Annotated in this window: 105 protein-coding genes and 1 pseudogene (2 of these 106 only partly in view); 53 read left to right on the top strand and 53 right to left on the bottom strand. The window is 51.1% G+C overall.

From position 1 onward, the window contains the following. The 10 genes from EL633_RS25655 to EL633_RS25610 all read right to left on the bottom strand — a co-directional run. Positions 1-709, bottom strand: partial view of an alpha-amylase family glycosyl hydrolase gene (locus EL633_RS25655; protein ID WP_126630125.1) — the 5' portion only. 1,613 nt of this gene lie to the left of the window's left edge; the window shows 709 of its 2,322 coding nt (coding positions 1-709); the start codon lies at positions 707-709; the stop codon falls past the left edge of the window. A 43-nt stretch (positions 710-752) separates the two neighbouring features. Next, positions 753-2,495 (bottom strand): class I mannose-6-phosphate isomerase, encoded by a 1,743-nt coding sequence (locus tag EL633_RS25650; RefSeq protein ID WP_126630124.1) that lies wholly within the window; start codon positions 2,493-2,495, stop codon positions 753-755. 30 nt (positions 2,496-2,525) lie between these two features. Further along, complete coding sequence (locus EL633_RS25645; RefSeq protein ID WP_126630123.1) at positions 2,526-3,299, bottom strand: glucose-6-phosphate isomerase family protein; 774 nt, start codon at positions 3,297-3,299, stop codon at positions 2,526-2,528. A 64-nt stretch (positions 3,300-3,363) separates the two neighbouring features. Continuing rightward, complete coding sequence (locus tag EL633_RS25640) at positions 3,364-4,332, bottom strand: ROK family protein (protein WP_126630122.1); 969 nt, start codon at positions 4,330-4,332, stop codon at positions 3,364-3,366. Between the two features lie 45 nt (positions 4,333-4,377). Continuing rightward, positions 4,378-5,148 carry a GntR family transcriptional regulator gene (locus tag EL633_RS37915; RefSeq protein ID WP_161982436.1) on the bottom strand — a complete coding sequence of 257 codons (771 nt, stop codon included), beginning with the start codon at positions 5,146-5,148 and terminating at the stop codon, positions 4,378-4,380. Positions 5,149-5,325: 177 nt separating this feature from the next. Then, positions 5,326-5,742, bottom strand: coding sequence for a cupin domain-containing protein (locus EL633_RS25630; RefSeq protein WP_126630120.1), 417 nt, complete (start codon positions 5,740-5,742; stop codon positions 5,326-5,328). Between the two features lie 263 nt (positions 5,743-6,005). Then, the gene (locus tag EL633_RS25625; RefSeq protein WP_126630119.1) at positions 6,006-6,920 is read right to left on the bottom strand and encodes a hypothetical protein; all 915 of its coding nucleotides are present in this window, start codon (positions 6,918-6,920) and stop codon (positions 6,006-6,008) included. Positions 6,921-6,949: 29 nt separating this feature from the next. After that, positions 6,950-7,276, bottom strand: coding sequence for a PadR family transcriptional regulator (locus EL633_RS25620; protein ID WP_126630118.1), 327 nt, complete (start codon positions 7,274-7,276; stop codon positions 6,950-6,952). 183 nt (positions 7,277-7,459) lie between these two features. Further along, complete coding sequence (locus tag EL633_RS25615; RefSeq protein ID WP_126630117.1) at positions 7,460-7,747, bottom strand: winged helix-turn-helix domain-containing protein; 288 nt, start codon at positions 7,745-7,747, stop codon at positions 7,460-7,462. A gap of 49 nt (positions 7,748-7,796) precedes the next feature. Beyond that, positions 7,797-8,480 carry a hypothetical protein gene (locus tag EL633_RS25610; protein ID WP_126630116.1) on the bottom strand — a complete coding sequence of 228 codons (684 nt, stop codon included), beginning with the start codon at positions 8,478-8,480 and terminating at the stop codon, positions 7,797-7,799. A 584-nt stretch (positions 8,481-9,064) separates the two neighbouring features. On the opposite strand from EL633_RS25610, the gene EL633_RS25605 reads away from it, so the two are divergent. Next, positions 9,065-9,754, top strand: coding sequence for an ABC transporter ATP-binding protein (locus EL633_RS25605; RefSeq protein ID WP_371865600.1), 690 nt, complete (start codon positions 9,065-9,067; stop codon positions 9,752-9,754). Continuing rightward, complete coding sequence (locus EL633_RS25600) at positions 9,751-12,501, top strand: ABC transporter permease (RefSeq protein WP_126630114.1); 2,751 nt, start codon at positions 9,751-9,753, stop codon at positions 12,499-12,501. The genes EL633_RS25605 and EL633_RS25600 overlap by 4 nt, the downstream gene beginning before the upstream one ends. Before the next feature lie 159 nt (positions 12,502-12,660). Here EL633_RS25600 and EL633_RS25595 read toward each other — a convergent pair whose 3' ends face one another. Then, positions 12,661-13,434, bottom strand: coding sequence for a GNAT family N-acetyltransferase (locus EL633_RS25595; protein ID WP_126630113.1), 774 nt, complete (start codon positions 13,432-13,434; stop codon positions 12,661-12,663). A 317-nt stretch (positions 13,435-13,751) separates the two neighbouring features. Then, positions 13,752-14,606 carry an alpha/beta hydrolase gene (locus tag EL633_RS25590; protein ID WP_126630112.1) on the bottom strand — a complete coding sequence of 285 codons (855 nt, stop codon included), beginning with the start codon at positions 14,604-14,606 and terminating at the stop codon, positions 13,752-13,754. Positions 14,607-15,112: 506 nt separating this feature from the next. Here EL633_RS25590 and EL633_RS25585 point away from each other — a divergent pair. After that, positions 15,113-16,678: a helix-turn-helix domain-containing protein gene (locus tag EL633_RS25585; protein ID WP_126630111.1), complete on the top strand. Its 1,566-nt coding sequence runs from the start codon at positions 15,113-15,115 to the stop codon at positions 16,676-16,678. A gap of 61 nt (positions 16,679-16,739) precedes the next feature. Here the strand turns inward: EL633_RS25585 and EL633_RS25580 are convergent, their stop codons facing one another. From EL633_RS25580 to EL633_RS25565, 4 genes are all read right to left on the bottom strand, one after another. Beyond that, the gene (locus tag EL633_RS25580) at positions 16,740-17,432 is read right to left on the bottom strand and encodes an alpha/beta fold hydrolase (RefSeq protein WP_126630110.1); all 693 of its coding nucleotides are present in this window, start codon (positions 17,430-17,432) and stop codon (positions 16,740-16,742) included. Positions 17,433-17,712: 280 nt separating this feature from the next. Continuing rightward, positions 17,713-20,406 carry a helix-turn-helix domain-containing protein gene (locus EL633_RS25575; RefSeq protein WP_126630109.1) on the bottom strand — a complete coding sequence of 898 codons (2,694 nt, stop codon included), beginning with the start codon at positions 20,404-20,406 and terminating at the stop codon, positions 17,713-17,715. Between the two features lie 453 nt (positions 20,407-20,859). Further along, positions 20,860-22,335 carry a winged helix-turn-helix domain-containing protein gene (locus tag EL633_RS25570; protein WP_161982435.1) on the bottom strand — a complete coding sequence of 492 codons (1,476 nt, stop codon included), beginning with the start codon at positions 22,333-22,335 and terminating at the stop codon, positions 20,860-20,862. A gap of 413 nt (positions 22,336-22,748) precedes the next feature. Further along, entirely contained in the window at positions 22,749-25,442 is a 2,694-nt protein-coding gene (locus EL633_RS25565; protein ID WP_126630107.1) for a helix-turn-helix domain-containing protein, read from the bottom strand. A 558-nt stretch (positions 25,443-26,000) separates the two neighbouring features. Here EL633_RS25565 and EL633_RS25560 point away from each other — a divergent pair. The 4 genes from EL633_RS25560 to EL633_RS37680 all read left to right on the top strand — a co-directional run bounded on the left by EL633_RS25560 (position 26,001) and on the right by EL633_RS37680 (position 31,647). After that, positions 26,001-26,936: an NADP-dependent oxidoreductase gene (locus EL633_RS25560; RefSeq protein ID WP_126630106.1), complete on the top strand. Its 936-nt coding sequence runs from the start codon at positions 26,001-26,003 to the stop codon at positions 26,934-26,936. A gap of 21 nt (positions 26,937-26,957) precedes the next feature. Continuing rightward, positions 26,958-27,716 carry an SDR family oxidoreductase gene (locus EL633_RS25555; RefSeq protein ID WP_126630105.1) on the top strand — a complete coding sequence of 253 codons (759 nt, stop codon included), beginning with the start codon at positions 26,958-26,960 and terminating at the stop codon, positions 27,714-27,716. 287 nt (positions 27,717-28,003) lie between these two features. After that, positions 28,004-31,366 (top strand): WD40 domain-containing protein, encoded by a 3,363-nt coding sequence (locus EL633_RS25550; RefSeq protein ID WP_246039254.1) that lies wholly within the window; start codon positions 28,004-28,006, stop codon positions 31,364-31,366. Then, positions 31,252-31,647 (top strand): WD40 repeat domain-containing protein, encoded by a 396-nt coding sequence (locus EL633_RS37680; protein ID WP_246039253.1) that lies wholly within the window; start codon positions 31,252-31,254, stop codon positions 31,645-31,647. The genes EL633_RS25550 and EL633_RS37680 overlap by 115 nt, the downstream gene beginning before the upstream one ends. A gap of 55 nt (positions 31,648-31,702) precedes the next feature. Here the strand turns inward: EL633_RS37680 and EL633_RS25545 are convergent, their stop codons facing one another. Further along, a complete protein-coding gene (locus EL633_RS25545; RefSeq protein ID WP_218027583.1) occupies positions 31,703-32,617 on the bottom strand; it encodes an alpha/beta fold hydrolase in 915 nt (304 codons plus the stop codon). 309 nt (positions 32,618-32,926) lie between these two features. Further along, complete coding sequence (locus EL633_RS25540) at positions 32,927-33,232, bottom strand: putative quinol monooxygenase (RefSeq protein WP_161982434.1); 306 nt, start codon at positions 33,230-33,232, stop codon at positions 32,927-32,929. A 393-nt stretch (positions 33,233-33,625) separates the two neighbouring features. On the opposite strand from EL633_RS25540, the gene EL633_RS25535 reads away from it, so the two are divergent. The 3 genes from EL633_RS25535 to EL633_RS25525 all read left to right on the top strand — a co-directional run bounded on the left by EL633_RS25535 (position 33,626) and on the right by EL633_RS25525 (position 38,398). Further along, the gene (locus tag EL633_RS25535; RefSeq protein ID WP_126630103.1) at positions 33,626-37,267 is read left to right on the top strand and encodes a WD40 domain-containing protein; all 3,642 of its coding nucleotides are present in this window, start codon (positions 33,626-33,628) and stop codon (positions 37,265-37,267) included. 5 nt (positions 37,268-37,272) lie between these two features. Continuing rightward, positions 37,273-37,968 carry a helix-turn-helix domain-containing protein gene (locus tag EL633_RS37910; protein ID WP_126630102.1) on the top strand — a complete coding sequence of 232 codons (696 nt, stop codon included), beginning with the start codon at positions 37,273-37,275 and terminating at the stop codon, positions 37,966-37,968. A gap of 202 nt (positions 37,969-38,170) precedes the next feature. Then, on the top strand, positions 38,171-38,398 hold the full coding sequence (locus EL633_RS25525; RefSeq protein WP_126630101.1) for a DUF8691 family protein: 228 nt from the start codon (positions 38,171-38,173) through the stop codon (positions 38,396-38,398). Between the two features lie 178 nt (positions 38,399-38,576). Here the strand turns inward: EL633_RS25525 and EL633_RS25520 are convergent, their stop codons facing one another. Beyond that, positions 38,577-39,653, bottom strand: coding sequence for a quinone oxidoreductase family protein (locus EL633_RS25520; RefSeq protein WP_126630100.1), 1,077 nt, complete (start codon positions 39,651-39,653; stop codon positions 38,577-38,579). A gap of 116 nt (positions 39,654-39,769) precedes the next feature. Here EL633_RS25520 and EL633_RS25515 point away from each other — a divergent pair, with 116 nt between their 5' ends. The 3 genes from EL633_RS25515 (at position 39,770) to EL633_RS25505 (ending at position 41,843) form a co-directional block, all read left to right on the top strand. Next, positions 39,770-40,618 carry a helix-turn-helix transcriptional regulator gene (locus tag EL633_RS25515; RefSeq protein ID WP_126630099.1) on the top strand — a complete coding sequence of 283 codons (849 nt, stop codon included), beginning with the start codon at positions 39,770-39,772 and terminating at the stop codon, positions 40,616-40,618. A 566-nt stretch (positions 40,619-41,184) separates the two neighbouring features. After that, positions 41,185-41,433 (top strand): DUF2249 domain-containing protein, encoded by a 249-nt coding sequence (locus EL633_RS25510; RefSeq protein WP_126630098.1) that lies wholly within the window; start codon positions 41,185-41,187, stop codon positions 41,431-41,433. Continuing rightward, positions 41,394-41,843, top strand: coding sequence for a cupin domain-containing protein (locus EL633_RS25505; protein WP_161982433.1), 450 nt, complete (start codon positions 41,394-41,396; stop codon positions 41,841-41,843). The genes EL633_RS25510 and EL633_RS25505 overlap by 40 nt, the downstream gene beginning before the upstream one ends. Before the next feature lie 80 nt (positions 41,844-41,923). On the opposite strand, the gene EL633_RS25500 is transcribed toward EL633_RS25505, so the two are convergent. The 4 genes from EL633_RS25500 to EL633_RS25485 all read right to left on the bottom strand — a co-directional run bounded on the left by EL633_RS25500 (position 41,924) and on the right by EL633_RS25485 (position 45,859). Next, entirely contained in the window at positions 41,924-42,181 is a 258-nt protein-coding gene (locus tag EL633_RS25500; RefSeq protein WP_126630096.1) for a 4Fe-4S dicluster domain-containing protein, read from the bottom strand. 85 nt (positions 42,182-42,266) lie between these two features. Next, a complete protein-coding gene (locus EL633_RS25495) occupies positions 42,267-43,808 on the bottom strand; it encodes a multicopper oxidase family protein (RefSeq protein ID WP_126630095.1) in 1,542 nt (513 codons plus the stop codon). A gap of 163 nt (positions 43,809-43,971) precedes the next feature. Continuing rightward, entirely contained in the window at positions 43,972-44,976 is a 1,005-nt protein-coding gene (locus EL633_RS25490) for a multicopper oxidase domain-containing protein (RefSeq protein WP_161982432.1), read from the bottom strand. A gap of 202 nt (positions 44,977-45,178) precedes the next feature. Further along, on the bottom strand, positions 45,179-45,859 hold the full coding sequence (locus EL633_RS25485; RefSeq protein ID WP_161982431.1) for a Crp/Fnr family transcriptional regulator: 681 nt from the start codon (positions 45,857-45,859) through the stop codon (positions 45,179-45,181). A gap of 229 nt (positions 45,860-46,088) precedes the next feature. On the opposite strand from EL633_RS25485, the gene EL633_RS25480 reads away from it, so the two are divergent. The 4 genes from EL633_RS25480 to EL633_RS25465 all read left to right on the top strand — a co-directional run bounded on the left by EL633_RS25480 (position 46,089) and on the right by EL633_RS25465 (position 48,935). Continuing rightward, positions 46,089-46,538: a group III truncated hemoglobin gene (locus EL633_RS25480; protein ID WP_126630092.1), complete on the top strand. Its 450-nt coding sequence runs from the start codon at positions 46,089-46,091 to the stop codon at positions 46,536-46,538. Next, on the top strand, positions 46,535-47,014 hold the full coding sequence (locus tag EL633_RS25475; protein WP_126630091.1) for a hypothetical protein: 480 nt from the start codon (positions 46,535-46,537) through the stop codon (positions 47,012-47,014). The genes EL633_RS25480 and EL633_RS25475 overlap by 4 nt, the downstream gene beginning before the upstream one ends. Before the next feature lie 40 nt (positions 47,015-47,054). Further along, positions 47,055-47,387 (top strand): metal-sulfur cluster assembly factor, encoded by a 333-nt coding sequence (locus tag EL633_RS25470; protein ID WP_126630090.1) that lies wholly within the window; start codon positions 47,055-47,057, stop codon positions 47,385-47,387. A gap of 132 nt (positions 47,388-47,519) precedes the next feature. Next, positions 47,520-48,935, top strand: a complete 1,416-nt coding sequence (locus EL633_RS25465; protein ID WP_126630089.1) for a hypothetical protein — start codon at positions 47,520-47,522, stop codon at positions 48,933-48,935. Positions 48,936-48,955: 20 nt separating this feature from the next. On the opposite strand, the gene EL633_RS25460 is transcribed toward EL633_RS25465, so the two are convergent. Continuing rightward, on the bottom strand, positions 48,956-50,347 hold the full coding sequence (locus EL633_RS25460; RefSeq protein WP_126630088.1) for a hypothetical protein: 1,392 nt from the start codon (positions 50,345-50,347) through the stop codon (positions 48,956-48,958). Positions 50,348-50,383: 36 nt separating this feature from the next. Continuing rightward, on the bottom strand, positions 50,384-50,641 hold the full coding sequence (locus EL633_RS36770; RefSeq protein WP_161982430.1) for a DUF2249 domain-containing protein: 258 nt from the start codon (positions 50,639-50,641) through the stop codon (positions 50,384-50,386). Positions 50,642-51,023: 382 nt separating this feature from the next. Between EL633_RS36770 and EL633_RS25450 the strand changes: the two genes are divergently transcribed. From EL633_RS25450 to cydB, 6 genes are all read left to right on the top strand, one after another. Then, the gene (locus EL633_RS25450; RefSeq protein ID WP_126630086.1) at positions 51,024-51,398 is read left to right on the top strand and encodes a plastocyanin/azurin family copper-binding protein; all 375 of its coding nucleotides are present in this window, start codon (positions 51,024-51,026) and stop codon (positions 51,396-51,398) included. 331 nt (positions 51,399-51,729) lie between these two features. Next, entirely contained in the window at positions 51,730-52,695 is a 966-nt protein-coding gene (locus tag EL633_RS25445) for a DUF4331 family protein (RefSeq protein WP_126630085.1), read from the top strand. A gap of 122 nt (positions 52,696-52,817) precedes the next feature. Continuing rightward, entirely contained in the window at positions 52,818-54,572 is a 1,755-nt protein-coding gene (gene cydD / locus EL633_RS25440; RefSeq protein ID WP_161982429.1) for a thiol reductant ABC exporter subunit CydD, read from the top strand. Further along, positions 54,569-56,305, top strand: coding sequence for a thiol reductant ABC exporter subunit CydC (gene cydC / locus EL633_RS25435; RefSeq protein ID WP_126630083.1), 1,737 nt, complete (start codon positions 54,569-54,571; stop codon positions 56,303-56,305). The genes cydD and cydC overlap by 4 nt, the downstream gene beginning before the upstream one ends. Positions 56,306-56,339: 34 nt before the next feature. Next, the gene (locus EL633_RS25430) at positions 56,340-57,737 is read left to right on the top strand and encodes a cytochrome ubiquinol oxidase subunit I (protein WP_126630082.1); all 1,398 of its coding nucleotides are present in this window, start codon (positions 56,340-56,342) and stop codon (positions 57,735-57,737) included. Further along, positions 57,737-58,780: a cytochrome d ubiquinol oxidase subunit II gene (cydB, locus tag EL633_RS25425; protein ID WP_126630081.1), complete on the top strand. Its 1,044-nt coding sequence runs from the start codon at positions 57,737-57,739 to the stop codon at positions 58,778-58,780. The genes EL633_RS25430 and cydB overlap by 1 nt, the downstream gene beginning before the upstream one ends. 122 nt (positions 58,781-58,902) lie before the next feature. Here cydB and EL633_RS25420 read toward each other — a convergent pair whose 3' ends face one another. Continuing rightward, positions 58,903-59,658 (bottom strand): SAM-dependent methyltransferase, encoded by a 756-nt coding sequence (locus EL633_RS25420; protein WP_126630080.1) that lies wholly within the window; start codon positions 59,656-59,658, stop codon positions 58,903-58,905. Positions 59,659-60,099: 441 nt separating this feature from the next. Here EL633_RS25420 and EL633_RS25415 point away from each other — a divergent pair, with 441 nt between their 5' ends. After that, complete coding sequence (locus EL633_RS25415) at positions 60,100-60,540, top strand: rhodanese-like domain-containing protein (protein WP_126630079.1); 441 nt, start codon at positions 60,100-60,102, stop codon at positions 60,538-60,540. 234 nt (positions 60,541-60,774) lie between these two features. On the opposite strand, the gene EL633_RS37670 is transcribed toward EL633_RS25415, so the two are convergent. Next, positions 60,775-61,422, bottom strand: a complete 648-nt coding sequence (locus tag EL633_RS37670) for a CGNR zinc finger domain-containing protein (RefSeq protein WP_126630078.1) — start codon at positions 61,420-61,422, stop codon at positions 60,775-60,777. 174 nt (positions 61,423-61,596) lie between these two features. On the opposite strand from EL633_RS37670, the gene EL633_RS25405 reads away from it, so the two are divergent. Beyond that, positions 61,597-62,556, top strand: coding sequence for a DMT family transporter (locus tag EL633_RS25405; RefSeq protein WP_161982428.1), 960 nt, complete (start codon positions 61,597-61,599; stop codon positions 62,554-62,556). 3 nt (positions 62,557-62,559) lie between these two features. On the opposite strand, the gene EL633_RS25400 is transcribed toward EL633_RS25405, so the two are convergent. The 3 genes from EL633_RS25400 to EL633_RS25390 form a co-directional block, all read right to left on the bottom strand. After that, positions 62,560-63,498 carry a CPBP family intramembrane glutamic endopeptidase gene (locus EL633_RS25400; protein WP_126630076.1) on the bottom strand — a complete coding sequence of 313 codons (939 nt, stop codon included), beginning with the start codon at positions 63,496-63,498 and terminating at the stop codon, positions 62,560-62,562. 112 nt (positions 63,499-63,610) lie between these two features. After that, entirely contained in the window at positions 63,611-63,874 is a 264-nt protein-coding gene (locus EL633_RS25395; RefSeq protein WP_126630075.1) for a hypothetical protein, read from the bottom strand. A 271-nt stretch (positions 63,875-64,145) separates the two neighbouring features. Continuing rightward, the gene (locus EL633_RS25390) at positions 64,146-65,834 is read right to left on the bottom strand and encodes a hypothetical protein (RefSeq protein WP_126630074.1); all 1,689 of its coding nucleotides are present in this window, start codon (positions 65,832-65,834) and stop codon (positions 64,146-64,148) included. Positions 65,835-66,548: 714 nt separating this feature from the next. Between EL633_RS25390 and EL633_RS25385 the strand changes: the two genes are divergently transcribed. The 9 genes from EL633_RS25385 (at position 66,549) to EL633_RS36765 (ending at position 73,096) form a co-directional block, all read left to right on the top strand. Then, positions 66,549-66,986, top strand: coding sequence for a MarR family winged helix-turn-helix transcriptional regulator (locus EL633_RS25385; protein WP_126630073.1), 438 nt, complete (start codon positions 66,549-66,551; stop codon positions 66,984-66,986). Positions 66,987-67,134: 148 nt separating this feature from the next. Continuing rightward, the gene (locus tag EL633_RS25380) at positions 67,135-67,770 is read left to right on the top strand and encodes an LUD domain-containing protein (protein WP_126630072.1); all 636 of its coding nucleotides are present in this window, start codon (positions 67,135-67,137) and stop codon (positions 67,768-67,770) included. A gap of 83 nt (positions 67,771-67,853) precedes the next feature. After that, complete coding sequence (locus EL633_RS25375) at positions 67,854-68,519, top strand: NADPH-dependent F420 reductase (RefSeq protein ID WP_126630071.1); 666 nt, start codon at positions 67,854-67,856, stop codon at positions 68,517-68,519. Positions 68,520-68,574: 55 nt separating this feature from the next. Then, positions 68,575-69,663 carry an LLM class flavin-dependent oxidoreductase gene (locus tag EL633_RS25370; RefSeq protein WP_126630070.1) on the top strand — a complete coding sequence of 363 codons (1,089 nt, stop codon included), beginning with the start codon at positions 68,575-68,577 and terminating at the stop codon, positions 69,661-69,663. Positions 69,664-70,075: 412 nt separating this feature from the next. Further along, positions 70,076-70,510: an arsenate reductase ArsC gene (locus EL633_RS25365; RefSeq protein WP_126630069.1), complete on the top strand. Its 435-nt coding sequence runs from the start codon at positions 70,076-70,078 to the stop codon at positions 70,508-70,510. After that, positions 70,510-71,274, top strand: a complete 765-nt coding sequence (locus EL633_RS25360; protein WP_126630068.1) for an MIP/aquaporin family protein — start codon at positions 70,510-70,512, stop codon at positions 71,272-71,274. Before EL633_RS25365 ends, EL633_RS25360 begins: the two co-directional genes overlap by 1 nt. Before the next feature lie 17 nt (positions 71,275-71,291). After that, positions 71,292-72,083, top strand: coding sequence for an arsenate reductase/protein-tyrosine-phosphatase family protein (locus EL633_RS25355; RefSeq protein ID WP_126630067.1), 792 nt, complete (start codon positions 71,292-71,294; stop codon positions 72,081-72,083). A gap of 211 nt (positions 72,084-72,294) precedes the next feature. Beyond that, positions 72,295-72,888: a cation efflux transmembrane domain-containing protein gene (locus EL633_RS25350; RefSeq protein WP_218027582.1), complete on the top strand. Its 594-nt coding sequence runs from the start codon at positions 72,295-72,297 to the stop codon at positions 72,886-72,888. A gap of 55 nt (positions 72,889-72,943) precedes the next feature. Further along, positions 72,944-73,096, top strand: coding sequence for a hypothetical protein (locus EL633_RS36765; RefSeq protein ID WP_161982427.1), 153 nt, complete (start codon positions 72,944-72,946; stop codon positions 73,094-73,096). Positions 73,097-73,125: 29 nt separating this feature from the next. On the opposite strand, the gene EL633_RS25345 is transcribed toward EL633_RS36765, so the two are convergent. Then, positions 73,126-73,611 carry a GNAT family N-acetyltransferase gene (locus EL633_RS25345; RefSeq protein WP_126630065.1) on the bottom strand — a complete coding sequence of 162 codons (486 nt, stop codon included), beginning with the start codon at positions 73,609-73,611 and terminating at the stop codon, positions 73,126-73,128. A 312-nt stretch (positions 73,612-73,923) separates the two neighbouring features. Between EL633_RS25345 and EL633_RS25340 the strand changes: the two genes are divergently transcribed. Both EL633_RS25340 and EL633_RS25335 read left to right on the top strand, forming a co-directional pair. Beyond that, positions 73,924-74,811, top strand: coding sequence for a LysR family transcriptional regulator (locus tag EL633_RS25340; RefSeq protein WP_126630064.1), 888 nt, complete (start codon positions 73,924-73,926; stop codon positions 74,809-74,811). A 99-nt stretch (positions 74,812-74,910) separates the two neighbouring features. After that, positions 74,911-75,351, top strand: coding sequence for a nuclear transport factor 2 family protein (locus tag EL633_RS25335; RefSeq protein WP_161982426.1), 441 nt, complete (start codon positions 74,911-74,913; stop codon positions 75,349-75,351). Positions 75,352-76,136: 785 nt separating this feature from the next. On the opposite strand, the gene EL633_RS25330 is transcribed toward EL633_RS25335, so the two are convergent. From EL633_RS25330 to EL633_RS25290, 9 genes are all read right to left on the bottom strand, one after another. Continuing rightward, positions 76,137-76,892 carry an SDR family NAD(P)-dependent oxidoreductase gene (locus EL633_RS25330; RefSeq protein ID WP_126630063.1) on the bottom strand — a complete coding sequence of 252 codons (756 nt, stop codon included), beginning with the start codon at positions 76,890-76,892 and terminating at the stop codon, positions 76,137-76,139. 32 nt (positions 76,893-76,924) lie between these two features. Further along, positions 76,925-77,785, bottom strand: a complete 861-nt coding sequence (locus EL633_RS25325) for an alpha/beta fold hydrolase (RefSeq protein ID WP_126630062.1) — start codon at positions 77,783-77,785, stop codon at positions 76,925-76,927. Positions 77,786-77,835: 50 nt separating this feature from the next. After that, positions 77,836-79,383, bottom strand: a complete 1,548-nt coding sequence (locus EL633_RS25320; RefSeq protein ID WP_126630061.1) for an MFS transporter — start codon at positions 79,381-79,383, stop codon at positions 77,836-77,838. 135 nt (positions 79,384-79,518) lie between these two features. Further along, complete coding sequence (locus tag EL633_RS25315; protein ID WP_126630060.1) at positions 79,519-80,400, bottom strand: AraC family transcriptional regulator; 882 nt, start codon at positions 80,398-80,400, stop codon at positions 79,519-79,521. 158 nt (positions 80,401-80,558) lie between these two features. Beyond that, positions 80,559-81,053, bottom strand: coding sequence for a RidA family protein (locus tag EL633_RS25310; RefSeq protein WP_126630059.1), 495 nt, complete (start codon positions 81,051-81,053; stop codon positions 80,559-80,561). Next, on the bottom strand, positions 81,037-81,759 hold the full coding sequence (locus tag EL633_RS25305; protein WP_126630058.1) for an SDR family NAD(P)-dependent oxidoreductase: 723 nt from the start codon (positions 81,757-81,759) through the stop codon (positions 81,037-81,039). Before EL633_RS25305 ends, EL633_RS25310 begins: the two co-directional genes overlap by 17 nt. A 406-nt stretch (positions 81,760-82,165) precedes the next feature. Next, positions 82,166-83,530, bottom strand: a complete 1,365-nt coding sequence (locus EL633_RS25300; protein ID WP_126630057.1) for a GNAT family N-acetyltransferase — start codon at positions 83,528-83,530, stop codon at positions 82,166-82,168. Between the two features lie 171 nt (positions 83,531-83,701). After that, positions 83,702-84,628: a YobF C-terminal domain-containing protein gene (locus tag EL633_RS25295; RefSeq protein WP_161982425.1), complete on the bottom strand. Its 927-nt coding sequence runs from the start codon at positions 84,626-84,628 to the stop codon at positions 83,702-83,704. Positions 84,629-84,665: 37 nt separating this feature from the next. Next, positions 84,666-85,475: a MerR family transcriptional regulator gene (locus EL633_RS25290; protein WP_126630055.1), complete on the bottom strand. Its 810-nt coding sequence runs from the start codon at positions 85,473-85,475 to the stop codon at positions 84,666-84,668. Between the two features lie 155 nt (positions 85,476-85,630). On the opposite strand from EL633_RS25290, the gene EL633_RS25285 reads away from it, so the two are divergent. Beyond that, a complete protein-coding gene (locus EL633_RS25285; RefSeq protein WP_126630054.1) occupies positions 85,631-86,041 on the top strand; it encodes a DUF4386 domain-containing protein in 411 nt (136 codons plus the stop codon). Positions 86,042-86,097: 56 nt separating this feature from the next. On the opposite strand, the gene EL633_RS25280 is transcribed toward EL633_RS25285, so the two are convergent. Further along, on the bottom strand, positions 86,098-87,141 hold the full coding sequence (locus tag EL633_RS25280) for an alpha/beta fold hydrolase (protein WP_126630053.1): 1,044 nt from the start codon (positions 87,139-87,141) through the stop codon (positions 86,098-86,100). Between the two features lie 314 nt (positions 87,142-87,455). Continuing rightward, on the bottom strand, positions 87,456-88,247 hold the full coding sequence (locus EL633_RS25275; RefSeq protein ID WP_126630052.1) for a response regulator transcription factor: 792 nt from the start codon (positions 88,245-88,247) through the stop codon (positions 87,456-87,458). Between EL633_RS25275 and lgt the strand changes: the two genes are divergently transcribed. Next, complete coding sequence (lgt, locus tag EL633_RS25270; RefSeq protein ID WP_126630051.1) at positions 88,242-89,216, top strand: prolipoprotein diacylglyceryl transferase; 975 nt, start codon at positions 88,242-88,244, stop codon at positions 89,214-89,216. The genes EL633_RS25275 and lgt overlap by 6 nt on opposite strands. On the opposite strand, the gene EL633_RS25265 is transcribed toward lgt, so the two are convergent. Beyond that, the gene (locus EL633_RS25265; RefSeq protein ID WP_218027581.1) at positions 89,175-89,459 is read right to left on the bottom strand and encodes a DUF1294 domain-containing protein; all 285 of its coding nucleotides are present in this window, start codon (positions 89,457-89,459) and stop codon (positions 89,175-89,177) included. The two genes, lgt and EL633_RS25265, sit on opposite strands and share 42 nt — an antisense overlap. 452 nt (positions 89,460-89,911) lie before the next feature. Between EL633_RS25265 and EL633_RS25260 the strand changes: the two genes are divergently transcribed. The 3 genes and pseudogenes from EL633_RS25260 to EL633_RS37905 all read left to right on the top strand — a co-directional run. Then, on the top strand, positions 89,912-90,640 hold the full coding sequence (locus tag EL633_RS25260; protein WP_218027580.1) for a TetR/AcrR family transcriptional regulator: 729 nt from the start codon (positions 89,912-89,914) through the stop codon (positions 90,638-90,640). Between the two features lie 41 nt (positions 90,641-90,681). Next, positions 90,682-90,900: an FAD-dependent oxidoreductase gene (locus EL633_RS25255; protein WP_371865599.1), complete on the top strand. Its 219-nt coding sequence runs from the start codon at positions 90,682-90,684 to the stop codon at positions 90,898-90,900. Then, positions 90,885-91,229 (top strand): annotated as a pseudogene (locus EL633_RS37905) (FAD-dependent oxidoreductase); the annotation flags it as partial. The gene EL633_RS25255 and the pseudogene EL633_RS37905, both read left to right, overlap by 16 nt. 160 nt (positions 91,230-91,389) lie before the next feature. Here EL633_RS37905 and EL633_RS25245 read toward each other — a convergent pair. Continuing rightward, the gene (locus EL633_RS25245; RefSeq protein WP_126630048.1) at positions 91,390-92,148 is read right to left on the bottom strand and encodes a helix-turn-helix domain-containing protein; all 759 of its coding nucleotides are present in this window, start codon (positions 92,146-92,148) and stop codon (positions 91,390-91,392) included. 205 nt (positions 92,149-92,353) lie between these two features. Between EL633_RS25245 and EL633_RS25240 the strand changes: the two genes are divergently transcribed. Further along, positions 92,354-93,136 (top strand): phytanoyl-CoA dioxygenase family protein, encoded by a 783-nt coding sequence (locus tag EL633_RS25240; RefSeq protein WP_218027579.1) that lies wholly within the window; start codon positions 92,354-92,356, stop codon positions 93,134-93,136. 29 nt (positions 93,137-93,165) lie between these two features. Here EL633_RS25240 and EL633_RS25235 read toward each other — a convergent pair whose 3' ends face one another. Together EL633_RS25235 and EL633_RS25230 are read right to left on the bottom strand one after the other, a co-directional pair. After that, entirely contained in the window at positions 93,166-93,960 is a 795-nt protein-coding gene (locus EL633_RS25235; RefSeq protein WP_126630047.1) for an ABC transporter substrate-binding protein, read from the bottom strand. A gap of 155 nt (positions 93,961-94,115) precedes the next feature. Further along, positions 94,116-96,494, bottom strand: coding sequence for a discoidin domain-containing protein (locus tag EL633_RS25230; protein ID WP_126630046.1), 2,379 nt, complete (start codon positions 96,492-96,494; stop codon positions 94,116-94,118). 665 nt (positions 96,495-97,159) lie between these two features. Between EL633_RS25230 and EL633_RS25225 the strand changes: the two genes are divergently transcribed. From EL633_RS25225 to EL633_RS36760, 3 genes are all read left to right on the top strand, one after another. Then, a complete protein-coding gene (locus tag EL633_RS25225) occupies positions 97,160-98,749 on the top strand; it encodes an alpha/beta fold hydrolase (RefSeq protein ID WP_126630045.1) in 1,590 nt (529 codons plus the stop codon). 246 nt (positions 98,750-98,995) lie between these two features. After that, the gene (locus EL633_RS25220) at positions 98,996-99,556 is read left to right on the top strand and encodes a zinc-binding dehydrogenase (RefSeq protein WP_126630044.1); all 561 of its coding nucleotides are present in this window, start codon (positions 98,996-98,998) and stop codon (positions 99,554-99,556) included. Positions 99,557-99,691: 135 nt separating this feature from the next. After that, entirely contained in the window at positions 99,692-99,844 is a 153-nt protein-coding gene (locus EL633_RS36760) for a hypothetical protein (RefSeq protein WP_161982424.1), read from the top strand. A 161-nt stretch (positions 99,845-100,005) separates the two neighbouring features. Here the strand turns inward: EL633_RS36760 and EL633_RS25215 are convergent, their stop codons facing one another. Together EL633_RS25215 and EL633_RS25210 are read right to left on the bottom strand one after the other, a co-directional pair. Continuing rightward, on the bottom strand, positions 100,006-101,316 hold the full coding sequence (locus EL633_RS25215) for a hypothetical protein (protein WP_218027578.1): 1,311 nt from the start codon (positions 101,314-101,316) through the stop codon (positions 100,006-100,008). Between the two features lie 14 nt (positions 101,317-101,330). Then, the gene (locus EL633_RS25210) at positions 101,331-102,257 is read right to left on the bottom strand and encodes an alpha/beta fold hydrolase (RefSeq protein WP_126630043.1); all 927 of its coding nucleotides are present in this window, start codon (positions 102,255-102,257) and stop codon (positions 101,331-101,333) included. A 494-nt stretch (positions 102,258-102,751) separates the two neighbouring features. Here EL633_RS25210 and EL633_RS25205 point away from each other — a divergent pair, with 494 nt between their 5' ends. The 7 genes from EL633_RS25205 to EL633_RS25175 all read left to right on the top strand — a co-directional run bounded on the left by EL633_RS25205 (position 102,752) and on the right by EL633_RS25175 (position 108,965). Then, positions 102,752-103,357, top strand: coding sequence for an ECF transporter S component (locus EL633_RS25205; RefSeq protein ID WP_218027577.1), 606 nt, complete (start codon positions 102,752-102,754; stop codon positions 103,355-103,357). A 3-nt stretch (positions 103,358-103,360) separates the two neighbouring features. Then, positions 103,361-105,151 (top strand): ABC transporter ATP-binding protein, encoded by a 1,791-nt coding sequence (locus EL633_RS37660; RefSeq protein WP_126630041.1) that lies wholly within the window; start codon positions 103,361-103,363, stop codon positions 105,149-105,151. 46 nt (positions 105,152-105,197) lie between these two features. Beyond that, the gene (locus EL633_RS25195; protein ID WP_126630040.1) at positions 105,198-106,031 is read left to right on the top strand and encodes an energy-coupling factor transporter transmembrane component T family protein; all 834 of its coding nucleotides are present in this window, start codon (positions 105,198-105,200) and stop codon (positions 106,029-106,031) included. 78 nt (positions 106,032-106,109) lie between these two features. Next, the gene (locus tag EL633_RS25190; protein ID WP_126630039.1) at positions 106,110-107,411 is read left to right on the top strand and encodes an ArgE/DapE family deacylase; all 1,302 of its coding nucleotides are present in this window, start codon (positions 106,110-106,112) and stop codon (positions 107,409-107,411) included. Next, complete coding sequence (locus tag EL633_RS25185; RefSeq protein ID WP_126630038.1) at positions 107,412-107,756, top strand: alcohol dehydrogenase catalytic domain-containing protein; 345 nt, start codon at positions 107,412-107,414, stop codon at positions 107,754-107,756. Positions 107,757-108,066: 310 nt separating this feature from the next. Next, positions 108,067-108,771 (top strand): N-acyl homoserine lactonase family protein, encoded by a 705-nt coding sequence (locus tag EL633_RS25180; RefSeq protein ID WP_126630037.1) that lies wholly within the window; start codon positions 108,067-108,069, stop codon positions 108,769-108,771. 2 nt (positions 108,772-108,773) lie between these two features. Then, positions 108,774-108,965 (top strand): hypothetical protein, encoded by a 192-nt coding sequence (locus EL633_RS25175; RefSeq protein ID WP_126630036.1) that lies wholly within the window; start codon positions 108,774-108,776, stop codon positions 108,963-108,965. A 200-nt stretch (positions 108,966-109,165) separates the two neighbouring features. Here the strand turns inward: EL633_RS25175 and EL633_RS25170 are convergent, their stop codons facing one another. From EL633_RS25170 to EL633_RS25160, 3 genes are all read right to left on the bottom strand, one after another. Continuing rightward, positions 109,166-109,420, bottom strand: coding sequence for an HsmA family protein (locus EL633_RS25170; protein ID WP_246039252.1), 255 nt, complete (start codon positions 109,418-109,420; stop codon positions 109,166-109,168). Positions 109,421-109,833: 413 nt separating this feature from the next. Continuing rightward, positions 109,834-110,844, bottom strand: a complete 1,011-nt coding sequence (locus EL633_RS25165; protein ID WP_126630034.1) for a nucleotidyltransferase domain-containing protein — start codon at positions 110,842-110,844, stop codon at positions 109,834-109,836. Positions 110,845-111,335: 491 nt separating this feature from the next. Then, positions 111,336-111,932 (bottom strand): TetR/AcrR family transcriptional regulator, encoded by a 597-nt coding sequence (locus EL633_RS25160; RefSeq protein ID WP_126630033.1) that lies wholly within the window; start codon positions 111,930-111,932, stop codon positions 111,336-111,338. A gap of 161 nt (positions 111,933-112,093) precedes the next feature. Here EL633_RS25160 and EL633_RS38305 point away from each other — a divergent pair, with 161 nt between their 5' ends. Continuing rightward, the gene (locus tag EL633_RS38305) at positions 112,094-112,357 is read left to right on the top strand and encodes a transporter suffix domain-containing protein (protein WP_126630032.1); all 264 of its coding nucleotides are present in this window, start codon (positions 112,094-112,096) and stop codon (positions 112,355-112,357) included. Positions 112,358-112,510: 153 nt separating this feature from the next. Here the strand turns inward: EL633_RS38305 and EL633_RS25150 are convergent, their stop codons facing one another. Both EL633_RS25150 and EL633_RS25145 read right to left on the bottom strand, forming a co-directional pair. Next, positions 112,511-113,041 (bottom strand): hypothetical protein, encoded by a 531-nt coding sequence (locus tag EL633_RS25150; RefSeq protein ID WP_126630031.1) that lies wholly within the window; start codon positions 113,039-113,041, stop codon positions 112,511-112,513. A gap of 77 nt (positions 113,042-113,118) precedes the next feature. After that, positions 113,119-115,343, bottom strand: partial view of a DUF2309 domain-containing protein gene (locus tag EL633_RS25145; RefSeq protein ID WP_161982422.1) — the 3' portion only. The gene runs 532 nt beyond the window's last position; 2,225 of the gene's 2,757 nt are visible here — the last part of the coding sequence; its start codon lies off the right edge, out of view — the gene reads right to left on this strand; its stop codon occupies positions 113,119-113,121.

The following is a 115,343-nucleotide window of genomic DNA, read 5'->3' as shown; positions in this document are numbered from 1 at the left end:
TAGCCGTCAGGCGACCGGCCAGCGTTGTATTGAGTATGATCTGGAATGTATCGTCTTGCGCCTGGACGCTAATCGCGCCGATTTCACTACGACAGAATGGCCAGACCACCAATACCTGTTGCTCTTCAGCTTGATGGAGCGCGATCAATCCAGTGGAGCCATCTACGCCTCCAATGGGTGTAACCCTATTGGCTTTTTCAAGCGCCGTTGCTGAAATGCCTGGCCGAATCGCGTTGCCAGGAGCCTCAAACTGCCAATTCTGCAGATCATCGGGTTGGAACGAGAGGGAAAGATGGACGTTGCGGAGCGTGGCCGGCTCGGCTTCGGTGGCCTGCAGAGGACGGATCTCAAACCAGAGTTCCAGACGTGGATGTCGTGGGCGGAAGGTATAGTGCCAGTGCAGTTGCCAGTTTTCAGCCTCCGTCACCACCGTGTACGTCTCCTGATCACCATCCAGACGATAGAGTGGGGCAGCCTCAGTGCGACGCACGGCGGTAATCTGATGCGTATCCTGATACGTGAGACCAAAAGGAAAGCTGCGCGTCTCATTGCCATCCGTACTGATCTCAACCGACAGGCGTAGCGGAAGGGTCTTTCCGGCTTGCAGTAAACCCTGGATCAAGCCCGTCTGTGGATCTAGTTGCAAGCCAAGCTGGTGATAACGATCATAAAGCACCAGTGCCGTATCAGTTCCTTGCTGTATAGACATAACATTTTGCTCCAATCAAGATAGTGTTTATCGCTTGTATCGCTTATTTGACAAAGGCCTTTACCACTTTGCAGGGTCTGGCTGGTGATAGATTACGCAGGGTATAGTTGCCAACACTGGCCGGAATAATGATGCTCTCGGCGAAGTGCAATTCAACTGCGGTATTGCCCTCGCTCAGGATCTCACAGCGCTCTCCTTCCACCAGATTAAGCGCGACAAACTTGCCAGCGGTCTGATCATCGATCTGCGTATGAAACTCCAGCCGATGGATAGCGAAGAAGAGCTGCTCAATAGTGCCAATACTATATTCCGCCCAGCCGTCGCCCGCGCGTACCTGTGTGGGAGTGGGACACAGATGGTCGCGTACCCAGTCCGTGCGGCGCGTAGGTTCAAGATTGGCAAAGGCATGGTCCAGATGGACATGGCGGAGATTGCCTGACAGATCACTACGTAGATAATCGTAGATCTTAAAGGTAAAGATATACGGGGTGGCGCTAATCTCCAGGACCAGATTATTGGCACCGCTACAATGGACCGTGCCGCTGGGAATGAGAAACAGGTCGTGAGGATGGCTGGGCTGGCTGTTGACATAGGTATCAATCTCAAACGGCTCTTTCTGATCGCGTGCTGCGTAGGCCGCAGCCTTAAAGCTTTCCAGGTCTGTCTCCTCGCGCAGTCCCAGATAGACGCGTGCCTTGGGATCGCAGGTCACAATATAATAGGTCTCGTCCTGGGTGAAAGGTTCACCAAACTCATTGCGAATATAATCAACGCGTGGATGTACCTGACAAGAAAGATTTGTGCCCCCCATCGTATCCAGATAATCGAAGCGGATCGGAAAGTAGCTGCCGTAGCGAGCGGCGACCGGAACTCCCAGCACGGCATCGGTTTCCTGCCAGAGCAGGTAGTCAAACGCGCATTCGATAGCATGCTCACCATTGCCCAGGAGCAAGCCATTCTCTGGCGCGATCAGTTCAAAGGACCAGGCATAATTGGGCTGTTCAGGAGGCAGACCAAACTGCTCCTTCATCCACTGGCCACCCCAGGGTCCGGGCGCGAACCAGGGCTTCACACGGAATGGCTGCTGCGCCAGCGCATGCAGCGCATGACGGAACTCATCGCCCCCGACCATCCGTGGCTCATCACAGGACGTTCCATCCACATAGAGATCCATCCGAGCAAGCTCCTGGCGTTTAATACGATTGAGCATTGGCCAGTCCACAAAGTAGAAACGCTTATACGTCTGCGCAAAGGGATGTTGCCGTTGGGAGCCGACATTATAAACCTCTCCCTGGCTGGCCAATGCCTGACCACGATCCTTTGGCACATCAACATAGACATGTAGTCCCTCAGGAACGAAGAGGGACGCGCCATAGCCATAGACAATGCGAATACCGCTTGCTTTTTCCAGCGCCGTACGCAACTGTGTTACCGCCGACTCATCCCAAAGCTCAGCCAGCGTACCATGGTACAACCTGCCGAAGACAGGATCAGCGGTCAGATAGCTCTCCAACACCTGATCCAGCCGCTCCTCGGGTAGCAAACAGCTATCGGTCGAGAACCACTTTACCTCCACCTCCAGCAGCTCAAGGGCCGTACGTAGCCGGGTGATAAAGGGCGTCCAGGGCAGACCAACAAAGCCATCAATGCTCACGACCAGGGTCGCATAATTGTCCTGTAGCCGTGTGAAAATCTGACGTGCCAGATGAGCATACCCCGACTGTATCTGGAGTTCCGGAAACACATGAATCGGCTCAGTACGATAAACAGATGTATTGACAGACATAAAACCAACCTTCTTGCATCGCGGATACAGCTAAAAATCGCGCCAGATATCACCAACCAGTTCAGGATTCGCCATAAACGTGTACAGTTCAGGATTTTCCTGCCAGGACGTATACATTGGCCGGTCGGTGGGAATGCCGAGTAGTGGGAAGTCCGCAGGCGTGGCGTGGCGCACCTCTGGGACCGTTGTATAGCGTGGATTACGCGCCAGTGTGCCATCGGCGAGAAAGAAGTAGGCTGGTCCACCAAGGGAGCGTAAGTGTGCATATTCCAATTGATTTTCGCGCGCGCACCAGGCGCCAAAGGAGACCGGCTCCTCACCCTCCGTCACCACCAGGTGGACCCAGCCGAAAGGGATCACCAGTTTATCGCCCGGCCCAAACGGAACCAGGTAAGCACGCGTCACATCTGGCGCACACTCCTTTTGGAGATACACCTGGCCATGGCCGGTCCAAAACTCATAGACCTCTGAATACCGCAAACCCGTCCCTGATTTCTCCGAATGGATATGTCCCTGGCTGCGCAAGCGCTCATTTCCCAGCGTTCCATGATTATAGACAACCGAGCCATAGAGGAGTCCTTGCTCTTCAATGGCGGGAAAATCCTCCTTACGACCAATATCCATATAAATCGTGTAGAGATGATCAGGTCCCTGAGCCTGCGTGTCCGCCAGCATCGGCCGTGCCTGCTGGAGCGTTCGCACCTCACCATCGGGATAGAACATATCCGCACCAAAATTCAGGCGCAACTGCTCCTCATTGAGGCGTAGATCCATGCCACTCAGAGAACGCAAATCCTTCATCATTGAAATACCTCCATAATCGACCGCAAGGGTCGAACTTTAGCGTGTAAATTTGTTGTGCATCATGTTAAAGATACATATCTGGATGAAATATTGCCTGGGCAACGCCATACAGGGCCGCTGTATCTCCCAGTGTGGCGGGTGTTACGACCACGCGGCCACGTGGAATCGTCCAGGCATGGGCATCGACATACGCCTGTACTGCTGACAGGAACAGGTGATGAGAATGCATAAAGCCACCACCCAGCACCACCACATCTGGATCATAGGCGTGAATCAAGGAGACGATGCCGCAGCCGAGGTGACGCGCAAACCGATCGACAATCGAGAGCGCGAGCCGATCGTGTTGGGCCGCCGCCGCAAAGAGATGACGTGGCGTGTGTTCGGTTTTATGCAGAATAGAAGCAGCGTCACTGGTCAGTCCCTCCTCGATCTGGCGGCTTAAAGCGGCTGTGCCTATGAGCGCTTCCAGACACCCTATATTGCCACAACTACACCGTGGTCCATCGGCCTGAATCGTAATATGTCCACCGAGGATCCCGCGCATACTGCGTTGACCGCGCAGCACGCGACCATTGATCACCACACTACTCCCAACACCAGTACCCAGCGTCAGACACACGATATTCGCATAGCCGCGACCCGCTCCATGGGTAAACTCACCCAGGGCATACATACGCGCATCATTTTCAACCAGGGCTGGCCGCCCTAGCTCCCGAGACAACTGCTCACCCAGCGGAACATGGATCAACTCGCGTAGCGTCTCATTTACATCGAGGATCATACCGGACTGTGGATCGACGATGCCACGGATGGAGAGACCGATCGCGGAAATGTTATGTTGCGCCAGGAGCGACTGGCCCATGTGGATAATCCTGCTTCGCACATCATCAGTGTGAGCCCCGGCAGTATGATTGAGCGCTGCAACCTCTCCCTTGATGAGCGTATCGCCCTGGATAATTCCCGTCTTGATGCGCGTTCCTCCCACATCAAAGGCCAGGATTGCACCTTGCGCTGAGCATCCCTCGTCAGCCATAATCTACTCCTTTATAGATAAAAAACTGGATCATGAACGGGAGCGTTATTCGCTGGCGGGCAGAAATTCAACTTCGATGCGTGCGCGATCGCCACGTTGTAAGGCCTGCGAATACTCAAATGCTCGTCCATTGGCCAGATAGGCGGTACTATCCAGGCGCAGTAAGGGACTACTGAGTGCGATATCAAGCAAACGTGCTTCCCATTGCCCGGCTGCCACCGCCTCCAGGCTACGTTTGCCATGCGCGATATGTAACTGGTAACGCTGGTGCAGATGTTGATAGAGAGAGCCAGTGGAAATATCATCATGTTCCAGTCCTGGACAGAGATATTCAGGAATATAGGTTGTCGAGACCAGAATCTTCTCACCTGCTACTGAACGTATGCGTACGATGATATGCACCGGTTCGCGTGGAGGGATCCCCAGCTGTAACGCAACTTCCACTGGAGCCGGAATAACCTCCTGCCGCAACACCTCGGTTGTCAGTACCAGGCCACGCCGCTGCATATCTTCAAAAAAGCCGAAGGCGCGCTGGACAAAATGCTCCTGGAGCTTGGGCGACGCCACGAACGTCCCCTTCCCCTGCACGGCACGCAACTTCCCATCCTGCACCAGTTCAGCGATCGCGCGGCGCACCGTAATGCGGCTCACGCCAAACTCGCGACACAGCTCCGGTTCCGAAGGGATCAGCGAATCGACCGCCCATTTCCCATCCGCAATCTGCCCCAGCATAATCTCCTTGATAATGTGATACTTAGGCAATGGCGTCCTGGAACGCTGGTCCGCCTCCAGAAGTGCGTGATCTATAGAATCCATACGCTTAACCAACCAATTCATACTAACATAATAACGTCATCATCAAGTCGTTATAACGACTTGATGATGACGTTATTATAAGCCAGCCATCGCAGGCTGTCAAGGGATAAAAGTAGTCCGTCATAGTTCCCGTTGTGATCACGTCGTCTTGTGTGTAAAAAGAAGAATGAAGGGATGTTAGCGCGAAGCTGTGCTTTGGAAGGCATTGATGACAATGGCATGGAGTTCCTTGTCCGTGGTCCAGACCATGTGGTCGATATGAGCAGGCCAGAGAACAGCGTCGCCAGCCTGTACCTTGCGCGTTTCTCCGGCGGGACCGCCAATACGCATTGTGCCCTGACCTTTGATGACCAGAAAAAGGATTGGATGATCTGCCGCATGTTCCTCAATCGAGGCATGTAGATCAAAGTACATTGCCTCCACCTGGAGTTCCGCATCCAACAGCAGGGGCATGCCATGGACACGGCTGGCAAATTCCTCATGTTTTTCAGGAGGGATCTTCCCCCATGGGAACTGGATAGGCACACCATAGAGACCAGGATGATTGCCAGGAATTTTGCTTTTAAGATCAGGGCTGAAACGTCGAATTTGCATGCGTTTGCCTCCTTGTAGCAGGGTCTTGTTCTCCTCGGAGCCACAGAAAATCCTGCAGGTCTGCGTAAATTGAGGACTATGACTGCCCGGAGTATACGGCATAAAGCGAAAAAACACACCGGCCGTTTGGACGATGTGTTTTTGGGCATGGTAAGGATATAATAGAAAAAGAAGAGCGTTGAACCTTCTCTGTGGTGCGAAAGTGGGCGGACTTTTTCTTCGTATTGCATATAGTTACGTGAGAGACAGCCAACTTTCTCTTCTTACTGGCTATTTTGCATGGCTTGTCCGGCCTGCAAGTCTTTTTCAGCGAGAGCAGCGAGAGTAGATCTGGCCTGGAAGCCTTTTTTCAACGCAAGCAGTGAGAGTAGAAGTGTGCCGATCATGATGAAGACTAAGAGATCGTCGCGGATAATGTACAAGAGCGAATCGCCGGCCATAAGTAGGGTGGCGAGCGTTGGAAATATCCTGAGCAGCAGAGCTACGAGTCCGATCACCATGACCAAGGGATTCAATGTGGCCAGTAAAAGCGCATACTGTGTGACGCGGCGACTGGGAGTGAGCTTCTGAACAGCATAGGTGATAAAAGCCAGACTGATAACCAGTCCAAGCAAGATGCCGAAGGGGGTAAAAAACCAGGTATAGGGCCGCGACAGGGCTATGACCAGTACGGCGATCGGGCTGATGAGGCTCAGGAGGCAGAAAAGCAAGCTGAGAAATTCGCGTTTTCTTAAAGCCTGCCAGCAGGCCGCGAGCAGAATGGGCAATCCTCCAAGCAGAATAAGAAGCGGCAAAAGGCATGAGACGGCACTGACGATATTGGTAAACAGAGAGGAGTTGTGTGAGAAACTGTGAAACAGGACTCTGCTTCCAGTATCGACAAAGTGAAGTTGGACCAGGAACCAGGCAACGAAGAAGATCAGAGTCGAACCATAAATGGTAAGTTCATTGGAGCGCATTCTTTGCAACATATGAGGTGTCCTTCCTGTTATCAGATTTTGATGAAAATAAGCATCGCCAAGATTGAGTAGGAGATTGAGTAGCGTTTTCAATGTGGGCTGTGCATCCTCCAGTATCATCAGCATCTCTTCGCCGTAGCGTTCACGCCAATCTGTAGGATAGAAGCTGATCAGATATCTTGCCCAGTGCTGATAGAGCATATATTTATTTTTATGCATAGAATATACATCCCTGTCTTTCATCAATTTCAAGCATTTGCAAGCCGTTGTGAACCGGTGGCAACGACCTTGCTCATCGTCGCCAGTTGTTTATGCAACACCGCTTTGCCTTCTCCTGTCAGGCGATATGGACGGCGGCGCTCAACCAGTTCCAGAGCTTCAATCCAGCCCTGTTTCTCCAGGCGAGCAATGGCTCCATAAAGTGTACCCACTTCAAGATGAGTGCCACAGAACTGCTCAATATCCTGGATCATGGCGTAGCCATGCTTTGGCCCACTGGCCAGGCTCGATAGGATAAGGAGCGAGGGATCCGAGAAACGTCCCAGATCCGAGAGCGAGTTGGATGTGATGCGCATCGTGGTCTCCTGACTATTACTTCGCATTACTTACTACGTATAAATATATAGTAATGCGAAGTAGTAATCCTGTCAAGGAAGCAGGACATAAGGAGAAGAAAAGGTGTATGGTTGCTCCTTTGGAACCGGTAAAACGCGACAGCATGGTCCCTGAAGGTTAGAGTCAGCTGGGTAGATTTGTCATCAAAACGTGTCGGGGCGCAACTTATCCAGTAGTTGCCAGTGGCGTTCAATTGCCTCTTGTCCCTGTGGGGTCAGGCTGATCAGGGTATTGGGTGTTTTGCCGATGAAGCGTTTCTCGATCTGTACCAGCCCTGCCTGTTCCAGCTTTGACAGGTGACTGGAAAGATTGCCCTTGCTTAGCCCTGTCAGCTGGAGCAGGAAGGTAAAATCGGCGCTGCTACATGTTGCCAGCGCGGTCATAATCGCCAGGCGCGCTGGCTCGTGAATAAGTTTGTCGAGGCTTGCCATCTCCTCAAAGGGTTTGTTTTCTCTAGACGGTTGTATCCCGGACATGGTGTTATCCCATAGCTTTCGTTGTCTGTATCGTATGTTGTATCGCGCGCCGTACCCGCGCCATCCGGCGCATCAACAAGATGTGATCTATGAATCCAGCGACGAGTAACAAGCAACCCGCTATAAGACTTATGTTATTACTATACCAATCGGGGGCCTTTTTGAGAAAGAGCCAGTGGTAGAGTGTGGGACTGAATAGCGGTGTTATGCTGAGCGCGATCGTGAGCAGCGCTAGCAGCACATAATGATACTGCTGGCGCGCCAGTATGTACCAGTGTACACCAAAGAACGCTGCCAGGACCAGCAGTGGCAGACTGATTGCCAGATGGTAGCTTGTGTTCATGATCATCAATATTAAGAAGAGCACGATAGTGATAGCTACCTCCAGACCGAACATGCGTTGATCTGGTGCGCTGGCCTGTACCTGTCCTACATGATGGTTGTAATAACGTCTCACTGCATAGATACAGAGCAGGTAAATGCCATAGGGCGCAAGTAGACCGATAAGAGCCAGTGTATTTGCCAGTGAGGGTGAGCGTTGCTCGATAATGAAGTAAAGCCAGTTCGTCCAGTACAGGTTGATCAATCCATTCAGTATAAGCAAGACACCAAAGGTTGCCAGGACCAGTCCCGGTAGCATTGTATAGCTGCGAATGAGACTGTTGATCTGCTGTCGTTGTTGCTGCATGATCTCTTTTCCTTTTCTTATCATGAGGAATCCGCAAACGAGTTTGTATTGCAAACCTTAATTTGAAGCATACCTGAAAATAGTTGGCTTTGTCAATAGCAGAACAGACAAGTTTGTATTACAAACTTGAGCACGTTCGTTTTAAAATCTCGCGTTCCTGCGTCTATAGAGATTGAGGGCATGAAATGTAATGTGAGCAACAGCAGATACTCTCTATGTTCGCTGCATGATCGTGTATTCTTCATACATCCTGGGGTTACCAATGGAAAAAGTATCTTGCTATAGGGTCAATACTCTGCGGATCATTTTCGCGTACTTCTCTGTTCTCACCGCAAATTTTTTTTAACACTGCTATACCCTTGACAAGGGAATTAGCAATATGTTATTAATTGTATAGCTAATAGCTATATTGAGCACGACATATATAAGCGAACGTGTTTCAGTATTCCACCCTGACCATACAATTTTTTTCTTATAGCTTAAAAAAGAGGATATGCTTTACCATGGATGACACAGCAATACAGGGACAGGACCAACCGGAAGGAGTCGATGAGACGGCTCAGCAGACGCAAAAGCAGGTGGTGATGGATATTCGTGATATTACTAAAAATTTGCCACTTGGGCGTACACAGATCATAATCTTGAAGGGAATCAGTTTTCAGATCGTGGCTGGCGAGTTTATCTCGATCGTTGGGCCATCGGGTTCTGGTAAGAGTACACTACTGGGGATTATCGCGGGCCTGGATAATCCTACGACGGGCCAGGTGCTCATTGATGGAGTGGATATTACACGCATGGGTGAGGGGAAACTGGCACAGGTGCGCAATAACAAAATTGGCATGGTGTTCCAGGCCTTTAACCTCATTCCCACGCTGACGGCGCAAGAGAATGTTGAGGTGCCGCTCTATGTGGGCAAGCATAAAGGTTCACCCTCGACACGAGCAAAAGCATTACTGGATCTGGTTGGACTCTCCCATCGTCTGACACATCGTCCCAATCAGCTTTCAGGTGGGGAGCAGCAGCGCGTCGCGATCGCCCGTGCTCTGGCGACCGATCCGGCGGTAGTGATTGCCGATGAGCCAACCGGTAATCTGGATGCCAAAAATGGCGAGAATGTCTTGAAGTTGATCTCCGATCTACGCGCACAGACTGGCAAGACCTTTATTATTGCCACGCATGATCCAAATATTGCTTCGCATGCTGACCGCGCCATTCGCATTCTGGATGGAGAAATTGCCGCCATCGATTACAGTGGGGGGAGGATCACGCAATGAGGGCCTCCATTTACCTTAACTACACGACACGTTCACTGGTGCGGGGAGGTCAGCGTACGATTCTGGCGCTCTTTTGTATCGCGGTTGGTGTGATGTCGATTGTGGCTTTGCAACTGGTGGGGCAGATGATTGCGAATTCCTACACCAGCAATATACGCGAGGTCAGTGGCGGCGACATTACTGCCAGTTCGTATACAGGAGGCGTCAACCAGAAGGATCTGGCATTTTTTGATACGCTCAAGTCACAGGGCAAGATCAGCAACTATACTGCGACGATGAGTGGATCTGGCAGCTTTGGCAATGCGGCTGCATCGCTCAATAACTTTCAGATTACCATTGTTGATCCGACGCGTTATCCGCTGGTGGGGTCACTTTCCTTTAATAACGCGCCCACCGATGCCACGTTGTCGGGCCTGCTCACCTCGCACCAGGTCGTGATGGATCAGCAACTGGCCGACCAGTCGGGTAAGAAGGTTGGGGAGAGCTTTGATATCACGGTTGGTGGTTCCAGTACCGAGAAGGCGCATCTCAAGCTGGTTGGAATCGTTGCCAACCGTGGACCATTGCAGGCCCGGCACTCACTGATGTTGATGTCGCAGCAGGACTACCAGGATCTTTTCAAGCCCAAGCGCCTGGTGTATTCGACGATTTATGTAACGGTTCCGGATCAGACGCATATGAACGCGGCCAATAGCGCCATCCAGGATACCTTTCCCTTGTTGAATACGACGACGACCAATGATGTACTCAAGCAGCAGCAGAGCATGGTGGACCTGATCAAAAAGTTCCTCTCGATTGCTGGCCTGCTGGCCTTGTTGATTGGTGGTATTGGTATTATCAATACGATGCAGGTCCTGCTCTCACGGCGCAGGATTGAGATCGCTATGCTCAAAACGACCGGCTACCGACGCTTCGATCTCTATATGCTCTTTGGACTGGAATCCGGCTTGCTGGGACTGCTGGGTGGCGTGATCGGTGCGCTGGCCGCCTGTGTGACGAGTTACCTGGTGCTACAAATCATGCAGAACGTTATGGGTACAACAATTCCCTTCCAGCTTGATCCCATGATTATTGGTGGGGGAGTCCTGATCGGGCTCTGTACGGCCCTGATCTTTGGTCTGATGCCGATTGTGCAGGCGGCCAATATTCGACCCCTGAATGTCATTCGCGAGATTCAGAGTGGCAATCGTGTGGGCAATATCGCGCTTTCCATTGGACTGATATTCCTGCTCTCGGTGCTCTTTTGTATCATGGCAGCGCTTATTCTTAACAGCACCCTGTGGGCGATCAGTTCGGTCTATGGCACTTTCGTGTTCCTGGTCATATTGAGCCTGTTCTTTTCCGTTGTGGTGCTGGTGATTGAGCGCCTGCCGGTGCCTGAACGTTTCAGCATCAAATATGGTTTGTTGGTTGGCATTCCACTGCTGATCGCTATTGGACTGACCTTCTTACTGCCCGCCTTTGGAGGCATTCTGGCCTTTATTGCCCTGATGGGTATTCTGGTTGTGCTCTTTCCACGTTCCTGGAAGGCCAGCGTCAAGATGGCCTTGCGCAATATCGGACGTACCCGTGGCCGGACCACCACGACGTTACTGGCCCTGTTTGTTGGCGTCTTTACAATTGGCTTGATTATAACATTGGGCCAGAATCTACGCGACCAGTTTGATAAACAACTGGCGGCAACGGTAAATTTCAATGTGGCGGCGATTGCGCAAAACAATGAGATACAGACCCTGAATACGCACAGCTCCTCGATTCCAGGTTTACAGCATTTAGAGCAGCGTACCTATGCGTCTGTTAACCCGATCAGCGTGAATGAGCAGCCGCTGACCCAACTCTTTAAAAACAGTCGGCAGCAGACAAGCTCGAATACTGGTTTCTCCGGTGGTGCCGTTGCGGCCGTCTATCTGGGCAGTCTTGAAGGTTATGATCTTGCGCATAATCAGGTGCCTGACGAGAAGTCAATTTCACTGAGTGCCGGCGGACGTTTTCTGCAGGCCAGCGACGCTGGAACGGACAACGTGATGGTCAGCTCGTTTTTGACCAGCGTTCCTGCGCTCAAGGACCAGTTGAAGGTTGGCAGTACTATTACGCTGACCAGCGCGGACGGTAGCAAGACACGTACTGTTCATATTGTTGGTTTTTATACATCCTTTGGGGGTTCCGTAGGTGAAATTTTCAGTCCGCGCGAGACTGTTGCGGCTCTGAGTCTGCCCAAAACCAGCATATCAACTTTCTACCTCAAGGTAGATCCCAATCAGATCGGTAAAGCGATCAATCGGGTCAATGTGCTGGCTCCTCATGCCGGCGTTGAGAATCTAGCTGATATTGGGGGCTACTTTGATCAGTACATCAACAATACTATCCTGATGTTGATCGCCCTGGCCTCACTCTCACTCCTGGCGGCCGTGATCATCATTGCTAATGCCGTCGCCCTGGCGATGCTGGAACGCAGGCGTGAGCTGGGCATCCTCAAATCAGTAGGATACACCAGTCGTAGTATCCTGGGTGAGGTGCTGGTTGAGAACGGTGTTGTCGGTGGCACCGGAGCCTTGCTGGCCATGTTGCTGGTCACGCTGGTCACCAGCTTGCTGGGCAAATACCTCTTCCAGAGCAACTTTGGGGTGAACTGGTATGTCGCCATCGGCCTGATCATCGGGGTTGCGGCCCTGGCCATCCTGACCGCCCTGCTGGTCGCCTGGAATGCTGTACGCGTGCGGCCACTTGAAGTCCTGCGCTATGAATGATCCACGTCACAATCAAGCGCAATGACAAGTTTCTTGAAGAGAGGTCTGGGAACACAATTTCCAGACCTCTCTTTTTTGTTACTATTGTAAAACTGGAAAGACAAAAGAACGCATAAATGATAAGAAACATCGTGCGAACGAAGAGCGCCATCTGTGATTTCAAGCACGCTCAAAGGTAAAGACCTCACCAGTAATGGTGAAGCCAGACCTTAAATAGATTCCGAGCCCATCTGGAGAAGCTTGTAGTACGCTGAAACGATGTTTTTCTTTACGTGCTTCGTTTAACAAATGTTGGAACATGGCGCTTCCAATGCCTCTCTTACGATAGTGATTATGGGTAACAATATCGTAGATCCCAATAGTCTCACTACCAATAAAGAGTGTTCCAATAGCGACAACCTGCTCATCACATATGCCAAGATAATAACGCATGTTGGGAAACATCGTAAGTGGATAGCTAGATAGGGTCTGAAAATAGGTAAAGACTTGACGTCCCTCAGGTGAATTACCAAAGAGCGCAGCTATGAGCTCTCCAAACTGAAGCAGCTCGCTTGTGGTGGTGACGTGTTTGATCTCTAAGCCCTCAACATGAAAAGAGAGGGGGGGAAGCTGAGAAAGATCTGCATACATGGCTTTGTGGGTTTCAGTATGGACCAGACCATGCTGCGTGATTTCTGGCACATTGGCTTTATCAACAGCATCATCCCAGTACCATACTGCAAATGGTAGCTTGCGGGAAATAAATCGATCAACGCCTGTCTGAAGTTGAGCCACTTCAGATACATCTCTCACGACAATGACGTTAAACGTATCGCTTGGCAAGCCGCAATCAACAGCCAGGAAACTGGCTTGATCATAGACCGCCATGCTAGAAAGGCTGCGGGCAACATACGAAACTTTTTCTTCAAAGTTTTTGCGCACATCCAGATGCATACATCGCTCCTTTTATCTCAATATGCATGAGCCTTCGTCTTTGGGTTCGCGTAGCTTGAAGAGTAATAACTGGCAATAGCTGCACTGAGTTAGAAATCTTTGAGGTGAACCGAGATTATGCATGCGCAGAGCAAACCAGTTACTGAAAATAGTATCATATTTGCCGTAAACAAGTAGCCATCCATTAACACGCCCACTGATGCATCGCCTGAGTATTTCAAGGCTGCGTCAGTGGGCGTGTTCTATGAAGCAATTAAAGGCTCGCGTGTTGTGTTATTGAGCTTCTTCCAGAGAATGCATATGGTAAAAAGTCATAGCTATAGCGTAATTTGTTTGTGTTGCCTGACAAACGCGAGAGCGATTTCAGCGACTTCGGGCCATCCGTGATCAATGATGAGTGAATGTCCACGGCCAGGGATTTCGCGAAACTCAGTGACGGCGGGACTGGCTTGTTGCAGTTTGTATGCGGCTTTGACAACAACCGCCGGGACCGTATGGTCTTTCTCGCCTGCAATGAGCAAAAGGGGTCCACGTTCCGGATTCTTTGTATTCACCTTATCCTCTGTCCATGGGTTGAGGTTGGCTGCCGCAGCCTGGAAGAGGGGTGTACCTGGGCCGGGAACCGCGAATTTTTCATAGAGCTGGCGGGCTTCCGTTTCGTCTAGCTCGTTGGTAAAACCATAGTGAAACTGCTCGAACGTCAGTGCGACTGACCGATGGTAGTTGACTGGATTACTCAGAACTGGTGAGCCTGATTTGAGCTCAGTGAGAGGCAGTGGCAACACACCGCGGAATCCTGCGGGATCAATGGCTACCGTCGCAGCGGATAATTCTCTGTCGGCCAGTTGCTGAGCGAAAAGGCCGCCGAAAGAATGCCCAATGATCATTGGTTTCTGCTTAAGTTGGCTGATCACATGACTGAAATGATCTACAACCTGTTTAATCCGTTTGTTCGCGAAGGCCTCTGGATCGTCTTTTGCGTTTACAACTGTCTCAGGATCATCAGGCCAGCCAGGCGCGAGGGTGATATAGCCCCGCTCTTCAAAGAATGCGCGCCAGGGATCCCAACTGGATGCGAGAAGCCAGAGTCCGTGTACGAACACGATTGGCTGCAATCCAGAGGCGTTGGCGCGTTCGATCTCTTGCTGTTCGCGAGTCGTAATGGTTTCCATATCAATACTCCTTTAGAGTGGTAAACGGGCCAACTTTACCTATCTATTGGCCTTTGAGCATATGTAGCTTTGAGTAGAATAGTGGTAATGCACGATTTGATTGAAACGGATTGATCTTTTCTGCTTTGCACATTCTGAGTATGACAGAAAAGGAGGAGAAAGACATGTCCCCAATGGTATATTCCTGGCACCGCGATACCTATGGGCCAAAAGATGTAGTGGCACCGCTTTATCAGCCCTTTCGATATTGTTAATGATGTTGGGAGACCATGTTGTTCCTATCTCTAGCTTGCTTGATTTTGGCATACGTTATGGTAGAATGTGAAACATAAGTTTATAGAAGACGAATTAATCTGGAAAAACGTATCTATCAAGTCGCAATGTGTATGCCTACTACATCTTGTCTTCATCCTGGTACATCTTCGGTCAGTGGGTTGGTGTCAAGCGGCCTCTTGTCTCACCCCTGTGTGGGTTAGGGACAAGCCCCTGCCATTAAGGAGATTTCCATGCCGATAAATGAATTCTTACAACGGGAGCGTATTCGGCGTAACTGGCGCCAGCGCGATGTGGCCGATACGTTAGGTGTCTCCATCCTCACCATCCATCGCTGGGAACGGGGCTTTCAAAGTCCAAGTGCCTATTACCGTGGGAAGTTGTGTGCGCTTTTTGAGCTAGGTCCTCAGGAACTGGGTTTTGCTCCTACTCTTTCTCAAGCCCTGGAAGAGGAAACATCTGTAGCGCTACAAGCAGAGGCTGTGTTTCCATCAGCGACATTTCCTCCAGAAGAGATCGCTATTTGGATGATTCCCTATGCACGCAATCCTCATTTCACCGGGCGTGAACGTTTCTTTGAGCAGCTGGAACGACAATTCTCGAGCCAAATACCAGACCTTCAATCTGGCGGCCAGCAGGTGGTGCTGACCCGGGTGCAGGTTCTGAAAGGCTTGGGAGGGAGCGGCAAAACACAGATCGCTATTGAATATGCCTATCGAGCGCGTGAGCAGGGATGCTATGCTCATACCTTCTGGATCAATGCGGTCAGTGAAGAAACCATTGTGGCTGGCTTTCTCGTATTGGCGGAGCTTTTATCCATCGAATGTATGCAGCAGGACGCCGATCACCATGAAATTGTGGCGACGGTTCTCCGCGGGCTAGAACGTTGCGAACAGCCCTGGCTGCTGATTTTTGACAACGCTGATGATCTCTCTCTTGTCAACGCCTTTATTCCTCTGCGGGGCAAAGGCTGTATTTTGCTGACTACACGCTCGAATGCGACGGGCTCACTGACCTCTTCAATGGAGGTGAGTACTATGGATGTCATGGAGGGCGTACAGTTTTTGTTACGGCGAACTCAACATACGCTACCAGCCGAGGCCAGTGAGATTGAAGAAGCTACCAATATTGTAGTGGCCCTGGCGCAGTTTCCTCTGGCTATCGATCAGGCTGGTGCCTATATTGAAGAAACGGCCTGTAGTCTGCAAGATTATTTTCAGATCTATCACCAGCACCGCTACGCATTACTTGCGCGGCGGGGCAAGCACATGGGCTATCCTGAATCGGTGGCAACTATCTGGTCCCTCTCGTTTCAACGTGTGGAAGCGGCCCATCCCGCGGCCGCCGAATTCTTGCGGTTGTGCGCATTGCTGGCCCCTGATCAGATTCCAGAAGAACTCCTCATGGATGGAAGTGCCTACTGGCCGCCGACCTTACAGCAAACCGTAGTTGATCGCTGGCAGTTCAATCAACTGTTGGAAGTTTTGCTGGCCTTCTCTCTGATCAAACGGATTGGTAGAACGCGTCAGTTGAGCCTGCATCGCCTGGTGCAGGTGGTGCAACTGGATCGTATGTCTCCTGAGGAACAGAGGCAGTGGGCGGAACGCGTGGTACGAGCGGTGCATGCTCTCTCCCCGTGTGATCCGCACAATGCGGCCATCTGGCCGACGTGTCTGCGCTACCGGGCTCAGGTGGAGGCATGTGAAACACTGATCCAGCACTACCAGTTGCACTTTCCTGAGAGTACCGAGTTGCTTGAACGCGCCGGCCGTTATCACATAGAGCAATACAAGCGCTGAAATAATGCTTGCCCGGCATAGCATGCTATGCCAGGCGGCTAGTGAAATGAAATAAAGAGAACTATATGGCCTTTGCCACCGTGATGATGAGATTTTCTACTTCATCGGGATGGGTAATCATCACCGCGTGGTTGGCAGCAATTGAGGAAATTGTAGCTCCTGCTCGTTGCGCCATTGAGCGTTGCGCAGCGGGTGCCAGCATTTGATCCCGTTCAGTGACCAGGTACCAGCATGGAAGCAATTTCCATGCTGGTTCTCCAAACGGTTCACCCCCTAAAAAGTTGCTGACCGCGATAGGCTTCTGTACAGCAGCCAGGCTGCGAGCCTGCAGCGGATCGACGTCGGGAGCAAAATAGCGCGCAAAGCCGTCGCGATCGAGCCAGATAAATCCCTGGGTATCAGGGCGGATCGCCGCCGTTCCTGCTGGCTGAGGTCCGCTGGTGACCAGGTCCTTCATGGTTTCTCCCGCCACCGGCACGAATGCCGCAATATAGATCAGGGCGAACACGTTGGGAGCGTTTTGACCCAGCTCAGTAATTACCGCGCCGCCAAAGGCATGGGCGACAAGAATGGTTGGAGCAGTCTGAATGTTTAAAACTCTCCGCACCGTGTTCGTATCATCCGCCAGTGAGGTCAAAGGGATCTGTGCAGCGGTGACCGTATAGCCCGCACTCTGAAGACGTTCAATAACCTTGCTCCAGCAAGAGCCATCTGACCAGGCACCGTGCACCAGAACCACATGAGGAGTACGCATCTGTTTCCTTCTTTCTTCATCAAAAAAACGAGTTCATCCGCAAAAATACGCATATCTTTGAAGAGGAGAGACCTTCCGCAGTCTCTAGTGAAATCATATCCTGTCGCTTATTCTTCATAAAGATCGTTGTGTATCGTTTTGCGGTCGTTGCGTATGACTCGTTGCTATTTGAGTTGGATCAGGCAGATAGGTGTTTACGGGTTCGTCCTGCTGGCTATGCCTCTTTGGCGGGCATAAAGGTTCGCCAGCCCGTGGAGCGACGATTATTCAGGCTGCTGAATTACTTTGCTGCCTGCAAAGCCTCTTGCAGGCTCTGCAGAGTAGCAATTGTCATGGGGTTATCAGGCCCCAATACCTGTTGTTGGATCTGCAAGGTGCGTTGGTAGAGCTCAATCGCTTCCTGGCTGCGGTCCTGGGCTTGCCGAAAGCGCGCCAGATGGTAGAGTGCCGCCGCCAGTCTCTCATCATCTAATTGTAATACCTGCTCACGCAAATACAGGACTTGCTGAAAATGATGTTCAGCCTCTTCGTCCTTTCGCTGGTTAGAGTAAAGGGTAGCCAGTGAAAGGATGACATCACTCACCAGAAAATGATCAGGCTTTTGTAATTGCTCATGAATCCTAAGTGCACGTTGTAAACATTCTTCTGCTTGCGCATATCTTTTCAGTTCACAGTACAGGGTTCCCAATCCATTCAAAGAATCAGCAACATGCCTATGTCCAGGACCCAATTGTTCTTCACGGATCTTTAACGCTCGCTGATAGCCATCTTCAGCTTCCTGGTATTTTCCTTGTTTCTGATAGAGTTTGGCCAACTCATGCCAGACAAAACCTATGAGAAAATGCTCAGTGCCCAGATGCTTTTCACGAATGCTCAGCACACGCTGATAGATATGCTCAGCCTCTTCATACCGTTCTTGATGCCCGTAGACTATAGCTAATCCTAACAGCTGAGAAGAGATGCGAAGCTGGTCAAGATCTGGCTGCTTTTCAAGTAGGGAAACTGCGCGTGAGTAGAGCGCTTCTGCCTGAGCATACTTGCTTTGCTTCACATACACATACGCTAATCCGCCCAATGAAAAGTTGATTTCCAAATAATCAGGACCAAAGCGTTGTTCATAAAAGTCGATGGCACGCAGGTACAGAGCTTCGGCCTGCGCATTCTTCCACTGGTTATTATACAGGGTAGCTAGGCCGCGCATCGCCTCTCCTACCCCGATATTGTCCTGTGCCGCGGGTCGTTTATAGAGAGATAACGCTTGCTGATAAAACTGCTCGGCCTGTCCATATTTTCCCCAATCATGATAGAGGGTTGCTAGCTGCGCCAGTTGTTTTGCGACGGGCAAGGGATCGGTCTCCTGAGAGCGCTGCCAGATGGCTAGTGCTCGCTGATGCAATGGCTCAGCCAGGAAATACACCGCGCGTCCCGCGAGATACATACCTGCTCTGCTTAACAGGCTCGCTGCTTCGGGAGACAGAAGCTGGTAATTCTGGATCAATGTGTCACAGGCCTGCACTTGATCCAGATAATGCTGGCAGAGTGACCAACTCTCAGTTTGAGCCGGGTTCTCAGGAAAAAGGGCATTCATGGCCAGCACCACGCGTTGCGCCCACTGGCGTTGTTTCTCAGCAGACATGCGATCCAGTTGCACCACCTGCACCAGGCGATGCAGGCTCAACTGGCGTGTTTTACCCACCCGTTTGACCAGGGAAAAAGCCAGTAAGGCTTCCAGCAGCTGGTTGAATTGGAAACGATCAGTCACAGCCTGTTGTAAGGTCGGCGGCCAGTAGGCGGCTCCTTTGATCAGCAGTTCTTCGGGAATCTGGTCAGGGGCCAGAAACGCGCACAGCCGCAAGAATTCGGCTGCCGCCGGGTTGGACGCTTCTACACGCTGGAACGAGAGGTTCCAGGTGGTCGCCACTGAATCGGGATACCCACTTGCCTGCTTCCCACGGCGCACCAGCAGCTCATAACGATGCTGATGAAAAATAGTCAGGTAATCCTGGAGATTGCAGCCAGTTTCTTCCAGATACGCACCTGCCTGATCGATGGCCAGGGGAAACAAGCCCAGCGCCATCGCAATCGTACTGGCATCCTCTCTTTCTTGTGGCGTTACCTCCGCTTTAAATTGTGCCCGGTGCAGTAAGAGCCGGGTGGCTTCCTCGATACTCAAGGGTTCTATCTCCAAAGAGGAAGCTATGACACTGGCGCTGTTTGCCCGGGTCGTAAGCAAGATGCTGCCATTGCCAGCGACAGGAAGATATGTAGGCAGGAAAGAAAGATCGTCAGCATTGTCGTAGATGAGGAGCCAGGGATCCTGGCAGTGTTCCAACCAGTGCAACACCTCGCTCGCCAGGGCACGTTGATCATTCTCGTTGTGGACCGAGATGGTTGGTATCACCTCTTTGAGTGCGGCAAGGTTGCTCAGAAGGGTTTCTTCGCTGGCCGCATTGATCCAGAGGGTATGGGTATAGCGTTGCTGTTCACGAGCATGGTAGGCATATTCAATGGCGATTTGTGTTTTGCCAATGCCCCCCAACCCTTTGATCGCCTGGGATTGGGTTAATGCGGCTCGCCTGATGCCGGTGGAGGTAACCAGGGGAGCGGGGGCGAACTGCTGATCCAGGGTAGCCAGCAGCTCCTGACGCCCGGTGAAGTGAGGATTGCGTGGATAGGGGATCGTCCAGAGCGTGCTACCCTCAGCCGGCTCAGGGTATGCAGGCTCGGGCGCTTCCTCGTCAGGTTCAACTTCTGCGGCGAGTGCTTGCTGATCATCATCATCAGACAACCCGAGCTCCTGAGGTGGCAGACCAAAGAGATCGCAGAGCTTGACCCGATAGTAGGTTCGGGGTTCTTGAATGCCGCGTTCCCAGCGCTGAATGGTGGTCAGCGTGACATCCAACTGGTCGGCCAGGTCTTGCTGACGCCAGTTGCGTAACGCCCGCTGTAGCCGTAACTTCTCATTTCTCGGCATATATTTTTCCTTGCATCCCTTTTTCTGTCCGAAAACGTTTCATCCGTGTCCCGTGTTGCTGATAGATGGTGGTGTTTCTGTACCTGTAGAGACGTGAGGCAAAAAGATGTCCAGAACTATCTTTGATCTGCTTGACATGTTCTGTCATACATAGTTTGATGCTCATAGAATAGCATGGGCACCCCCGGCATCGCCAGTGCCTGGAACGTCCCATGTTATGTCCCATGCTGTCACAGGTCACAGCGTGAAGAGAAGTGAAGCAGAAGTGTTTCAGTGCCAATGAACAGGCATGACATTGTACACTGGCTGAATGTGTGGAGTGAGAAGAAGCGGTGGAAGCGGTAGCGATTGCGCACTATAATGGCACACGTTGCATGTGATCCTGGGAGTGCAGATCGTATGCAACTGCACTGGTGCATACGACCTGCCTGTGATAGTGGAGATATAGCAGGGTTAGATCAGGCCAAGATTTCTGGCCTGTGCTACAGCCTGCAGACGATTTGCCGCTCCAAGCTTTGAAAAGATATTGCTCAGATGGCGTTTGACCGTTCCAGAAGCAATCACCAGCTCCTGGGCAATGGTTGCATTCGTTGCACCTACTGCCAATGCTTGTAGTACTTCTAATTCTCGTTCGCTCAATGGATCGAGCAATGGTTGTTGTCTTTCCCTGGAGGGAAAAGAAGGCCTGGTTGCTTGATGGGAAGAAGCGCCGGCAAGCAACCCTGCCAACACCGTCGCGCGGCTCTGATCCTTGCTGGCCAGGGCATGCTCGATAGCTTCGCTCAAAAGACCCTGGTGTTCATACCACATGCTGGCCCTTGCATGTAATCTTTCGATCAACTCGGCGTGTGAATGCGTCAGGTGGGCCAGAAGCGCCTCGGCAAACAGATGGTGATAGCGATACCAATGCCGCTCCTGGTCAAGCGGAACAAGGAATACGTTGGTGCGTTCCAGATAGGCAAGCATTTCCTGGTAATGGCGGCTACGTGTATGAAATTGGACCACATCTGGTGGGACTACGTCCTCCCGGTCCATCGCATCATCCAGGATACTGGCACAAAGTGGTGCGCATAGTCGTTTCAGGATAGAGGTAGACAATAAAAACGTTTGCATATCTGCAGGTAAGTGTTCAATCACCTCTTGCAGCAAATAGTCTACGATATAGCGATTGCTTCCAGTAAAGGAGGTGATAAACTCTTCGATGTCGGGATGCTTGTGCATTGCGATCGCTGCCAGTTGGAGTCCTGCTGCCCATCCTTCTGTCCGTGCAACCAGAGCCTGAATATGTGCTGGTGTAAACGAATGTTCGACCATAGCAACGAAAAAACGCATCCCCTCATCAAAGGTAAATTGTAGATCCACCTGGCTAAGATCCATCACTTGTCCAAGTATGCGCATGCGAGCGAAATGCAGTGGTAAGTCAAAGCGCGTGAGCATCACAATATGCATCTGTTCAGGCATATGTTGCAACAGAAAGGCGAGCATTTGATGAATGCGCTCATCAGTGATATGGTGGCAATCGTCCAGCACAAGTACCACAGGGGTATCCGTTTCCGTCAGGAGATTTATCAAGGGAATTAACAGCGCTTCATCTGAATATGCCAGAGATTGTAGCAACGCAGGCACGTGTTCCTTGATCGTGGGGTCAATATGTGCCAGTGCGGCACATACGTAGTGCCAGAAACGCGCCAGATCATTGTCCCCCTCGTCCAGAGCAATCCACGCAGTACCCATGAACGTCCTCTTCTTCTCCTGGAGCCACTGTGCAAGGAGGGTCGTTTTTCCCGAACCTGCGGGTGCGCTGACAAGCGTCAGTCTTCTTTCCAACCCCTGATCGATTTTTTCAAGTAAGCGCTGCCGCGTGATCAGGCGCTGGCCAGGAGAAGGAGGGCACAGTTTCGCCTGTAACAAAATATCTTGATGTGTCATCAACTGCTTATCCTCCTTCATGTATAGAAACATTGGGATCCAATGTTCTGTCTATTTTCTCTGTTTTTATAGTACCTGGAAAAGCGCCATTTTCAGCGGGCGTTAATTATCGTTCGCAAGGCGTTTGTCCGAATGAGTGTGTCGGACCCAACGATAACTAACGCCCGCTTTATATCTTACTTTCTATTGGGTTTCATGATGTGCCGAACTTCTCTGTACACAACAAGGAATTTACCATATATGTACGCCTGATGATCAATGAGCGGTGTCCTGTAATGCGTGTGTTTTGGTATGAGAGGTATGAGCAAGCTGGCGCCCCTGGCTTTTTGCTGGGAGCTGGCTGGATAATCTGCGCGTGGTGCGTTGGAGGTAAGTGAGACGGAGATTATCCAGGTTACCGAATTGTTTCGCTATTACTTCGCTGTCCGCAAAGCCTCTTGCATGCTCTGCAGAGTAGCAATTGTTATGGGGTTATCCGCTCCTAAAACCTGTTGTTGGATCTGTAAGGCGCGTTGGTAGAGCTCAATCGCTTCCTGGGTGCGGTCCTGGGCTTGCCGAAAGCGCGCTAGATGGTAGAGTGCCTCCGCTAATCTTTCATCATCCAATTGCAATATCTGCTCAAACAGATACAGGGCGTGCTGAAAATGACGTTCAGCCGCTTCATCTTTTCGCTGCTCAGAATACATGATGGCCAGCTCGAGGGTGACATCGCTCGTCCGAAGCGGATCGGGAGTCTGTAATTGTTCATTAATCCTGAGAACATGTCGGAAACATTCTTCCGCCTGTGCATATCTTTTTTGTTCGTGGTATAGGTTGCCCAATCTATTCAGAGAATCTACTACGTTAGAATGTCTAGGGCCCAATTGTTCTTCACGGATCTTTAATGCACGCCGATAGCAATTTTCGGCTTCCTGGTATTTTCCTTGTTTCTGATAGAGTTTGGCCAACTCATGCCAGACAAAACCTACGAGAAAATGCTCAGGGCCCAGATGTTTTTCACGAATTCTCAACACACGTCGATAGATATGCTCAGCTTCTTCATATCGTTCCTGATGCCCGTAGACTATAGCCAATCCTAACAATGAATAAGCTACATCCAGATGGTCAGGATCCAGCTGCTTTTCGATCAGGTGCATTGATCGGGAGTAAAGCGCCTCTGCCTGGGTATAATTTTTTTGCTTCACATACACATATCCCAATCCACTCAATGAAAGGCTGATTTCCAAATAATCGGGACCAAAGCGTTGTTCTTGAAAGTCAATGGCGCGCAGGTATAGAGCTTCTGCCTGCGCATTCTTCTCCTGGTTATTATACAGGTTGGCCAGGCCGCGCATCGCCGTTCCTACTCCTCTATCCTCTTGCGTCTCAGGTCGTTTGTAGAGAGAAAATGCTTGCTGATAAAACTGTTCGGCCTGTTTATATTTTCCCCAACCATAATAGAGGGTTGCCAGCCGAACCAGTTGTTTTGCGACGGGCAAGGGATCGGTCTCCTGAGAGCGCTGCCAGATGGTTAGTGCTTGCTGATGCAATGGCTCAGCCAGGGAATACACCGCGCGCCCTGCGAGATACGTACCTGCTCTGCTTAACAGGCTCGCTGCTTCGGGAGACAGAAGCTGGTAATTCTGGATCAATGTGTCACAGGCCTGCACTTGATCCAGATACCGTTGGCAGAGCGACCAGCTTTCAGTTTGAGCCGGGTTTTCAGGAAAAAGGGCATTCATGGCCAGCACCACGCGTTGCGCCCACTGGCGTTGTTTCTCAGCAGACATGCGATCCAGTTGCACCACCTGCACCAGGCGATGCAGGCTCAACTGGCGTGTTTTACCCACGCGTTTGACCAGGGAAAAAGCCAGCAAAGCTTCCAGCATCTGGTTGAATTGGAAACGATCAGTCACGGCTTGTTGTAAGGTCGGCGGCCAGTAGGCGGCTCCTTTGATCAGCAGTTCTTCGGGAATCTGGTCCGGGGCCAGAAACGCGCACAGCTGTAAGAATTCGGCGGCGGCCGGGTTGGTCGCTTCTACACGCTGGAACGAGAGGTTCCAGGTGGTCGCTACTGAATCGGGATACCCACTTGCCTGCTTCCCACGGCGCACCAGCAGCTCATAACGGTGCTGATGAAAAATAGTCAGGTAATCCTGGAGATTGCAGCCAGTTTCTTCCAGATACGCACCCGCCTGATCGATAGCCAGAGGAAACAGGCCCAGCGCCATCGCAATCGTACTGGCGTCCACTCTTTCTTGCGGAGTTACCTCCTCTTCAAATTGTGCCCGGTGCAGTAAGAGCCGGGTGGCTTCCTCAATACTCAAGGGTTCTATTTCTAAAGAGGAAGTCATGAGGCTGGTGCTGTTTGCCCGGGTCGTAAGCAAGATACTTCCATTCCCAGTGGCAGGAAGATACGCAGGCAGGAAAGAAAGATCGTCAGCATTGTCGTAGATGAGGAGCCAGGGATCCTGGCACTGCTCCAGCCAGCGTAACGCCTCGCTCGCTAGGGCGCGTTGATCGTTTTCGTTGTGGACCGAGATAGCTGGTACCACCTCTTTGAGTGCGGCAAGGCCGCTCAGAAGGGTTTCTTCGCTTGCTGCATTGATCCAGAGGGTATGGGTATAGCGTTGCTGTTCACGAGCATGGTAGGCATATTCAATGGCGATTTGTGTTTTGCCAATGCCCCCCAACCCTTTGATCGCCTGGGATTGGGTTAATGCGGCTCGCCTGATGCCGGTGGATGCGACCAGTGGAGCGGGTGCGAACTGCTGATCCAGGGCTGCCAGCAGCTCCTGACGCCCGGTAAAGTGCGGATTGCGTGGATAGGGGATTGTCCACAGAGCGTCGCCCACTGAAAACTTAGAGAGTGCAGGCTCGGCAGCTCCAGTATCGGGCTCGGATTCCACTGAGAGTGGTGGCTGATCATCATCATCAGACAACCCGAGCTCCTGAGGTGGCAGACCAAAGAGATCGCAAAGCTTGACCCGATAATAGGTTCGGGGCTCTTGAATGCCACGTTCCCAGCGCTGAATGGTGGTCAGCGTGACATCCAACTGGTCTGCCAGGTCTTGCTGACGCCAGTTGCGTAACGCACGCTGCAAACGTAACTTCTCATTTCTCGGCATATATTTTTCCTTGCATCCCTTTTTCTGTCCGAAAACGTTTCATCCGTGTCCCGTGTTGCCGATAGATGGTGGTGTTTCTGTATCTGTAGAGACGTGAGGTAAAAAGATGTCCAGAACATTCTGATCTGTTTGACATGATAGAACATGTATAGTTTGACGCTCATAGCATAGCATGGGCTCCCCGGCACTGTCAGTGTCTCTAGCGTCCCATGTCATGTCTCATGATGTCTCAGGTTACAGAGTGAAGCAGAAGTGTTTCATTGCCAAGGAGCATGTATGACGTTGTGTGCTGGTTGAATGCATAGAGCCGTTTCAGGATAGATGTAGCCAGTGCTGTTACAAAGAACCACTGCTTTGTCCCAAAGGCGGTAGCGTCATGGAGAAATGTTTGGACGAACGATGTTTCCTTTGGCCCATGACAGCGCGTGTACCTGAGACTATACTGTTAGAAAAAGCGCATCTTGTACAGCTCTGGTGTGCTGTCAATGGGTTGCCGCGCTTTTGTCCCGGCAGGGGAGATGGCGCGAACCAGCAACCTGAAGAAAGTGAGATAACACAATGAAAGCAATTCGTATTCATGGTCGTGGTGGAGCAGATCACCTTGTTTATGAAGATGCACCAAAGCCTGAACCAGGTCCAGGAGAAGTATTAGTTCGTGTCCACGCAGCCGGTGTTATTGCCACCGAATTGACCTGGGACGAAACCTATCGAACTGGCGCTGGTATCCAACGCACATATCCCATCCCGGGACATGATTTCTCGGGTGTGGTAGAGGAGGCTGGCGCCGATGTCACAAACCTGGCGAAAGGGGCAGAGGTTTATGCCTTGATAGACTTCGATCGCGATGGAGCCGCGGCAGAATACGCTATCGTTCGTCAGGAAGAATTGGCCCTTAAGCCTCGCTCACTCGACCATGTCCAGGCGGCGGCCGTTCCGCTGACCGCTCTGACGGCCTGGCAGGCGCTCTTTGAACATGCTGGCTTGCAGAAGGGCCAGACGATCCTGATCCACGGCGCTGCGGGAGGAGTCGGTGTATTTGCGGTGCAATTTGCTCGTTGGGCGGGGGCTCGTGTTATTGCGACCGGTTCAGCGGCCAATCACGATCTACTGCGCGAACTGGGAGCCAGCGAAGTCATCGACTATACCACCACACGCTTTGAAGAAGTCGTCAAGGACGTAGATGTCGTCCTCGATTCTATTGGTGGCGAGACCATTCACCGCTCCTTGCAGATTATTAAGCCAGGTGGAACGCTAGTCTCCATCACGAGCCCGCGCCCCTCTTTTGACGAGGCAAAGGCCTTTCATGTGCGACCAATCTGGTTCATTGTCAGGCCCAATCACGATCAACTGACCCGGATCGCCTCAGTGATTGATGAAGGACATATTCGCCCAATCATTGACACGGTCCTTCCTCTTTCTCAGGCGCGTCAAGCCTACGAATATGGAGCGAAAGGGCACACACGCGGTAAAATCGTCCTGAGCGTGGTTGAATAGACATGCAGAAAGGAAGAGCAGATGGCGGGAGTACTTGAAGGCAAAGTCGCGTTAGTTACTGGCGGCAATAGTGGCATTGGCCTGGCAACCGCCAGGGAATTCCATGCCAATGGAGCTAAAGTCGTGATTGCGGGGCGGAACCAGGATACCCTTGATGAGGCCGTTCACCAGATGGGTGCTAATGTCCTGGCTGTGCAGGCTGACGTCTCCCGATTGAGCGACATTGATCACTTGATGGCGCGGGCGCATGAAGCCTTTGGCAACCTGGATATCCTGTTTATTAATGCCGGTGTTTTTAAAGGTGCCTCATTGGAAGAGGTAGATGAACAAGCTTTTGATGAGATGTTACATGCCAACTTTAAGGGAGCGTATTTTACCATCCAGAAGGCGCTCCCCTTGCTCAATCATCCAGCCTCGGTCATTTTCAATGGGTCAGTAAATGCACTCACTGGTATTAATGATAGTTCGCTGTATACGGCTAATAAAGGCGCGGTGCATGCGCTCGTCCGGGCGCTCGCGGCTGAGCTCATCGACCGTGGTATTCGCGTAAATACCATTGCCATTGGCCCCACTGCGACAAACCTGCTCTCTCGTTCGGGCTCTTCACCTGAGATTCTGCAGGCGCAAGATGTGGCGCGCATCAGTCGTTCACCAATCAAACGCCTGGGCCATCCTGAAGAAGTGGCGAAAGTCGCACTATTCCTCGCTTCAGATGCCTCATCTTTTGTGGTCGGTTCAGAAATTGCCGCTGATGGAGGTTGGCTTTTAAACATTGTCTAAGAAGAGAGGGTCTGTGTCTGTAGAAAAGGTATCCCTCCTGTTTGAATTGCCTCTCAAACAGGAGGGATACCTTTTCTATGCTGAGATAAAATAGTTCTGGTCGTTTATCAGCAGATCTGCTATGATAAAGTCTCCGTCTGCATCCTCAAAGGGGCAGATGTGGTTGTTCAACCAGACTGCTCCTACCTTGCACAAGAGAGTGGGCGTGAAAATCGAAAAAGCTTAAATGTTTGGTGCAGATGAAAAACACACCCTATAGAAAACGAGATTATACTTTTGGCCAGGACATGTTAGCTCTTCGTACTGCCATGGGGCTGACACAGGAAAGTCTGGCTGAAAGACTCTGTGTTTCTCGCAAAACGATTGGCAGGTGGGAAGCTGGAGAAAGCTATCCGGGCATCGCTCATCTCAAAGTTCTGGTGGCGGTTGCCATTGAGAAACAAGCCTTTCCATCCGGACAAGAACAAGAGGCGATTCGAGCTTTCTGGCAGAAAAGCCATCGAAATGCCTTGCTCGATGAAAGGTGGCTGCAAGCATTACTGGATGCGCACCGTTCCCATCGTTCGTTCACGGAGCCCGGGTCAGAGATACGCACGAGAGAACAAACAAGCGTTTCCTCGACTGGAAATCAGTCACGGGTCGATTGGGGTGAGGCACTGGACGTCTCCATCTTCTATGGACGTGCGGGAGATCTGAATCTTCTTTCAAGGTGGATAGTGCAAGAACAGTACCGAATGGTGGGTGTGCTGGGGTTAGGGGGGATTGGGAAGTCAGCGGTCGCGACGAAATGTCTGCACCTGGTTGCCGCACACTTCGATGTCGTTATCTGGCGCTCCTTGCGTGATGCTCCTAGTTGTGAGGCATTATTGGACGATTGCTTTCAGATTCTTGCCCCCCAGGATCTCCGTGAAGTGTCAATGAGTCTCGAACAACGCCTGAGGCTTCTCTTAAAACATCTACGAGCCAATCGTGTGCTGCTGGTGCTCGATAACCTGGAGGTGCTGCTGGAGGATGAGAAGGATACAGGCCACATGCGTCCTGGTTACGAGGGATACGGCCGGTTACTGAGCCTGATAGCTGAGACCGATCATCAAAGTTGCCTGCTATTCACCAGTAGAGAGAAGCCGAGTATTCTTGTGCCACTGGAAGGGAGCCGCGTTCCTGTAGGTGTTTTGCGCCTTGCCCGGCTGGACGTTGAGGCATGTAGACAGTTGCTGGCAGAAAAAGGGGTGGTAGGTAGCGCGGCTGAACAAGAACGGCTGATTGAAGCATACGGAGGCAATCCTCTGGCTTTGAAAATCGTCGCGTCGACCATTGTGGACCTTTTCTCTGGCGAGATCACCCTGTTTATGCAACAGGGTAACGTGGTCTTTGGTGGTGTGCGCGAATTGTTGAACGAGCAATATGCTCGTCTCTCGAAATTGGCACAACAGCTACTGGGGTGGTTAGCCATCGTGCGCGAGCCGGTGAGTATTGAGGAATTATTGAATCTGCAAGGTATGCCGATCGCACGCGCTTACCTGCTGGAGGCGGTCGATAGCCTGCGGCGACGTTCATTGATTGAGCAAGGTCGCCTTTCGGGTAGTCTCACTTTGCAATCAGTGGTGTTGGAATATGTGACCGCGCAACTGATTGCGGAACTGGCCGCTGAAATTGAACACAACCAGCCGCAGCGCCTGATTGAGCATGGGCTAGAATTGGCGATGTCCAAAGAATATGTGCGGCAAACGCAGAGACGCCTCATTGTTTCCCCATTGCTCATGCACGTACGCAAAGCCTATTCAGGGTACATGGAGGTGGATACCCATCTGCTCACGCTGCTTGATTCTCTTCGGGCGCGGTCTGTTCATGCTCAGGGCTACGGGCCTGCAAATGTACTCGCGCTTCTACGCGAATTTCGTGGGCACTTGCGTGGTCTGGACCTTTCCTCCCTCGCTATTCGCGGGGCAGTTTTCCAGGGGACGGAGATGCAGGATACGCAACTTACCGAGGCCACCTTGCGCGATACAACCTTTACCGAGGCCTTAGATGCGATCAGGACGGTAGCACTTAGTTCCGATGGGAGTTTATGGGCTGCAGGCAGCTGGCGCGGAAAAGTGCGTGTATGGCGGCAAGGAGGAAAAATCCTGCATCTGGCCTGGCAGGCCCATACCAGTACTGTTTCTTCTCTTGCCTTTAGCCCGGATGGACTCACACTGGCAACAGGAAGTTGGGATGGCGCGCTCAAATTGTGGGAGGTAGAAAGCGGCTCGCTGCTCTGGACGAGTTGGCGAACCAACAACATCCAGAGTCTTGCCTTTATGCCTGGTGGCCAGATGATCGTGAGTGGAGGAAACGACGGTGCCGTTCAACTCTGGGATAGCCGCGATGGTAAGCATGTGATGACCCTCAGCGGGCAAAGTGGCGCGGTGTACGCGCTGGCGTGGCACCCGACTGGAGAGTTACTGGCAAGTGGAGGCCTGGATGGACAGATTCGTTTATGGAGGTGGCGGGGTACACAACCAGCGCCCGAGATACGTATACTCACCGGACACCGTGATTGGGTCTTCTCGCTAGCTTTTTCTCCCGATGGGAAAACACTTGCCAGTGGCAGCTTTGATCGAATGGTGAGGTTATGGGACACGGAAAGCTGGCAGGTACGTGAGACACTACCAGAACATATGGATCGGGTCAGAGCTCTGGCCTGGAGCTCTGACGGGCGCTTCTTGGCCAGTTGTGGTTTTGATCAGCTGCCCCGTGTGTGGGATGTTGAACGTGGCAGCTACTGTCTGTCGCTCCAGGGACATACTGGTGCTGTGACGAGTATCGCTTTTACCCCTGATCGTCGCCATCTCCTTACAGGCAGTGACGATAACACTTTGCGCGTATGGGATGTCGTCAATGGACAATGTATTTATATTCTACAAGGCTACGCGGTTTCGCTCTACGACGTGGCCTGGCATCCTGATGGAGCCCGGCTTGCCAGTGCTGATTCTGATGCCGTGGTAACCGTGTGGGAAATGGGAAGTGGGGCAGTTCTCAAGCAGTTTCGCGGCCATCGCTGGATCGTTCATGGCATCGCGTGGAGTCCTGATGGTCACTTTCTGGCAAGCTGCGCCTGGGATAGCACCGTTCGCGTATGGGACATAGAGACGGGAGGGATGCATTGTCTCATGGAGAATCCTGGCAACGATGACACCTTCTTTTATGGAGTGACATGGAGTCCCGATGGAAAATACCTGGCCAGTGGCAATTATCAAGGCAGAGTGTATGTTTGGGATGCAGCGAGCGGCGCCTGTCGCTGGATCGGTCATCTTCCACCGGCCATTATCCGCAGGGTTGAATGGAGTCCTGATGGAACATTGCTCGCGAGTTGTAGCGATAACGGGAGTATTTCCCTCTGGGATGCCGCCACTGGCCAGTTACAAAGATCCTTGCAAGGAAGCGGTAGTATGGTCAAAAGCATCGCCTGGAATGCTGATAGTTCCAGATTAGCCAGTTGTGGTGGAGGGCAAGGCCATGGAGAGATTTTTATCTGGGATGTACAGAGTGGAGAGTGCCTGGACGTTCTGACGGAAGTCAGTGGCATACCTATGCACTTACATGGGCACCAGATGGAGCTACCCTGGTCAGTGGCGGTGGTGATGGCATGTTACGGTGGTGGGATGTAGCACGCAAAGAATGTGTACGATTCTGTGAAGCCCATCAAGGAACGGTGCAATCACTGATGGTCAGTCCCGATGGCACATTGCTGGCGAGCTGTGGTGATGATGGGGCTCTGCTCCTCTGGGAACTGAACAGTGGCAAACGCGTCCAACTCCTGCGTCGTGACCGGCCCTACGAGCGGCTCAATATTACCGGGATACATGGCCTTTCACAAGCTCAGAAAGCGGCATTGCATGCATTAGGTGCTCTGGATAATGAAGCTGGCTTATCGCTCTATTCTCCCTGAAGGGATGCAATAATGGCAGGCTAGAGGATGTCAGGATCCTCTAGCCTGTGCGCCTTTAGCTTTTGATTACGCTTGCCTTTGCTGCTGCCTGGATCAGTGAGAATACTTGGAGTGGATGGGAGACAATAGAGGCGTGGCTTGAAGGGACCGATATGGTTGTGGCCTTCATACGGCTGGCGAACATTTGTTGAGTCTCTGGTGGGATCATACGGTCGTTGGTAGAGATCAGGTACCAGCTCGGCACGGTTTTCCATGCGACCGAGGTCGTAGGATCCGTAAAATGTGTCACATTGGCTGGTTTTTGCGCGCTAGCCATAATGCCTGCTTCAATGATGTCGACATCTTGCGCGAATGATTCTTTAAATTTCTGCTGATTGATAAACAAAAAAGTGTCAGCTGTGTTTGGATAGGTGACCGGATAGAGATTGGCTGTTCCTGGTGCTTGTGGATATTGACCAAGGACTTCCCCCTGGTCTGGCGCAAATGCGGAGGCGTAGACCAATCCAGTGACGTTGGGTTGATTGGCACCAGCGTTGGTAATGACCGCTCCTCCATAGGAATGACCAACGAGTACGATTGGACCCTGCAGTTGCGCCATGATAGCAAGCGTTGCGTTGACATCGTCTTGTAAATGAGCGGTAAGTGGAAGCTGTGGCGCCCAGACGGTATGCCCTGCTGCCAGTAGTAAGGGAATGATTCTGCTGTAGCTGGAGCCATCAGCCCAGAAGCCGTGGACCAGTACAATATTGACGCCGGAGGGCTGGGCTGTGGGCGTAAAGTGGGAGGCACTTCCCGCGTTTTTGTTGCTGGCTGCCAGAGCCGTGGCAGGTGAAAATGCTTGCATACTTGATACGATGGCGGTGCTCGCGGCTCCAGCACCCAGATATGTGAGAAATTGGCGTCGTGTTGAACCGGGACGAGTTTCTGCTTCGCTGGCTCTTTTCTGTGTAAAACGATGCGTTAATCGCATTATGCTGCTCCTTTTTGTGTGCTCATGTTTCTGCTGACCATTTTTTTTCCAGGCTACAAATGCCTGGCTCTCTTGTCTGAGAAGAGGTGAGGCTGAAAAAAAGTGTCTATGTATGGATCTTGATGTGCCCGCGCTTTACTTCTCGACAAGGGTCAGTGTACGTGTTTAAGCAGAGGGTTGTCATGAGCCGAAGGGAACATTCTCTTACTTTGAGCCAGGGTGATCCTTTTGGTGCATTGTTGTGCCTTGCCCTGTTGGAAACTGTATCCTGCTCCTTTCACATCTTTGTGGGCAAACAGATATTTCCCTTTATTTCTCGTGTCGCGTGTGCTGGAATAGGGATTTGTAGGTTTCAATGGTTGGACTGTCCTTTGCTAACATCCCATATAAATTGGTCATGACATATTCCCCGTAATAGGCATTGCCTTCATGAGCATCTAGTGCCGCTTGATCGGTAAACTGTAAATAGGCAAAGAAATTGTATGGCTCCTTTTGAGAACGATAGATATGGGCCTCTAGAATATGCGGATTCGTGCTGGCATGATGAATAAGTTGATGGAGCAGTTTTAAGACATCCTGCTCATAGTTCGGTATGATTGTAAATGTGATTGTCATGCAGATCATCTCTTGCATCCTTTCCGTATGGGTCGCTGTCAGGTCCACTTCTTTTCGTCATTTTGTCAGGGGGTGTTCTTCTGAGTACTGAGTATAGAAGTGAAAGGAATATTTGTCATGGCCCAAAGGATGTATGAAGAAGGTGGAAATGCCTGTATCCTATGGAGGTTGATCTGATATGATAGAGATATATGTATTGAGGGGAAGCGTCTGGAGTTATGTGAGAGTGTCCCCAGACCTTCCGTTGTTGATATGGATCGCACGGAGCAAATCCAAATCTGTTTTAAGTATAACGTGAACTGATAGCCTGATCAGTGTCCATGACGTCCCATTTCACGTTTTCTTGAGTCCCATTTATGTGCCGTTGCGGCTCTCTAGGGAAGGAGCAGACTTATGAGGCCGTCCTCCTACAAGGAGCGAGATTATGCCTTTGGTCAGATGATGCTACTCCTGCGTACAAGTCTTGAATTGACGCAAATAGAGATAGCTGAGATATTGGGCGTCTCGCGGAAAGCTGTTGGAAGGTGGGAGGCTGGTGAAATGTATCCCAAACTGCCTCATCTCAAGGCGTTGCTCACTTTTGCGCTCGAGCAGCATGCGTTTACGAGTGGACGCGAAGAGGAGGAGATCCGGGCTTTCTGGAAAGCGGCGCATCAGAAGACACAGCTTGACGAACGGTGGCTCCATGACCTATTTGCAGCCTGGCAGGCGCGGCAAACCCTTGAGAAAGCAAGAGATGTTGAACTGACACATCCACTGCCTGTCCGAGGGGTGCCACGTATCGATTGGGGTGAGGCACTGGATGTATCACGGTTCTATGGGCGCGAAGAAGAACTGGCACAACTGCATGAGTGGGTGGTTCAGGAGCGTTGCCGGATCGTCTGCCTCCTCGGCATGGGTGGCATCGGCAAGTCGGCCCTCACCGTGAGATGTATGCATCGTGTCGCTTCCGACTTCGATGTGGTGATCTGGCGTTCCTTGCGCGATGCCCCCTCCTGTGAAGTCCTGCTTGATGAGTGCCTCCAATTGCTCGCACCTCAACCTCTGCACGACCCATCTTCCGCTCTGGAGCGGCAGCTCTCCCGTCTGCTTGATCTGTTCCATCAATTCCGTGTCCTCCTCGTTCTGGATAACCTGGAAACGCTTCTGCAGGAGGGCTCCAGTACCGGTCGCATGCGTCCCGGTTATGAGGGATATGAGCGCTTGCTGCAGCGGATAGGTGGAAGCGACCATCAGAGTTGTCTGCTCTTGACCAGCCGGGAGAAACCGGCTGACCTCCTCCCATTGGAAGGAGGCCGGAATCCAGTGCGTGCCCTGCGCCTTCGTGGCCTGGGAGATGATGCAGGCCAACTCCTGCTAGAGGCGCGAGAATTACGGGGCAGTGCCCAGGAGCAGAGAAGGCTTGTTGAGGCCTATGGAGGTAATCCTCTGGCGCTCAACATCATTGCGCAGAGCGTGGTGGATGTGTTTGGCGGTGAGATTGCTGCGTTTCTGAATCAAGGCGAGGTTGTCTTTGGTAGTGTACGAGAATTGTTGGATGAGCAATTCAGGCGTCTCTCGCATGTCGAGCAGAGCGTCCTTTTCTGGCTGGCAATTGTACGTGAGCCGATAAGCCTGGAGGAACTGAAGGCACTGTTTGTCAATACGCCACAACCTCATGTACAGGTATTAGAGGCGGTGACTGGACTGAGGCGGCGTAGTCTGATTGAGCTGGGGCAACGTGCGGGCAGCTTCACGCTCCAGGCGGTCGTACTGGAGTACGCGACGATGTTGCTGATAGGCGAGGCAAGTCGTGAGATCAAACAACAACGATTGGTTCGACTTATCGAACATGGCCTGACGCTGTCCACTTCCCGAGAATATGTCAGGCGCTCCCAGATGCGACTTATTGTGAATCCACTCCTTGTGGAGTTACGCAGCACCTATCTGGAGCGAGCCGCGGTGGAGGAGCAGTTGCTGACACTGCTGGAACAACTGCGCAACCAGGCTGACTACGCACAGGGATATGGTCCGGCGAATATATTGATGCTCCTATGTGAGCAGCGCCAACACTTGCGCGGCCTGGATCTATCACAACTTGCTATTCGTGGGGCATTATTGCGTGGAGTTGAGATGCAGGACACCTCTCTTGCTGGATCCATCCTGCAAGATACTGTCTTTACCGAGGCCTTTGATGCCATCAGGTCCATCGCTATCAGCCCCGATGGGACCTTATGGGCCGCAAGCAGCAGGCAAGGGAATGTACGTATGTGGTATGAAGGAGGGAAGCGACTCTATCGTACCTGGCATGCACATAGTGATACTATCCGGGCTCTCGTCTTTAGTCCCGATGGAAGTACGCTTGCTACCGGGAGCTGGGATGGTGCTATCAAGCTCTGGCAGATTGAGAGTGGAGACCTGCTATGGGCGAGCTGGCAGACGAACAATATCCAGCGTCTGGCCTATGCTCCTGATGGATGCATGCTGGCGAGCTGTGGTGATGATGGTACCGTTCGGATCTGGGATGCGAAATCTGGCGAGTGTTTGCAGTCCAGTAGCAGTCAGCGTGGTCCTATGCACGCACTGGCCTGGAGCCCGGACGGGCGTCTACTCGCCAGTGGCAGTTTTGATGGTAGCCTACGTCTATGGGAGTGGTCCCATGGTATCGTGCGAGTGCTGGCAGAACATAAGAACTGGGTGACGGGACTGGCCTTTGCCCCTGATGGACACACTCTGGCCAGCGCCAGTTTTGATCGAACCGTCAGATTATGGGATGTCACAAGCGGAAAGGTACGTAACACGCTGTCAGGGCACACCGGTCCCGTATTTTCTGTTGCCTATAGCCAAAATGGACACCTGCTGGCCAGTAGTGGTTTTGATCGGACGATCCAGATTTGGGATAGCGAGCTAGGGAGTTACCGGATGGCCCTACGCGAGCATACCGCTGCCGTATACGATGTTGCCTTTACCCCTGATAGTCGCCATCTGCTCAGCGGGGGTGATGATGGTGCTCTGCGGTTATGGGATGTAGCGATTGGGAGATGTTTACAAATCAAACAAAGCTATGCGATCTCGCTCTACGACATTGCCTGGAATTTTGATGGTACCTGGCTCGCGAGTGCAGGTTCGGATACCCTGGTCAGCATCTGGGATGCTAAAGGCCAACTCCCACCCAGGGTATTCTCTGGTCATCGCTGGATCGTGCGCGGTGTGGTGTGGAGTCCAGATGGTCAGTACGTGGCCAGTTGCGGAGAGGACAATGCGTTGCGGATATGGGAGTTGGACACAGGAGAGACAAAGCACCTTTTGCGTGATCCCGATGGTGTTGATACCTCATTTTATGGTGTGGCGTGGAGTCCGGATGGACAGTGGCTGGCCGCGGCAAGCTATCAGCAGGGAGTACATGTATGGCAGGTAACAGACGCAACTCGCCGTTGGGTGAGCCGTACCCAACAAACGCGGATCCGGAATGTGGGATGGAGTCCGGATGGACAGTGGCTGGCCAGTTGCGGTGATGATGGGAGCGTATTTTTGTGGCGCGCCTTTGATGATAGTCAGGGGATTGTGTTACGGGGTCATCGTGGTATGGCTATGAGTCTGGCGTGGAGCCCGGATGGCACGCAACTGGTGAGTGGTGGGGGAGGTAGTGGAAGCGGAGAAATCATCTTCTGGGATGTCCTACAGAGGGAACGTTTGCATGTTTGGAGTGAAGCGGGAACGATGGTGTACGCGCTTGCCTGGAGTGCGACTGGCGATCTGCTAATCAGTGGAGGGAGTGATGGGAGTATACGCTGGTGGGAGGTCGCCAGTGGGAAATGCCTCAAAGTGCAAAAAAAGCATCAAGGAGCGGTTCAATCGTTACGCATGAGTTCTGATAATCGTATGCTAGCCAGTTGCAGTGACGACGGCGCTATCCATATATCGAACGTCTACACGGGGGAGCATATACGCACATTACGGCGCGACCGACCCTACGAGCGTCTCAATATTCGTGATGTGAGAGGAGTATCAGAAGCTCACAAAGAAAACTTGCGCGCCCTGGGTGCGATTGGATAAGTGTGATGCAGACATTTTTTCTCTGCACAGCCATCCTTGAGCGCTTGTGTGCACCACTGTGCGCGAACGTTCTCAATGGTTGCCTTGAGCCAGAAGAGCCGTGCCGGTGGGATCTCCCCCTTCCACTGGATAACAGTGGTTCTGAGCAAGAGATGCTTGAATATCTGGAGCGCATAAACCTCTTCCTCCTTCCACTTGATCACCAGCGTCGTTGGTATCGCTATCATCACCTTTTAGCCCAGGCGCTGCAAGCCAGGCTTGCGCTGCTTCATCCCGCGCGAGTTGCTGAACTACATATGCGAGCCAGTAGATGGTATGAACAGCAGGGATATCTGAGTGAAGCTATCGCACATGCTCTGGCGGCTGGAGATCTTCAACGAGCGAACTGCCTGCAGGCAGAATTCCAGGAACATAGATGCATTGTTGCTGATGCGGGGGAATCGATGTGTATGGTGCTCTCACAACCACGTACACCGAAGGGTGTTCAATCCAGTCCACATCCACTACTTGACCCTCTAAGTGAGCGCGAACTGCAAGCACTACAACTTTTGGCCACAGGAGAGACAAATGCGGCGATTGCTCGTCAACTGGTTATTACCTGTGGGACGGTGAAGCGTCATATGAGCAATATTTTCTCAAAACTGGGCGTGACCAACCGTACACAGGCGGTAGCGCGTGCAAGGGAGTTGCGCCTCCTCTAGTTGGCTTGCCGTGTGTGCAGGCAGATTCTGGGCAAGAGAACACAATAGCTCATGCCAAAGATCGTGAGCTATACCTTTCGTTGTATGCATTACTTTTCCAGGATATCAGCCTTTCGGTACATGCATTTCCAGCTGTGCGGCCTTATACTTTGAGCAAGTCAGGCACAGTTGCTCTGTGCTAACGAGAAAGGGCGATGCGAAGATGACAAGGGAATTGTATCAGGTCCGGGTGAAAGGGCATCTTGATCTATTGTCCTGGAGTAACTGGCTTAGAGGACTCACCGTCGCGCATCTTGACAACGGGGAGACCCTTCTCAGCGGCTATCTTGATCAGGCGGCGCTGCATGGCGTGCTGCATAAACTGGAAAATCAGGGGGTGCCCCTGATCGCAGTTTCTCGGATTGTTTCCAACGATCTCCCCCCATCGTAACAGAAAAAAAGCTTTTCAACCTGGTAAACTATGAATGTATGTATCAACATGCGCGAAGATGGAGGTGACCCGTTTAATGAATGGCACGCATAGATAAAGGGTGTCATGTCCATGCGCGCAAAAGGGAAAGGCGACTAGAAAAACGTCAATGCTCTTTCCCCTTTGTTGCTGTGGCTTACTATCCTTGCGCAGGGGTAATCGCTGTTAATTGAAAGGGGCCGCCATGATCACGGGCATATTCCACGGCCTGGTTGGCCTGTTCAAGTGGAAAAGTCTGCACAGCGAACGGCTCCAGGTCGATCTGTCCGCTAGCAATGAGTGCTGCCAGCAACGTGGGAGCGTGCCTGGGATACATATATTGCCCACGAACCACCAGATTGTTGCGCATCATATACTTATACGGAAGATCTACCGGCATATCGATGCCTCCCATCAGTACCGCGATCCCTTCTGGCCGTAGTGCCATAATGCCGCTACGCGTCAATGTTGTATTGCGCATGGGTCCTAAGATATCGAGCAGACAGTCGATAGGACCAGCAGCAGCCTCCTGGAAACACTTGCTGAGGTCTTTCTCCTGTTCTGAGATCAGTACAGGACGGACACGTGGACCAAAGGTGCGCACTAACGTGTTGAGCACCTGTTCGTTGCGTCCTGGCGCGATCACGCGGGCGGCACCCATCGCCAGCGCAACGGCTATGCCCGCGCTACCAAAGTGACCGGTGGCCCCATTGACCAGTATGGTTTGTCCAGCTTGGAAATTCGCAGCCAGCAGGCCACCATGAGGAATCAGCATCGTATTCAGCCATGCTAATTTCGTCGGATCGAAAGAACGCAACTGTTCAAGCGAATAGGTATTCTCAAGTGGTAGCAACATGCGCTCCGCGAACGAACCATGGCGGAAGTGGGCCTGCAGCTTTTGTGCTCCCTTTGTGGGCGCGATCGCTCCCTGCAGCATGATGTCTGGCGCAAGGATATCATCGCGTGAGCGGACCGTTGGGTCACAGAAGACGAGTTGATTTTGCTCCAGGCGAGTGGCATCGGGTCCAGTCTTCTCCACCAGGCCAATCGCGCTAGCACCAGGAGCCAGCGGTAGCAATAAAGGATAATCCCTTATGCCAGAAAAGACCTCATGGCTATAGGTCAGAACTGGCGCAGCAAGCACCTGTGTGACTACTTCACCGGCTCCCGGATTGGGATCTGGAAGTTGTTCAATCGTGAGTGGTTGACCTTTTGCTCTGAGTATAGCTGCTTTCATGTTTATGTTTCCTTTCCATAACTTTTCTATTTATGGTATTATCATATCCTGGCCTATGAAGCCATTCCAGAGCGTGTTAATACTGGTATTGTCACTACCAGGGAAAGGATATTTGTATGACATCTCGTGAGCAGCGCGTCGAACTGGCCAGTTTCTTACGAGCGCGCAGGAGCCAACTATCGCCGGCGGATGTAGGATTGCCACGCACCGCGCGTCGCAAAACGGCGGGGCTGCGGCGCGAGGAGGTTGCCCAACTGGCGAGCGTGGGTGTCACCTGGTATACCTGGCTGGAACAGGGGCGAGACATCAATGTCTCTATCCAGGTGCTCGATAGTCTGGCACAGGCCTACAGGCTGACGCCTGCCGAAAAGGCACATCTCTATTTGCTGGCGGGCCAGCCATCACCTGAGCATCCAGTCCCGCCGCAAGAGTACATCAGTCCTTTTCTCCAACGCTTCCTTGAACACATAGGCAATAATCCCGCTTACATTACCGGGCGCCGATGGGATGTGCTGGCCTGGAATCGAGCAGCCTGCCAGGTTATCGCGGACTTTGCTACCATGCCGGTTGCAGAGCGCAACATTGTACGCCTCATTTTTACCAGCGAGCAATATCGGTACCGCAGCGTCGATTGGGAAGGCGTCGCACAGCGTGTGCTGGCCCAACTGCGCGCCAACAGTGGTCGCTACCCTGATGATGCACAATTGAGCGCACTGATCGCGGATCTGCAGCAGCGCAGCCCCGATTTCGCACGCTGGTGGTCACGGCACGATGTACAGGAGCGACGGGAAGGTCGTAAGGAACTCATCCATCCCCAGCTGGGCTCCCTTGTCTTTGACCATGACACCTTCCAGATAGAAGACGCACCGGGACTAAAGATGGTCGTGTATCTCCCAGCCAATGAGGAAACGAGCAGCAAGCTCGAACGACTCGCTCTGTCAGAACTCAAGTTACCATCCATTTAGACAAAAAATGCCGTTGAATGGGAATTGAGCAAGTGATCTTCGGCGAGATGACCACTGATGACGTTACTGCATGGCTCAATCAGCACATGCAGCGTTGGTTGTTACTGGGTGTACAGAGCTGATGCGCATTACCCATGCCCATTATCACTAGAGCCTTTATCCTCGTATGACGCGCATTTTCATCTCTCCAGACTGGGTTGGACTTCTTGACTTTGAGACGCGCCTGCCCAGTGCGATTGAACGAACCCAGGCTGGCACATGAGGTTGCGGCGTTGCCTTCCTAAATTGTTTATATACTACCCTGGCATGAATCCAATTATAAAGCAAGAACGATCATACAGAAAAGACGTGATATCCATACCATCCACAATTTTTGCACTTTGAGCAGGAATAAAATTTTATTCCTGCTCAAAACCTCTTGGTATTGCATACCTGATGAGACATTTGTCACAGACCATTTCCTGTCACTAGCGCATACTTGTTATACGAGCACATATGAGTGCAGCACAAAATGTATATGATTGGGTTACCCCTTTCAACATAAAGATTCAGGAGGATAGAGATAGATGTCTCAAGCAGTGACAAATGATCTAGACGTGCGTTTACTTGCACCCCGTGACAAGCATGCGACCATTTTCGCCAGGTTACTTGAGTTAACGCCAGGTGATGCTCTACGCATCTTTAATGATCATGATCCCAAACCGCTCCAGTATCAATTGCAAGCCGAACACGCCGGCGAATTTTCGTGGGAACCTGAGCAACAGGGTCCTGAGGAATGGATCATTCGTATTCGGCGGGTGATATCAGCCGCATAGTAACTTGGGGGACCGACCGACAAGTCGTGTATGTGTCGGTCATCGAAAGGGAAGAAATGGTAGAAGAATTAAAAGCGTCAGACCAGAGTGAAGCACAACTGCCTCACTATATGACGCTCTCGGATGCACTCGCGCTTGCGCAATTTGAAGACACGAAACCACATGTCCAGCTCATCTCAGAAAAAGACGATGTTCGAGTTGTACTTTTTTCATTTAAAGCAGGTCAACGGTTGCGTGACCACCATACATCTCACTGTATTATTGTGCAGTCAGTACAGGGCGATCTCGTATTCAGTACCTCTGATTGTACAGCGCGTCTGCGTCCAGGAATGGTATTACAACTGGACGCTCATGTGGTCCATGGTGTTGTCGCTCAGACTGATGCAATCATGTTACTTATGATGCTCTGAAAAAGATTCAAGACGTATCAAAACACGTCCATCGTTTCAAAGCAATTTGAAACGATGGACGTGTTTTGATCTGATCTGTATTATTTGTAATGGTTTGCATTAATCTCAATATATTTTCGCCACTGTGTCGGGACTGCACTTTCTTCAAAAATGGCAGTTACCGGACAAGCAGGTTCACAGGCACCACAATCAATGCACTCATCAGGATTAATGTAAAGTTGCTGATGTTGGTCATAGTCAGTCTCACCAGAGGCTGGATGAATACAATCTACTGGACATACATCAACACACGAGCCATCTTTCACATCAATGCAGGGTTGCGTAATCACGTAAGCCATTATTGGTCCTTTCTCTGAAAGAGAGGATTGCTCCTCTCAGTCTATCTCTTCTCGTAGCAAAAATCGGGAGTAGTGCTGTGGCACATCAATCAGGGAAATTTCCTGACGTGCTTCCAATGGTATAGGGGGTATTGATATTGGTGTAGACCAGCATGGTATCCATACCCCAGTAAGCATGCAGCAGGTTATGACAATGGATCATCCATACCCCAGGATTATTGGCTAGAAAGCCAATATCGTAGCTATCATGTGGAGCGACATTGATGGTATCCAGCATGACCGGTGTGCCAGTCAGTGCCTTCCCATTGTGGGTAAGGACGGTGAAGGCATGGCCATGCAGATGGATTGGATGATACTCGCCAGCGGTATTTTCAACATGGACCTTGATCACCTGGCCTTCTTTAACCATCAGCATATCAGTGTTGGGGAAACTCTTTTTGTTAAAGGTATAGGTCATACCTTCATGTCCCATTACCTGACCCATATGATTGCCTAGATCAAGGGTATAGTTTTGATCAAAATGACTACTGGCGGTCACACTTGTCGTTGTTGCGTGACCATAATTACTGAAGTCAAAGAAAGGTTTGCTGGCATCTGTGAGCTTCGCAGGAGCGGTTCCCGTGCCTATAACAACGGCGGGCGTTTGTTGATAATGCACCTGATCGCGAGAAGTGACAAGAGCGACAGAGCCATGAGCGGGCATCTGGAAACGCAGATCATAGCGTTGGGCAGCACCGATCAACAATGGCTTTTCCGTTAAACTTTGTGGCTGATTAAGCTCATGACCATCTAGGGCAGCTACCGTAAATGGGGCCCCTGTCAGGGTAAGCAGATGAGGCAGATTAGCGGTATTACTGATGCGTAAGCGCACCCATTGTCCTGGTTTGGCTGTCTGATTGATGGTACCAATAGTCGCATTAAGAGTGGTCAGGCTCTGATTATTGGCACTCCAGTCATGCAGGGCAATACTGTAATCGATATCATCATGTATGGTCGGCCGGGCTGGATCAACCACCAGCATGCCATATAAGCCTCGCGTGGTCTCTTCATAACTGAAGGCATGTGAATGATACCAATAGGAACCAGCGTCGTTGACCAGAAAACGATACACATAGGTCTGGCCAGGTTTAACCCCATCCTGGGTGACGCCCGCAACGCCATCGGACGCATTATTGATATTGATGCCATGCCAATGGATCGAGGTATCAAAGGGAAGATGATTGATTAATGTAATCTCTAAGAGATCTCCCTGCTGAACATGGAGGGTAGGGCCGGGAGCCACACCATTAAACGTCCAGGCATCAGTTACGATTATGCCTGAACTCAGTTTCAGCTGAGCTTTCTGAGCCGTTAAGGTGAATTTTTTGATATGCTTCGCCGTCTTTGGGGCTTGCAACTCTGTCAGCGACTTTCCCCCTGGTGTGTTCATGCCCATATTGAGTGCTGTTGGGACACCTTTCCCGGTTGGTATCTCAGGAGCCGTAGGAAGAGGTGTGCTGGTTGGAATAGTCGGGCTCGAAGCTGTTTCTGAGCCACATCCGACGATGATCATTGCCAGGCTAAATACGAGGCAGATTATGGACAGGCCCCTGTACATCTTCTTTTTATTTTGTCTTTTCTCGTTCATATCGATTCTCTTTATCTGAGCTTACCGGTTGGATAGTATTCACTATCCCTGGCAGTTTCCAGTCATCGTAAGCGTTGTCATTGCATCTGGTATTGGCAAATTTTGTGCTGATGCGCTCTTACCAGTGTAAGAGCACATCGGGATAGAGAAAAAGGGGAAATGGTTATTTGGTGATCGTTAAGAGACCAAGTGCACCTTTGTTTGCGTCAGCCAGTGAGTGTGTCAGGATCGGATAGGAACCTGCATTGGGGATCGTCAATTCAACAACCGAGCCACCGCCAGGCGGAATGGTGATTGTCTGGTTGCCGACCATGTGATTTGCAGGGTTTCCATCCACATAGACGTCACTGAATAGGGCTCCAATCAGGTGGAAGGCTGAGAAGTGGTTCGGGCCTGAATTAATGACAAAGAAACGTACACGCTGTCCAAGCTTCGCTGTTAATGGATGATCTAGATATTGATTTGTATAACCATTAAAGGTAGCATAGTCAGGTGTACCATTCAGTGTTTTATCCAAATCATTTGAATAAGATCCATCTGGATGCTTTTTTACATAGAACTCGCCTTCATTCAGTACAAATTCCCTGGCAGGAGCATACCCTTTCGCAGGATCAACAATGATAGATCCATACATGCCGTGGGCAATATGCTCGATAACAGGATTTGAGCCACAATGATAAATGAAGGCACCTGGAACTTCTGCTTTCCAATCAAAGGACAGCGTTTTACCAGAACCAATTGATTGGTAATTGACGCTCCAGGCTGTCTGAGCGGCATGGAAATCGATGGAGTGCAGGCCAGTTCCATTATTGATTAAGGTAAAATGGACCTTCTGACCCTGACGCACATGGACAATAGGTCCGGGGATTGTCCCATTAAACGTCCAGGCGCGATAAGCAACACCTTTTGCGATCGCGACAGTCGTTTCTTTGATTTCAAGCTTCACATCTACCGTGTCTGCTTTGGGAGCCGGTTGAAGTTCCGCGTTATATACAGAGTGTTGTGGTGCCGTCACTTGAGGAACCGCCGCTGTCTTACCTGGTGTCGCATTTGTTTGCATTGTCTGAGCGATAAAAATGGCACCAATGATCAGAATAGCGGCGACCACCCCTGCTATGCTCCACACCCCGCCGGGGAGATTTTTTTTCTTTGAATGTGTTTCACCCATAATAGAGATTCCTTGCTCGAGAAAGAGATTTCTCGTCTCTTGTCTCATACTTGATGAATTACCACTGTGCATCGCTACAAACTTCATTGTGTGAGATAGCATGATTTATATCGATGCAACATGTCCCGTAGATGTATATTCAACATCTGTGTGCAAATATGCATCATTGATAGGGGGCAAGTATGTGACAAAAGTTACGAGTTTACGAAACCACTCCCTCCACAATCATCTCCAGTTGCTTACGATTAATAATCGTGACATGTCCCTGTTGGACCCTGATGGCTCCACTCATTTCCAGGCTTTTCAATGCTCGTCCAACTACTTCGCGTGCTGTTCCTGCAAGGGATGCAATCTCCTGCTGGGTGAGTCGATGGGAAATTGGATCATGACGCAACATCTCCTGTTCGTGAAGGAGTATTTTTGCGACTCGGGCCGTGACATGATGGAGAGAAAGCTCCTGTGCCAACCCGACAAGATGGCGTAAGCGGCCAGCCAATGTTTGTACAACAGCATCGGCAACTTCTGAACGACTCTTGATCAGTGCATGGAGCTCAGTACTTTTAATACTATAGATGATACTGGGCTCAATCGCCGCCACACTGGCAGGATTGGGGCCGCCATCGAGGGCTGCCACATCATTGAAGGTATATCCACCGGTGATGAGACGCAGGATCTGCTCCTTGCCCTCCGTTGATGTTTTAAACACCTTGACCAGTCCTGTATGAAGATAATAGAGTGAGCCTCCCATATCACCTTCGTATAAAATGCTTTCGCCACGTTCATAGTGGCGTTCGATTGTCTTCATCGCAATATGTGTCAGCTCCTCATCATCAAGGGTGGTGAAGAGCGGTATCTGACCAATGATCTCAATAGGAATCCTCATAAAATATGCCTTCCCCATTGCATCACGCAATGGTTTTTTTCTATTCAAAGAAGCTTCTGATCTTTTCATGCCTTCTGTCGGTCTGTAAAAAACATACCGAAAGTATTTTATCTCCGTCAAGGCCAGAAAGGCCCATACATGGAATGCAACTTTTGTCACAGCAGTCGCACACCTTTTTCAGTATGCTGTGGAATATGAAGCCGTAGGACAAACACAAAGGGTGGTTTTTATGCAAGAAAAAAAAGATATTGAGATGCGAGAAGATATTGAAGGTTTGATCCGCGCATTTTATGTGCAAGCTATGCAGGACGAATTGATCGGACCTTTTTTTACTGAAGTAATTTCACTCGACTTAGACGTGCATTTGCCGACCATGTATGATTTTTGGGAAAGCTTACTCTTTCATCGGAGCCTCTATCATGGGGGAATGATGCAAAAGCACATCTTGCTGAACCAGAAAAAAGCACTGCAAGAAAAACATTTTGAGCGCTGGGTTGACCTCTTCGAGCGCGAAGTCACGCGCCAGTTCGTTGGTCCAGTAGCAGAAGAGGCAAAAAGTCTGGCAAGAGCCATTGCGCCTTCGATGAAAGTAAAATTAGATCGCTCTTTGTTACCATTAAGCTGGTTAAAATCTTCCTCTCCACTGGTAGATGGTTCTACCAAAAGAAATGCATCATGAAAATAATGGCAATGCAGACAAAAAAGATAGCGCTATATATGCTCTCCACATTACTCGTTGCAGGTATGTGTTATGCTCTCTGGCTATTTATAAGCACCCCGCCAATCTTTTTGCCAGGAAAACCATCAACAGTGCAAACGGACTCTATGTTACACACAACGGTACAAACGACAGATCGGGCGCTCTTGCTTGAGCTTACTATTACCCCTAAAAGTGTTGGGACAAACACCTTCGCTGCCCGCGTTATGGAGGCCGGAACCAATCGTGTGAAAACGGATGTGACTCTTGATCTTTATGCCACCAATTCAGACATGGATATGGGCACAAAAGTCATTCATCTACAACCGGATGGAAAAGATGCCTTTGGTGCGAAGGATGAACTTACGATGGATGGACACTGGCAGATCCGTATGGAGGTGCATACTCATCAGCAAACGCTCCATCAGGCCAATGTTGCATTTCAGATTCTCACTTGAACATAGGGTATCAAATCAGGATTAAAGGAAGGAACACAGAATGGACACGGAAACCATAGAAGCGACACGCCAACTGATTTATCAGGCACTATATAAAGTATATGATCCAGAGTTAGGCGTAAATATTGTTGATCTTGGCTTGATTTATGGAGTAGACCTGAGAGCAGATGGCTTTGTATCCATTCGCATGACACTGACAACCCAGGGGTGCCCGATGCATGAATCCATCAGTGATGGGGTAGGGCAGGCAATCCAATTTATTCCGGGTTTGACGGCAGGAGAAATTGTTCTGGTATGGGAGCCAGCCTGGGATCCTTCTAAAATGACAGCCGCAGGTCGTCAAGAATTAGGCTTTCCTTCCGAGAATGAGTAGCCGGTAACTCCATGCTGGTGAGGTTATGAAAGATGTAGACGTGTTGAACTTTATATATATAGGTTGTAAGAACCTGTCTCAAACCGCATAGAGAGGTGGTTTGGGCATAGGTAGTGTGCAGGGATATGTCTTATGAAAGCAGCAATACATTCTCATGATCAGCCGGGAAAAGCCCGGCTCAGACCACAAGAGCCATTTGCCCGTATCGCGCCACTGCTCAAAGCGGCACTATTGCTTGGTGTTTGTGGTGGTTTTGCTCTGGCTACGGTGTTGACGATCACCCAATCACTTCCCACTATGCTTGGTTCCTGGTGGGTCGCATTGGTGCAAGCACACGGTCACCTGCAGCTTTATGGCTGGTCTGGCCTCTTTGTAGTTGGAGTATCTTTCCATTTTCTTCCCCGCCTACGGGGTACGCCGATCGCGTTACCTCACTTGTTGCCCTGGTTTTTAGGTTTTCTGATGAGTGGATTAGTGCTACGAGCGCTTAGCCAGCCATTGATAGCGTTGATTGATCATCCCCTCTGGCGCGTCCTGCTCGTCGTCACTGGTATCCTTGAAGCTGGTGCACTCCTTGGATTTATGGCTATTTTCTTTCGTATGAGCAGAAATGGCCCACCCTTTGCTAGCCGTCCCGCCTTTGTCAGTATCTTTCCCTTGCTAGTGCTGGCTTTTAGCGCGCTGGGATTGGCCGGTGTAAGCAACCTGTATAATGTTATTCAAGCCTCAATGGGTGCTGGTATTGTCCCAACTGGCGGAGATGAATTGAATATCACGCTTGGACTCCTCGGTTTTCTTCTTCCTGTCGCATTTGCCATGTCGGCCCGCGCACTGCCGATGTATGCTGGATTAAGTGGTTTTCCGCCCCGTACATTGCGTCTGTTGACGGTAAGTTACGCGTTGGGACTGTTCCTGCTCTGTCTGAGCTTCTTTCAGATACCCTGGCAACCCGCGTTGAATGCACTGGGTATGTGCTGTATTGGAGGCACCATTCTGATGTTCATTGGTGTTTTTCTGCGCCTGATGCTGACACGTGGACAATTGCCGCAGCATATAAAAAAGCTGGCTACCGAGCCAACGACGGTTGCGCAATCCTATAAAACCCGAGTGTCCGATGAAGGAAAAGCCTATGGACCCTTTGTGGCGTTGGTGGCCAGTTCCTATCTCTGGGCCATGCTTGGAGGCATCCTTTTGCTGGCAGACGGCCTGAGTGTGCTTATCAGCGGCTCCGTACTGGTGGATATTGATATCATTCGCCATAGTCTCACGATTGGATTTATCTCTTTGCTGATCAGTGGTATTGCCCCACGTATGCTGCCAGGATTTTCTGGCAAACATATCGCCTCAGCCTCCCTTGTTCGTGCCACCCTCTGGCTTGGCAATATAGCCGCCCTTTTGCGTGTTGGGGTCCTGCTCCTATCTCCTCTTGCGAGTATGGTGTATCCACCAACACGTACGATATCGGAACTCCTCTTTGCGTTATCTGGGCCAATAGGACTGATCTTTGCCACCTGCCTGCTGATCAATATCTGGCCGACCTTACGATAGAAATGGTGCCAGTTCCTTTTTCAATGTGGAAAAGGAACTGGCGTCGAGAGTGATTGCTGATGGGAAGGATCTTTGAGCAGGTGGAGAGCCACCCCCATAATATTCATAGCTGCAATGAGTAATCCCAAACCTACCAAAGCCCCAGACACCTGAAGGGGAAGCGTCCACTGGCATACTGCGCAAAGAATCACAAGGGGTAGCCCGCCATTAATCAGCCAGAAACTTATCCACATCCAGCGTTCATGGAGTAAATCGCGCATCAATGGAACTTTCTGTCGTCCAACCTGGGGTCCATAATGGATATTCCAGACCAGGAAAGGTACGATCTTATATTGATAGCCGATCGTACTTTGTCCAATCCAACCTACCAGGACCGCTATGCCGAGGGCTGTCAGTAGAAATGGTTTTCCCCAGCCCAGGAAAAGTGCCAGGATACTGAAGAAGAAGGCGAGCACTCCATACGTAACTGCACAGATACTATGAAATTGGGTTACATCCAGTATTTTTCGCTGGCGTACTTTGAACATACGACTGAAATCATAGGCAAAAAGGCCAAATGTGCAAATGAGTAGCAATCCACCACAGAGCAGTAACGGAAGCCAGAAAAAGATGGCCCAGGTTGCGAGCATGATGATGCTTGTATGTAAACCAATAAAGATATATTTTCCTACGTGCTCAGTATGAGCATGTGCCAGCGCAAACATGCGCACCAGTTGATAAGAGACGCCAATGAGGGTGCAACTCAACCAGCCAAGCACGCCAAGCGTAATATGGATCAGGAACACTGATGAGGCACTGGCTCCTAAAAACCAGAACTCGCGATTAAGAGCGGCTGTGAGACCCAGGCAGACAACAATAGATAGATAGAGTAAGGATGCAATCAAGAAACGCATTGTGATCGGATGCGTTGTAGCTTGTTTCAACGTAATCGCCAGGACAAGTACATAATGGATAACTGCCGTCACGATACAGATACCACCAATAATCAATAGCCAGGCCTGTCCCCACCAGAAACCTGAGAGGAGCAGAATAACCCCACAGAGATACAGTGGATATTGCAAGTGGATGAAGCGTGTAGCGCGTAAAGGCGCAACAATAATCACAGGTATGAGTTGAAAGGTGGCTCCCATGATTGTCATGGTGAGCCATCCTAATGTCGCAGTATGCACCAATGTTAAAACATGTGGGTACCCTGGTGAGAGCAACGCTTCCGGTAGCACCCATGGGGCCATAATGCCCCATACCATTGCAAACACCAGCCCTGTCAATAGATATGGAAGCGGCACACTGAGTGGAACGCCACGCGTTCCACCCATCCCCGCCTTTCCAGTTATCCCAATCTTTACCGAAGCTGGCTGACCACTCATTGAAGAAGTATTTTTCTGCTTCTGGCCAGGCCGTACATTATCCATACGCTCCTCATTTCTTTTCAGTGTACATGCTACTCATCAGGAATGCTTGAAAAAGCGCACAACCCATTCTGTTGGTGACACTTCTTCGGTTTCATGTGAGAAGGAACGTTGTGCCATGGCACTATAGAGTGGTACTGGCTCAAATGGCGCAATAATAAGTAATGTTTGATCTACCGCAATGGTCGAGGCTGCCTCCATAATGCTAATAAATGGCTCTTCGCCACGTTCTAATTGCGGCCGTACATCCAGTACCGTCTGAGCATCGATTTTCCACTGGTCTACATGTGAAATCATTGTTTCTTTCCTCTCTGCTCGTTGAAAAAGATCCATTGCACAGAGGGATGGCCCGTCACTCCCATAAATCATGAAACCTGGAGAGGGCTTATGTTTGATTAAGGAGCCCACCATATGTGCAATGGGTTGATAGTGGATAGGATACACAAAAAAGTACCGTGATAGCCGTGACAAAAGTCTCATCTTACTCTTGCCTTAAAGAAAAATAGCCTTTCACAGATCTGTTTCAGGGCGGGAGAAGAGATTGCAACTTTGATCACATTCATTGCCTGAGAAGTAAGGCATAGTTATAGCCAGCGAGCGTTGTTCCTGATTTTTCCTACCCAACGCTTTCAAGATTATAACTAACTATCTGGCACTCTTTGCCATTGGAGAAAATAACATGAAAAAGATATTCTTCCCGCTCATTTTAAGTATTGTGATGCTTTTCAGTGCCGCATGTGCTACTGGTGCTTCGAACAGTGGTCCGGCAACCATACATCTGACTGACCAAAATTTTGCGCAAGCATCAATAACGGTCAATAAAGGAAGTAGCCTGACCGTAATTGATGATACCGCTACTCCCCATACCATATCTAATGGAAGTTGGAGTGGTGCAGATGCCAAACCAGCTCAAGAGAAAGGGGCTCCCACAGTCAGTGGTTTACAATTCAATGGTCACGACACACAATCTATTGGTCCATTTGCAACCGCTGGTACCTATCACCTGTATTGCAGCATTCACCAGGGGATGAACCTGACCGTTATTGTTCAATAAATAGTGTGTCGCAAGGTGGGGATGGGCCTGAGTATGTCAGTCCTACGAACAAGGAACTGCAAGACGCACGCGAGGTAACCTTGTTGTGTGCGTAAAAGACGAAGGTTGTAAAAAGGAGGAATGTGGCAATACAACTAATGGAGTATATCCTTTCATTATCCCTAATCAACCTTTTGGGTCATGACTTCCTGCTCATACGATCCTACACTAGAAGCAAGCCCCGTAACGTTTTCGGGACCCTCATGGAGAGATGGAAAGGGCTGGCACGGAGGACAAAGTGTCCTTGTGTTGCTTATAGCGTTTGCTTGTTTCGATACATAAGGAGTTTTCTATGTCAGATCATCTGGATGCACCTGATTTAAAATCACCAAATATGGATGCTCGCATCGACATTTGTGATATCTATGCCTTTCAGAAGCCAGAGGATGCTAACAGGTCTGTTCTGGTATTTAATGTTAATCCTGTTGCGCCAACATTTGCTGATTCATTTGCCGATGAAGCAGTGTATGAGTTGAAAATAGACACAGATGGAGATGCCATCGCTGATATCGCGTATCGATTTACATTCTCGCCCAAAAAAGAGGGAATACAAACCGCGACGGTGCGGCGTGTCAGTGGAGAGCAAGCCAGGGGTCAGGGTACAGAAGGGGATATCCTCTTCACGGATATCCCGGTAGCCTTTGGAGAAGAGATATCTATTGCAGATGCGGGCGACTATCGCTTTTTTGTCGGCATTCGTAGTGATCCTTTCTTCTTTGATCTTGAAGGTTTCAAAAACGGCATGCAATTTACTGGAGCCGATACCTTTTTGGACAAGAATGTCTTCAGTATGGTGTTGGAACTTCCAAATAGTGAACTGGGAAATAATCCCAAGGTGGGCATCTGGGGACGCGTGTTGATTCCCAAAGATGGAAATCCTTTTTTCCAGATTGACCGTATGGGCCGCCCCTTTGTCAATGTCGCGTTTACCCAGGGCGAAGATAAAAACACCTTTAATCGTATTGAGCCAACCCGTGATCGAGAGATCTTTACTGAGAAATTTGTTGATCTTTTTGTCTCGTCTGGCCGTAGTGCCGAGGATGCCAAACAAACAGCCTACTCGCTGCTTCCAGACATCCTGGACTATGATTATGCGCGTCCTGCCGGTTATCGTAACGGAAGATTGCTGACGGATGACATCATTGATATCCAACTGGCAGTCTTAACCAATGGAGCGGTGACTGAAGATAAGGTAGGGCCGCATCAGGATCTATTAAGCTCATTTCCCTATGTTGGCCCTCCACATCTTACCGTCTAATCCTGATCGCGTGACCATGGTAGAAACATTGCTTGGATACCTGATCGGTACAATCAGGTATCCGGGCGGATTGATGAAGAAGGCGGCAGGTGGGGAAGAAGAAGTTTCTGAAAGAAATGGTAATGAGTACGATAAGAAAAACAAAGCGAAAACGTGTGCTCAATGGATTGCCACGGCGTCGTTTTCTCGCAGGCGCCGCTATCCTTGATGTTCTAAGTACCGGGGTAACCATTGCTCAGATGATGTTTCTGAGCCAGATCGTTGCGGCTGTTTTTCTCTTGCATAAAGATTTCGCGTTGGTTTTTCCCCAACTGCTGCTTTTATTAGGCACGATTATCCTGCATGCAGGCTGTGTCTGGGGGCGTGACGTGAGTGTACAGTATGGCGCCATTCGCTGGAAAAACGCTGTACGTCAGCGCCTCTTTGCACATGTGCTCCAATTAGGACCTTCTTATAGCAAGAATGAAGCGACAGGAGAATTAGTAACCGTCCTCTACGAAGGCATTGAGCGCCTGGATGCGTATATCGGTCAATATCTGCCTCAATTGACGACAAGTATCCTGGTCCCATTCCTGATTGCCATTTTTGTGTTCCCGCTTGATTGGATAAGCGGAGTCCTTTTCCTGCTGACGCTCCCAATTATCCCGCTTCTGATGATACTGATTGGCAGTTTCGCAGAGCAGCGTACCCGTCAGCAATGGCAGGCCCTCTCGCGTCTGAGTGCAACATTATTGGACGCTATTCAAGGTCTGGGCACGTTGAAATTATTTGGACAGAGTACGTCTGCAAGTAAGCAGATTGCCTTTGTGAGTGACTCGTTTCGGAAAAAGACGCTCAACATGTTGGGAGTGGCTTTTTTGTCTGGCGCGGTATTGGAGTTCATGGTTGCGGCCGCCATTGGTCTGATTGCGGTGACACTGGGTGTGCGCCTGGTGAATGGAGGAATCAGTTTTAGCAATGTATTCCTGATTTTGTTACTGGCACCAGAATTCTACCGTCCTTTGCGGGAATTAGGGGTGCAGCATCATGCAGGGATGGAAGGAAAAGTCGCGATGAAGCGTATCAACGAGATTTTAGCCATACCGTTACCAATGGATCGTAAGACATTCTCACCCTTCGTCCTTAGCGCTCCACTGACCATTACCTTCTCGGATATTGCCTATACCTATCCTACAAGTGAACAGCCAGTATTAGATCGAATAAATCTGACGCTCTCACCAGGAACCTGTACAGCACTGATTGGACGAAGTGGGGAAGGCAAAAGTACCCTGGTTCATCTGCTGATGCGCTTCATAAAGGAACAGAGTGGACAGATATCTGTTAATGGATGTGCTCTCTCTGATCTGCCTGTGGAAATGTGGCGCAACTCCATTGCCCTTGTTCCACAGCGCCCTTCCTTGTTTGCTGGCAGTGTCCTTGATAATCTTCGGCTGGCGCGACCCGATGCAAGTGAAGCAGAGATTCTGCGGGCCTGCGAGCAGGCAGGTGCAGCCGCATTCATCGAGCAACTTCCACAAGGCTATGCGACCTGGCTTGGAGAGCGTGGTGCACGCTTAAGCGCTGGACAGATTCAGCGTCTGGCGATTGCACGAGCATTCTTAAAAGATGCGCCACTATTGATCATGGACGAATCAACCTCCAGCCTTGATCCTGAAAGCGAGACACATATCCGGCAGGCTCTGGAGCGTCTGACGCACAACCGCACCGTTTTAGTTATAGCTCATCGACAAAATACGATCGCCTGTGCGCAACGGGTTATCTCTCTGGAGGCGGGTACCTTGATTGAAAGAGAGACGGCTGAGCGCATGGTTTTGCCGCCGTATAAAGTGACGCCACACGTGTCCGATAGAGCGCAAAGGATAGAGGTGTCCTCGTGAAAACAGTGCGTCGTTTACTGACATTCCTGCTGGCTTTCCGCTGGTTGATCATCCTGGCTATACTGCTGGGTTGTATCATGGTGGTAAGTAATATGCTTCTCCTCGGTATGGCGGCGTACCTTATTGCCGAGGCTGCTCTCATGCCTTTAATGGTCATGCTGGTGCTCCCCAGTGCTATTGTACGGTTGATGAGCCTTTCTCGTTCAGCCTCGCGCTATGGTGAGCGCTTGCTCTCGCATAATGTGACATTTCGCTTGCTTGCTCGCCTGAGAGCAGACGTATACAGCCGCCTTGAACCACTTGCGCCTGCCCATGTGTTGACCTATGGGAGTAGTGATATCCTGACGCGTTTGAGCGCAGACATTGAAGAATTACAAAATCTGTACTTGCGGGCCGTTGCACCAATACTCGTTGCATTGATCATCAGCCTGCTCACATTTTATGCGTTTGCCATCTTCAGTCCCTTGTTGGCTTGGGTAGCATTTGCCTTTCTCATGGTGACCGGCCTGGGTATTCCTCTCCTCGTAGGTCTATTGACTCGTACTATTGGGAAACGCCAGCTGGCTCTACGGGCTGAGCTGAGAACGTTGATAGTCGACGATATCCAGGGTGTGCAGGATATCCTGGCTTACGGACAGGCTGGCAGACAACAAGACAGACTTGCGGAGCTAGATGCTCAGCTGGCCTCTCTACAGCGTCGTATGGCGCTTATTGCCGGTTTACGTCAGGCACTTACTACCCTGATGTCAAAGGTCGCGCTATGGAGCCTGCTCGCGCTGGCTATTCCACTTGTAACGACTAAAGCAATCAATGGCGTTTATCTTGGCTGTCTGGCGCTGCTCATCCTGGCCAGTTTTGAAGCCATTCAACCCCTCGGCCAGGCATTTCAGTCTCTGGGCCATTCGCTGGCGGCTGGCAAACGCCTGTTTGAACTGGTAGATGCTCAGCCCACAATCACTGCACCTGCTGAGCCTCTGCCAGCACCTGAGGGACGCCTGTTGAGCTTTGAGCATGTCTCGTTTGCCTACGGACCCGGTGAAGCAGAGATCCTGCATGATATCACTCTCAGCATCGCATCAGGTCAACGTATCGCCCTGGTTGGTCCTAGCGGCACTGGCAAGAGCACTCTGGCTCGTCTGGCCCTGCGTTTCTGGGATCCAACAGAAGGCACCGTACGCATAGATGGGCAGGATATGCGCCAGTATCAGCCAGAGGATATACGGGCCTGCATCAGTATGGTTGATCAGGATACCTATCTCTTCAACGATACTGTGCGCGGCAATATTTTGCTCGGGAATCCCAACGCCAGCAGCCAGGAGATTGAGCAGGCGCTTGAAACTGCGCAACTGGGCACATTTGTGCGTCAATTGCCGCAGGGATTGGATACATGGGTAGGTGAGCAAGGGCTCCGTCTCTCAGGGGGTGAGCGCCAGCGCGTCGCCATTGCCCGCGCCTTACTCAAAAATGCGCCACTACTCATTCTTGATGAGGTGACCGCAAACCTTGATTCGCAGACAGAGCAAGAACTCCTTCAAGCGCTGACAAGGTTGATGGGTGGGCGTACGACTCTCATGATGACGCATCGCCTCATAAACATGGAAGAGATGGACGAGATTATTGTGCTTGATCAGGGACGGATTCGAGAGCGGGGCACCCACACGCACCTGTTGATGCAGGATGGCCTGTATCGCAGGCTTTTTGACATACAAAACGGCATGCTCACGTTTGGGTGAGTGGCCGATAAGCATATGGGGAGAAGATACGTATATGGATACATCGACGATTCTTTCGCGCTTACAATTTGGATTTACGCTTTCTTATCACTATTTGTTCCCCCAGTTCACGATGGGTCTGGCACTCTTATTAGTGATTCTGAAAGTGCTCTATCTCTGGCGCAAGGATGAACGCTTCAATATCAGTGTCCACTTTTGGGGGAAAATATTCGCCGTGACGTTTGTGGTTGGTGTCGTTACCGGCATACCCATGGAATTTCAATTCGGGACCAACTGGGCACGTTTCTCTGCCTATGCGGGCGACATTATTGCGCAGACGTTAGCGATGGAAGGTGCATTCGCCTTTTTTCTTGAATCGGCCTTCCTGGGCCTTTTTCTCTTTGGCGAGCGCGCCTTTGGACAGAAAATCCATCTTTTCTCGACCGTGATGGTCTGGCTTGGGACCTGGGCTTCGGGCGGCTTTATTATCGCATCTAATGCCTGGATGCAACATCCCGTTGGCTATACCATTGCAGGGAACAAGTTAGAGATCTCCAACTACTGGGCGGTATTGTTTAATTCCTGGATCCTACCACAATACACCCACACAATGAGTGCAGCCGTCGTCACTGGCTCTTTTGTGATGGCCGGGGTTGGGGCCTACTACTTGCTGTCACATAAACACCTGGAGTATGGGCGCATTTTTGTCACACTTGGCATTGTAATGGGACTACTGGCAAGCATCTTTCAGCTCTTCCCCAGTGGTGATGCCGAAGGGCGGCAGGTCGCCCTCTCTCAACCATCCAAGCTTGCCGCGATGGAAGGGCTTTTCAAGACGAGTCAGGGGGCTGAATTGGTGATTATCGGCCAGCCCAATGTGTCTACCGGGCAACTTGATAATGCCATCGTCGTGCCATATGCCCTCAGTTTTCTGAGCTATCATCGCTGGACTGCTGAAGTAAAAGGGGTGAATGATTTTCCAGCCGATCAACGTCCAGATTCCATCGAACTACTCTATTATAGTTATCGCGTGATGGTCGGACTCGGCACATTTTTTGTTGCTATCATGGGATTGGCAGTGTTGCTGCGTTTCTGGGGAAAGCGTCTCTACACTATGCGCTGGGCTCTCTGGCTGTTGCTGCTGGCCACGCCTTTTCCCTTTATCGCGACCACCGCTGGTTGGTTTACGACAGAATTAGGACGTCAGCCCTGGATTGTGTATGGACTTCTGCATACAGCTCAGGGATCTTCAGCGACCGTTTCTGCTGGAAATGTGCTTTTTACCCTCATTGGCTTCATGGGAATTTATCTGTTTCTCGGCTTGCTCTACGTCCTCCTGGTGGTTTCCCAGATGATACGTGGCCCTGAGATAAACAAAATACAAGGATTGCCAGAACATGAGGAAACTGAAGGCTTGCTTGGCTCCATGACCAAAGTACAGGGAGGAAACTAATGCAAACATTATGGTTTATTCTTGTTGGTGGGATGTTGACCGCCTATGTTGTCATGGATGGCTTTGATTTGGGGGCAGGCATCATACACCTCTTCGCAGGACGAAGTGATACTGATCGCCGCCTGATCATAGGAGCCATTGGTCCAGTCTGGGATGGGAATGAGGTCTGGTTAATTGCCGCTGGTGGCACCTTGTTCTTTTCATTTCCCCTGCTCTATGCATCGAGTTTCAGCGGTTTTTATCTGCCCCTCATGATCGTGTTGTGGTTACTGATGCTGCGTGGGATCGCCATCGAATTACGCTCACACTTTCCCAATCCCGTCTGGACCTCTTTTTGGGATGGCCTTTTCTTTATTGGAAGTACACTCCTGACCATTTTCTATGGAGCAGCCATGGCAAATGTGTTGCGCGGCGTGCCTCTAGATGGGAATGGCTACTTCTTTGAGGCCCTGTGGACGGACTTTAATCCTTTCAGTGCACACCCGGGTATCCTGGATTGGTATACCATTTTGATTGGTCTGCTGGCACTGACGATACTGACTGCGCATGGAGCAACCTATATTGCGGTAAAAGTTCCCGATCCATTGAGCACCCGGTCACGGAAAGTCGCCCTCCTGTTTGTCATCCTCTCTTTTGTGCTTGCAATCCCTGGCACGATTGCTACATGGGCAGTACAGCCGCAAATCAGCCGCAATTACTTCGCGCATCCCTGGGGCTTTATCTTTCCCCTTCTCGCGCTTGGTGCGCTTGTCGCTATGGGATACTTTAATCTCACGCGACGTGACCTCCTCTCCTTCTTCAGTTCCTGCGCTTTCATCATTGGCCTGCTGAGTAGCGCCGCCTTTGGTATTTATCCATTAATGCTCCCGGCAGTGAATACAGAGCATAGTCTGACGATCCACAATGCCTCCGCTTCTGCTTACGGCCAGACTGTCGGACTGGTCTGGTGGATTTTTGGGATGGTGCTGGCCATCATCTACTTCGTCGTAACCTATCGCCTTTTCTGGGGGAAAGTGAGTATCGCAAATCGTGCCAGAGAATGAGTGCCTGTCTGGTGTACACAGCCGTGTAGATGTACCCTCATCTCGACGAACCTGCATGGTCACCAAAATTTGCTATGAGCTATACAAATTCGGTTTAACACGCGAATTTGTATAGTGTTCTGTTAGGATACAGCAGGAATAAGTTTGGCTACGTAGCTTGCTGTGTTCCAAAGAGCGTGTTTCATCGTACTTGTTTCGCTCAAAGGGATGGGTGTGTCATCAATTTCTAGCAACTCTATGGCGAGTCCGGTGCCTTTTACTAACAAGGTGAGGTCAACAGGCGTGTAACAACGGACCGTCTGGGCAATGATCTGGCTCTGATCGTTGGTTGGCCACCATTGGTCAATAAAACGACAACCAATTGGATCAAAATCATACCTCTGTGTGAGCCCAGGCTCATTGTCTGTTTCCACTTTTCCTGCTTGCTGTGCCCACCACCAGGGGCTGAAAATATCCATGAGGACACATCCGCCAGGGGCTAGCCAGGCGTCCGCAATACGCTGGAGCAAGCGACGTTGATCCTCATCGTCTCCCATACCAAAGCTGTCCCAATGGCAGACAAGATCAAATTTCTCTGCCATATTGACTTCGTAATAGTCCGCCTCCAGGATCGTGAGTGATCCCGCGCGTGGTTCCTCCGCAAGTGCTTTGGCATAGGTGGTGCGAAGCGAACTGAGCTCGATGGCGACAACTGTATGCCCAAGATCTGCCATTGCTGCGGCCGTCCCCCCAGCTCCTGCGCCTAGTTCCAAAATACGTTTCGGACCTGTGCCACAAAACTTTTCGATAGAGGCTGCCCGTGTTCGATGATGATCAAGAACACCTGAAGGGCCAAACCACTCGCTTTTTTTTGTGTAAAATGGCTTTATCCAATCCATAAAATTCTCCTGTCCATAAAATTCTCTTGCATGATTTTTGACGCTACCACTTTTTCTTTGCCGCCTGATTCATAATAAGGCTTTAAGATCGATTTGTCCTATCAAATTACGTTCTTGCTCATTGTACGCTGTTGTGCTTTAAGGAAGCAAGTAATTTTTTCATTCTTTAAGAGTACGGAGGCCCGGCATGACGCTCTCCGTGAACTATCCTCATAAACATCCGTCTCCATCCTTGCGCGCCCCTATACGTAGATTGCATGAGCGGGCGATGATCCAGTCAGCTCTACTCGAGTGAAGCGGTACTTTTCCATCAAAAAATTTGATATTCGTTATCAAAAACTATGGCTACCACTGATGGGAACGTCTATGGTAGAGTACAAATGCACCACGCAGTGCGTCTTCGTCCAACTCTGAGAACAGTATAATAAGGAGTGTATCGCTATGGGTTCAAGTACTTCTCATTTTTCGTTAGTTCTGGAGACGCCTCCAGCCAGTCCCGATGAGGCCCGACGCCACTTTCTCGCTAAACTCTCTGTCGAGACGGATGCCTCGGATGTTATGCTGGATCTGCAACGGGGGCAGCACAGTTTTCTACTCATTGATGCGAGATCCGCGCAGGATTTTGATGAGTGTCATATTCCAGGAGCCATCAGCCTGCCCTATCGCAAAATTACAGCCGAGTCTACCGCCCATTTCTCCAAGGCGTTACCCATGGTGATCTATTGCTGGTCCCCCGCCTGCAATGCCGCGACAAAGGCTGCGGCCAGACTGAGTACGCTGGGTTTCCAGGTTAAAGAGATGCTTGGAGGCATTGAATACTGGCGGCGCGAAGGTGGGTTGGTGGAAGGGACACGTGGGGAGCAGGCTCCACTCATTCGGTAGCAGGCAGCACATGGTGTGCTTTTTCATCTGCTCTCTCTGCAGTCGCTGTTTTCTTGCTGGAGAGGCGCTTGATACATTGCTTGCATTTGATCTGACGCGTCATGAGCGCGTTTGACGGGACGAATTCCAATCACGTGATGGGGCTGAGGCTCACATAGAGCCGTTGCTCACCTTGCTAATGTGCCATACGTGCAAAGCGATAAAAAAGCGTTCAGGTGCACCTGGTGTTTCTCTTTAGCTGAGCGGCTCGGCGATTGCACGGCGCTGACGCCTGTATTGCCTTTGCCTCTTGGCACGGCTCCCGCATCCTTCCATACTGCACCACTGGCGACTGCCATTCTTACTGGTGTCAAGAAACAGCCAACCACATCCTTTGCTGCCCGGGCACTCCTTCACTTGATGAAGGTCTTGTGAGGTGAGCTGTTCCACCGCTGACTTTGCCACCAGCCACACCAGATGGCCGTACCAGTTTTCCTCGTCACCCCATACCCACGCGAATCCTGCTTGCGCTGGGACAATGCGGGCGTACATGAGTGCGGCGGCATAGGTTGTGCTCAGGTGAGCAAGATCGTCAGCTCCTGGTCTCATTCTACGGGCACTTGCAGAGAAGATGCGGTAGATCACTTCTCTTAGTGCAAGCGCCTGTTCATACCACATGCTGGCTTCTGTTGGGTGCTCTCTCGCATCCTCAAGGAGACGCCGGGCAAGCTCTTCTTGCAGCAGGCCGACATGGTGGCTCCATTTGAGCAAGTCAGCAGCGCTGTGTAAGCACTCATGAGGGTGAGTACTACTCCGTGCATCGATCGTATTGGCAAAGTCGAGACAGAGCCTGCCTCCGACGAGCCTGAGTTCCTCAACAGGGCTCTCACGTTTATCTATCATGTTGTCTTCACCAGATTGTCACCTTCAAAATGCTGTTGACAGGTAACAGTATAGACGCTACAATAGTGTCACCTGTGAACTGATTTTAACAGGTGACATGAAATATGGCAAGGATCACAGCATGAAGAGAAACGCATGCAGCCAGGCACACGACATCACAAGGAGGGAGATGCCATGACGCAACGATCACATACAAAACTTTGGGGCATCTGCTATGGGATCGGAGTCAACGTTCTGAGTGCGCTCACCTTCATCATTCCACAACGTTTAGCGAGCTTCACCTCGGTCCAACTCACGGTAGGACGTTACCTGTCATATGGACTGGTATCGCTCTGTATTTTTCTTCTGCTCGCTCGTCATCAGGTGAAGGGAAGTGATTACCGGACCTGGTTTACTGCCTTGCTCTTTGCTGCTACGGGGAATGTCGGCTATTATTTCTTCCTGGTCCTCGCCGTTCAGGACGTTGGAGCGTTAGTTACAGCACTCATCAATGGGACGTTACCGGTGACGGTCGCCTTGTATGGCAACTGGAAGCGGCGCGAATATCCCTTCTCCCGTCTGATTGTGCCCGTTATACTCATTTTTCTTGGACTGCTGATCATCAACCTCTATGCCTTGAGTGGTAGGCAGGCGCTACCAGAGACCTCCGTTGGACAACGCGTCTGTGGCATCCTCTTTGCTGGTATGGCGGTGGCGCTGTGGACCTGGTACGCCGTCGCCAATACACACTTTCTGCGCACCCATACGCACCTTTCATCAGCAACATGGTCGACCATGATTGGCGTGAGTACCTTGTTCCTGGTGATTCTTGCTCTGCCTCTGACACGAGGAAGTGGCGGTGTCCCTCTCGACCTCCAGACCTTGCTGTTGTCAGGAAGCCATCTGCTGCCATTTGTGGTGGGGTGTCTCATCCTCGGTATCGTTGTTTCCTGGGGAGGAACGTTGCTGTGGAATCGAGCCTTCGCGATGTTGCCCATCTCTCTGGCAGGGCAATTGATCGTGTTCGAGCCCATTACGGTGCTCGTCTACGTTGCGGTCGTTGATACGCAATTGCCCAGCTTCTTCGAGCTCCTGGGAGCGTCGTTGATTATCACCGGGATCATGTTTGGCATCCGTGCCGCTCGCCGGTCTTGAAAACTAGACTGTACCTTTCTTCTCATCTTTGTATGGGTGGACATACCGAAAGCTCGCTAAGGTTTTTGAGCTCCAGAAGAACGTGACGATCACAACCGTGACAGCAATGATTGCTCCAGTAATCGCTGGATCGTAGTAGGAACCATAATTGGGAAAGGAAAAATCACAGACATTGATCATCATATGAAAGAGAATGACTGCAAACATGCTTTTTTCAGTGTTGTTGTAGAGCCAAACCATCAGGATTCGTAATCCTATTGTAGCGAAACATTGCCCTGCTACCCATGCCCATTGGTGGTGCTCTTGCCTAAACCCCACAATATGCCAGATCGCCCACACCAATCCCAAAATCAGGCCAGTTTTGAGTGCGCTCCACCGATCTTGCATGGGATCAATGGCATATCCCGTCCAGCCTACCTCTTCGCCTACCGCAGCGAGAAAGAAGACCACAAAAAAGATTGGCATCGTTAGCCAGGGAATGAACGGATCTTCGGGGAGTGGTTGCCCCAGCAGGCGCATGAGCCCATACGATAGTAAATAAAGAAGAGGGAGCAGGAAAATGATGGGAACATACCAGATCTTGTACGTGATTCTCCTCTGATCGAAAACTCTCTTCAAGAGTCTGACTACGCCCCCCATTTTCTCTTCTCTGTACACGAGGATCAATGTTGCGATGAGTGGACAAACAACCTGAAGCGCACTCACGGAAAGATTGATTGGAGGTATGGGCATGAGCAGAGTGCCCAGTAGCCAGAAAGGGAGAGCAAGAGCAAACACTAAGACAAAGAAGGGAAGCAGTGACTTTTCCAATGACGCGTTGGTATTCACAATGTGTCTTCCCCTATCCGTTGATTTCCCGCACCGTAACAACAAAGTTGTATTTCTTTCGTCTCTTACGAAGTATACCTGAGACAAGCTAGAAATGCGACCATTTTCAGGCATTTCTAGCTTGTCTCAGATAGAGAGGTTATCAGGCCTCCCAAGCTGTGCTTTGAAGCGATGTAACGACCCTATGAGGAGGATTGGCGAAGGTGGCGGCATAGCGGAGCTGCTGCTAGCGCTCCAACTCGATCCAGCTCATGTTGCCAGAGGGAGCCTCAGGCTTTTTCACCACCACTTTGTGGCTGGCGACCACCGCGACTTTGCCCTCCATGGCGCCGCGTCGCTGCTGATTGGGTACCCAGCCACCATCGAGGCCAATAATGATTCTCTCGGCTGAGCGTCGTTCCCGTTCGGCCTGCTGCCCAGCCGTGGAAACTGGCGCCTGCTGGTCTTGCTCTTGCTCTTTGGCAACCGTGTGCCCACGCGCATTGTTCAACAACCGAATCTCTTCCGCACTGATTTGAGCACCCGAGAGCCGAGCCAGTACCTGAGCCGCATTAGAGCTTGTGCCTGGTGCTCTTCTCTAGCCACGGGGATGGCAACGCTATGAGCTGTATACATCCTCCACAAACGAACTCACAGGTTAAATCCTGACGGATTTGCTATTGGAAGTCCGAGAGAGAAGTGTGTTCGGCTAGCGGGCCAAGCAGCTAAAAGAGCGAACACCAGGACAAAGAAGATGACCTTATACTGTTGGGATTGACACCTTAAAACCTATTCTTGTATGTCTCGAATGAGGGATACATATAGATATGCGTGTTTCCGATCATCATCTCTTGTTGAGCAAACAGAGAGCTAGAGAACGCTAAAGGCGTATCTCGAACCATTTTGTTATACAGTGATTGCATCGGGTTGGCGTCATCTGCCGCAAAAGCAGTTGCGTCAATGAGGCGCAATACTTGTGGCCAAGTGCCCCATGCGGCACGCGTATCGAACTCAGGACCATCAGAGAAATGCGCAAGATAGCGTCCAAGCACGAAGATGTAGACATTCTGCGCTTTGAGCCGCTTGACTTGCTTCGGGTCGAGACGGCCAAGCAGAGTATTGACGCCGTTGCGTTTCACCCATTCGGTAGAGGCAAGTACTTGCTTCCTCGCGCCATAGAAATAGTCGCGTTGTCGTGTACGTTCCTGCTGCGAGTACGCAAAAGGGTCTTGCGACTTGAGCTCAAACAGAGCTAACGCTCCTGTTTTCCGATCAAAAATGAGTGCATCTACATCTGTTGCAGGCATGCCTTTTGCTCCTCTCAACTCCACATGTCCAATGCTTTTCACGAAGCGTTTATCTGGAAAGAGGGCGTACACATCCTGGCGAAAGATTTCTTCGCGCAAATGTGAAGCCGTGTGATACTCATAAGAGTATTTTCGCTTCAATTCGCGTTTGAGAAAGAAGAGGGGCTCAGTAAACAATCCTGCCAGCGACCATGCACGCTGCTGGGCCCCGAGGCGGAGCAATGGAGGCGCGGGAACGTCAGCTGTTGAACAGTGGTACGAGACGTTTTCAGCATCAAGCGTATATGCATCCAATGCGAGACGCACCGTGCCTCTATCCATGGTAAGGGCTGTAGCAAGCGCCTCTATCAGCAAGGTATCATTATGGGGCCTTGCTAAGTATGCTTTAAGAGAAAGAGAAGGGTGATGTGCAAGCAAGGTTTTGCATATATCGCTATATTTCAAAGCATATGCTATGAGCATACCAAGTACCTCCCGATACTCAGCGAATGTGCTACCACCAATCGAGACAGAGGGTGGATATTCGTCGTAACAAACCATCATCTTGACAGAGAGCACGCCGAGACGTCGGTAATAGTCATCTAATGTTCGCGTTGTCTTATAGACACTCGCTATCTGTTCATCCCATTGCTCCACGAAGATCTCTAATTGCTGTTGTATCTGCCCCTTTGCCTCGTGAAGGGTCTGTATTTCGGAATCATAGAGGCGTGCCAGCAGGCCAGTCCACCACCTCAAATCCGCCCGTTCGCGCCACTCAGTAGGCACTTTCTTACCAGCAACCCAGACATGGAAGTTGGCATCTTTGCCTTGCTGCATACGGAGAAAACCAGCTTTACAGTACTCTAGAATGCGTTCGCCTTTAGCAAGGCTGTCACATGCTTGCAGCAGAGAATCGGCCCATGTATCAAGAGTGTTGTCAATGTTACTTACTGAGGTGGGTAAAGCAGAGGCAGAGAAGCAAAGGGAGAGTGCTTTTTGCCAACCATGTGTATAGTAAGATGTCTCGTATAGCTCGCTGGGCTGAGCCTCAAGGAAATGCCAATCGTGAGCGCGTGTAAGGGCAAGGAGACTCTTTTGTCTATCAGAGGGAAATCTGTCTTGTAGAGACGCGTGTTGGTCGTTGAGCAGTTGCTGTAACTGCTCTTGTTTGGGAGATGAATTCATCTTCGCTCCTTCTTTGTGCTAGGAAGAGGAAACAACCAGGACTAACCGATGGCCGACTGGCTATCGATACATGAAATGACATGAATGTGTTTATCCTTAGTGGTTTCCTAGCACACTGGCGAAGACATAGATCTGATTCTCCTTCTATGGTTTAATAATTGAAATATATCATAAAAGGTTGATTGAGGCAAATTTACAGATATTGCCCCAGGGCTTTTTAATTTTCCTTTTCCTGGCGCCTACGGCGCCGGAGTCTCGTGTGGTGTGTGTTCTGTGGGCGGCTGCGGCCGCCCACAGAACACACACCACACGAGAAATACTCTGTATATGATTTGCCTGACGTTACTCCCGACTGAAAATTAAAAAGCCCTGATATTGCCCGGATCGTAGCAGTCAAAGAGCCGTTGTTTCTGGAGTCCTTCGCTTTAAACAGTAACGATACAACATAAGCCCTCCTTGGGTGAGCTGACGCTCCTGGTGACAAGAGGGATAATTCTAGTTGGGGTGATGTGAGCGTTGCCTATGCTCTCGAAAGTAGTGGCGTATTGGGCAAAAAAAGAGAGCCTTCAAAGAGGGCTCTCAAAAAATTTATATAACGATTATACCTGAGTGGTACGCAAAAGTCAAGGGTTGTTGCAGTAGACATAAAATTTACACCTTGACACATGTATAAAATTGGTTTATACTTCAACCATTAAAGACAAGGAGTGAGGCATGAAGCATCAACTTAATCTTGGTGTACGGACATGGTTGCACCTTAACCGTGTCAGGTTTAAGGTTGAAAAACACCTTGCAAAGCACCTGGATTGCTATGACCTTACACCTGCACAATTTGGAGTGCTGGCCCATCTTCAGGCATATCCTGACATCTCACAGCAAAGGTTGGCGAACCTGCTATTTGTGACGAAAGGAAATATCGTTGGACTGCTCAACCGTTTGGAGCAACGCGATTTAGTACAGAGACGCCCTGATCCTGAGGATGGTCGCACACATGTGGTCTCTTTGACAGAACGCGGCAGGGCACTGGCTGCGCAGGTGGTCCCAGAACAAGAAAAGTTAGTGGTTAAGTATATGGCGTTCGCCACGCTTGAAAATCAACGTGAGCTCCATCAGTTGTTACTCACCCTTGACCGAAATCTTGGATCAGACTAAATTTTTTTGCCAAACTAGTTTACATTTAAACTAATTTTAACAAGAAAAGATTATCCGGTGCGAACGAAACAAACAAAAGCTGGAAGCAAAGAGAAGCATTCCCAGTAAAGTGTTTTTTGTTACTGATTGATAAAGGAGTTATATAGACATGGCTAAGTCTCAATTGGAGCCGAATACGGAATTTAGTTACCTCGCATCTCAGGAGCGCATAGCGAGAACCGCTGAGGCGCTCACTGCCAATGGCATACAGACCTTCGTGGTTGTGGATGCCGATGAGGCCCGCAAGAAGGTTTTCGAACTGATCCCTCAGGGTGCCGAAGTTTTCAACGCAACATCACAGACGATTGACCAGATTGGGGTCGCTGCTGAGATCGAGTCATCCGGTCGTTATGAGGTCGTGCGCAATCGTCTGGTCGAGTTTGATCAGGAGGGACAGGAGCGTGCCAAACGTCAGCTGGGCGCCGCCCCTGATGTACTTGTCGCCAGTGTCCATGCAATCACAGAACAGGGCCAATTGCTGATTGCTTCAATGAGCGGGAGCCAGCTGGGAGCCGGGGTGTCTGGTGCGGCAAAGGTTATCTATGTGGTCGGTGTTCAGAAACTGGTGGCAAACCTTAATGACGGGTTCCGCCGTCTTTATGAATACACTCTGCCACTTGAAGATGAGAGGGCTCTCAATGCCTATGGTGTCAATAGCGCGGTGAACAAACTGCTGATCATCAATCGGGAAATTTTCCCTGGGCGCATCTCTGTCGTTCTGGTCAATGAGAACCTTGGCTTCTAAATCTACATTCATAGTCCTGTCGAGCAGTTATAGATATAACCGCTTGACAGGTTGTATATACGATATAATGAAGGTATGTATAAATGACAAATATCGCTCTGCCGCATGAGCGGCTGCCACGGATCGCAGTGCTCGGAGCAGGCCATGTCGGCCCGATCATCGCACGGATCGCGGTAGAGGCGGGCTACAACGTGTCGATCGCAACGTCAGGTGCCCCTTCAGAGATCGTGCTACTCACGCAGGTGCTGGCACCAGGAGCCGAACCACGATGGGCCACAGAAGCTGTCGCAGAGGCAGACATTGTTGTGCTAGCAATTCAGCTTCACAAGTTCGCGAAGCTGGACCCCTCCCTGCTAGCTGGCAAGCTCGTTATCGATGTGATGAACTACTGGCCGCCAGTCGATGGCGTTCAGGAGCTGTTTGAGGATCACCGCTTCAGCAGCAGCGAGATCGTTCAGCGCCGGTTAGTGAACGCGACGGTGGTAAAGACATTGAATCACCTTGGCTATCATCAGATCGAAGAAGAACGTTGGCCAGCAGGCTCACCGGAGCGTCGTGCACTCGGAGTGGCTGGCGACGATCCCCGCGCGGTAGACGCGGTGGCTGCATTCATCACACGAATCGGCTACGACGCGGTGCGCTTCGATCGTCTGAGCGCGGGCCGCCTGCTCGAACCTGGCGGGCCAGTCTTCGGGCTACCTTTGCGCCGAACCGAGTTTGAGCAGGCTGTACGCACCAAGGCAGTGTAGGCCAGCATCATATCACTCAGATCCATACTATTAGCTATATGAAGGACACACAGACATGCCAGAAACGCCATCCAGCACGAAACCCGTACAGTTTCCATTTACCTTTGGCCTCGACACCTTCGGTGATTTCATAAATGATGAGGAGGGCCACACACTCTCGCACGCTCAGATTATCCGACACCTCGTCGAACATGGGGTTCTTGCCGACCAGATCGGCCTGGATTTCTTCGGAATTGGCGAACATCACACCGATGACTTTCCGCTATCGGCTGGCGATGTAGTGCTCGCCGCGATTGCATCCCTCACCTCCCATATTCATCTCGGCTCGGCCGTCACGGTACTGAGCTCGGATGATCCGGTCCGCGTCTTTCAGCGCTACTCCACACTCAATGCCGTCTCTAATGGGCGAGCGGAGGTTATCCTTGGACGAGGCTCTAGTATCGACTCGTTTCCCCTCTTCGGCTATGACCTTTCCGACTACGAAGAGCTCTTCGAGGAGAAGGCCAGCCTCTTCGCGGAGATCATCAAGGGTGGGCCTGTCACCTGGAAGGGCAAGACGCGTGCGCCACTCTATAACCAGGATATAGTGCCACATACAGAATCTGGACCATTTCCAGTGTGGGTCGGTGTCGGCGGTAGCCCGCAATCAGTCATCCGTGCCGCGCACCTTGGCTTTCGGCTGATGCTCGCGATTATCGGCGGATCTTCATCGCGTTTCGTGCCTTTCTCACGGCTGTATTTGCAGGCACTGGAACGTTTCGGGCGCCCTGCCTTACCGATTGGTGTGCACTCTCCAGGTCATGTCGCCGCGACCGACGAGCAGGCCCACGAAGAGTTCTGGCCACATTACCGGGAGGTCATGGCCAGATACAGCAAGATTCGCGGCTTCGCCGTCCCAACCAAAGAATCCTTTCTATATGAGACTGGTCCAGGAGGAGCGCTCTATGTGGGCTCACCCGAGACCGTCGCCCAGAAAATCGCGAAAAATCTTTCTGCTCTTGGAGCGAGCCACTTCGATCTGAAATACGGCATGGGAGGTCTCACACAACGAGTCCTCATGACCAATATTGAGCTTTACGGCACACAGGTGGTCCCTCGCGTACGCGAACTGCTGGCACAAGCGCAGGATAACCGTTCTCATTGAAGGGATAGCCAGGATCTTCCAACAGGGAGATAACCATTCTCTCAAGAGAAACACAGATGTACTTGAACCTGTGTAACAAGTGGCCACTAAGGGCCACTTGTTACACAGATAATTGTGTGAGAGCGCGTACACTCCCTCATCTCTGAGCAAGCAGAAACTACAGTGGTAGGTCTGGCCTGGATGATGTGTATGATCATGATGCGATCTATGGAGAACAGCCTGTTAAAGGCAGACTGGAAACTACACCTTGCAGTGACGCTTCTTTTCTGGTATCTTAATTACATCAATACTATTTGTATCAATATATTTTGAACTAATTTGTAGCCTGGCAGTTGCGTGCTGCTTCCTACACATGTGTTCAATGGCACACGCTGTGTGCTACTACTACACTGATACATAAAGGAACAATGTAATGAAACAACGGGTCCTTATCCTGTGTACAGGAAATTCCGCACGTTCACAAATGGCTGAAGGCTGGCTCCGCAGCCTGGCTGGAGAACAGATGGATGTTAAGAGCGCAGGTACCGCGCCTTCTCAGGTCAATCCCCTGGCCATTCAAGCGATGGCTGAGCGCCAGATAGATATCAGCCATCAACGCTCCAAGCATCTCAACGAGTTTCTTGGTCAGCCTTTTGATTACGTGATCACCGTCTGCGACAATGCGGCCGAGCAGTGCCCTGTATTTCCTGGAAAAGCGACACGTATCCATTGGAGTTTCCCCGATCCGGCCGCAGTTCAGGGAACAGAGGAAGAACGTCTCGCCTCTTTCCGACAGGTTCGTGATGCCATCGAGCGCCAGTTTCGTGCCTGGATCGAAGATCCTGCTACCAGATTAGAGGTAGTCTGATGCTCCAGACATCTTTACCACGAAAAGCTGTCGCCGAATGCATAGGCACTTTTGCCCTTGTTACTGCAGGTTGCGGAGCTATCATGGTCGATACCCAGACCCATGCATTAACCCATGTTGGCGTCGCACTCACCTTCGGTTTGATTATTATGGTCATGATCGCTGCCACGGGTCATCTCTCGGGCGCGCATTTTAATCCAGCGGTCACGATTGCTTTTGCGCTCACGCGCCATTTTCCCTGGCGCCAGGTTCCGTTCTATATTCTGGCACAGGTCCTGGGCGCTGTACTCGGGGCAGTTATGCTTCGTGGATTCTTCGGCTCCATTGCAGCACTTGGAGCCACCATCCCATCAGGTAGCGTCTGGCAATCATTTGGGCTGGAAGTGTTGCTTTCGGCAGTCTTAATGATGGTTATTATCTCTGTAGCGACTGATACCAGAGCTGTTGGACAACTGGCAGCGCTGACGATTGGCGCTGCGGTCGCCCTGGATGCCATGTGGGGGGGCCCGATTAGTGGTGCCTCAATGAATCCTGCCCGCTCTCTAGGACCTGCATTGATTATGGGAGTCTGGCAAGACCAATGGGTCTATATTGTTGCCCCTATCATTGGGACATGCCTGAGTGCTACTCTCTATCAATGGTTACGAGCGACACCCAACATCAAAGCAATTGAGTCCCAAAAAAACCAGGCAGTCCTCTCGACGAGAGAGGAAAAGGTGCATCGTGATAGCAACAGTCTGCTGTCGCATAAGTCTTGCGAGTAAAAGGGAGAAAGACGAATATGAGCGCAACACTTTCGACAACACACGTCCCCGAATTCTTGAAACTATTGGCCCATGAGCTCCGCTGGAACATTGTGACAGTACTGGCGCAGAGCGATCGGAGCGTACACGAAATCATTCAAGCCTTACATGAACCCCAGAATGTCGTCTCGTACCATTTGCGGAAACTGAGGGAGCATCATCTGATTAAGGAACGGCGCAGCAGCGCTGATGAGCGCTCACTGTACTATAGCCTTGATCTTGAAGTGCTACGTACACTTTATCTGAACGCAGGCAACGTCTTACATCCAGCGATTGGGAGTCTGGAGGTGCCAGCGGATCCGCAGCAGTGGCCAATGTCCCAACGACCACTGCGCGTGCTATTCCTCTGTACCCACAATAGCGCACGTTCCGTACTGGCTGAAGCCCTCTTACGGCAGATGAGTAGTGGACGGGTCGAGGTCGCCAGTGCAGGCACAGAGCCAACCGGCATCCATCCTACGACCATGCAGGTGTTAGCGTCTCTGGATGTTGATCATACCCACCTCCGTTCCAAGCATATCGATGAATTGAGCAATCTGCATTTTGACTACGTGATTACGGTCTGTGATCGGGTGCGCGAGGCATGCCCCACCTGGCCGGCTGAGGCGGAGCTCATTCATTGGAGCTTTCCCGATCCCGTCCAGGAAGATGCATCAGAAGAGGAACGCTATCAGGCCCTTGAACACACAGCCACCCAACTCACTACCCGCATCCGCTACTTTTTAACACTTGTCGAGCGTCGCTATCGACACAAAACACTGACGGCGTAGAGAAAAGCCTGGCTGGAGTACCATTTCGCAACAGAAGTAAAGGCATAGACAGCCAGGGAAACAATGCAAGGATTGGACGTTGCTTTTCTACGTCAGCACCCCCAAAGATGCGTGAGCACCTCCATCAGGTAACGCAGTATCACGAAGCCAGTGGGCTTCCAACTTGGGATGAGCTACAATTGGAGCAACCTATTTATGCACGGAGGTTATTTTGAATCAAACAGCTCTTCTCAAACGAGGTTTACTGCTCGAATATCTGACCTTGGGATGGAACGTGGTCGGGGTCATTCTAATCATTCTAGCGGCATATGCCGCTCGTTCCGTCGCTCTGGCAGGCTTCGGTCTGGATTCACTTATTGAAATCTTTGCGTCTATGGTTGTCGTCTGGCAACTTACGGGCGTCAACCTTCAACGCGAACGCATCGCGCTTCGTCTCATCGGCATCGCTTTCATCCTGTTGGTGATCTATATTATAGCGCAGTTCCTCTACACGTTCTTTATCGGAACTCATCCGCTTACCTCGATTGGAGGAATTATCTGGATTGCCTCGACATTCATTGCCATGTTGCTGCTTGCCTTTGGCAAGCGCGTCACCGGACTGCAACTCAAGAATGAAGTCTTGCTCACCGAAGGACGGGTGACGCTGGTCGATGCCTACCTGGCTGGCGCTGTCCTGCTAGGGCTCCTGCTCAATGCTCTCTTTGGCTGGTGGTGGGCCGACCCGCTCGCTTCGCTCGTCATCGTCTACTATGGCATCAGAGAAGCTCTTCATGCGCTTCATGAGAGCGCTGCGATCAAGCAATAGAGCACGTGCGATCGCTCGGCTCGCTCCTTCTTGCGTGAAGCCTTAAGGTGAATTTATGGCTTTTTTTGACGCCTTCCTCATTTCCACTAAAGCCGGCGTTGGTGATGCAGACAAACGTGGTGTTATCTTTGCGTACGGTAAAGATCCACTCGACCAGATTCGAAGTGCCATAGCCAGGCCATTCAATGAGAATGCGCTTATCAGTTAAAGCCATAGTGGCATGGCAGTTTTTCTTTCTTATTCAAGAAACGTTTCAAGAGCATCTGCAGCGAAGAAAAAGCGAACTTTCTGTTTGCCTTCTGCACCCAGATGCTGGTAAAAGCTGATCGCGTGTGCGTTCCATAGCGGCGTTTGCCATTGCACATTGACACAGCCAAGTTGGAGCGCCAGACTGGCGATTTCCCTGATAAGCCGTCGCCCCAGCCCTGCGCCACGAACCTCTTCGCGCAAGTAGAGGCAATCCATATGCAAAAAGGCATCCGCATCCCAAGTGGAAAACTCTTCGGTAGCCGTGGCATATCCCATCAGGCGACCATGCTGTTCTACAACCCAGGCGTACAGACGTGGAGAAGCCGTGAAAAGCGCGCCAGCAAGGTGTATATCCTTATCTTGTGGATCGTATTGAACCTCTTCATAAGCCGCGTGTTCTGCGCATAATTCAATCAGTGACTCGATATCGCCGGGTAAAGCGATACGAATGACGTATACCTCGTGATCAAACATGTAATCTCCTACAATCCATGAGTATCTTCGATTTTTCGAGAAGAGGACGCATGCTCGCTCCCTCGTGCTGGAGAAAATAGCCATAGAGTGAACCGCTTCGGCGGAACACTAGCGGAATCCACAGGCGCACTAATGCTTCAAAATCTCCCTATCTGTACGGATCACTATCATTATGAATGAACAGGATGGAAGATTTGCACCTGCTGTTGCACTGATACAGTGCGTTGTAGGACACTATAGCATAGACTCTAGCATCAGAGTGAGCTATACTTTTTGATGAAAAGTATCAATAATTTTGATGGAGGCAATGGTATGGATTTTGTCTACCTGCGGACACTTTGTGAAGTCGCGAAGTGGAGTAGCTTCACACGCGCCGCTGATGCGTTAGGATATGGGCAACCCAGTGTGACTATGCAGATTCAGAAGTTAGAAGAGCAGTATGGGGCAGTGTTGTTTGAACGTTATGGGAAAAGGATGCAGCCAACGCAAGCTGGTGAAGTGCTGCTACAATATGCACGGCAGATCCTGGCATTGCATGCGGAAGCAAAAGCACAGCTCTCTACACAGGAAACGGGAACCCTTACCATTGGGACCATTGAATCATTGGCCACTTTTTATCTCCCATCCTTGCTCCAGGCGTTTCGTCGTACGTATCCTGGCATAACAATAGCCTTGCAATCGGGGAATGAAGAATCAATCGTACGAGCCGTCAAAGAAGGACAATGTGATCTCGGCCTGATCCTGGATGTCGTCTCATCAGACCTGGAATTGGAGTGTGTGCCGTTGCGGAAAGAGGAGTTTGCAATTATTACCCAGATAGGTTCCCCCTATAGTCACTTGCCCGAAGTAACAGTACAAAAACTGGCCAACGCGAGTTTCATTCTCACTGAAGAGGGCTGTACGTACCGCGCGCTCTTACTGCAGGAACTTAGGCAGTCTGGCACTGCCCACCAGATTGTATGTTCATTTGGCAGTCTAGAAGCGATCAAGCAATGCGTGATGTGTGGCCTGGGGATTGCATTCTTACCTCGTGCCACAGTACAGGAAGAAGTGGAACAAGGGAAATTGCAAGCGCTTCCATTCGCGTATCACAGCAATCTGTATACCCAGGCGATCTATCTGAAAAGAAAGTGGAAATCACGCGCATTTCAGAACTTGCTGGATTTAATGGGGTCTGCCCTTCCAGCCATTCAGCCTTGAGTTCATAGTTGAAAAGCATGCTATGAGCATAGATTTTCTCTTTACTTCTTTGCTTTGAATATCTATACTTGAGAAATTGACAGTCTCTCAATGATCTAAATGGGTAGGAACAGTACGCCTTCTACCTCTATCAAAAGGAGGGAAGCCATAAATAACAATATTGAGATCCTCAAGCATATTTATGATCGCTTCAATGCACGAGATATCGATGGTGTTCTTGTCGCGCTCGCAGATGATATCACCTGGGCGAATGGTATGGATGGAGGCTACGTTCATGGCCATGAAGCTGTCCGAGAATACTGGACGCGCCAATGGTCTATGATTAATCCTCATGTCGAACCGGTGCAATTCAACACAGCTGCAGATGGGTCAATTGTTGTAGAGGTTCAACAATCAATACGCGATCTTGAAGGGAAGCCTCTTCAAAACCAGACGCACGGGCTACAGGACAAAATGGTCGGGCATGTCTTCCACTTTCAAGATGGCAAGATAGTCCGTTTCGACATTCAGGATACCTCTTCCGAGGGATTCGCAGGATAATACAAGAGGAGCATGAAAGTTTTAATTTTTGGTCCTACGGGAGCCGGGAAAACCTACGTCTCATCCGCACTCAAAAGCGTTGATACCCAATGCTTTTGAGTGCGGATGAGACGTAGGTTTATCTTCCTGCGGTCGGAGTGTCAGGCATGCCAGGGATACAGGTATACTTCAACAACCAGTAGCTGCACAAAAAGATTATGTGCGGCCATATCTTCAGATAGAATATGCGTTTTCCAAAAAGGATGTGCGTTTCCCCATGATGAGATTTATTCAACTTGATCGTCCCGAGGTCATACAACAGGTAAGCTTTGAATGGGTGCCATTCATTTTTTTTGCAAGCATAGCTATGAGTGAAAGAGTGGAGGCCCAATTCATTTCACATCGTGGGTGTCGCCTGGAACAGAGAAACAAAATCATGTTGAAGCAACCGAATCGAGAGGCGGGGAGACGGCAACTCGCTAGGGGATTGCCCTACACGAGTCGTGTCCAGGTCACTTCATCATATAGGAAATGAAGAAACATCATATTATCTTCAAAGAAACGGGACAAGAAAAAAGAGAGATATAGGGCAATCCCCTTGCGGCCGTGGGCCGTCTCCTCACCCTATGTCAAAGCCCCTGTTGACGACCATTATTGCTGTCTTCTCGCCCCATGTGAAGGACCTGGAGCATGTCCATGATGGGACGTATACCGTTGCAAAAAAATGAATGGCACCCTGCAGTAGAGCAATGGTATGCTCATCCCTTCTTCTGGACGTTGATGATGAATGTGCACATGACCCGCGCTTACGCCAGTAGCCCACCATCGACCGTCAACGTTGTGCCAGTGATGTATGCTGCTGCAGGGCTGGCGAGAAAGACGATGGCTGCCGCGATTTCCTCGGGCCGACCGTAGCGACGGAGGGCAATGGTTGGCACAAGATTGGCGGCAAAGGGGCCTTCAGCCGGATTCATGTCGGTATCGATCGCACCAGGTTGCACCATATTGACGGTAATCCCCTTTGGTCCGAGATCGCGTGCCCAGCCTCTGGTGTACCCTGCTATGGCCGCCTTCGTCGCGCTATAGTCGGCCAGGCCTGGAGTTCCCACGTGTGAGGCGAACCAGGAGCCGATGGAGATGATACGTCCTCCCTCACCCATGACCTGCGCCGCTGCCCGTACCGCTGTCGCCACGCCAGCCACGTTGACCGCCATCAGCCGTGCAAAGCTGGCTTCATCTCTCTGCTGATCAGTCACATTCCCAAAGAGCAAGATTCCGGCGTTATTGACAAGGATATCAAGGTGGCCGAACCGTTCGATAACCCATTCAATCAGCCTCGTGACCTGCCCGGCATCAGCCTGATCCGCTCGGAAGGCTGCTGCACGCACTCCTTTCTGCTGTAGTTCACTGACAATCGCCTCTGCTTTCGCAGTCGAGGTGCTATCTGTATAGCTGATCGCGACATCGGCGCCCTGTTCAGCAAGCGCACGCGCCGTGGCAGCCCCAATCCCACGTGATCCACCGGTGACCAGGGCCACCTTTCTATGTAGTGTCTGTGTCATCGTCTTCTTTACTCCTTCCTCTTCTTGTTTGTCTATTTCTGTGTCAGGAAGTTGTCAATCAGAGTGGCAATTTGATCTGCTGCCGTATCCAGCGCGAAGTGACCACCATCTACGATGTGCACTTCAGCTGCAGGGACATCGCGGCGGAACTCTTCAGGCTCGGAAGCGTCGAACGAGAGCTCATACTTTCCCCAGATAACGAGCAGCTGAGGCTGGTTTTGACGCATCCATTCTTGCCATTTTGGGTAGGAAGCAACGTTCGACTGGTAATCGTAAAACAAATCGCTTTGGATATCGGCTTGGCCTGGCTGGTTAAGGAAGCGGAACTCATCCGTCCAGAGGTCGGGATCGTAGCGCTCAGATTGGGGATCGTTCCCCACATGCCGCGTGCGCGTGGTAGCAAGCGAGAGAAGATTCGTACGCAAGGTCTCCTCGTTCGCGGCGCGGTTGGCCCAAAAGGCACGGCGCGGCTTCCAGTTCTCGCCGAGGCCGCTATCATGCGCTACGGCATCCTGTATGATCAGCGATTGAACGCGTTCGGGATGAGCAAGCGCCAGGCGAAAGCCGACCGGACCGCCATAGTCTTGCATGTAGAGGGAGTATTTTTCCAGGCCTAATGCTTCGCCAAAATGCTCCATCACGGTCGCGAGAGTGTTGAAGGTGTAAGCGAATTGTGTGTGATCCGGCCAATCACTATGGCCGAAGCCTGGATAATCCGGGGCGACCAAGTGATAGCGGTCGGACAGGCGCGACAATAGCGGCTCATACATCCGTGAAGATGATGGTAGTCCATGCAGCAACAGCAGGGTAGGGGCGTCTTCAGGCCCGGCCTCTCGGTAGAAAATGGAAAGCTCATCTACCTTGACGGTGCGATAATACACAGGGTTTTTCATTGAATGCTCCTTTTTATTTATCGATATTTATCGATGATGATCTTTTATGCTTACTCTGCCGGATAAATAAGTGAGACCGCCCCGCTGCTCAGCAGGAACAACAGCGTCACAAGCAGTAGTGCGCTATGCATGCCAGCCAGAAAGGCGTTCCTCTCACTTAGAGAACCAAGTATTGAGCCTAAGATGGCTACACCAAGCACCCCTCCCACCTGGCGACTCGCATTCAGGAGGGCTGACGCAACCCCCACCTGGTTCCTGGGAACCGTATTCAGGATCGCCGTTGTCATGGCGGGGACCGTCATACCACAGCCAAGACCAAGCATGATTTCTCCGGCCAGCAATACAACAATGGTATTGCCAGTTTCTCCTAACAGAAGCAAGATGGTGCCAAGACCGCTCGCCGCCAGTCCTCCGATCATGGGCCGGCGCGTGCCCAGACGTGCGGTGATTCTCCCTGAGAGCAGGGCTGTGCATCCTGTCGCGACGGTGATGGGTAACAGGGCGACTCCTGCCAGCGCTGCCGGGTAGTGATAGATATCCTGAAAGAACAGCGAAAGGACAAACAGGACACCATACAGACCAAAGTTGAGAATGCCCCCAACCAGGAGTGGCATGTTAAAGACGGCCGCTGAAAAGAGCTGCAAGGGGAGCATTGGCGTACTGTGCCTCATTTCGATGAGCAAGAAGCCGCCAGTTGCTCCTATGCACAGCACAAACATGCCGACGATCTGAGGAGAGATCCATCCCTGGCTTCGCCCCTCGATAAGTGTATAGGTCAGCGTGGCAAGGGCAACAATCACGCATACCTGACCCCATAGGTCACGTTTGAGTGTTGTTGTACGTGACGTCTCGCTGACGAAACGCATGGTGAGCGCGAGGGCGAGAAGACCCAGGGGCACGTTCAACAGAAATATGCTGCGCCATCCCAGCATGTCAACCAGCATTCCACCTATGACCGGACCTCCTGCCAACCCGATGCCTGAACTTCCTGCCCAGATACCGACCGCCCTGGCGCGTTGACCAGGGTTCTGAACACCATGAGAGATCAAAGCGAGCGAGCTCGGAACCAGTAGCGCGGGCCCCACTCCTTGAAGTACGCGCGCCGCTATTAAGGTATTGAGCGAGGAGGCAAGACTACAGAGGAGTGATGCTCCCGTAAACAGGCAGTAACCCATAAGGAACGCGCGCTTATGCCCGAGTCGATCTCCGAACGTGCCCGCGCTGAGTAGTAAGCTCGCGAAGGTCAACGTATAGCCGTTAACCACCCATTGCAAGCCTGCAAGCGAGCCATGCAAATCATGTTGCATAGCCGGAAGCGCCACATTAACGACGGATGTATCAAGAATAACCATGAAGAATCCGAAGCAGATGGCGGCCAACCCAAGGGTGTGCAGTGACCCTTGTGCTTCCCGAACCGATGTGGCCTGTCGTTCTATGCGCATACTGTATTGCGCCTCCTGTGCTGGCTCTGCCAGAGGGCGGCAGAAACGACCAACCGCGCCAGGCGTGCCTGCCCTCTTCCAGCCATGAGTAGTGCGCCGATAATGAGATAGCCCGGGTACCAGGATGTCGCCAGATACGTATGAAGCAGACTCCACTCCATTGTTGTAACCTCGTGATCTTATTGTGTGCAGCCGTCCATTTTGGAGAAGCGGCTTCTGTACTTACTCTAGCATGAGCCTGGTGGGGGATGCGCCCATATTCTTGCGCGTAAGCAACCTATTCTTGCGCTGTTACCGGTAGTCCTTTGGGGCCAATCCGGTGAGGCGTTTGAAGTGCAATGCCAGGTGGCTTTCATGCGCGAAGCCTACTGTGTGGGCAATAGTAGTGAAGGACCAGTTTGTGGTGGTCATCAGCAGTTTAGCGCGTTCAACCCGACGTTGGATGACATACCGGTGGGGAGGAAGGCCGATAGCTTCTTTGAAGAGGCGCGCGAAGTGGTAAGGGCTGAGATGTACGGCTGCCGCGATCTCTGAGAGCGAGAGATCCTCAGCGAGATGATCTTCAATATATGTGATGGCAGGCCTGAGCGTCGTCCTTGCCAGGCTATTGGGCTTTGAGAGCGTGGGCTGTTTTACCGAAGAGTGATGCCTGAGAAGGTGGATAGCCAGGATGTTCGCCAATGATTCCACATAGAGTTTTCCCCCGAGACCAGCCGAGCGCATCTCCGAGAGCAGCGAGAGCGCGATGGACTCGATCTGTGGATCGAAGGCGCCGAGTGTATCAACAAGCTCTACGCTATCAGGATTGATATCAGCGGAGGCCGCGACCCTTTGGATGAGCGTGGGGGAGAGGTAAAGATGCAGATGACGCACCTCTTCCTCGCGCTCCAGATGCCAGCTTGTTGGTGCTCCCGCAGGCAAAATAACCAGATTGCCAGTTTTGAGCTGGCCCTGCCGCCCAACGAGCTGTTCCTGAATTTTCGTCGGGGAACCGAGATTGACGACGAGGACGTGACGAGGGAGAGCAGGCAAGGCAAAGTCCTCATGCGGATGAACAACCTCTGCAATATCAAGTCCATTCCAGCCCATGCCGCTACTCGCTTGCACGATGTGCTCAGGCGGAACGTCAAGGGCTGTTTCCGAAAAATCATCTTTAGAAAACAATGCTTCCATTGTTCTGCTGCCTTTTCGTCAGTTCGGAGAAAATTGGAGTACTCAGTACCAGTAATAGCACTATACCATATGTTTGATCTGATGGGTGCTCCGGTGACGAGTCGGCGGCGGCATGAAGAAGAAAGTGCGATCCCTGCATTGTATTCATCCTGATAGTATTACACGACAACTTCAAAGACTGCATCTAGAACCACCGGAGTTCGAGCGGGTAAGCTGTAGACCCCCGAGACCAGGCGCGTATGTCCCTGTTCCTTCCCAAAGATCTGTGCCAATAGATCCGAGGCACCGTCGGCTACTCCTGCATGTTGTGTGAAGGTTTCGGTCGTCATCAGTGCTATGCCAACGCGTACCACTTTCTGAATACGATCGATATCGCCCAGGAAATGGCTCGCCGCTGCCAGTGCATTTAACGCTGCATATCTGGCTGCTTCTTGTCCCTGCTCCACCGTCAAATCAGCACCTAACCGGCCTGTGAAAAGGAGCTTTCCATCAACAAAGGGCAGGATGCCGCTGGTGAAGAGCAGACTCCCCACCAACGATGTTTCTACATAGTTTCCAAGGGGCGTCGGGGGCGCTGGAAGCTGGATACCAAGCGCTTTGAGCCTCTCGCTATGCTTCTTTCCCGGGCCGTTTTGATTACCATTTGCCTGCATGTGCTCCTCCATCTACAGAAATGATTTCACCGGTGACAAAGGTGGCTGCGTCTAAATACAAGATCGCATCCACAACCTCAGATGCCTGACCCATACGTGCGATTGGATGCATATTGCTGAGGAAAGCATAATCATCGTTTTTGTGGAGAGGGGTATCAATGTTGCCTGGTGCAACCGCATTGACGCGAATACCTTCGCCCGCATACTCAATGGCCAGGGCTTTTGTCACAGCATTTAAGCCACCTTTGGTTAAAAGAGCCATGGATGCCGAAACCCCTGCCACCGGCTGATTGGCCAGCGTGGTGGTAATGTTTACAATATGGCCCGAATACTGTTTTTGCATCTGCTCAATCGCATACTGTGTCACAAAGAAGAAACCCATCAGATTCGTTCTGACCAGGCGCTCAAAATCCTGCGTGCTATAGTCAGTAAAGGGTTTTGGGATAAAGATCCCGGCGTTATTCACGAGCAGATCCACCCTTCCAAACCGTTGGACAGCTGTATCGACGACTTTTTTTGCGGTCTCCTGATCGGCAATATCACCGTCAACGAGGGCGAGGCGCTCAGAAGCGACCAGGGTTCCCGCGCTGGTAATGGTGCGCGAGTTGGCGACGACCTGATATCCCCGCGCCAGCAAGGTCTGCGTCAGTTCAAGGCCAATTCCTGATGAAGCTCCGGTTACCAGAGCGGTTTTTTTCTCAGACATGGTTGTTTTCTTCCTTCTTTCTTTCAAACTATAGTGTAATAAATGGTTGTCCATGGAAAGCAGTGTGGCTTACTCATAGCCGCTTCCATGGATACCGCATTTCTTTTGCCATAAGAGTACCGCAGAAGGAAATTACAAGCGCCTATATTCTTGCGCAATTTGAATAGAATCTTGCGCCGCTTACACAACTGGATGTTGTGTGATATTTGGAAGTATCAAGAGCCAGAGGTCAAGTTTCGCAGATTTGCGTACATTTATGAACCACGACCCAAGGATGATAATGGATGGTTAAATGGATATGCCAGCTTCCTCCCTGTCAGGTATCATTGGTGGAAGCCTTTTTCTATGAGAAGATGGTTGCCGGATCGACATGAGGTCGATCCGGCAATTTTCTGTTTGCAGCTCTTTAGTTCCAAGTAAACACGCATGAAGGTCGCGTAGGGAAGAGTGCCAGCAGGAGTGGTCTGACTTCGGTACTGATCCAGATATCAGGAAGGATATGGCGGAGCTCATCGATACTACGATGACCGAAGAGGATCTGTAAAAAGACCAGGGGAGGGAAAGCACTGTCTGCCTCAGGACCGTAGAGAGTGGTGCGCCACTCTTCCACATCTAGCAATCGTCCATGTTCAAAGCGCATACGGAGACCGCTGCGATAAAAATCCATGCTAAGCTCGCCACTATATCCCGCCACTGGTGATAGTGCCAATCGTCGTTCAAGCACTGGCGCAATATGCTTCAGAAAGGCGGGAAGGTCCTTAACCCGGATATACCAGGCATAGGCAGGTTCTTTGGGATAATCTAAGGCTGGACCCAGCAGAGCATGGACCGGATGGGTCGTCCCCAGAGAAAAGCTGATTTCTTGGAACGCTGGAATGCCAGGACGGGTGGTTTCGAGCGCGTGACCATAAGCACGTAGCGCCCGTAACACAGCAGGCATCAGACTGTGGATATTGACTCCATCCACAAACTCCAGTAGCCAGACCACCAGCGTCTTGCCACTACGATAGGCATTACTGGCCAAAAAGCCTATGGTCTCGCCAGCAGCGCTGACAAGCATCTGGAAAGCAAAGGTGTGGCGCCATTCAGGATGCTTTTTCCAGGTATCAATTTCGTAGAGCCATTGCTGGTGTGTTGGCACATCCCGTACAATAGAAGTTGACTGACGTCGCTGGTAGAGCGCCTCTATGGTTGGAATATCGGTAGGAGTTGCCTCCCGCAAGGTTAATGGCTCGGGCCCCTCTGCTGATCGCTCAGGAATCAACACAAGAGGAGTCGCCCGCCGATCTTCTAATTCAAGCGCATATTCATAGCCGAACTGACGATAAAAATAAGCGATGCCAGTAATAATCTGGACAAGGTCTCCATCGGCCTCGCTGCGAGCATGAAGCTGCTCGAACAGCGCACGCACAAGTCCACGATTGCGATAAGCGGGATCAGTCGCTACCCACTCTGGCCGGCCAACGCTAAATGGAATACCTTCATAGGACCAGGTTTGTTTCCATAAGCAAGCCGTCGCGACAACCGGATGATCCTCTTTTGTAGTATCCTCGACCAGAACGAAATCCTGTGGCCCCATCAATGGGTAGTCACCACTCATGTGGGCGCGAATAATTCTGATGGCATTGCTATTTGGCGCCTCGGTGGCATTAGCGCGATGAATGAAACTATGCAGCGTCGCGATGCGTTCAATATCCTCAGCAGTCGACCAGCGTAACACCAATCCATCCCCCAGATCACGTTGAAATGAGTTGTTCATAACCGGATGCATAATACCCTCCTCAAATTCTGCTAGTATAGCATACAAAGGTATCAAACTAGTGAAGGGTCATGATGTGCGCTTTATGCTGCGGTTTCCTAGAACACCCTGCCTTGTGCTGATCCGGTCGGGTGAGTGACCGGATCTCGTTGTGGTGGGGGCCAGAACAATTGGACGCACCATTTAGCCAAGGGCAGCGATGAAGCGGGTTTCGTGCTCGGCAAGGCGATGCAAGATGTCTGGGAGGCGTTCGCGCTGGTTAGCGGCTGTGGCCTGTTGCAGGCGACCATAGAGCAGGCTTTCCTCCCAGCGGATTGCGGCGGCTTCCGGCAGGTGTTCTTTCAGGAAAAAGGCACTATCCAGACAGCGCTGACCCGAGACGCGCCAGTTGAAGTAGGGGAGACCACCCAGGGGGATATCTGGCAATGTTTGTAAGTCAGTGGCCAACGTTCTCATGGCTTCTGGACCATAGAGTAATTGAACACCGTCAGCAGTTGTGACCGATGTACGAGCCATATGGGTTCGGGCCAGATCCAGCGACTTTTCCCAGATCTCCCCGTCCGTGGGCGGGGTGCCTTGCGCGCCTATCTGCCATAGACCATAAGGTTTGCCGGTATAGATATCACGCTTCCAGGCGTTCAGGAAATGGTTCAGTGGCAAGGGGACAGCTGGATAGCCATCGGGATCATGCACGATGACTTCGTCTGGTTCCAATGCCAGTACGACAATGGCGTGATCGGCCCCGGCTGCCTGTCTGTGCGTGGGCGAATAGGTGAGGTAGCCCATATCCAGCATGCCCGCGACCACAGGACCCTGCGTAAGTGCTATGCGTAGCGCTGCCAGGGCTGTCTCATCATCGGATGAGCCGGTATAAGTGTACTCGTAGTTCAGGGTGCGCAACAGATGTTCGCCTGACAGGTGATATTGATCACCAATCACCACAAAAAAGCTCTTGTGGTCACGTAGATAGACAAACTCAAAGGCCTCACCACTGACACATTCCAGCCAGGGAAGCTCATAGTGGTGGCCCTGGTGTGCCAGCACCATCTGGATAGACTTGATCAAACAATAGCTCATGCGGCCTGAGTAGGGGGTCATTGAAATGGTCATACCTATACACTCCTTTTTCAGGGTACTATCGTGGTCTTTAACGAATTGGATATTGAATCTCTGTGATATAAGAGGTGCAATCACTTGAATGGAGAGGGCTATAGTGATAGATTTCGCGGGCAGGTCCATTGGGAAGATAGCCGGTCGCTGCCAGCCAGCGATTCAGCGCGGCATACGCGGCATAGATCTCCGTATAATCTCCTCGATAAAGGACACAGGCCAACTGTATTTCTCCGGACAGACGTTCGCAGAGCAGTCCTGGCAGCGATGCTGGCAAGGCCGCCACCGAGGCTCCCACAAAGAGATCAATGCCCTCCCCAGACCCGCACTCTTCATAATACAGATGGATCAAGGGACCGGCCGGAACCAATTTCTGTGCCTCTAGCTGATGCAACACTTTCCAGGCAAAGGGACCAATCTCTTGTGTTGTAACCACACTTTGTCGCAGCCCTACCAATGTGAGTGGCTCACTCTGCTTGAGCACAACATCATAGTGCTGTCCAGCATGTTCAACACTCGCTAGCTGCTCCACCCGCGCCAGCAGCCGTTGCAATCGGGCTTGCTCCTCCAGTACGACCTGTTTTTGAACCTCTACACGCTGTGCCAGCAAAGCCTGGACTGCCTGCATATCGGTCGTCTGCAAAAGATGAGCAATTTCCTCAAGCGCCAATCCACAATCCTTCAGCGCCTGAATACGCATCATATCCTTCAGTTGCCCCACCTCATAGAAGCGATAGCCACTCTCCGGATCAACCTGGGACGGTCGCAACAGCCCCAACTGATCATAGTGCCGCAACGTCTTAATCGACACCTGACTCAAACGCGCAAACTCGCCAATCTTCAACATCGAATCCTATCTCCCTCTCTCTCATGTAAGACAAGCATACACCCTCCCCTTACAGTAGAGTCAAGAGCCGCCAATGGGCAATACGCCGTCCAATAAATGAACTATGGAATTTGCATCTCTCCCCCCGGGAGCAAACGTACAATTTTATATCAAGAATGGGGAAGAGAAACATTCCTATTGGACACGTGAGTGAAGTCGAAAAGATTTCTCCCTCCCTCATCGTTCTTTTGTCAATCGTGACCTTGCGGCAGACGGGGAGTGGAGTAGAGGCATTGGTCACCAGCCATGTGCTTGTCACCCTGTATGATCGCATCTTCCTCCTGGGACAAAGTTTTATGCCAGCCATATGCGACCTGTTGCTGGGATTCCTGCTCTACCAGTCGCGTCTCGTGCCTCGAGTCCTTTCCCTGATTGGAATAATCGGAGCCCCCATCCTCCTTGTAAGCTACATTGCTACGATGTTCGGTCTTATCGGGCAACATACCCCCTTAGTCGATGTGTCCGCAATTCTAAAGGAAAAGTTGATGACTGCTCATTTCTCAGCGAAAGGAAAAGAAGAGAAATGAGCAGTCTATAGTTTCTGTTCAGCACGCGCTATGTGAGTGAAAGGGGATGCTGTTGATTATTTTGCGTTGATAATCGGGTGAAGCACCAGTGGACGCACGCGTTGCAAAAGCTCGTTGAGAAATTGTTCCGAGCGGGCAAAAGCCGCGAGATGACCAGCCTGCTTGATCAGGACAAACTCTTTGTAAGGTGCCTCAATCTCGTCAAAGTACGCTTTCGCAGCCGCTGTTGGAGTAATCGCATCGGTATCGCCCTGCAAGACGAAGAAGGGAAGATCGAAGCGTCGCCCAAGCTTGCGGGGATCGATTGTTTTCATCTCTGGCGCCAGTTGTTCGGCCGAGAAGCTCATACCCTTGAAGTACTCCATGAGATCGCGGAGCGTGTGATTGGGCGAGGTCAGCATGGCTGGAAGAATCAGGTCCATGATCATGTTTGGAACCGTCGGGTTCGCTTTAATCGTCCATTGATGCAATCTGGTGGCCTCGCGAGGTGTCAATTGATCTTTTTTGGCTCGCAGCTTCTCAACCGCTTTCACACCTTTGGTATTGCCTGCGTTGCGCAACCACTCCAGTGTCAGTTGATAGGAAAGCTCGCTGGCATCCGGGCCGGTATTCTGGTCAGTACCCACATAGGCCGCGAACAGATCAGGGCGCCGCCTGGCCATAATGGTCCCGGTAAAGCTGCCAACAGAACTTCCGACGAGGATGATCGGCTGGCTTATGCGGGTGCGTAAAAACTCCGCTACCTCGATACCATCTTGGACCAGACGTTCAAAGGTGAGGGGGCCAGTGCCAGTTCTTCCATTTTTGCGGAAGGTCTTGCCTGCGCCGCGTTGGTCCCATTGGACGAGTGTGAAGTATTTTTCCCAGGGACGCAAGAGTGGGGTAAAGATTGAATAGGTTGAGGCGGGACCGCCATGGATAAAAAACAGAACCGGATTGTGTTGGTCCTCGCCGCGGATTGTGATCCATTGGTCGATGCCGCCAATCTTGATAAAACCTTCTTCGACAATGGCATCAGGAGTCGTAATCAGAAGATCTTTTGCGAGCTTTTTCTGAGTGCTTTTACGTGTAATCAAAGTGGTAAGCATATTGACTGCCATGTATTTTTTTCTCTTTCTTTTCGCGCCATCTTGCTGGCATACCTTACAGGAAGCTTCTACACTTTTTTCTCAGTTGGTTTGGCTTACTTATACCTTTTCGAGATACGTTTTGTGACGTGACCTCAGTGCTCGCGACATAGAAAGAATGTCCGATAGAGATGGGCCTTTTGTTCGCTGCACCGGCGGAGTTACCTTGCTTGTCACTCAACTGTTGTGAGTATAGCCGTTTCCAGAGAGACTTTCCCCATCCTCGTGGGTAGTGTTGAGGGTAGTCTTGGAAGCATTGACATAGGCAGTATCTAAGATAGATCTGGTTAGTGTGGCTTCTGCTGCTGTGTATCAACATAGGAGGAGTGCCGCAATTGGCGCTCAACCTGGCTGGCTTGCAGGCGATTGCTTACACCTAGCTTCTGATAGAGATTCTTGATATGATACTTTACCGTATTGACTGAGATAATGAGTTCGTTCGCGATCTCCTGATTGCTCAATCCAGAACAAAGACCTTGCAGCACCCGTTCTTCTTGCGCAGAGAGTGGCTCAACAAACTGGCCTCTCTCCCCTCTTTCCTCTATCCCGGTCAGTGTACGTTGCGCTTCTGCAATGACTTTTTCATCATGCAACTCATGGGCTTCAGAGAGAGACTGGCGCAGATACTGTTGCGCCAGGTTGCGCTCACCTTGTGCCAGATAGATCTGACCCAACGTCAGGTGGATGTCAACGGCGAGAAACTGGTTGCCTGGAGGAAGATTATCTGCCTTTGCCTGGAGCAGCATTTCACGTGCTTCATTCACCTTGCCACATGCAAGCTGCTCTCTGCCAACGAAAAGCAGGCATGCCGATCGATACATTTGTACACGGAAGTCTACTGCTTCCTTGCGTGGCAGGAAAACAAGGGCTTGCCGAGCATAACTCACGACTGAGGCGAAGGAAGCTTCTTCCAGCAGGGCACTCAGGGCGCGATGTGCATAGATGGCACCAATCCAGGAGAGATCTCCGCTACGCCGCCAGCCTTCTTCAGCCATCAAGAACAACCGCTCAATACGTGTCTGTTCTGCTGAAGAGATTGAGGATGCTCTCCCCTGGTGAAAAGAGTATGAGAGATGCAATGTTTTTCTGTTCCCCTCGCCTTCCTCATCAATTGGAACTGGGTCCAGATCAGCTCATATATCCATATCAACATGAATCCAGTCCTGTTCTCTCTTGGTCCACTGGCTTTGCGCTGGTATGGTCTGATGTATGTGGTCGCCATTGTGATGGGCCTCTGGTTGATTCGCAGGTATACTACGCGTCAGGGCTTTCAGGAAGACCAGATCTACCGGATGCTCTGGTGGTGTGTCGTGGCAGGTCTCCTTGGAGGGCGTCTGTATTTCGTGATCCAGCAACCTGATCTGGTCCAGAATTACCTCTTGAAGCCCCAACACATTCTGGCCACCTGGGAAGGCGGCATGGCCTTCTATGGTGCAGTCTTTTTGATTATGCCGGTCTTGTTCTGGCGCGCTCTCAAAGAGCGACTTAATCCATTAGTCACCCTGGATGCTGGTGCGCTCTTTGCCGCTGTTGCACAACCTTTTGCGCGTCTTGGTAATCTGATTAATGGCGACATCATTGGCTATCCCAGCACGCTTCCCTGGTCCACTGTATACGACAACCCGGCCAGTTGGGCGTGCCAGAATCTGGCGGATGGGACCTGCCATGTCCCAGTGCAACCAGCAGCCGGCTATGAGATCCTGCTCAATCTTGTGCTAATTGGAGTACTCCTGCCCCTGGCACGACGGTATCACCGCCCCGGCATGCTCCTGCTCACCTACTTGTGTGGTTATGTCATTGCTCAGTTTCTGGTCTTCTTTACCCGCGCGAATATCGTTGTACCACTCTTCACGCTGGATTGGGGACTCAAGCAAGCCCAATGGACTTCGCTGCTTATCTTGCTTCTTTTAATTCCACTGACGCTGTGGGTGAGACACTGGCGCTTTGCTCAACCCATTCCGCCAGGGGAGATTCCCGCAACCTATGGCATGCCCCCATCGCGGAGGCTACCCCTGTTTATAGAAAAAGAACAACACAGCGAGCAGTAAAATAGCTATTTGAACGATGAGGATCAGCCGCAGTCTTGTGATGAAGGGGCGCTTGATCGTCTTATGCCTGAAGTATCTCCGTGCAGCATAGGCGGCAGGGGTACCACCAATAAATGCAAGGAACAATAAGACGTTCTCTGGAACTCTTTGTCCCCCCATCCTGGCTGAACGCTTATCCAGGCCGTAGACGACAAAAGTAAGGATGTTCAGTACGAGAAAGTAACCAATAATAATAAATGCCACGTTTGCCCTCGTCTCTTTTAGCGCCATATAAGCAAAGCTCATTGTGCTTGTATGGTCAGTATCATACAACGTACTGTGAATTTGAACAGATTAAGAAATCTCGATAAGTGAATATCTTCTCCATGATTGACTCTCTGCCGCGTCCTGATTGCTTACAGGAATCAATTAGCATATCCTTATTCTATACTATGGAACTCGTTTTCACAAAGTGTTTGCGAAAAGTAAAGAGATGCCAGGCAGAGGAGACGTTTGAGCAAGCACTGAGATCATGGCGAACAAACACCCTCTCCGGGAACGCTTCATCTGTGTTGCTCCAGTTGGTAACAAAAGACATGCAAGAGCTCTTCACCCGAGAGAAGTGAAAGCCAGATGAGCCAGATGTGCATGGAGCGATAAGAACATGTTCGTTGCGAACGCTTACGTTACGAACATGTTCGTGTTATACTGTTTCTATGATGAAACATGAACATACGTCACCACCTCGCAGCCGACGTGAACGTCCGGCCAAACCAGCGTTGACACGGCAGGGAATCATCGATGCCGCGCTTGCCATCCTGCGTGAGGAGGGACTTCACAAGGTTACTATGCGTCGTATTGCGGACGAGCTGGATACAGGGCCAGCATCGTTGTATGTCTACGTGCGCAATACGACCGATTTGCATGTGCAGATTCTCGATGCCCTTCTGGCGACCGTCACCGAGCCGCTCACGGTGGAGGGGACATGGCGCGACAGGGTGAAACAGGTGCTCACGCGCTACACCCTCGTCCTCTTCAACTATCCAGAGATTGCTCGCATGACCTTGACCATACATCCCAGTGGTCCGAACTACCTCGCGTTGCTGGAGCAGCTTCTCGCTCTCCTGAAGGAGGGGGAGATGCCGGACCGAGAGGCCGCGTGGGTGGTCGACCTGCTGCTTCTGTATGCGACAGCGATCGCTGTGGAGCACAGCACTCGTCAAACCTCATCGGTGGCCGTTGATGAGGACTCAGCCCTCGTTGCGGCGATTACTACCGTTGACACGCGTGTGCACCCTTTTATTGCACAGCTCGGCAATGAGCTTTTTTCCGGCAACGGTCCTGACCGCTTCGCGTGGAGTATCGACGTTCTCCTCTCAGGAGCACTGAGCACTCCCCGTGCAGCTACAGAGCAGGAGAAAACAGATTTCATACAAGAACAATAGATGGTGAATAACAGAAAGGGAACACGCTCTTGGAACAACAAGTGACGATTATTGGCGCAGGTTTAGGTGGGCTCACGCTTGCCAGTGTGCTGCATAAGCATGGGATTGATGCCATGATTTACGAACTGGAGGCATCACCTACGATTCGTGATCAAGGGAGCATCCTGGACATGCACGAAGAGTCTGGTCAGCTTGCCTTACGCAAGGCCGGACTGTTTGAGGCATTTCGCAAGGTTTTACCGGTAGTGAGACCGAACTGATTTCTCGCCCCATCTACGCCCTCCCCATTGGGCATCGCTGGGAACGCATCCCCGGGGTGACCTTACTGGGCGATGCCGCTCACTTGATGTCGCCGTTTGCTGGTGAGGGGGCCAATCTCGCCATGCTTGATGGGGCGGAATTAGCAGAAGCTCTTCTGGCGAATCCAGACAATATGGAAATAGCGCTTGCCTCCTATGAAGCAGCATTGTTTCCTCGGAGTGAAGCTGCTGCCTCGGAAGCTCAGAGGAACCTCCAGCTCTGTTTCCAACCCGATGCACCACAAGGCATGCTGGATCTGATGGTTCAGTATACCTCCCAGAGAGGATAACCAGCGAGAAGAACGCGCTCTGGCGCGTCTCTCCCCCGTTGTCCTTCGAAAGTTCTGCTTCTGATGGCAATGCATGAAGCTGGTTCGATGAATAATAACGCATTGTGCTTTTCCGCCATTCATATGAGTGTATGGAATGTCATAGCTCATCCGTATTCAGCTATTCAACCATACACTCATATGAATGTATGCGCAAGGCGCCAGGAGCTTTTCCCGTGAGATTTTTCACCTGGCGGCTCAAATGGCTGGCTGAGTCATACCCGCAGAGACGTGCAATTGCTTCCAGGGTGAGATCAGAGGTACGTAAGAGATCGCATGCGTGTCTGACACGAATGCGCTGCAAGAGCATGGCTGGCGCGCATCCGTGTAGACGCATAACATGTCTGCGTAGTGTGGCGGGCGAGATACCCAGGGCGAGCGCGATTTCACTAATTGTCAGTGGTCGATGATACTGCTCTTGCATATAGCGTTCTGCCGCAGCTACCAGCTTCTCTGCAGTGCCTGATGGAGCACTGATAGCTGCGCGCATTAAGAGTAGATCGAGTTGCTGGAGTAGCAGGTCCAGCATTATTGCACGGTCAGAATAGTGTGTGTGCCATTCGCGGATCAGCTTGCGACAGAGGTGGGTCAAAGATAGTTCCGCGTCATCCAGGCAGATACGCGGCCAGGGGTGGTGTGCAGGTGCGATCACCCCCAGATAATAACACCTATAGCCTGTGCGCGCATATTCGGCATGCGCAATTCCTGGGGGAGTAAGTACCAGGATGCCGGGAGCCGTCTCATAGATATCTGTGTCCAGCACGGTCTGAATCGTACCTGTGCAATAGCAGACGATTTCCCACTCTGTATGGATATGCATAGGGAAATCTTTTCCCTGGGGGGCTTCATATGAGCCTGCATTGGTGAGTTGAAGGTTCATGTCCTCCTCGCTTTCACTGTTACCAGCTATGCAACAAGAACGCCATCGTTGTACACACCGTTTTTCTGCAAAGATCTGAGCGTTTTGTGCATTGCCGTAGTCTCCATGCCTGGCGTAATATTACTGGCAGGAGCTACTGAATGCAAGCCTGTAGACTGGAACTGGCCTTTTTGTGCAATATATTGCTTATGGACGGAGGAGACATATGTCTGAACACCAACCGGTAACACGTATGATGAAAGCCATGGAGGAACTGGGTGTTACCTCCACTACGCTGAGTGACGAAGAGAAGCGCTTGCTTGATGAGCAAGGATATGTGTTATTTCCTCACCTGATCGACGAAGTATGGTTGCAACAACTGCGTGCGAAATATGAAGAATTGATGGAGAAAGAGGGTCAATCGGCAGGAATGGAAGTGCACCAGGAAAATGGGACGCGTCGTCTTTCCGACCTGGTGAATAAGGGTGAGGTATTTGATGGTATCTATACGCATCCCAAATTGTTAGCAGCGGTGTTTCATATTATCGGTTGCGAGTTCAAACTTTCCTCACTGAATGGGCGTGATGCGATTCCAGGAGAGGGTCATCAAAGCTTGCACGCTGACTGGGGACGCCTGGAAGAAGGCGAGCCCTTTCACGTCGTAAATTCACTGTGGATGCTGGATGATTTCACCAGCGAAAATGGAGCCACACGTGTGGTCCCTGGAACACATCGCCTCTTCAAGTCACCTGAAGAAACAATGTCAAATCCTGCTGATGAGCATCCCGAGCAAGTATTAGCTCTGGCCCCAGCGGGTACTGTACTGGTTTTTAACGCTCACCTATGGCATGGAGGAACGTGCAACGTTACCCAGAATACCAGGCGTGCTCTGCACTGTTACTTTAGCGCACGCGAGTTTCCTCAACAATTGAATCAACGTGAGTATCTACGCCTGGAAACCTTCAGGCGCATCTCTCCTGCAGCCAGATATCTCCTTGATGTCGAATAAGAGATTAAACAGGGTGATCTACTATGGCGCTAAGGACCCCGTGGCTGCTTCGGGAGCCGAAGTGATGAAGGTCTATCCACATGGCTTTCCTCCAAAATAGTACGTTTATTGAATTCAATGGAGAACACGAGCGTGCGTAAGATTTGTATCTTGCTTCCCTGGCGTACGGTCAGACGCTTGCCGAGGTCTAACAATGCATCAAAGGTTAAGGGCTTATCTGTTGAGGGTACGGGAACGCCCGCGCGTTTAAAGACCGCCGTATCGGCCCAGTACATGGTATCCTGGGACCAGTCGTGTGGCATGCCATAGCGTGGACCTTTGCCCTGTTGCTTGCCATCCCAGCGATAGAGATCGCAGACAGGTTGCAGATCGCTTTCTTTGAGCAAAGAGCTTTGCGCGAAATACTGACTGAGATCTTTGGCCGCTCCACGGGCCGCCAGGTTGCTGATATCAGGTCCTCCTGGGGTTTTAACGATATCTGGTGGGGTGCCTGCGGCCAGCATGGAACTCAGACGGTTTTTATCAAAATCAAGACGTTTGATGTGGATCAATGGATGTTGCTTTTGGAATGTCGCGATCCAATGGTCTGAGAGCCCGGTATCATCTGTGACACGATCATCCATGACGGTAATGGTTACTGGTTGTGACGTCGCGGGCCCACTGCCATTGCTGCAGGCTGCTAAGAGGGCGCTGCCCCCGAATGCCGCACCGGCAATGGTTGCCGACTGTGCCAGGAAATGGCGTCGACTGAGTGGGGGTGGTTGAGAAACGTGCGTCGTCGCAGCCGTAGTATCGATCAAAGATAATGGTTCGTTCTTTTCCATCAGGAAAATGCTCCTTTTACGTAAATCAGAATAGCGTCAGGTAACCGGGATACTATGGAGAGTGTCAGAGGGCATTTCACTCTCTCCTGGAGGATGAAAGGAAGTCACAACTTCCTTTCATCCGGTTCGTAGGCGCTCAATTTAGCTGTAAGAAATCATGAATAAATATTTAATTCACCGATGCTCCATGGATGCGTATCAGTTTGTGTCTCCTGAATCGTGATGTAGCGGTCAGTCTGGGCTGGAAAGGTATAGCTCTGGACCGCATCACGGGTGCAGTTATCGCACGCTGCAACCACGTTTCCCCAGCTATTGGGCGTGTTGGAGACATAGATGAGATATCCTCGTGGATAGTTATCAGGGAAAGAGCTATCATCGAGTACCAGCTTGCGAAACGTGTGCGTTGATCCCAGATCGATTTGAAAAGCGTTGTGATTACTCTGACCCTGTGCGCTCGTCCAGCCGGTGGTCGCATTTCCATCAATGGCCAACTGTGGGGTTGTTCCTCCGGCGGTATCACTTGCGCTCACTGTCCAGTTGGATCGATTGAGTGCAACATCGTTGGCTGAGGTATACAGGTTGAGCTCACCAACTGACCATGACTGATTGGAAATGCTCCCACCCGTCAACTGGATTCTAACATAGCGAGCAGTTTGCGCAGGGAAGGTTCCCAGGGAAGGGCTGGTACCGCTCCCTCCTCCGCCAAATACCTGCGTCCAGGTGGTTTGATCATTGGAGACATCGACTTCATATCCTTGTGGAAAGCGCGCGAAATCTGCGGTAGCATCCAGGCTGATCTGGTTAAAGGTCTGGCTCGCGCCCAGATCTATCACAATGTTTTGCCCTGAGGATTGCGCCTGACCCGAGTTCCAATAGGTGTCAGCATTATTGTCGAGCACCTTGTTGATATCTGCAGTGTTGAGCGAGCTTGTTACCTTCCAGAGGGTCCGATCTAATGCCACGGGGGCAGGGGGAGGCGTGGTGGCAAAATCAGGTGCGGACGCAACGCGAGGCGTACCGCCGCCCCCGATCGTGGTTGGACTGTTATTGTCGATCACCTGTAGCTTGGAAAAGATGTTGTTGAGATCGTTGTACCAATCGAGAGCACCTCCTGTTGCACTATTAGAGGTATTGAAGCCATAGCCATACTTACTCTCCATCTCTGCATCAACCCCATAATCGGCCCCAAGGCCTTGAAAGTACCAGCCGGTATCATCCACAATATAGCCACCGTAATCCTGGAGAGCATGGAAAATTTTCAGGCCTGCGGCTGTCTTAATGCCCAGACTTTCAGGTGTGGTGGAAGGCGTAATCGCAAGCAATGATCCGGGCTTAAAACTGGCAAAGGCAGCGGGATTACTCTTACAGGGATCCTGACTACAATAGTTGTCCGCTGATCCGTAATCGGCGCGATCTGCTGGCCAGCGGAAGGGAGGATTCTTGGATGCATTTCTCTCCAGCCAGAAATCTAGCTGCAGTGCATGACCGATGGCTCCGGGACCAATGAGTTCGCCAGGTTTGATGCCGCCTCCGGTACTGGAGAGCCCTGATCCATAGTGGCCCCCGCCGATACCCGCTCCATACAGGTCGAGATCGGTGGCACGATAACCAAAGATAGAACCACCAGTGGTACAGCGCGTCGTTGGCTGAAATTGCGCCATTGTACGCCCATCACCTTGAATGATACCGCTGGCATTATTCGGGGTGAAATTGGGGTTGCGGGTCCAGTTATCAAGAATAAAACTGTCGGGAAGCTGGAGTGATCCTTGCGAAATGCCAACTGATCCTTGTGCGGGATCCAGATTACACTGACCGAAATCATTGGCTCCAGTGCTTCCAGCGGTGTACGCGTTGCGCTGTGGCGCATTGGCATCGGTGGAGACCAGTGGCTCTCCATCATAGATATATGCTGATTCAAGCTGGAAAGGGACCGAAGTATAGGTTGCGTTGGAACCAATGGGTGTATTCCAGATACTATTGGCGGCAAAGGGCCACGCCTCTGCATCTCGTCCTTTTCCGACAAAGATATCGTCGGCATAGAAGTAGCCTGAGCCCACATTTTTTAGGATATAGATGGTTGCCGATGAAATACTGGCAGGTGTGGTAATCGTGCGGGCCTGACGTGTCCAGTCGCTGAGTGTGAAGGGCATCTGGTAGTCAACCTGGCCGCCTGAGCCATCCACGATACGCAAGGTGATCTGTGCATATTCGCCCGTGCCAGTGGTTTTGCCCCAGCCACTGAACGAATAAATAGTGTTGGGCTCTAAGGTCAGTGATTGTCCAGCGCCCTGTTGTCCTGTGCCCATCACCAGGGCACCGTTGCCGCTATGCGTAATGCTGCTGGTTGTTTGTGCCGTCCCTCCAAAATCATACCAGGGATTGATGTCACCTTCGAACCCTCCATTTTGGACCAGATTGGGGCTATCGGCATGCGCTTGTTTTGTCTGTGTTATGGTTCCAATAGTACTGCCAAGAAGCGCCAGCAGTAAGAGTACGATAGAGATGTGTTTCCGTGAAGAATGATATCCCTTCATGTCTTCTCTCCTTGAAATATGATTGCTCGTTCAATCATTTCAAATCATTGCGCTTTTACGGAAATATGGAAGTATGGAAATGCGCGAATAGTGAGACGACTTCTCTGTTCCATGTTTTTACTCTTTGTTGTAAGTGCCGAACAGAGATAGATGTCAGAGATCTCGTGTGTGTATCTCCTTTCTTTCTTTTATCGATCAACAAATGTGCCTTCAAGCCATACTTGTGAACAGAGGGTATGTTTTGTTACAAGGAGCTTCATACTCTCTTTTTTACATTGCCTGCAGATCGTGTTCCTGTACCGCGAATCAGTTGAGCTAGATGCGCGAATAGGAATATTTGTGATTTCTTGCATCCAGTTTTTCTGAACAGATGTATATATTTTATATACATGCTTCATGAATGAATGTTACATAAGGAAATACTCTTTTGTCAAGGGAAAAGGGTGTGATTTTAGCAACCAGGCTTGAAAACTCGTAAGAAAATAGCTATCCTTGAAATAGAGGGTGGGAGTGTGCAGTGTTAAGGGAAAAATTGCTTGTATACTGTCATGGTTTCCAGTTTTTTAGGGAGAAGCGGAACCAGAGCGGGTCGTAGAATTGACAGTTTCAGGTTCTTTATGTATACTAAATTTAATATTGATGTATAAAAAATTAATGAGGAAATAATGGCTATTCTTGATGAACCTCTTGAGCGTGGTACTCTCAGCGGTGCTCTGGCGCGTATCAACGGTGCGCTCACCCAATTACATCCTGCGGAGCGGCGCGTGGCGGAACGTATCCTCAACGAGCCTGGTCAGGCTGTGGCCCTGTCGATTGGTGAATTTGCGCAGCTCTGTAATGTCAGCCAGCCGACCGTTTCCCGTTTTTGTCGTAATCTCGGATTTTCGAATTACGCGACCTTGCGTATTGGCATTGCCAATGATCTTGCTGCATCCAACGCTGATCGTTTGGAAACCTTGACGACCGGGACGGCGACCCCGAATTTTGCAACGCTTGTAACCGCTCTTGGTGCCATTGGCGAGATTCCGCCAGCAGCATATGCTCTCCGCACTGCATCACGTGTCGAGATCTGGCCAACTCCAGACCTGGCGCATACCGGGGCTGTACTGGCGGATCGATTGACTGCTCTGGCTGTTCCAGCTGCCTGCTCAACACTTCCGATGTACTGGACCTCCCGAGCCAGGCGCTTGCCTCCCAACGCGGTTATTGTTGTACTCACACGTGGAACGACCGATGGCATGATGCAAACGGCGCTGTCAACCGCGCGTGGACGTGGCGCTCGCGTTCTCTATTGCACCGCTTATTCAGCTGGCCCGATCGCATCGAAGGCCGATTGGATTGTCCCATTGCCTGATATTTCTCCTCCCGATATTGCTGAATTGGCCCTGGTAGAGGCATTGATCAATGCTGTACGTAAAGGATGTGATCAGGCCATTCCTGATGGGCCTGCTTCTCCCTGGGTGGCCTGGCCCTATCAGCAGACAGTGTTTCTTCCCAATGGGGCAGAACCGATTCCTACGATACTGTTGACCTGTGAAGATCCTCCCCAGCCACGCCCGGTTGTTCTCTATTTTAGTGGGTTACATCAATCCAAGGAGAGTGCATTGCCTGGCACCGGCAACAACTACGTTTGCCGTTGTATTGTCTCAGCCCTGCTCAATGCCGGGTGTCATGTACTGTCTATTGATGCACGCGCACATGGTGGGCGCAAACGCGAGTGGGAAAATGCCGTTGCGCAATTGCGCAAGAGTTTTACTGGTGAGGGGGAAGATGTTCTTGGGGCAGCCCGGGCTGATGCGTGTGCACTTGTTGATGGTGTCTTGACATTAGGCATCACCGGGAAGGCGGAACGTCTCGGAGTGGTTGGTACGTCGTGGGGAGGTTTGCAGGCCCTCCTGACCTTTGCGGGCGATCCACGCATTGCCTGTGCGGTTGGTGTTATGCCTGTAACGCATGTTTCCCAGTTGCCTGAATTTGCAGATGTAAGTGACGCGCCGCGGGTGCTGACTGGCCAACCCGGTGCCTGGATGGGACCTTGCATCACTCCACGACCCCTCTTGCTGATCGTTGGCGAAAAAGATGAGAAAGCAGATGCGTTCCATGCACAGCAGTTTATAGACATACTAAAACCTGACTATGCCGCCCATGAAGCTGCTGAACATCTGCACTATATCCAGATTCCACAACTAGATCATAAAGAGCATCCCCAACAGATCACGGCTACGCTAGCCTGGCTACAACAATTTTTGTTGTAGGAAATGCAGTGTTCATCGTTTCTTCTCTTGAACCGTTCTGTGCAGGCATCGTGGGTCCACGATGCCTGGTTCGCGATCCATTCAGCGCTCATGCTTTTTTCTAGGTGGCGGGCTGGGATAGTGAGTTGAACGGTTGTGCCGATGCCGAATGCGTTAAAGATCGAAACCCCGTAGGTATCAGCAAATCAGGCGGCAACCTTACCGACTGCTGGACTTACCGCGCTACGGTTACTTGAGAAAGGAGGATTGCTCCTGCACAAGCGTGTGTTGATTACTGGTTCCACCGGCGGGGTGAGTCTCTTCGTGCATCAACTTGCCAGGCTCAGTGGTGCCTATGTTGTTGGTACGGCTCGCAATGCTCGCCTCGAGGCCATAGTCCGAGAGGCTGGAGCCGATGAGGTGATCGTGGGAGACGATCTTGAACCTGCACGTGCCTACGGCCCGTACGACCTGGTTATTGAGTCGCTCGGTGGGAACGCACTGAAGAGCGCCCTCTCCCTTCTGGTACCAGGGGTAACCTGTGTCACACTGGGCTGGTCGGCATCTCCCGATGTCACCCTTGATATCAGAAATTTCATGCCTATTGGGGGAGTGACCCTCTACAAACTGGTAATGCTCGCAGAATTAGATCGTCGGGCTGCATCTGAGGATCTGGCCTGGCTTGCACAACTGGTCGCCGATCAGCAATTGAGGACACCTATTGAGGTGGAGGCGTCCTGGCACGACATTGGTGAGGTCGCGCAACGCTTGCAGCAAAGGCAATTTACCGGCAAAGCTGTTCTGCATCTTATGAGCAAGTCCATCTAAAGCTAACGGCCAACTCTGGTGGAACGCAAAGCGCCGATCACCTCATATCCAGGTGCAGATTGTCCTGGATATGAGGTGATCGCTTAAGAGAGGTGAAAAAGGACCGCCGACAGAAAGTCGTTGAGGTTATGCGCGATGCCGCTGCTCTATAGCGATCTGGAGAAGGTAACGATGGCGCTAAGGAATCACCCCAATCATAAAGATGGTGATGACGAGAACTTTGGCCGTGGCACCTCCTGGCTCCTAATGCGCGTCTGTCCGGTAAATGTCATAGGATTGGGATCATAGACGACCCTGGTCTCCTGATCAGTCCACTCTTTAACGACACAATTGCGAATAACCGACGATTGGATAATTGCCGCCATCCCTGGTCTGGTCTGGCGGGATAATGTCTGTTTGATACAAGAAAAAAGTGTATTGTATTGTGTTGGCCTCCTGAACAAGATTCGTTAGTGCCAGCGGTTAAAGTGGTTGGCGTGTGTTTGCAGGTAGGCACCCGGCTCGAATAGCGTATCGTAGTATTCCAGATCGAGGTGGTGCGTCTGCAGATACATGAGTATGAAGACAGATGGTACGGTGGCGGGAAATTTGCCAAAGGTGTCGAACATATATTGAGCCTGCGTGGCTACACAATCTCTAAAGTGCTCGTCGTGTACCTGAGCACTCCCTCGGACTTTGTGGCTCTCCTTCCAGATGCCAGGGGTCTCTGGATTGAAAGGACCACCTGCGCCGAATTTCCGTTCGCAAAATGCGTCAACGGCGGCGCGCATATCTGGATAGTGTGGTGGGCAATAGGCTTCAAAAACTCCCTCTAATCCAGTCGGATTGGGAATGGCCCAACGTTCATCGGTATCATAGCGAAAGCGCAATCCTGGTACCTCTGGATCTCCACTGGCCCCCAGGATAGAGAGGCGATCGATGCCATCGAACATCCAGCCGCCCAATCCGAGTGCCTGTTGCATCAGCGCACCGGCGTAAGCCGCTGTTGAGAGCTCGGCAGTACATTCGGTGAGTGAGTATTGATCCAGGAAGGTTAAAGGATATGGGTTGTCGATATCGACGATATCGGCGAATTTTTCAAGGCCGGGAATGCGGCGATGGTTGATGTCGTCATAGATACTATAGCCGTTCTGCACATAGAAGCAGAGATTGGCAATGGTATGCTGGGCGACATCTCCGGTAGGGATGACGAGCAACGAACCTGGCCGGTTGGCGACCCAGGTATTATGTCCCTCCAAATAAGGCTCTTTGGGAGGTAGATAGATGCGCTGATCAGAAATCTTCTGAATATTGGAGCGATGAGCTTTGACGAGTTCTACCAGGGAAATGGAGCCATCGGCCTGTCGTGGCACAGGAGGAGGAGCGTCACGTGATTTAAAGATATAGGTGCCGCTGTCATCAGTGAAGAAGATTTCGCTGGTATGAAAGCCAGCCGCTGATGGGAATGTTCGTCCGGCTGCGGCCCCGGCATAGTTGGAGAGGTGAGGGGCATAACGATCATGGCGCGTAATCGCGTGATGCCAGCCTGTCGTACCACCCACCGCGGTTAGTATCACTATCTTTTCCAGCTCTGAAAGTGGCACTGGCTCATGTTTCGACTTAAATGCTACTGGCCCATCTGGGACCTCCGCGCCCAGAAAGAAGCGCCGTGAACGGCGTCCAAAGAGTGCATCTACAAAAGGAAATTGGAGGAGCTCCTGTAGCGCTTGCTCTTCTTGTTCATTGGCCAGATCAGTCTGCTTCTGGTCTTCGTTACTCATATCTCTTCTGCTCCTTATTCAACATCAGCACTGGCAGCAGCCACGAATTCGTTGATTGCTTGTTGTACTGCCTCAGCCTGGGCCTCGACGTAGGGAAGGTGACCAACGCCAATCTGTTTGAGATGGGACTTCTTTTCGGCCGGCGAACCCACTGCCTGCACATAGCGCGCAACATCCGCGTCGGTAGCCAGGGGATCCAGGTCTCCCGTAATGATTAACACCCGGCCCTGGAACCGTTCTGGATTGATCGCGAATGGCAGTTTGCGGACCTCGAAATAAGGGCCCACTGGATAAGCGTAGGCGGTTCCAAAGTGCGCCTGGTGCCAGTCAATAACTGCTGGGGCGGCCGTTGGGATAAAGAGTTCGGGCCATTCTTCTTCGGTGGTAAAAGCATAGCCAGCAGGTGCTTTGGCTGCCTCTTCCAATGAATCTTCTAGTGATACACCAGTTGTCTTGTAGAGAAAACCCAGCAGCACGATGCCTGCAATGCGTGTTGGATAGCGTTCTGCAAAAACCGAGGCTACGATGCTCCCATAGCTGATGCCCACCAGGACAAATTGTTGTGAACCGCTGATCTCCTGTACATAATCCAGCACTGCACTGGTATCTTGGATGCTACTTTCAAGCGTCACGGCAAAACCATCGGCAGCCCGGCTGGATCGTCCATGTCCGCGAAAATCAAAGGCAAAGGTATGAGCACCCTGGCGTGCCAGAGCATCGGCCAGCGAGGTATTTTCTACTGGCACATCAAAACCTGCTCCATCCATACCTGCTCCATGTAACAGAATCACTGGCAATATCTGCCGTACACCTGGCTGCTCCAGCCATTTCTCACGGATATACACATCAACGGTTGGTTCGATCCGCAGGAACGTCTCGCGGATCAAGAAACCATTCTCTTGTCGTAATAGGGGTCCAATGCGAGTTTTTGGGGTTGGCATACCACAGCTCCCTCTCTTTCATACGCGTTTGGTTGTCTGTCCACATCAGTTTTTTGGGCGTATTTTACGACGAAAAATGTAACATCTGTTACGATACATGTGCGACATTGAAATGGAAGAAAATAGAAAAAAATTCGATCCTCCTTATCAATGGATTGTAAATGCCTTCCGTATTGTAATTATTGACTATGTTGGTCAATTTTGTCAACAACTATTGACAAAAAGAAAGCGCATTGTGTAAGCTTGTAACAACAGTTACAATCATTAGGGTTGTTTTTTGTAGATGTTTGCTTTTCCACTCTTCCTTTCTAGTTTATACTAGTATTCTGTTCTCTTTCATGTGCAGCGTTTCGCTTGCATCGCGGGCGAGAGGGAGGCCAGGGCACAGCCCTGGAACTCAGTCAGAGGATTGAATCCCCTGCTTTTTGCCTCAATTTGGCAGAGCAAACAGCATTTTATCTGGAATCTGGCTTTATTTTAGAAGGAGCATGAATGTGAGTAATGTGAGCGCTAATCCTTCCACCGTCCGTCCCTGGTCATTGACCACGGAACGCATTATCATTGCTGGGGTGCTGGCTGCCATCACTATTATTCTTGGTGTGGTACCCAACATCGGTTTTATTCCTCTTCCCAATGCGATTGGTAGTGCGACTATTGAGCATATTCCAACTATTGTGGGTGGCGTCATTGCTGGCCCAATTGTCGGTCTTATCTCGGGCTTAGTCTTTGGCGTGGTGAGTTTCTTTCGCGCGACTGATCCCTTTTTCAAAGATCCAACTGTCGCTATTATCCCGCGTCTCTTTATTGGCTTGACGGCCTGGGCGACCTTTGCTGGTCTGGTGCGTATTAATCGGGATCTGGCGGCGGCGGCAGCTGGTTTTGTGGGTGCGGCCACCAATACTATTCTGGTCGTTGGCGCATTGATTATTCGAGGTTACTTTCCCGCCCAGGTCATTATTCCAATTGTGCTGGTGCAATCCATTATTGAGGCGATTATCGCTGCGATCCTGACTGTTATTCTGGTACGTATCTTCTTTATTCTCGAAGCGCGCCTTGTCCACGCTCCTGAGACGAAGTCACGTGATCAATTACCGTATTAATGTATGATTGAAATCAAGAACGCTACATTTACCTATAGCGTGCAGGAGGAAGAGGACGTTCCTCCTGCACTGCAAAATATGTCTTTGACTATTCGTGAAGGGGAAACAGTCGCTATTATTGGTCAAAATGGGTCAGGCAAGAGTACCCTTACCAAACTACTGGCCGCTATCGTGTTTCCTCAATCAGGCTCTGTGCTGGTAGATGAACTACCCACCGATGCGGGCGGAGAGGATATCTGGACCATTCGGCAGCGTGTTGGCGTGGTTTTTCAAAATCCTGATGATCAATTGATTGCCAGTACCATCATCGATGAAATTGCCTTTGGTCCAGAAAATCTGGGGTTGCCACGTGCAGAGATTGCCGCCCGCGTGCAGGAAGCGATGCAGATCCTGGACCTGGAAGCGTATGCACAGATGTCGATCAGTGAATTGTCGGTGAGTCTCAAGCAACGCGTCGCTATTGCTGGTGTGCTGGCGATGCGACCGCGCTATTTGGTCCTGGATGAACCAACCACCATGATTTCTGGCCATACCGTCCAGCGACTCCTGCGTACTATTCAGGAGCTGGCGCATGAGCAAGGCATCGCGGTCATCTATATTACGCATTTTATGCAGGAGATCGTCTCATTTGATCGGGTGATTGTTATGGATGCCGGTCAGATCTTCATGGATGGTACGCCAGCGGATGTCTTTGCGCGTGGAGCCGAACTTCAGGCAGTCGGACTTGAGGTACCGATGGTGACGCACGTTGGACAAACGCTACGTGCGCAGGGGTGGTCTCAGCTACCAGAAGTCGTATTAACGCCTGAACAGCTTGCTTTGTCTGCTGCGTCTATGCAGCACGAAGTTCCTGCTGTCAATGATGAGCGTAATGCTCGGAAGAGCGTCACGACTGTTTCTCCACACATGACAGCTATCGACGATGAGCAAAGGGTGCCTCTCTTTATGTTGAAAGACATTTCATATATCCATAGAAGTGGAACGCCTTTTGCTCTGACTGCTTTGCGGCAACTGGCCTTAACGATTCCTTCTGGGAGTGCGGTTGGTCTCGTAGGTCCAACCGGATCTGGTAAGTCAACATTGATTGACTTGCTGGCTGGCTTGATCAAACCAACTTCCGGCTTCTTCTTTTTTGAAGGGATTGATACAGCAGCGAAATCGTTTAAGTTGACGCGTATTCGTTCTCAGGTCGGTGTGGTCTTCCAGTCTCCTGAGTCGCAGATTTTTGAGGAGACGGTGGGGAAGGATGTCTCTTTCGGACCGCGTCAGCGCAAGGTGCCATTAGCCGAATCGCGGCGCCTGGTGCAGGAATCGCTGGAGGCGGTGGGTCTGCTCTATGAGGATTTTCGCACGCGGTATACGTATGCATTGAGCGGGGGACAAAAGCGTCGGGTGGCGATTGCCGGGGTGTTAGCCTTGCAGCCAGAGGTAATGATCTTTGATGAACCGATGGCTGGCCTTGATCCACGTGGGCGCGATGAACTGTTTGCGTTGATTCAACGGCTAAAGCAACTCACTGGAATGACGATTATCTATGCAAGCAGTAGCTTGAAAGATGTGATTGAACTGGTGGACACGATTCATGTATTGGATAAGGGGAAGCTGGTCTTTAGTGGGACACCACGTGAGACACTGGCTCGGGCTGCTGAGTTGCGTGCCCTGGATATCGCCTTGCCTGAAGCTACACAGATTGCGCTTTCTCTACATTCACAGGTCCCAACGTTGCGCACCGATATGCTGGATCGTACGGAACTAGAGACAGAGCTCCTGAAAACGTGTTTCCGTATCCCTTGATCTGTATCCTGAAAAGAGGATCAGTGTCTTTGTAAGAGTGGTGGCTATGATTGAGCTTTCTCGTTATATAACCTTTGGGCAGTATGTCAATAATGGTTCTCGGCTGGCGCGGATGGATCCGCGGGCCAAGGTGATCTGTGCTGTGTTGTTGATCGGATTGACTTCCTATCTGAGCACTTTCCAGGCATTTGCCCTCTGTTTGCTTTTCTGCATTGTTCTACATCAGCTTTCGGGCATTTCGCTTCGCTACGTAGGACGTAGCTTGCGGCCTTTTATCATCTTTTTGCTGATTGCTTTTGTGTTTGAAGTGCTCTTTTATGTCCCTCCCAAAGCGCCTCAGTGGCTCTGGCACTGGTGGATCATAGGTATTACCTGGCAGGGAATCATCAACAGCCTTCTGACTATTGTACGCGTGCTCTTTCTCTATTACCTGGTTACTATGCTTTCTTTTACGACTTCGATGGTAGATTTGACGGATGGACTGGAGGTGTTGACTGCGCCGTTGCAGAAGATTGGCATTCCGATGAATGCATTGGTAATGGTGTTGGTGATTGCCTTGAAATTTGTGCCTATCTTTGTGACAGAAGTTGAGCGTTTGATGAAGGCACAGGCGGCCCGTGGTCTGCAATTTGACCAGGGAAATATCTTTCAGCGTGTCTCCAGGCTTTCTCTGTTATTGATTCCGCTATTTGTTAGTGGGTTTAAAAAAGTCAAAGTGCTCAATGTCGCGATGGAGGCCCGTTGCTATGGGAGCCATGCCGGGTGGCATCGCACCAAACTGCGCGCTTTGCACTTTGCCCGCTTTGATGTGTTGGCGTTGACATTGACCATGCTTGTCTGTGTGCTTCTTGTAGGGGTAAATCTACTCGTCAATCGCTAGCATCGGCTGATGTCTGCTATAGAGAGGCCTATCTGATCGTGGCCATTGTTCTCTCATGATCTCGTGGAGTGATAACCCATGCCAGATATTTTGCGACCTGAGGATAAGCAAGCGATTATCCAGACCGCGGACTCCTTGATTGAAGAGGCTGTCGATTTTTTGCAAGGAATGCTGCGTATTCCCAGTGTCAATCCTCCAGGTGCCGCGTATCCCGAGTGTGCCAGTTATATTGGGGAGCGTCTAGAAGCGTTGGGGTACCAGGTTGAGTACATTGCTTTGTCTGCTGCTGAAAATGCGGAGTTAGCCCCATATGGTGAGGGATTGCCTCGCACCAACGTGTTTGGGCGTTTACCTGGCCTCCCCTCTTCACCAGTTATCCATTTTAATGGTCATATGGATGTCGTGCCGGTTGGCATGGGGTGGTCAACTGCCCCTTTTGGGGGAGAGGTACGAGCTGGCCGTGTTTATGGGCGTGGCGCGGCAGACATGAAGGGTGGTATTGCCGCCCAGGTGTATGCGGTGGAGGCAATCAGGCGTGCAGGCCTGCAACTACAGGGGACTGTTGAGCAAAGCGGAGTCGTAGATGAAGAGAGCACGGGGAATCGAAATGCTGGCATGGGCTTACTGGTCGAACAAGGTCTGATTGCGCCTGAGCGTACCACCTATATAGTGATCACCGAACCATTAAATGTCGATAATATTTGCCTGGGACATCGCGGCGCGATCTGGGGAGAGATCCAGACCTTTGGGCGCCAATCCCATGGCAGCACTCCCGCTCAAGGTGTCAACGCACTGGAACATATGGCTGGCTTTATTGATGAAGTGGCACGTTGTCTTATGCCGCAACTACGTCAGCGTCAAAATCGCTATCCTGTTGTACCCGCTACTGCTAACACTGCTAGCCTCTCTTTCAATGTCATTCAAGGGGGGACGCATGTCAATAGTGTCCCTGATAGTTGCAGCGTAGCCTTTGATCGCCGCCTGGTCACTGATGAAACGTTGGCTGATGCCCGACAGGAACTCTGGAATATATTAGAAGGACGAGCTCAAATCGTTCCAGGTTTTCGCTATGAATATAAAGAACGATACGCAGCTGCCCCTACCTGGGTGAGTGCCGATACCCCTCTTGTCCAGTCTTTTACATCTGCTATCCAGCATATCCTGGGGCGTACGCCAGGCTACGTTTGTAGTCCTGGAACAGACGATCAGCGTTTTGTCGTGCAAAATGCGGGTATTGAGCAATGCATCATTTATGGTCCCGGAGAAATCACGCAGGCCCATATCGTCGACGAGTCTCTGGCCATTGCCGATCTGCTCGCCTCCATCAAAATTATGGCCATCGCCACTGCTGAGCTTCTGGGTGTACAGAAGGGCGATTAAGTGACGCCTGGACCACCATGCATTCGGGGCTATGATATCTCTGGGATGGTGGCAGCTGTTGGACCTGGTGTCACAACCGTTCAAAAGGGCGATGAAGTGTATGGCATGCCGAATCAGGGCGCGGCGTATACCGAATATGCACTAATAGATGCGGAGCACGGGGTTTTCAAGACAGCTTCTCTTGATCATGTTCAGGCAGCAGGAGTGCCGATGTCGGCCTTTACAGCGTGGCATACCCTCTTTGTACGCACGCGTGTCATGGCCAGGCAGACAGTGCTGGTCAATGGGGCAGCAGGAGGGGTTGGACATCTTGCCGTACAATTGGCAAAAGTGCAAGGGGCGTGATGGCCAAAAGAGCAAGATAGGAGAAGTTTTTGCGCAGGTTTGACGGTAGAATGTCTTGCATGCAAGGAGGGAGTGGAAGACTTTTGTGCGCAAGCCTGACTGGCCTGGTGTTCGCTTTCTGCTGGAGAAATCTCATGCATCCGATAACCAGGAAGCATGCTATGATCGGGACCGCATCAATTCAGGCGTTGCCGCTCTCCTTTGTAAAGTCCATCCTGGCGCTTCTCGCACATGAGCAGGAGGCGATCAGCTTCGCCCGTTCTATGGACGGGCCAGCGTGAATATATGTTTTAATTCTGAGGAGGAACGTATGAGCCAGCATGCCATCGAGCGTCTTTATCTGATGCAGGTTGGGTCCATGCCGGAATACCAGATTCCGATTGTGTGCTATCTGGTGCAAACAGGTGACGGCAAGAATATTCTGATTGACAGTGGTCTACCGGAGAGTATGCCGGAAGGAGAAGCGGATTTCGAGAATGGGCAGGACGTTATCGAGCAGTTGGCGAGCATTGGCTTACAACCAGACGATATTGATACCGTCATTTCGACGCATTATGATATCGACCATGCCGGAAGACACGCGGTATTCACGAAGGCGCTCTATGTTGTTCAGCGTGTGCATCATCTGGATGCGGCGAGCAATCCACGTTTTGCGGCCAATCGACCCCAATGGGATCAGCCAATGGAGCGTATCCAACTGGTAGACGGAGACACGGAACTACTGCCGGGGCTGGAACTGATTGAGACGAGCGGGCATGTGCCGGGACATCAATCGGTGCTGGTGCGGCTGCCCAAAACGGGGGCGATTTTATTGCCGATTGACGCTGTACCCTTCAGCAAGGGCTTTACTCGTGACAAGCAGGACGACGGGAGCAACCCGGACGCCGAAGCGATACGCGCCAGTACGATGAAACTGCTTGATCTGGTCGAACGGGAGCATATTGGGCTGGTGATTTTCGGTCATGACCAGGAGCAGTGGGAAGGACTGAAAAAGCTGCCGGAATATTACGAGTGAGGATGCAAGCCCCCTTTTCTCGGTTCGTCGTACCGATCGAGAAGGAGGGGAGTGATCCCACCCTTGCCTTTCTGCCATCTGCAGTCGTCCTTGTGGGAAATATCCTGGGCTTGCTCGTGGGGTTTGCGGTTGGTGTGCTGGGATATGTTGCCGTGGTGGCAATCATTACAGGAAAGCAACGCAACGGAAAATAGTAATTCGATCGATATGAAATGAGTAGCGACTCCCTGGCACTGGTTCATGTGTGGCAAGCGTACCTGGAAACGGGCCAGCAACCCATTCTCTCTTTATGAAAGTGGCGATGCAGTTCAAAAGCGAGAATAGCATCGCCGCTTGCTCGGGCAAAAAGTCATTTAGTGAGTATCTTACTTCCACTTTCTAAGGATAAGACCTGTCACTTCAATAACCCACTATTCAGAACAACGCCAGTGCCATAAGGAATCAACCAGAAAATCCATACGATCAGACTCAAACGATGAAACTGTTCTAATTCTGACTTGTGATGACGCCATAAAACAAGGGTGGCCCAGATTGCATGCACCGCCATGAGTAAAAGCGCCAGTGCACCCGTCAAACTGTGAAGACTGAGATCAAATCGTCCTCCCGCTAACAAATGCATCATGACTGTTCCCGTCGCATCAAAAAGCAATCCACTCCAGAAGAAAAGTAAGTGCCAGGACTTAAGATATCGACTAAGACGTTCACCTGACGGCCCAGGAGGCCCCGTGTCTTTAGACCGGGGTAAACCCCTATCGTATAGAAAATTAATGCGACTGTCATGGCTACAATCGCTACAACTAAGAAAGGCATAAGGATCCCTCCCGTATTTTTGTAATCATGCTGTCTGTAAAAATCTATTTTTCATATAAAAGAACATCATACACTCGCGAACATCAGCAATATTCTCTTTTTTTATTCGATAAGTCAGATTTGACTTATCGAATAAAAAAAGAGAACATGCCTGCCTATAGCTTAGAGAATCCTGATCGTTGCATTTCTCTTTTTCTCTGTTTTAACGACAACAATAAATAATCAACGAGAGGCAAGAGCATCATGCCCACGTCAGAATGAAGAAGCTCTGAGCTGATCAAGTTGTTGGAACGTTACTGCTGCTGCCTGCCGCACCTTCTCATCGTGACTGTGTATAAGTTCTTGGATGGCAGCTAAACATATCTCATCAGGAAAATACATGGTTCGTAGTTGTTCCAATGCGAAGTACTGACAGTGGGAACCTTTCCTTAGCTCTGTCAGAAGGTAGCTTCTGTAGCGGCTTAGGTAGTAATTCTCGAAAGCAAGAGCACGCGCACAGAGGTGACGGAGTCGCAAGCGATCTTCTGCCTGCTCAGGAACCCCATAGTGCCAACGTATACTTCCCCATTCATACAACTCTGCTAAAAAAGATGTCCACTCATCATGGATATATTCGCGATACATGTTGATGCTCATGCGTTTCGTTTCAACCATCTTCCCTGTCTGCCAGGCCACCAGGATCGTTGCCAACCAACACATGGTAGAGATAAATCCTTTTATGTTGTGTCGCATTTCCCCAAGAGGAGGCAAAGAAAATTGATCATACCCATAAAATGTTGCTAAAGGATCAGGATACGAAAGGGGGAAGGTTGCTGTCTTTCTATGGCGCAGGACTTGAGTAAAGTAGGAGATAGGGGCAGGCGTATAGTGATGCAGATACGCTTCAAGCGTTATATCTGGCATCTGACTGCGGATATCCTTTCCCCAAAGGAGGCGACTCGCCACTTTGATCCGGAAGTGGCCATGTGCCTGTAAGTCTGGCTCATTCAATGCAAGCACATCTATTGCCCAGGGGCTCATCGAGAAACAGGTAGACTTGATCTGCTCCAGCGTTCCACTCTCCTCCGAAGTGACTGGATGCTTGAAAACCAGGCAAACATCAATGTCACTCATTTGCCTTTGGCTCCCATCAGCAGTACTGCCGAAGAGGTAATAGGCCGTGATATGGCCGGAAAACGCTGTCTCCATGCTACCTATTACTCTACGTAAAATCGTGTCAATATCTGTATTTCCTGTCGACGTGATAAGGACGATTTCTTCCATGAGTGCCTTCTTTCTTAACAGGTCCTTTGATTCTCCGACTTCCTCATTTTACTCTTCGACTGTACCGTTGTAAATTGTCTTCGTCTGTCTACAGGGCTTTTTAATTTTCCTCTTCCTGGCGCCTACGGCGCCGGAGTCTGGTGTAGTGTGTGTTCTGCGGGCGGCCGCGGCCGCCCGCAGAACACACACTACACCAGAAATACTCTGTATATGATTTGCCTGACAGTTACTCCCGGCTGAAAATTAAAAAGCCCTGGTCTGTCTATGCATAATCCTACTGGTGATGGACCAACATTTTTGACTACGAGCCTTCCTCTCGAGTACAATGCATGAGGTCGAAACTGATGGTACCGGTTTCGAAGAAAATACGAAGGAGATCTTTCTATGCCTTTAGAGTTAGATTCGACCAGAACAGCACTTGTTGCCATTGACATTGTCAGAACTGATGCATTGATACCAGGGAGTTGAGTAGGCGACCCCCTCACTTCTTCTCACCTATCCTGGCTTTGTTCACCATCGGTGCTCTCGTTTGCGTGTTGAGAAGAACGCGTCATGTCGAGCAGAGCTTGAATTACCTCTGCTCGCCGTGTCCCTGTTGGAGCTGCAAGGCGGAATAATTCAGTAAACATCAGGCCGTCAATAGCCAGGCGGATAATCGTTGCCTGGATCGGCAAGAGACCATCGTGCTCAGAGCGTTGTTGATAGTGAGCAAAGCTTTGATACGCCAGGTCAAGCAGGCCTGGATCAGTGGCTATGGCGGCAATCAAGCCAAATGCTGCCTCATTCTCCTCTGATGAGAAACTACTTTCATCTGTTGAGGCTCGAATGTAACTACGCAACCAGCGACCAGGGGATGGATCTGCTTCCTGAGCAAGGGCACGCTCAACATCGGCGTCAAAATCGTGAAGAAGCTGCATTAGTAACCCTTTGATGAGCGCTTCTTTACTGGGAAAGTGATAAAAGACTCCTCCTTTACTCATGCCAACTTCGTGGGCAACCGCATCAATCGTTAAATGTGTGACGCCATCACGCTGCACAATGCGGTTAGCTGCGTATAAGATTTGCTCACGCTTCGTGGTTGTCGCCATTAGTTTCCCCGCTTCTCTCTTGACAACTGTACCGACCGTCCGGTACAGTTGTTAGCGTACCATTCAGTCGGTACAGTTGTCAAGAAACAATGCTGAAAAGACAAAGGAGAACAGATGCTTCACTCGACAAAATCATCATCACAACCATTGAATAGAAAGAAATGGACCCCATGGGTGGGGGAGGATTCCTCATCTTGTCCTGTCTTATCTATGCTACATTCTTCGTGATGCCGTTCCTTCCCCTTTCTACCGAGGGAAGGGTTGTGATGGGAACCGTGATTATTCTTGTGGGTGAAGGAGCAGCCTGGCTGGGGACAGTACTTGTTGGAGCAAGTGTAGTTGCTCGTTACAAGCGTTTCCTCATCCCAAAAAGGTGGTTTCATCACGGCGAGATAACACCGACAGATAAACCGCAGGAGGGGTGAGATAGTACGAAAAAGGAGCCCGACAAAAAAAAGGCACAGACGACACGTTTGCCGCCTGATGGGCGGTGCCATATCGTTGTGCCTGATAGGTAAGGTCAGTGACATCAACATTGAAGCGTTTGATGGCACCACCTGTATCGGCTTGCTGTCCCTTTACTGCAGGAGATCCTGGCCGCTTCCCCGGACACGTTTGATCTCGTTGAGGTGACGGGTCAACTCGGCAGCGTCAAAGGTGACGGTACGGTATACACGTTGCGGTTCAATGGCCAGGACGAGCCGGTTCTCCTGCTCTATCTGCTGCAGACAGGCAAGGTGTTGACGATGATCGAAGCGCAGGGTGAGCCAATAGTTCTCATGAGAACTGATGCTTAAGAAGAGAAATGTGTCGCTCAGATGCTGGTCGTCTGTCATAAAAGTACTCCAGAACGGCCAGTAGTCAAAGGGATCGTGTTGCTTCTCCAGGAGTGCAGGCAGGCGCAGGTGCCGCTCAGTATTTAACAGGAGTGTTGGTGGCGTCGCACTGTGCATGAACTGGAATGGGACGGCTTCCTGCTGTAATGCTGTCAGGTGTTGCTGCCAGTAAGGCCGCCATGGCGTTTTACTCGCGGCTCCATTGCTGCATATGTATAGGGATGGCGGCTGGTGCGCGTACGGTGTTGCAAGGATAACGCTATCTTTTATCATCGGTCGTTGTTCCTTTATCTGTTTGTTCCTGGTTTGACAAGCCCCCTCGACAAAGGGCTGGAGTAAGGTGCTTCATGTTAGCGTGCATGCCAGCTCGTAGCGGATGAGAATTCATACGCTACTGTCGTGGCTGCGTCGTAGGCAATCAGCGTGATCCACTGATTGTTTACCAGATTGTGCAGGTGTGCATGTCGTGCGAGAATGGCCGCGATGCGCTCTGGATCCGCCTCGATGATGGCGAGCAGGCGCATGGGTTCATGGTAGAGGTCATTGCCGTACATGACGGATTGCATCGGTAGCCCGATCAGCAGGTCGCTCTGCTGACCCTGCATGACCCCGATCTGACCAACGACGTTATGGAGCAGTTTGGTGTCACTGCCAAATGCCTGATTGTCGATGGTGGAGAGGTAGTACTGCATATTGATCCACTCGGCTACCACCAGGGGGGCCGTCATGATACCTTCCAGAATGCTGCCATCTGGATCCTGGCTCTGGTCATAGGAGTGCAGGAAGACACGTCCTTCAAGATCGCGTTGCGTGGTCAGGCTACGGCGTCCACAGAGGAAGGCGGCGTTGCGGGCCAGCCCCCACTCAGGTCTGATCTGGGACCAGTCAGAGGCCCGTTGCTGGACGTGCCGGATGACGTTTTGCTGTCCCCGGCTGGCATCAGGCAGGTTGAGCAGGCGCCTGCCGGCGTTGTCTTTTCCTGCCTGGACAAGATCTTGTTTGAGCTGGTGCAATTCAGCTCTATGGCTGGCAGGCACCTGATCTTCGTTCAGGATGCGGATCTCGTCGGTGGTTGTGTTGTGCTCCCCAGCCAGGAAGAAGGTCTCCTTGGGGAGTACCGTACCTTGCTCTGCCAGGATCGCACGAATGGCAGGACTGTTGAGGATGCTGGCGGTGACCAGGGCGCTGGTGCCTCCGGCGTTGCCGCCACAGGCGCCACAGTCCAGGGATGACGCATAGGGATTGTTCTCGGACTCGCTACCATGGCCACAGAGCAGGATCAGGCGCGCGAAATGACTGGTCATGCCGATGCTACGCAATAGGTTCCCAACCATGCGCGCTTGCTCTTCTCGACTCATACCAGGTTCCGAGGGGTCGGTCAGGATGGATGGCTCGCTTGGGACGTCGGGCAGGAGTTTTCCCACGATTGTGCTCTGTAGCTGTTTCCAGCGGTCGGGGAGCAGGGTCCTGCCAAGTAGCGGAAAGAGGAAGAAGCCTCCAACCATTTCGACAAAGGCGAATGGCGTGAGCAGATGCTCACGGAGCGTATGGATGAGTAGTTGCCAGCGATAGACCAGGGCGTTACCACTCAAGCGCTGCCTGGCCATGGTTCGGGCGCTTGCTCTAGGAACCTCGCTTACATGGGAGGTCGGCGTGATCAGGGCAGGCGCCAGTGTAAGGTTTCCCGCTGCCCCGAAAGGATGATAGAGCATCGGGACGCCAAAGAAGCCGGCCACGCCATAGGTTTCGTAGGGACCCAGCGCTTCGATGTGGCGACGCAGGCCCTCGGAGCGTACGTCGATGCAGAAGAGGGCCTGCGTCCGTGCCCGGGGTGTTGCTGCCGTTTCTGGCTTTCCCGTCTGGTGGGAGCGCACGGTGGTGAGTAACTGATCGCGATAGTGAAGCTCATACGCCTTTTGCCAGAGCAGTTGCTGTTTCTCGACGCTCCAGGCATTGGCGAGGTGCAGCAGTTGTGCGAAATGGGTGGTGGGAAGATCGATAATCTCCTGCATCTCCAACTGCAAGCTATCACACAGTATGACGAGGAGTGCGATCAGCTCCGCTGTATGTTCCTGTTCCCCCTCTTTGGTACTGGCAGTGAAGAGGCGTGTCAATAGAGACGTGCTACGAGATGGCTGCCGGACACTGGTTTCCAGGTACGTGAGCTCGTAGAAGAGGCGCACCGCCAGATAATCGGTGAGCGTTATTGGATAGCGTTGTTGCCACAGGGATTCAGGATGTTCCTCACGCCAGCGTATAATGCTTGCCCAACCAGGGAGCTGGGCGAGATGGCGTGTGAATTGCTCGGTCCAGAACCGCTGCGTGTCGTTTTCTGTGCCAGCAGAGAGGTGTCGCGATAATCCCTGTAGACTGCGTGCCAGAGCCATGTTGGCCTCATCTGGCAAGTCGCGAATGCTCTTAGGCAGGGTGCGGTCCCCCAGAAAACTGAAGAGTCCGACTTCTCCCGCCAGATCTTTCCAGCAGTGGTAAAAGCCTTGCTCGCGCCCTGGCATACTCCAGCCAGCCTGTCCCTCATCGAGAAAGGCGGCGCACCATAAGATCATCTGGTTATTGA

Origin of the sequence: Dictyobacter alpinus, assembly GCF_003967575.1 — a bacterium.
In the GTDB taxonomy this organism is placed as follows: Bacteria; Chloroflexota; Ktedonobacteria; order Ktedonobacterales; family Ktedonobacteraceae; genus Dictyobacter; species Dictyobacter alpinus.
The sequence above is the reverse complement of the archived record's forward strand: the minus strand, read 5'-3'. Positions and strand labels throughout refer to the sequence as shown.

Bases quoted from the DNA above. Each gene is read 5' to 3' on its own strand.
- EL633_RS25445 (WP_126630085.1), top strand. From the start codon at position 51,730: ATGTCAGATCATCTGGATGCACCTGATTTAAAATCACCAAATATGGAT.
- EL633_RS25420 (WP_126630080.1), bottom strand. From the start codon at position 59,658: ATGGATTGGATAAAGCCATTTTACACAAAAAAAAGCGAGTGGTTTGGC.
- EL633_RS25175 (WP_126630036.1), top strand. From the start codon at position 108,774: ATGCAAGCCCCCTTTTCTCGGTTCGTCGTACCGATCGAGAAGGAGGGG.
- EL633_RS25570 (WP_161982435.1), bottom strand. From the start codon at position 22,335: ATGACACATCAAGATATTTTGTTACAGGCGAAACTGTGCCCTCCTTCT.
- EL633_RS25215 (WP_218027578.1), bottom strand. From the start codon at position 101,316: ATGAGTAACGAAGACCAGAAGCAGACTGATCTGGCCAATGAACAAGAA.
- EL633_RS25565 (WP_126630107.1), bottom strand. From the start codon at position 25,442: ATGCCGAGAAATGAGAAGTTACGTTTGCAGCGTGCGTTACGCAACTGG.
- EL633_RS25245 (WP_126630048.1), bottom strand. From the start codon at position 92,148: ATGAACCTTCAACTCACCAATGCAGGCTCATATGAAGCCCCCCAGGGA.
- EL633_RS25535 (WP_126630103.1), top strand. From the start codon at position 33,626: ATGAGGCCGTCCTCCTACAAGGAGCGAGATTATGCCTTTGGTCAGATG.
- EL633_RS25330 (WP_126630063.1), bottom strand. From the start codon at position 76,892: ATGACACAGACACTACATAGAAAGGTGGCCCTGGTCACCGGTGGATCA.
- EL633_RS25195 (WP_126630040.1), top strand. From the start codon at position 105,198: ATGATTGAGCTTTCTCGTTATATAACCTTTGGGCAGTATGTCAATAAT.
- lgt (WP_126630051.1), top strand. From the start codon at position 88,242: ATGCAATGTTTTTCTGTTCCCCTCGCCTTCCTCATCAATTGGAACTGG.
- EL633_RS25575 (WP_126630109.1), bottom strand. From the start codon at position 20,406: ATGCCGAGAAATGAGAAGTTACGGCTACAGCGGGCGTTACGCAACTGG.
- EL633_RS25600 (WP_126630114.1), top strand. From the start codon at position 9,751: ATGAGGGCCTCCATTTACCTTAACTACACGACACGTTCACTGGTGCGG.
- EL633_RS25540 (WP_161982434.1), bottom strand. From the start codon at position 33,232: ATGACAATCACATTTACAATCATACCGAACTATGAGCAGGATGTCTTA.
- EL633_RS25625 (WP_126630119.1), bottom strand. From the start codon at position 6,920: ATGCATAAAAATAAATATATGCTCTATCAGCACTGGGCAAGATATCTG.
- EL633_RS25260 (WP_218027580.1), top strand. From the start codon at position 89,912: ATGATGAAACATGAACATACGTCACCACCTCGCAGCCGACGTGAACGT.
- EL633_RS25470 (WP_126630090.1), top strand. From the start codon at position 47,055: ATGGACACGGAAACCATAGAAGCGACACGCCAACTGATTTATCAGGCA.
- EL633_RS25165 (WP_126630034.1), bottom strand. From the start codon at position 110,844: ATGGAAGAAATCGTCCTTATCACGTCGACAGGAAATACAGATATTGAC.
- EL633_RS36770 (WP_161982430.1), bottom strand. From the start codon at position 50,641: ATGATTTCACATGTAGACCAGTGGAAAATCGATGCTCAGACGGTACTG.
- EL633_RS37660 (WP_126630041.1), top strand. From the start codon at position 103,361: ATGATTGAAATCAAGAACGCTACATTTACCTATAGCGTGCAGGAGGAA.
- EL633_RS25235 (WP_126630047.1), bottom strand. From the start codon at position 93,960: ATGGAAAAGAACGAACCATTATCTTTGATCGATACTACGGCTGCGACG.
- EL633_RS25315 (WP_126630060.1), bottom strand. From the start codon at position 80,400: ATGGAAGCATTGTTTTCTAAAGATGATTTTTCGGAAACAGCCCTTGAC.
- EL633_RS25365 (WP_126630069.1), top strand. From the start codon at position 70,076: ATGAAACAACGGGTCCTTATCCTGTGTACAGGAAATTCCGCACGTTCA.
- EL633_RS25485 (WP_161982431.1), bottom strand. From the start codon at position 45,859: ATGAGGATTCCTATTGAGATCATTGGTCAGATACCGCTCTTCACCACC.
- EL633_RS25495 (WP_126630095.1), bottom strand. From the start codon at position 43,808: ATGAACGAGAAAAGACAAAATAAAAAGAAGATGTACAGGGGCCTGTCC.
- EL633_RS25640 (WP_126630122.1), bottom strand. From the start codon at position 4,332: ATGGCTGACGAGGGATGCTCAGCGCAAGGTGCAATCCTGGCCTTTGAT.
- EL633_RS25405 (WP_161982428.1), top strand. From the start codon at position 61,597: ATGACGCAACGATCACATACAAAACTTTGGGGCATCTGCTATGGGATC.
- EL633_RS25345 (WP_126630065.1), bottom strand. From the start codon at position 73,611: ATGTTTGATCACGAGGTATACGTCATTCGTATCGCTTTACCCGGCGAT.
- EL633_RS25450 (WP_126630086.1), top strand. From the start codon at position 51,024: ATGAAAAAGATATTCTTCCCGCTCATTTTAAGTATTGTGATGCTTTTC.
- EL633_RS25480 (WP_126630092.1), top strand. From the start codon at position 46,089: ATGCAAGAAAAAAAAGATATTGAGATGCGAGAAGATATTGAAGGTTTG.
- EL633_RS25585 (WP_126630111.1), top strand. From the start codon at position 15,113: ATGCCGATAAATGAATTCTTACAACGGGAGCGTATTCGGCGTAACTGG.
- cydD (WP_161982429.1), top strand. From the start codon at position 52,818: ATGAGTACGATAAGAAAAACAAAGCGAAAACGTGTGCTCAATGGATTG.
- EL633_RS36765 (WP_161982427.1), top strand. From the start codon at position 72,944: ATGGCTTTTTTTGACGCCTTCCTCATTTCCACTAAAGCCGGCGTTGGT.
- EL633_RS25225 (WP_126630045.1), top strand. From the start codon at position 97,160: ATGGCTATTCTTGATGAACCTCTTGAGCGTGGTACTCTCAGCGGTGCT.
- EL633_RS25385 (WP_126630073.1), top strand. From the start codon at position 66,549: ATGAAGCATCAACTTAATCTTGGTGTACGGACATGGTTGCACCTTAAC.
- EL633_RS25550 (WP_246039254.1), top strand. From the start codon at position 28,004: ATGTTAGCTCTTCGTACTGCCATGGGGCTGACACAGGAAAGTCTGGCT.
- EL633_RS25340 (WP_126630064.1), top strand. From the start codon at position 73,924: ATGGATTTTGTCTACCTGCGGACACTTTGTGAAGTCGCGAAGTGGAGT.
- cydB (WP_126630081.1), top strand. From the start codon at position 57,737: ATGCAAACATTATGGTTTATTCTTGTTGGTGGGATGTTGACCGCCTAT.
- EL633_RS25560 (WP_126630106.1), top strand. From the start codon at position 26,001: ATGAAAGCAATTCGTATTCATGGTCGTGGTGGAGCAGATCACCTTGTT.
- EL633_RS25515 (WP_126630099.1), top strand. From the start codon at position 39,770: ATGACATCTCGTGAGCAGCGCGTCGAACTGGCCAGTTTCTTACGAGCG.
- EL633_RS25290 (WP_126630055.1), bottom strand. From the start codon at position 85,475: ATGTTGAAGATTGGCGAGTTTGCGCGTTTGAGTCAGGTGTCGATTAAG.
- EL633_RS36760 (WP_161982424.1), top strand. From the start codon at position 99,692: ATGCCGCTGCTCTATAGCGATCTGGAGAAGGTAACGATGGCGCTAAGG.
- EL633_RS25295 (WP_161982425.1), bottom strand. From the start codon at position 84,628: ATGACCATTTCAATGACCCCCTACTCAGGCCGCATGAGCTATTGTTTG.
- EL633_RS38305 (WP_126630032.1), top strand. From the start codon at position 112,094: ATGGACCCCATGGGTGGGGGAGGATTCCTCATCTTGTCCTGTCTTATC.
- EL633_RS25580 (WP_126630110.1), bottom strand. From the start codon at position 17,432: ATGCGTACTCCTCATGTGGTTCTGGTGCACGGTGCCTGGTCAGATGGC.
- EL633_RS25500 (WP_126630096.1), bottom strand. From the start codon at position 42,181: ATGGCTTACGTGATTACGCAACCCTGCATTGATGTGAAAGATGGCTCG.
- EL633_RS25285 (WP_126630054.1), top strand. From the start codon at position 85,631: ATGGGGAAGAGAAACATTCCTATTGGACACGTGAGTGAAGTCGAAAAG.
- EL633_RS25460 (WP_126630088.1), bottom strand. From the start codon at position 50,347: ATGGATAATGTACGGCCTGGCCAGAAGCAGAAAAATACTTCTTCAATG.
- EL633_RS25490 (WP_161982432.1), bottom strand. From the start codon at position 44,976: ATGGGTGAAACACATTCAAAGAAAAAAAATCTCCCCGGCGGGGTGTGG.
- EL633_RS25335 (WP_161982426.1), top strand. From the start codon at position 74,911: ATGGGTAGGAACAGTACGCCTTCTACCTCTATCAAAAGGAGGGAAGCC.
- EL633_RS25300 (WP_126630057.1), bottom strand. From the start codon at position 83,530: ATGCATCCGGTTATGAACAACTCATTTCAACGTGATCTGGGGGATGGA.
- EL633_RS25645 (WP_126630123.1), bottom strand. From the start codon at position 3,299: ATGATGAAGGATTTGCGTTCTCTGAGTGGCATGGATCTACGCCTCAAT.
- EL633_RS25620 (WP_126630118.1), bottom strand. From the start codon at position 7,276: ATGCGCATCACATCCAACTCGCTCTCGGATCTGGGACGTTTCTCGGAT.
- EL633_RS25240 (WP_218027579.1), top strand. From the start codon at position 92,354: ATGTCTGAACACCAACCGGTAACACGTATGATGAAAGCCATGGAGGAA.
- EL633_RS25430 (WP_126630082.1), top strand. From the start codon at position 56,340: ATGGATACATCGACGATTCTTTCGCGCTTACAATTTGGATTTACGCTT.
- EL633_RS25180 (WP_126630037.1), top strand. From the start codon at position 108,067: ATGAGCCAGCATGCCATCGAGCGTCTTTATCTGATGCAGGTTGGGTCC.
- EL633_RS25305 (WP_126630058.1), bottom strand. From the start codon at position 81,759: ATGTCTGAGAAAAAAACCGCTCTGGTAACCGGAGCTTCATCAGGAATT.
- EL633_RS25150 (WP_126630031.1), bottom strand. From the start codon at position 113,041: ATGATAAAAGATAGCGTTATCCTTGCAACACCGTACGCGCACCAGCCG.
- EL633_RS25605 (WP_371865600.1), top strand. From the start codon at position 9,065: ATGGATATTCGTGATATTACTAAAAATTTGCCACTTGGGCGTACACAG.
- EL633_RS25650 (WP_126630124.1), bottom strand. From the start codon at position 2,495: ATGTCTGTCAATACATCTGTTTATCGTACTGAGCCGATTCATGTGTTT.
- EL633_RS25505 (WP_161982433.1), top strand. From the start codon at position 41,394: ATGGATCATTCGTATTCGGCGGGTGATATCAGCCGCATAGTAACTTGG.
- EL633_RS25160 (WP_126630033.1), bottom strand. From the start codon at position 111,932: ATGGCGACAACCACGAAGCGTGAGCAAATCTTATACGCAGCTAACCGC.
- EL633_RS25615 (WP_126630117.1), bottom strand. From the start codon at position 7,747: ATGGCAAGCCTCGACAAACTTATTCACGAGCCAGCGCGCCTGGCGATT.
- EL633_RS25325 (WP_126630062.1), bottom strand. From the start codon at position 77,785: ATGAAAAACCCTGTGTATTATCGCACCGTCAAGGTAGATGAGCTTTCC.
- EL633_RS25380 (WP_126630072.1), top strand. From the start codon at position 67,135: ATGGCTAAGTCTCAATTGGAGCCGAATACGGAATTTAGTTACCTCGCA.
- EL633_RS25190 (WP_126630039.1), top strand. From the start codon at position 106,110: ATGCCAGATATTTTGCGACCTGAGGATAAGCAAGCGATTATCCAGACC.
- EL633_RS25360 (WP_126630068.1), top strand. From the start codon at position 70,510: ATGCTCCAGACATCTTTACCACGAAAAGCTGTCGCCGAATGCATAGGC.
- EL633_RS25520 (WP_126630100.1), bottom strand. From the start codon at position 39,653: ATGAAAGCAGCTATACTCAGAGCAAAAGGTCAACCACTCACGATTGAA.
- EL633_RS25310 (WP_126630059.1), bottom strand. From the start codon at position 81,053: ATGCAGGCAAATGGTAATCAAAACGGCCCGGGAAAGAAGCATAGCGAG.
- EL633_RS37915 (WP_161982436.1), bottom strand. From the start codon at position 5,148: ATGGATTCTATAGATCACGCACTTCTGGAGGCGGACCAGCGTTCCAGG.
- EL633_RS25590 (WP_126630112.1), bottom strand. From the start codon at position 14,606: ATGGAAACCATTACGACTCGCGAACAGCAAGAGATCGAACGCGCCAAC.
- EL633_RS25510 (WP_126630098.1), top strand. From the start codon at position 41,185: ATGTCTCAAGCAGTGACAAATGATCTAGACGTGCGTTTACTTGCACCC.
- EL633_RS25525 (WP_126630101.1), top strand. From the start codon at position 38,171: ATGACAAGGGAATTGTATCAGGTCCGGGTGAAAGGGCATCTTGATCTA.
- EL633_RS25610 (WP_126630116.1), bottom strand. From the start codon at position 8,480: ATGCAGCAACAACGACAGCAGATCAACAGTCTCATTCGCAGCTATACA.
- EL633_RS25355 (WP_126630067.1), top strand. From the start codon at position 71,292: ATGAGCGCAACACTTTCGACAACACACGTCCCCGAATTCTTGAAACTA.
- EL633_RS25280 (WP_126630053.1), bottom strand. From the start codon at position 87,141: ATGGCAGTCAATATGCTTACCACTTTGATTACACGTAAAAGCACTCAG.
- EL633_RS25390 (WP_126630074.1), bottom strand. From the start codon at position 65,834: ATGAATTCATCTCCCAAACAAGAGCAGTTACAGCAACTGCTCAACGAC.
- EL633_RS25210 (WP_126630043.1), bottom strand. From the start codon at position 102,257: ATGCCAACCCCAAAAACTCGCATTGGACCCCTATTACGACAAGAGAAT.
- EL633_RS25375 (WP_126630071.1), top strand. From the start codon at position 67,854: ATGACAAATATCGCTCTGCCGCATGAGCGGCTGCCACGGATCGCAGTG.
- EL633_RS25545 (WP_218027583.1), bottom strand. From the start codon at position 32,617: ATGCGATTAACGCATCGTTTTACACAGAAAAGAGCCAGCGAAGCAGAA.
- EL633_RS25370 (WP_126630070.1), top strand. From the start codon at position 68,575: ATGCCAGAAACGCCATCCAGCACGAAACCCGTACAGTTTCCATTTACC.
- EL633_RS37670 (WP_126630078.1), bottom strand. From the start codon at position 61,422: ATGATAGATAAACGTGAGAGCCCTGTTGAGGAACTCAGGCTCGTCGGA.
- EL633_RS37910 (WP_126630102.1), top strand. From the start codon at position 37,273: ATGCAGACATTTTTTCTCTGCACAGCCATCCTTGAGCGCTTGTGTGCA.
- EL633_RS25595 (WP_126630113.1), bottom strand. From the start codon at position 13,434: ATGCATCTGGATGTGCGCAAAAACTTTGAAGAAAAAGTTTCGTATGTT.
- EL633_RS25415 (WP_126630079.1), top strand. From the start codon at position 60,100: ATGGGTTCAAGTACTTCTCATTTTTCGTTAGTTCTGGAGACGCCTCCA.
- EL633_RS25555 (WP_126630105.1), top strand. From the start codon at position 26,958: ATGGCGGGAGTACTTGAAGGCAAAGTCGCGTTAGTTACTGGCGGCAAT.
- EL633_RS25465 (WP_126630089.1), top strand. From the start codon at position 47,520: ATGAAAGCAGCAATACATTCTCATGATCAGCCGGGAAAAGCCCGGCTC.
- EL633_RS25475 (WP_126630091.1), top strand. From the start codon at position 46,535: ATGAAAATAATGGCAATGCAGACAAAAAAGATAGCGCTATATATGCTC.
- EL633_RS25400 (WP_126630076.1), bottom strand. From the start codon at position 63,498: ATGCCTGAAAATGGTCGCATTTCTAGCTTGTCTCAGGTATACTTCGTA.
- EL633_RS25630 (WP_126630120.1), bottom strand. From the start codon at position 5,742: ATGCAAATTCGACGTTTCAGCCCTGATCTTAAAAGCAAAATTCCTGGC.
- EL633_RS25230 (WP_126630046.1), bottom strand. From the start codon at position 96,494: ATGAAGGGATATCATTCTTCACGGAAACACATCTCTATCGTACTCTTA.